The sequence below is a fragment of the Chryseobacterium tructae genome, assembly GCF_030409875.1.
Classification (GTDB): Bacteria; Bacteroidota; Bacteroidia; order Flavobacteriales; family Weeksellaceae; genus Chryseobacterium; species Chryseobacterium tructae.
Map to the genome: position 1 here is coordinate 1 of NZ_JAUFQR010000001.1, position 115343 is coordinate 115343.

91 protein-coding genes, 6 tRNA genes, 6 rRNA genes, 8 pseudogenes and 1 riboswitch (1 of these 112 running past the window's edge) are annotated in these 115343 nt (G+C 36.1%); of the genes and pseudogenes, 66 read left to right on the forward strand and 45 right to left on the reverse strand.

Going from position 1 to position 115343, the window contains the following annotated elements; translation table 11 throughout:
• Window positions 1–491 precede the first annotated feature (491 nt).
• The 12 genes and pseudogenes from QWZ06_RS00005 to rrf (QWZ06_RS00055) form a co-directional block, all read left to right on the forward strand.
• A pseudogene (locus QWZ06_RS00005) lies at window positions 492–1022 on the forward strand (IS110 family transposase); the annotation flags it as partial.
• Between the two features lie 57 nt (window positions 1023–1079).
• A complete protein-coding gene (locus QWZ06_RS27655; RefSeq protein WP_353959996.1) occupies window positions 1080–1220 on the forward strand; it encodes a transposase in 141 nt (46 codons plus the stop codon).
• A gap of 1240 nt (window positions 1221–2460) precedes the next feature.
• Window positions 2461–3980, forward strand: a 16S ribosomal RNA gene (locus tag QWZ06_RS00010).
• A gap of 209 nt (window positions 3981–4189) precedes the next feature.
• Window positions 4190–4263: transfer RNA gene (locus QWZ06_RS00015), tRNA-Ile, on the forward strand.
• Window positions 4264–4349: 86 nt separating this feature from the next.
• Window positions 4350–4423 (forward strand) — tRNA-Ala (locus tag QWZ06_RS00020).
• A gap of 206 nt (window positions 4424–4629) precedes the next feature.
• Window positions 4630–7405: ribosomal RNA gene (locus QWZ06_RS00025) — 23S ribosomal RNA — on the forward strand.
• 149 nt (window positions 7406–7554) lie between these two features.
• Window positions 7555–7664 (forward strand): 5S ribosomal RNA (gene rrf / locus QWZ06_RS00030).
• 1593 nt (window positions 7665–9257) lie between these two features.
• A 16S ribosomal RNA gene (locus QWZ06_RS00035) occupies window positions 9258–10792 on the forward strand.
• 230 nt (window positions 10793–11022) lie between these two features.
• A tRNA-Ile gene (locus QWZ06_RS00040) sits at window positions 11023–11096 on the forward strand.
• A gap of 109 nt (window positions 11097–11205) precedes the next feature.
• Window positions 11206–11279 (forward strand) — tRNA-Ala (locus QWZ06_RS00045).
• A gap of 202 nt (window positions 11280–11481) precedes the next feature.
• Window positions 11482–14264, forward strand: a 23S ribosomal RNA gene (locus tag QWZ06_RS00050).
• A 146-nt stretch (window positions 14265–14410) separates the two neighbouring features.
• Window positions 14411–14518 (forward strand): 5S ribosomal RNA (gene rrf / locus QWZ06_RS00055).
• The 16S, 23S and 5S rRNA genes sit together here with 4 tRNA genes alongside, the layout of an rRNA operon.
• Before the next feature lie 1392 nt (window positions 14519–15910).
• Here rrf (QWZ06_RS00055) and QWZ06_RS00060 read toward each other — a convergent pair.
• The 4 genes from QWZ06_RS00060 to QWZ06_RS00075 all read right to left on the reverse strand — a co-directional run bounded on the left by QWZ06_RS00060 (window position 15911) and on the right by QWZ06_RS00075 (window position 17523).
• Entirely contained in the window at window positions 15911–16072 is a 162-nt protein-coding gene (locus QWZ06_RS00060) for a hypothetical protein (protein WP_290295125.1), read from the reverse strand.
• A 76-nt stretch (window positions 16073–16148) separates the two neighbouring features.
• Entirely contained in the window at window positions 16149–16571 is a 423-nt protein-coding gene (locus tag QWZ06_RS00065) for a hypothetical protein (protein ID WP_290295126.1), read from the reverse strand.
• Window positions 16572–16632: 61 nt separating this feature from the next.
• Complete coding sequence (locus QWZ06_RS00070; protein ID WP_290295127.1) at window positions 16633–16998, reverse strand: hypothetical protein; 366 nt, start codon at window positions 16996–16998, stop codon at window positions 16633–16635.
• A gap of 60 nt (window positions 16999–17058) precedes the next feature.
• Window positions 17059–17523 (reverse strand): hypothetical protein, encoded by a 465-nt coding sequence (locus QWZ06_RS00075; protein WP_290295129.1) that lies wholly within the window; start codon window positions 17521–17523, stop codon window positions 17059–17061.
• A 149-nt stretch (window positions 17524–17672) separates the two neighbouring features.
• Here QWZ06_RS00075 and QWZ06_RS00080 point away from each other — a divergent pair, with 149 nt between their 5' ends.
• Entirely contained in the window at window positions 17673–17909 is a 237-nt protein-coding gene (locus tag QWZ06_RS00080) for a helix-turn-helix domain-containing protein (RefSeq protein ID WP_290295130.1), read from the forward strand.
• A gap of 288 nt (window positions 17910–18197) precedes the next feature.
• Here the strand turns inward: QWZ06_RS00080 and QWZ06_RS00085 are convergent, their stop codons facing one another.
• From QWZ06_RS00085 to QWZ06_RS00110, 6 genes are all read right to left on the reverse strand, one after another.
• Window positions 18198–18644 carry a JAB domain-containing protein gene (locus QWZ06_RS00085; RefSeq protein ID WP_290295131.1) on the reverse strand — a complete coding sequence of 149 codons (447 nt, stop codon included), beginning with the start codon at window positions 18642–18644 and terminating at the stop codon, window positions 18198–18200.
• A gap of 188 nt (window positions 18645–18832) precedes the next feature.
• On the reverse strand, window positions 18833–19183 hold the full coding sequence (locus QWZ06_RS00090) for a hypothetical protein (protein WP_290295132.1): 351 nt from the start codon (window positions 19181–19183) through the stop codon (window positions 18833–18835).
• 328 nt (window positions 19184–19511) lie between these two features.
• Complete coding sequence (locus tag QWZ06_RS00095; protein WP_290295133.1) at window positions 19512–19841, reverse strand: DUF4280 domain-containing protein; 330 nt, start codon at window positions 19839–19841, stop codon at window positions 19512–19514.
• 4 nt (window positions 19842–19845) lie between these two features.
• On the reverse strand, window positions 19846–20244 hold the full coding sequence (locus QWZ06_RS00100) for a hypothetical protein (RefSeq protein WP_290295134.1): 399 nt from the start codon (window positions 20242–20244) through the stop codon (window positions 19846–19848).
• 121 nt (window positions 20245–20365) lie between these two features.
• Window positions 20366–20992 carry a T6SS effector amidase Tae4 family protein gene (locus QWZ06_RS00105; protein ID WP_290295135.1) on the reverse strand — a complete coding sequence of 209 codons (627 nt, stop codon included), beginning with the start codon at window positions 20990–20992 and terminating at the stop codon, window positions 20366–20368.
• A gap of 10 nt (window positions 20993–21002) precedes the next feature.
• Window positions 21003–23240 carry a type VI secretion system Vgr family protein gene (locus tag QWZ06_RS00110; protein ID WP_290295136.1) on the reverse strand — a complete coding sequence of 746 codons (2238 nt, stop codon included), beginning with the start codon at window positions 23238–23240 and terminating at the stop codon, window positions 21003–21005.
• A 225-nt stretch (window positions 23241–23465) separates the two neighbouring features.
• Here QWZ06_RS00110 and QWZ06_RS00115 point away from each other — a divergent pair, with 225 nt between their 5' ends.
• Window positions 23466–24197 carry a hypothetical protein gene (locus QWZ06_RS00115; RefSeq protein WP_290295137.1) on the forward strand — a complete coding sequence of 244 codons (732 nt, stop codon included), beginning with the start codon at window positions 23466–23468 and terminating at the stop codon, window positions 24195–24197.
• Between the two features lie 10 nt (window positions 24198–24207).
• Here QWZ06_RS00115 and QWZ06_RS27660 read toward each other — a convergent pair.
• The 12 genes and pseudogenes from QWZ06_RS27660 to QWZ06_RS00180 form a co-directional block, all read right to left on the reverse strand.
• Window positions 24208–25481: pseudogene (locus QWZ06_RS27660) on the reverse strand (DUF3871 family protein).
• Window positions 25459–26457 (reverse strand): AAA family ATPase, encoded by a 999-nt coding sequence (locus tag QWZ06_RS00130; protein ID WP_290295141.1) that lies wholly within the window; start codon window positions 26455–26457, stop codon window positions 25459–25461. The pseudogene QWZ06_RS27660 and the gene QWZ06_RS00130 overlap by 23 nt, the downstream one beginning before the upstream one ends.
• A gap of 398 nt (window positions 26458–26855) precedes the next feature.
• Window positions 26856–28166 carry a hypothetical protein gene (locus QWZ06_RS00135; RefSeq protein WP_290295142.1) on the reverse strand — a complete coding sequence of 437 codons (1311 nt, stop codon included), beginning with the start codon at window positions 28164–28166 and terminating at the stop codon, window positions 26856–26858.
• A 434-nt stretch (window positions 28167–28600) separates the two neighbouring features.
• Window positions 28601–29440, reverse strand: a complete 840-nt coding sequence (locus QWZ06_RS00140; RefSeq protein ID WP_290295143.1) for a DEAD/DEAH box helicase family protein — start codon at window positions 29438–29440, stop codon at window positions 28601–28603.
• 49 nt (window positions 29441–29489) lie between these two features.
• Window positions 29490–30164: a site-specific integrase gene (locus QWZ06_RS00145; RefSeq protein ID WP_494337512.1), complete on the reverse strand. Its 675-nt coding sequence runs from the start codon at window positions 30162–30164 to the stop codon at window positions 29490–29492.
• A complete protein-coding gene (locus QWZ06_RS00150) occupies window positions 30110–30688 on the reverse strand; it encodes an Arm DNA-binding domain-containing protein (RefSeq protein ID WP_290295144.1) in 579 nt (192 codons plus the stop codon). Before QWZ06_RS00150 ends, QWZ06_RS00145 begins: the two co-directional genes overlap by 55 nt.
• 232 nt (window positions 30689–30920) lie before the next feature.
• Window positions 30921–30994, reverse strand: a tRNA-Asn gene (locus QWZ06_RS00155).
• Between the two features lie 284 nt (window positions 30995–31278).
• Window positions 31279–31449, reverse strand: a complete 171-nt coding sequence (locus tag QWZ06_RS00160; protein ID WP_290295145.1) for a hypothetical protein — start codon at window positions 31447–31449, stop codon at window positions 31279–31281.
• Window positions 31440–31625: a hypothetical protein gene (locus QWZ06_RS00165; protein WP_290295146.1), complete on the reverse strand. Its 186-nt coding sequence runs from the start codon at window positions 31623–31625 to the stop codon at window positions 31440–31442. The genes QWZ06_RS00160 and QWZ06_RS00165 overlap by 10 nt, the downstream gene beginning before the upstream one ends.
• Window positions 31626–32264: 639 nt before the next feature.
• Window positions 32265–32338 (reverse strand) — tRNA-Asn (locus QWZ06_RS00170).
• 81 nt (window positions 32339–32419) lie between these two features.
• Window positions 32420–33901, reverse strand: coding sequence for an RIP metalloprotease RseP (rseP, locus tag QWZ06_RS00175; protein WP_290295147.1), 1482 nt, complete (start codon window positions 33899–33901; stop codon window positions 32420–32422).
• A gap of 106 nt (window positions 33902–34007) precedes the next feature.
• Window positions 34008–34448 (reverse strand): DUF6646 family protein, encoded by a 441-nt coding sequence (locus tag QWZ06_RS00180; RefSeq protein ID WP_290295148.1) that lies wholly within the window; start codon window positions 34446–34448, stop codon window positions 34008–34010.
• Between the two features lie 189 nt (window positions 34449–34637).
• On the opposite strand from QWZ06_RS00180, the gene QWZ06_RS00185 reads away from it, so the two are divergent.
• Window positions 34638–35390 carry a nitrilase-related carbon-nitrogen hydrolase gene (locus QWZ06_RS00185; protein ID WP_290295149.1) on the forward strand — a complete coding sequence of 251 codons (753 nt, stop codon included), beginning with the start codon at window positions 34638–34640 and terminating at the stop codon, window positions 35388–35390.
• 40 nt (window positions 35391–35430) lie between these two features.
• Here QWZ06_RS00185 and QWZ06_RS00190 read toward each other — a convergent pair whose 3' ends face one another.
• The 4 genes from QWZ06_RS00190 to QWZ06_RS00205 all read right to left on the reverse strand — a co-directional run bounded on the left by QWZ06_RS00190 (window position 35431) and on the right by QWZ06_RS00205 (window position 38506).
• Entirely contained in the window at window positions 35431–35730 is a 300-nt protein-coding gene (locus QWZ06_RS00190) for a thioredoxin family protein (RefSeq protein ID WP_290295150.1), read from the reverse strand.
• Between the two features lie 18 nt (window positions 35731–35748).
• Window positions 35749–36066, reverse strand: a complete 318-nt coding sequence (locus tag QWZ06_RS00195) for a rhodanese-like domain-containing protein (RefSeq protein WP_353959997.1) — start codon at window positions 36064–36066, stop codon at window positions 35749–35751.
• 57 nt (window positions 36067–36123) lie between these two features.
• Entirely contained in the window at window positions 36124–37533 is a 1410-nt protein-coding gene (locus QWZ06_RS00200; protein WP_290295151.1) for an MBL fold metallo-hydrolase, read from the reverse strand.
• A 202-nt stretch (window positions 37534–37735) separates the two neighbouring features.
• A complete protein-coding gene (locus tag QWZ06_RS00205; RefSeq protein ID WP_290295152.1) occupies window positions 37736–38506 on the reverse strand; it encodes a hypothetical protein in 771 nt (256 codons plus the stop codon).
• A 434-nt stretch (window positions 38507–38940) separates the two neighbouring features.
• Here QWZ06_RS00205 and QWZ06_RS00210 point away from each other — a divergent pair, with 434 nt between their 5' ends.
• From QWZ06_RS00210 to QWZ06_RS00295, 18 genes are all read left to right on the forward strand, one after another.
• The gene (locus QWZ06_RS00210) at window positions 38941–40467 is read left to right on the forward strand and encodes a helicase HerA-like domain-containing protein (protein ID WP_290295153.1); all 1527 of its coding nucleotides are present in this window, start codon (window positions 38941–38943) and stop codon (window positions 40465–40467) included.
• Window positions 40468–40538: 71 nt separating this feature from the next.
• Window positions 40539–42068 carry a T9SS type A sorting domain-containing protein gene (locus tag QWZ06_RS00215; RefSeq protein ID WP_290295154.1) on the forward strand — a complete coding sequence of 510 codons (1530 nt, stop codon included), beginning with the start codon at window positions 40539–40541 and terminating at the stop codon, window positions 42066–42068.
• A gap of 6 nt (window positions 42069–42074) precedes the next feature.
• The gene (locus QWZ06_RS00220; RefSeq protein WP_290295155.1) at window positions 42075–44507 is read left to right on the forward strand and encodes a delta-60 repeat domain-containing protein; all 2433 of its coding nucleotides are present in this window, start codon (window positions 42075–42077) and stop codon (window positions 44505–44507) included.
• 163 nt (window positions 44508–44670) lie between these two features.
• The gene (locus QWZ06_RS00225) at window positions 44671–45894 is read left to right on the forward strand and encodes a 3'-5' exonuclease (protein ID WP_290295156.1); all 1224 of its coding nucleotides are present in this window, start codon (window positions 44671–44673) and stop codon (window positions 45892–45894) included.
• Window positions 45895–46154: 260 nt separating this feature from the next.
• Complete coding sequence (lysA, locus tag QWZ06_RS00230; RefSeq protein ID WP_290295157.1) at window positions 46155–47357, forward strand: diaminopimelate decarboxylase; 1203 nt, start codon at window positions 46155–46157, stop codon at window positions 47355–47357.
• A gap of 244 nt (window positions 47358–47601) precedes the next feature.
• Window positions 47602–49335: a thiamine pyrophosphate-dependent enzyme gene (locus QWZ06_RS00235; protein ID WP_290295158.1), complete on the forward strand. Its 1734-nt coding sequence runs from the start codon at window positions 47602–47604 to the stop codon at window positions 49333–49335.
• A 124-nt stretch (window positions 49336–49459) separates the two neighbouring features.
• Window positions 49460–49885, forward strand: coding sequence for a hypothetical protein (locus QWZ06_RS00240; RefSeq protein WP_290295159.1), 426 nt, complete (start codon window positions 49460–49462; stop codon window positions 49883–49885).
• A gap of 62 nt (window positions 49886–49947) precedes the next feature.
• A complete protein-coding gene (locus QWZ06_RS00245; RefSeq protein WP_290295160.1) occupies window positions 49948–50697 on the forward strand; it encodes a hypothetical protein in 750 nt (249 codons plus the stop codon).
• Between the two features lie 25 nt (window positions 50698–50722).
• Window positions 50723–51136, forward strand: a complete 414-nt coding sequence (locus QWZ06_RS00250) for an energy transducer TonB (protein ID WP_290295161.1) — start codon at window positions 50723–50725, stop codon at window positions 51134–51136.
• Window positions 51137–51167: 31 nt separating this feature from the next.
• Window positions 51168–51893, forward strand: a complete 726-nt coding sequence (locus QWZ06_RS00255; protein ID WP_290295162.1) for an energy transducer TonB — start codon at window positions 51168–51170, stop codon at window positions 51891–51893.
• Between the two features lie 109 nt (window positions 51894–52002).
• Window positions 52003–53439, forward strand: a complete 1437-nt coding sequence (gene miaB, locus QWZ06_RS00260; protein ID WP_290295163.1) for a tRNA (N6-isopentenyl adenosine(37)-C2)-methylthiotransferase MiaB — start codon at window positions 52003–52005, stop codon at window positions 53437–53439.
• Window positions 53440–53514: 75 nt separating this feature from the next.
• Window positions 53515–53964 carry a hypothetical protein gene (locus QWZ06_RS00265; protein ID WP_290295164.1) on the forward strand — a complete coding sequence of 150 codons (450 nt, stop codon included), beginning with the start codon at window positions 53515–53517 and terminating at the stop codon, window positions 53962–53964.
• Window positions 53936–54733: a tetratricopeptide repeat protein gene (locus QWZ06_RS00270; RefSeq protein WP_290295165.1), complete on the forward strand. Its 798-nt coding sequence runs from the start codon at window positions 53936–53938 to the stop codon at window positions 54731–54733. The genes QWZ06_RS00265 and QWZ06_RS00270 overlap by 29 nt, the downstream gene beginning before the upstream one ends.
• 30 nt (window positions 54734–54763) lie before the next feature.
• Entirely contained in the window at window positions 54764–56050 is a 1287-nt protein-coding gene (locus tag QWZ06_RS00275) for a sigma-54 interaction domain-containing protein (protein WP_290295166.1), read from the forward strand.
• Window positions 56051–56066: 16 nt separating this feature from the next.
• Window positions 56067–56774, forward strand: coding sequence for a hypothetical protein (locus QWZ06_RS00280; protein ID WP_290295167.1), 708 nt, complete (start codon window positions 56067–56069; stop codon window positions 56772–56774).
• The gene (locus QWZ06_RS00285) at window positions 56764–57315 is read left to right on the forward strand and encodes an LptE family protein (RefSeq protein WP_378169689.1); all 552 of its coding nucleotides are present in this window, start codon (window positions 56764–56766) and stop codon (window positions 57313–57315) included. The genes QWZ06_RS00280 and QWZ06_RS00285 overlap by 11 nt, the downstream gene beginning before the upstream one ends.
• A 1-nt stretch (window position 57316) precedes the next feature.
• Window positions 57317–58276, forward strand: coding sequence for a DUF8458 domain-containing protein (locus tag QWZ06_RS00290; RefSeq protein WP_290295168.1), 960 nt, complete (start codon window positions 57317–57319; stop codon window positions 58274–58276).
• A gap of 17 nt (window positions 58277–58293) precedes the next feature.
• Window positions 58294–59334 (forward strand): tetratricopeptide repeat protein, encoded by a 1041-nt coding sequence (locus tag QWZ06_RS00295; protein ID WP_290295169.1) that lies wholly within the window; start codon window positions 58294–58296, stop codon window positions 59332–59334.
• A 45-nt stretch (window positions 59335–59379) separates the two neighbouring features.
• Here the strand turns inward: QWZ06_RS00295 and QWZ06_RS00300 are convergent, their stop codons facing one another.
• The 4 genes from QWZ06_RS00300 to QWZ06_RS00315 form a co-directional block, all read right to left on the reverse strand.
• Window positions 59380–59982: a DUF4126 domain-containing protein gene (locus tag QWZ06_RS00300; RefSeq protein ID WP_290295170.1), complete on the reverse strand. Its 603-nt coding sequence runs from the start codon at window positions 59980–59982 to the stop codon at window positions 59380–59382.
• 175 nt (window positions 59983–60157) lie between these two features.
• Window positions 60158–60529, reverse strand: coding sequence for a ribonuclease P protein component (gene rnpA / locus QWZ06_RS00305; RefSeq protein WP_290295171.1), 372 nt, complete (start codon window positions 60527–60529; stop codon window positions 60158–60160).
• A gap of 129 nt (window positions 60530–60658) precedes the next feature.
• Window positions 60659–61387, reverse strand: a complete 729-nt coding sequence (locus QWZ06_RS00310) for a tRNA threonylcarbamoyladenosine dehydratase (protein ID WP_290295172.1) — start codon at window positions 61385–61387, stop codon at window positions 60659–60661.
• Window positions 61380–62006, reverse strand: a complete 627-nt coding sequence (locus QWZ06_RS00315; RefSeq protein ID WP_290301276.1) for a TatD family hydrolase — start codon at window positions 62004–62006, stop codon at window positions 61380–61382. The genes QWZ06_RS00310 and QWZ06_RS00315 overlap by 8 nt, the downstream gene beginning before the upstream one ends.
• A 98-nt stretch (window positions 62007–62104) precedes the next feature.
• Here QWZ06_RS00315 and QWZ06_RS00320 point away from each other — a divergent pair, with 98 nt between their 5' ends.
• The 7 genes from QWZ06_RS00320 (at window position 62105) to QWZ06_RS00350 (ending at window position 68824) form a co-directional block, all read left to right on the forward strand.
• The gene (locus tag QWZ06_RS00320) at window positions 62105–62734 is read left to right on the forward strand and encodes a TetR/AcrR family transcriptional regulator (RefSeq protein ID WP_066693165.1); all 630 of its coding nucleotides are present in this window, start codon (window positions 62105–62107) and stop codon (window positions 62732–62734) included.
• A gap of 103 nt (window positions 62735–62837) precedes the next feature.
• Complete coding sequence (locus tag QWZ06_RS00325; RefSeq protein ID WP_290295173.1) at window positions 62838–63833, forward strand: outer membrane protein assembly factor BamD; 996 nt, start codon at window positions 62838–62840, stop codon at window positions 63831–63833.
• Between the two features lie 42 nt (window positions 63834–63875).
• A complete protein-coding gene (locus QWZ06_RS00330; protein ID WP_034681463.1) occupies window positions 63876–64199 on the forward strand; it encodes a DNA-directed RNA polymerase subunit omega in 324 nt (107 codons plus the stop codon).
• 123 nt (window positions 64200–64322) lie between these two features.
• A complete protein-coding gene (gene coaBC, locus QWZ06_RS00335) occupies window positions 64323–65528 on the forward strand; it encodes a bifunctional phosphopantothenoylcysteine decarboxylase/phosphopantothenate--cysteine ligase CoaBC (RefSeq protein WP_290295174.1) in 1206 nt (401 codons plus the stop codon).
• A gap of 123 nt (window positions 65529–65651) precedes the next feature.
• On the forward strand, window positions 65652–66557 hold the full coding sequence (gene porD / locus QWZ06_RS00340) for a type IX secretion system protein PorD (protein ID WP_290295175.1): 906 nt from the start codon (window positions 65652–65654) through the stop codon (window positions 66555–66557).
• Complete coding sequence (locus QWZ06_RS00345; protein ID WP_290295176.1) at window positions 66545–67078, forward strand: SMI1/KNR4 family protein; 534 nt, start codon at window positions 66545–66547, stop codon at window positions 67076–67078. Before porD ends, QWZ06_RS00345 begins: the two co-directional genes overlap by 13 nt.
• A gap of 96 nt (window positions 67079–67174) precedes the next feature.
• Complete coding sequence (locus QWZ06_RS00350; RefSeq protein WP_290295177.1) at window positions 67175–68824, forward strand: DNA repair protein RecN; 1650 nt, start codon at window positions 67175–67177, stop codon at window positions 68822–68824.
• A gap of 110 nt (window positions 68825–68934) precedes the next feature.
• On the opposite strand, the pseudogene fumC reads toward QWZ06_RS00350, so the two are convergent.
• Window positions 68935–70328 (reverse strand): annotated as a pseudogene (fumC, locus tag QWZ06_RS00355) (class II fumarate hydratase).
• Window positions 70329–70529: 201 nt separating this feature from the next.
• On the opposite strand from fumC, the pseudogene QWZ06_RS00360 reads away from it, so the two are divergent.
• Both QWZ06_RS00360 and QWZ06_RS00365 read left to right on the forward strand, forming a co-directional pair.
• Window positions 70530–72136, forward strand: a pseudogene (locus QWZ06_RS00360) (fumarate hydratase).
• Between the two features lie 170 nt (window positions 72137–72306).
• On the forward strand, window positions 72307–72591 hold the full coding sequence (locus QWZ06_RS00365) for a hypothetical protein (RefSeq protein WP_181575077.1): 285 nt from the start codon (window positions 72307–72309) through the stop codon (window positions 72589–72591).
• A gap of 94 nt (window positions 72592–72685) precedes the next feature.
• Here QWZ06_RS00365 and QWZ06_RS27665 read toward each other — a convergent pair whose 3' ends face one another.
• Both QWZ06_RS27665 and QWZ06_RS00370 read right to left on the reverse strand, forming a co-directional pair.
• The gene (locus QWZ06_RS27665; protein ID WP_353959998.1) at window positions 72686–72874 is read right to left on the reverse strand and encodes a helix-turn-helix domain-containing protein; all 189 of its coding nucleotides are present in this window, start codon (window positions 72872–72874) and stop codon (window positions 72686–72688) included.
• Window positions 72793–73557, reverse strand: coding sequence for a helix-turn-helix transcriptional regulator (locus tag QWZ06_RS00370; RefSeq protein WP_290295178.1), 765 nt, complete (start codon window positions 73555–73557; stop codon window positions 72793–72795). The genes QWZ06_RS27665 and QWZ06_RS00370 overlap by 82 nt, the downstream gene beginning before the upstream one ends.
• 144 nt (window positions 73558–73701) lie before the next feature.
• Between QWZ06_RS00370 and QWZ06_RS00375 the strand changes: the two genes are divergently transcribed.
• The 11 genes from QWZ06_RS00375 (at window position 73702) to scpA (ending at window position 91445) form a co-directional block, all read left to right on the forward strand.
• A complete protein-coding gene (locus QWZ06_RS00375; RefSeq protein WP_290295179.1) occupies window positions 73702–74283 on the forward strand; it encodes a hypothetical protein in 582 nt (193 codons plus the stop codon).
• 8 nt (window positions 74284–74291) lie between these two features.
• The gene (locus tag QWZ06_RS00380) at window positions 74292–74726 is read left to right on the forward strand and encodes a T9SS type A sorting domain-containing protein (RefSeq protein ID WP_290295180.1); all 435 of its coding nucleotides are present in this window, start codon (window positions 74292–74294) and stop codon (window positions 74724–74726) included.
• Between the two features lie 188 nt (window positions 74727–74914).
• The gene (locus QWZ06_RS00385) at window positions 74915–77749 is read left to right on the forward strand and encodes an alpha-amylase family glycosyl hydrolase (protein WP_290295181.1); all 2835 of its coding nucleotides are present in this window, start codon (window positions 74915–74917) and stop codon (window positions 77747–77749) included.
• Window positions 77750–77841: 92 nt separating this feature from the next.
• A riboswitch (SAM riboswitch) is annotated at window positions 77842–77947 on the forward strand.
• Window positions 77948–78042: 95 nt separating this feature from the next.
• Entirely contained in the window at window positions 78043–80487 is a 2445-nt protein-coding gene (locus QWZ06_RS00390) for a TonB-dependent receptor plug domain-containing protein (protein WP_290295182.1), read from the forward strand.
• Between the two features lie 7 nt (window positions 80488–80494).
• Complete coding sequence (locus QWZ06_RS00395; protein WP_290295183.1) at window positions 80495–81793, forward strand: APC family permease; 1299 nt, start codon at window positions 80495–80497, stop codon at window positions 81791–81793.
• Between the two features lie 148 nt (window positions 81794–81941).
• Window positions 81942–83027, forward strand: a complete 1086-nt coding sequence (gene prfA, locus QWZ06_RS00400; protein ID WP_290295184.1) for a peptide chain release factor 1 — start codon at window positions 81942–81944, stop codon at window positions 83025–83027.
• Window positions 83028–83110: 83 nt separating this feature from the next.
• A complete protein-coding gene (locus QWZ06_RS00405) occupies window positions 83111–83776 on the forward strand; it encodes a hypothetical protein (protein ID WP_290295185.1) in 666 nt (221 codons plus the stop codon).
• A gap of 106 nt (window positions 83777–83882) precedes the next feature.
• The gene (locus QWZ06_RS00410) at window positions 83883–85985 is read left to right on the forward strand and encodes a prolyl oligopeptidase family serine peptidase (RefSeq protein ID WP_378169695.1); all 2103 of its coding nucleotides are present in this window, start codon (window positions 83883–83885) and stop codon (window positions 85983–85985) included.
• Window positions 85986–86122: 137 nt separating this feature from the next.
• Window positions 86123–88810 (forward strand): reprolysin-like metallopeptidase, encoded by a 2688-nt coding sequence (locus QWZ06_RS00415; RefSeq protein ID WP_290295186.1) that lies wholly within the window; start codon window positions 86123–86125, stop codon window positions 88808–88810.
• Between the two features lie 8 nt (window positions 88811–88818).
• On the forward strand, window positions 88819–89178 hold the full coding sequence (locus QWZ06_RS00420) for a T9SS type A sorting domain-containing protein (protein WP_290295187.1): 360 nt from the start codon (window positions 88819–88821) through the stop codon (window positions 89176–89178).
• 137 nt (window positions 89179–89315) lie between these two features.
• On the forward strand, window positions 89316–91445 hold the full coding sequence (gene scpA, locus QWZ06_RS00425) for a methylmalonyl-CoA mutase (RefSeq protein ID WP_290295188.1): 2130 nt from the start codon (window positions 89316–89318) through the stop codon (window positions 91443–91445).
• Window positions 91446–91500: 55 nt separating this feature from the next.
• Here scpA and QWZ06_RS00430 read toward each other — a convergent pair whose 3' ends face one another.
• Window positions 91501–92343 (reverse strand): hypothetical protein, encoded by an 843-nt coding sequence (locus QWZ06_RS00430; protein ID WP_290295189.1) that lies wholly within the window; start codon window positions 92341–92343, stop codon window positions 91501–91503.
• A 436-nt stretch (window positions 92344–92779) separates the two neighbouring features.
• On the opposite strand from QWZ06_RS00430, the gene QWZ06_RS00435 reads away from it, so the two are divergent.
• The 8 genes from QWZ06_RS00435 (at window position 92780) to QWZ06_RS00470 (ending at window position 102526) form a co-directional block, all read left to right on the forward strand.
• Entirely contained in the window at window positions 92780–93529 is a 750-nt protein-coding gene (locus QWZ06_RS00435; protein WP_290295190.1) for a hypothetical protein, read from the forward strand.
• An 11-nt stretch (window positions 93530–93540) separates the two neighbouring features.
• Entirely contained in the window at window positions 93541–94932 is a 1392-nt protein-coding gene (locus QWZ06_RS00440) for an RtcB family protein (RefSeq protein ID WP_290295191.1), read from the forward strand.
• Window positions 94933–95105: 173 nt separating this feature from the next.
• Entirely contained in the window at window positions 95106–95651 is a 546-nt protein-coding gene (locus QWZ06_RS00445) for a nucleotidyltransferase domain-containing protein (RefSeq protein ID WP_290295192.1), read from the forward strand.
• Between the two features lie 2 nt (window positions 95652–95653).
• Window positions 95654–96352 (forward strand): peptide chain release factor H, encoded by a 699-nt coding sequence (prfH, locus tag QWZ06_RS00450; protein ID WP_290295193.1) that lies wholly within the window; start codon window positions 95654–95656, stop codon window positions 96350–96352.
• Window positions 96339–96863 (forward strand): tetratricopeptide repeat protein, encoded by a 525-nt coding sequence (locus QWZ06_RS00455; protein ID WP_290295194.1) that lies wholly within the window; start codon window positions 96339–96341, stop codon window positions 96861–96863. The genes prfH and QWZ06_RS00455 overlap by 14 nt, the downstream gene beginning before the upstream one ends.
• 266 nt (window positions 96864–97129) lie before the next feature.
• The gene (locus QWZ06_RS00460) at window positions 97130–99685 is read left to right on the forward strand and encodes a T9SS-dependent M36 family metallopeptidase (RefSeq protein ID WP_290295195.1); all 2556 of its coding nucleotides are present in this window, start codon (window positions 97130–97132) and stop codon (window positions 99683–99685) included.
• 304 nt (window positions 99686–99989) lie between these two features.
• Window positions 99990–101357, forward strand: a complete 1368-nt coding sequence (locus QWZ06_RS00465; RefSeq protein WP_290295196.1) for a M36 family metallopeptidase — start codon at window positions 99990–99992, stop codon at window positions 101355–101357.
• A complete protein-coding gene (locus QWZ06_RS00470; RefSeq protein WP_290295197.1) occupies window positions 101354–102526 on the forward strand; it encodes a M36 family metallopeptidase in 1173 nt (390 codons plus the stop codon). The genes QWZ06_RS00465 and QWZ06_RS00470 overlap by 4 nt, the downstream gene beginning before the upstream one ends.
• 45 nt (window positions 102527–102571) lie before the next feature.
• On the opposite strand, the gene QWZ06_RS00475 is transcribed toward QWZ06_RS00470, so the two are convergent.
• Complete coding sequence (locus tag QWZ06_RS00475) at window positions 102572–102859, reverse strand: c-type cytochrome (protein WP_106918105.1); 288 nt, start codon at window positions 102857–102859, stop codon at window positions 102572–102574.
• 24 nt (window positions 102860–102883) lie between these two features.
• A complete protein-coding gene (locus QWZ06_RS00480; RefSeq protein WP_290295198.1) occupies window positions 102884–103177 on the reverse strand; it encodes a cytochrome c family protein in 294 nt (97 codons plus the stop codon).
• A 197-nt stretch (window positions 103178–103374) separates the two neighbouring features.
• Between QWZ06_RS00480 and meaB the strand changes: the two genes are divergently transcribed.
• Window positions 103375–104367, forward strand: coding sequence for a methylmalonyl Co-A mutase-associated GTPase MeaB (gene meaB, locus QWZ06_RS00485; RefSeq protein WP_290295199.1), 993 nt, complete (start codon window positions 103375–103377; stop codon window positions 104365–104367).
• Here the strand turns inward: meaB and QWZ06_RS00490 are convergent.
• The gene (locus QWZ06_RS00490; RefSeq protein WP_290295200.1) at window positions 104364–104912 is read right to left on the reverse strand and encodes a DUF4251 domain-containing protein; all 549 of its coding nucleotides are present in this window, start codon (window positions 104910–104912) and stop codon (window positions 104364–104366) included. The two genes, meaB and QWZ06_RS00490, sit on opposite strands and share 4 nt — an antisense overlap.
• Before the next feature lie 105 nt (window positions 104913–105017).
• On the opposite strand from QWZ06_RS00490, the pseudogene QWZ06_RS00495 reads away from it, so the two are divergent.
• From QWZ06_RS00495 to QWZ06_RS00510, 4 genes and pseudogenes are all read left to right on the forward strand, one after another.
• Window positions 105018–105823, forward strand: a pseudogene (locus QWZ06_RS00495) (M48 family metallopeptidase).
• A gap of 337 nt (window positions 105824–106160) precedes the next feature.
• Window positions 106161–106730, forward strand: coding sequence for a GNAT family N-acetyltransferase (locus QWZ06_RS00500; RefSeq protein ID WP_290295201.1), 570 nt, complete (start codon window positions 106161–106163; stop codon window positions 106728–106730).
• The gene (locus QWZ06_RS00505; protein ID WP_290295202.1) at window positions 106723–107619 is read left to right on the forward strand and encodes a helix-turn-helix transcriptional regulator; all 897 of its coding nucleotides are present in this window, start codon (window positions 106723–106725) and stop codon (window positions 107617–107619) included. The genes QWZ06_RS00500 and QWZ06_RS00505 overlap by 8 nt, the downstream gene beginning before the upstream one ends.
• 1242 nt (window positions 107620–108861) lie before the next feature.
• The gene (locus QWZ06_RS00510; protein ID WP_290295203.1) at window positions 108862–109179 is read left to right on the forward strand and encodes a hypothetical protein; all 318 of its coding nucleotides are present in this window, start codon (window positions 108862–108864) and stop codon (window positions 109177–109179) included.
• 37 nt (window positions 109180–109216) lie between these two features.
• On the opposite strand, the pseudogene QWZ06_RS00515 reads toward QWZ06_RS00510, so the two are convergent.
• From QWZ06_RS00515 to pgi, 8 genes and pseudogenes are all read right to left on the reverse strand, one after another.
• Window positions 109217–109827 (reverse strand): annotated as a pseudogene (locus tag QWZ06_RS00515) (outer membrane beta-barrel protein).
• Window positions 109811–110620, reverse strand: coding sequence for an ABC transporter ATP-binding protein (locus QWZ06_RS00525; protein WP_290301278.1), 810 nt, complete (start codon window positions 110618–110620; stop codon window positions 109811–109813). Before QWZ06_RS00525 ends, QWZ06_RS00515 begins: the two are co-directional and overlap by 17 nt.
• On the reverse strand, window positions 110620–111372 hold the full coding sequence (locus QWZ06_RS00530; protein ID WP_290295206.1) for an MlaE family ABC transporter permease: 753 nt from the start codon (window positions 111370–111372) through the stop codon (window positions 110620–110622). Before QWZ06_RS00530 ends, QWZ06_RS00525 begins: the two co-directional genes overlap by 1 nt.
• 95 nt (window positions 111373–111467) lie before the next feature.
• Entirely contained in the window at window positions 111468–112838 is a 1371-nt protein-coding gene (locus QWZ06_RS00535; RefSeq protein WP_290295207.1) for an exopolysaccharide biosynthesis polyprenyl glycosylphosphotransferase, read from the reverse strand.
• A 43-nt stretch (window positions 112839–112881) separates the two neighbouring features.
• Window positions 112882–113510 (reverse strand): annotated as a pseudogene (locus QWZ06_RS00540) (7-carboxy-7-deazaguanine synthase QueE).
• 7 nt (window positions 113511–113517) lie between these two features.
• Window positions 113518–114401 (reverse strand): annotated as a pseudogene (locus QWZ06_RS00545) (bifunctional 5,10-methylenetetrahydrofolate dehydrogenase/5,10-methenyltetrahydrofolate cyclohydrolase).
• A gap of 26 nt (window positions 114402–114427) precedes the next feature.
• Entirely contained in the window at window positions 114428–115252 is an 825-nt protein-coding gene (locus tag QWZ06_RS00550) for a class I SAM-dependent methyltransferase (protein WP_290295208.1), read from the reverse strand.
• A gap of 3 nt (window positions 115253–115255) precedes the next feature.
• Window positions 115256–115343 carry the final stretch of a glucose-6-phosphate isomerase gene (pgi, locus tag QWZ06_RS00555; protein WP_290295209.1) on the reverse strand. It continues 1553 nt past the right edge of the window, so the window shows 88 of its 1641 coding nt (coding positions 1554–1641); its start codon lies beyond the right edge, outside the window; the stop codon is at window positions 115256–115258.

Consider the following 115343-nt stretch of genomic DNA (forward strand, 5'->3'; position numbering starts at 1 on the left):
AACTCTCAAACTCTCAAACTCTCAAACATCATAAGGAGCTATTTCCCGCTATCCGCTCATACTCCTCGCGCGAACCTTTCCCATGCTAATGCCATCCACTCTCCAACTCATGCTGTGGGGTAACCGCTTTTATGGTAAGTTTACATTACTTAAAATACTTGAGTAAATTAGTGTAAAAAAATTAAACCTAAAGAGTAAAAAGCAGCAGGATTAAGGCAGACGCTTCTCAGATACTAGATATCGCCCCTGATTTTTATCCCCCCTGCTGCTGTTTTTCTTCTAAATCCGGATAGAACATTGTTTTGGTAATAACTTTTTACCATGATGGATCAGAAGAAAAACCTCTTTAATAAAGTCATTGCTTATGTCAAAAAAAATATCAAAAAAAAAGTTATCGGTGTTGATGTTGGCGCTAAATTTTTTTAACGCTAAGCTTTATTAATGAACAAAAATCAAGAATGTGTTTTTCAATATAGAAAAATAACCAGCGTTCGATTCTTTCTTTTTATAAGAAAAAAATATCATCCCAAGAGTATAGCCTTGTTATTGAAGCAACCGGGAATTTCAGCAGCCGTATTCTTCATTTATCCTTGAGCCATGGATTAGAAGTAAGTCTGATCAATTGTATGTCTGTAAAGCATTTTGCAAGAATGAAAAATATAATCAGTAAAACAGATGCGGAAGATGCCAGATTAATCAGGCTTTATGGAGAGATGTTCAGCCCCGCTCTTTATGTACCCAAAAGTATGGAGATAGAATATCTGGATCAGGAGATCAAACTTCTGACTGATCTCGAAGAGGAGAAGCGACGTTATGCTGCAAGGCTTAAAGCATTACGCTACCATTCACAAATTAATCCAGATACTGAGAAGCATTATGAAAGAAAGCTTAAGCATTTGGATAAAGAAATCAAAGAAGTAGAAAAGCGCCTTCCCCAACTTCAGGATAAAGACTTTAAGAAAACTAAAGAACTTATACAGTCCGTTTTCCGGAATTGGAGAAAAAAACCTCTTTACAATTGATGACGGCTACTTCAGGATTTAAAAAAATTTTTAATTCAGCACAATCATTAGTTAAGTATTTTTGGTTTAGCTCCTAGAATATATCAATCTGGAAAAAAATCGTATTCTCCTGGAAAATGTCGCACTTCCAAGACTCATATACGAAGTTTATTGTATGTGTGTTCATGGACGGCGATTAAACACAATCCCCCATTGTAAAGAACTTTATTTAAGGTTGTTAGCTAAAGGAAAACCTAAAAAAGTAGCACTCATCGCTGTATGCAATAAACTTTTAAGAATATGCTTTGGAGTAGTTAAAAACAAAGTCCCTTATAATTCTGATTATATAAAAGATAAAATTTTAACTTAAATAATTTGCAAATTAACATAGAACATCGGGGCTAGGGTAGGGGACATAAGTATAAATGACGAGCAATAGGTAATAAGTAATGCTTGTTGACGTGATGTGTAATACTTGACATGTAATATATATTGAATGATTTTATTCAATATAATAACTAGAAAATATTGTACAGGATCATAGTATCTTCTTATAAATACATGTTAAGCTCGATCTATCCACAATCTTTGTCATCCTTCAAAGATCTCACCAATGCATTATTTCATCTCTCCATTCTTCTACGCAATCTTTGTCATTCTGGAAGGGTTCTCCCGCCCATTATTTACAAAATCTTCCACTACAGCTTCCCACATCTAGCCTTCCATCAATAGGAGTGGGCTTTAGCCCACTCAAATAAATAAATAAACAAGTCCTCTTCCTTTGGCTTTAGCCCAAACCTATTTCAAAATGATTCTGAAAACCTACCTTTATAGTATATATGTATAAATTTATTATTCCCATTTGTATATGATAACGCCCATCTCCCTATAATTCCATTACTCCCAAACCCTCTCATTGTAATCTCCAAACAAATGTTTAAAATTTTTCTCTCAAGGTATCAGTGGGTTAGAAGTAAAATGTTACACAGATATGAATTTTATGTTAAATAAATTTGCGGGGTATGTATGAAGAGTCTATCTTTGCCCCACTGAAAAACGAAAGAGATTCGGTAAGCGCAGAAGGGCTTTTAGATAAGCAAAAACAATATGATACTTGATAAGATATAAGCGGAAAAAGCTTTATAAGTTTTAGTAAATAAAACTTGTGAGATAAAATAAAGTTAGTATCTTTGCAGTCCCAATTAAGGGAGCGCAGGAGTATAGGGATTGAGGTTAAGGGAGGAATTAAGGTTACTTAAAAAACTTTAAAATTTTCTTTCGAAACATTTGGTCATTACGAAATAAAGTTTTACTTTTGCACTCGCAAATACGGAGCGACACTGACAGAGAGATTGCTTCGTTACAAAGCGAAAGAAGAAAAGATCATTGACATACAATATAACAACCAAGTAAGGAAAAACTAAAGCGTTAAAAAACTTTGAGTGAGTCAGACAAACATACAATGGAGAGTTTGATCCTGGCTCAGGATGAACGCTAGCGGGAGGCCTAACACATGCAAGCCGAGCGGTATTTGTTCTTCGGAACAGAGAGAGCGGCGTACGGGTGCGGAACACGTGTGCAACCTGCCTTTATCTGGGGGGGATAGCCTTTCGAAAGGAAGATTAATACCCCATAATATATTGAATGGCATCATTCGATATTGAAAACTCCGGTGGATAGAGATGGGCACGCGCAAGATTAGATAGTTGGTGAGGTAACGGCTCACCAAGTCTGCGATCTTTAGGGGGCCTGAGAGGGTGATCCCCCACACTGGTACTGAGACACGGACCAGACTCCTACGGGAGGCAGCAGTGAGGAATATTGGACAATGGGTGAGAGCCTGATCCAGCCATCCCGCGTGAAGGACGACGGCCCTATGGGTTGTAAACTTCTTTTGTATAGGGATAAACCTACTCTCGTGAGAGTAGCTGAAGGTACTATACGAATAAGCACCGGCTAACTCCGTGCCAGCAGCCGCGGTAATACGGAGGGTGCAAGCGTTATCCGGATTTATTGGGTTTAAAGGGTCCGTAGGCGGATCTGTAAGTCAGTGGTGAAATCTCACAGCTTAACTGTGAAACTGCCATTGATACTGCAGGTCTTGAGTGTTATTGAAGTAGCTGGAATAAGTAGTGTAGCGGTGAAATGCATAGATATTACTTAGAACACCAATTGCGAAGGCAGGTTACTAAGCAACAACTGACGCTGATGGACGAAAGCGTGGGGAGCGAACAGGATTAGATACCCTGGTAGTCCACGCCGTAAACGATGCTAACTCGTTTTTGGGGCTTCGGCTTCAGAGACTAAGCGAAAGTGATAAGTTAGCCACCTGGGGAGTACGAACGCAAGTTTGAAACTCAAAGGAATTGACGGGGGCCCGCACAAGCGGTGGATTATGTGGTTTAATTCGATGATACGCGAGGAACCTTACCAAGGCTTAAATGGGAAATGACAGGTTTAGAAATAGACTTTTCTTCGGACATTTTTCAAGGTGCTGCATGGTTGTCGTCAGCTCGTGCCGTGAGGTGTTAGGTTAAGTCCTGCAACGAGCGCAACCCCTGTCACTAGTTGCCATCATTAAGTTGGGGGACTCTAGTGAGACTGCCTACGCAAGTAGAGAGGAAGGTGGGGATGACGTCAAATCATCACGGCCCTTACGCCTTGGGCCACACACGTAATACAATGGCCAGTACAGAGGGCAGCTACACAGCGATGTGATGCAAAATCTCGAAAGCTGGTCTCAGTTCGGATTGGAGTCTGCAACTCGACTCTATGAAGCTGGAATCGCTAGTAATCGCGCATCAGCCATGGCGCGGTGAATACGTTCCCGGGCCTTGTACACACCGCCCGTCAAGCCATGGAAGTCTGGGGTACCTGAAGTCGGTGACCGTAATAGGAGCTGCCTAGGGTAAACAGGTAACTAGGGCTAAGTCGTAACAAGGTAGCCGTACCGGAAGGTGCGGCTGGAACATCTCATTTTAGAGCGTCTTAAAGACGATAAACAAAATTAGTATCGCAAGATACAAGTACTTATTCAAAGTAAAGCTTTAGTTTTTTGTTTGGTTGATTTATATTAAAAATACAAAACCCACTAGAAATTAGTAAAGGGATTGAGAGAGACAAGGATGAAGATAAGAGGGTCAGAAAAATCTGATATCTATTATCTGAAATCTGTTAGTCTAACAGACAGTCTCGTAGCTCAGCTGGTTAGAGCGCTACACTGATAATGTAGAGGTCGGCAGTTCGAGCCTGCCCGAGACTACTAATTATAAGACGGGAAGAGATCAGAAAATAGAGATCAGACATTTAAGTCTGGAATCTGGGATCTGAGATCTGAAGTCTACTAGAGGGGAATTAGCTCAGCTGGCTAGAGCGCCTGCCTTGCACGCAGGAGGTCAAGGGTTCGACTCCCTTATTCTCCACATATAGATGGTTTAATATTAAATAAGCAGATAGAGCCAAAAACAATATTTGCGAATTAGATCAGAAATAGCATAACGATCATTGACATTAACGGTAAAGACATCACAAAGAGATAACCGAGCACTTTCGAGTGCGAAGTTTTACAAAAAAATATTGATAATTTAAATTATCTAGAAAAAAATACTGAACTAATAATAATATTAGGAAAGAAATCGTTAAGGGCGTATGGCGGATGCCTAGGCTTTCAGAGGCGACGAAGGACGTGGTAAGCTGCGAAAAGCTGCGGGGATTGGCACACACGAATTGATCCGCAGATGTCCGAATGGGGCAACCCGGCATGTTGAAGACATGTCACTCCGCAAGGAGAGCAAACCCGGAGAACTGAAACATCTAAGTACCCGGAGGAAAAGAAATCGAAGAGATTCCGTAAGTAGTGGCGAGCGAAAGCGGATTAGCCCAAAAGTCTTTATATATTTAGAAGAACGTTCTGGAAAGAACGGCCATAGACGGTGATAGCCCGGTATTCGAAAGGTATATTAAGATGATAAATGAGTATGGCGGGACACGTGAAATCCTGTCTGAATATGGGGGGACCATCCTCCAAGGCTAAATACTCCTGAAAGACCGATAGTGAACAAGTACTGTGAAGGAAAGGTGAAAAGCACTTCGAATAGAAGGGTGAAATAGAACCTGAAACCGTACGCCTACAAGCGGTCGGAGCAGCATTAAGCTGTGACGGCGTGCCTTTTGCATAATGAGCCTACGAGTTAATTTTACTAGCGAGGTTAAGGTATTAAGTACCGGAGCCGGAGCGAAAGCGAGTCTGAATAGGGCGTATAGTTAGTAGGATTAGACGCGAAAACCTTGTGATCTACCCATGGGCAGGTTGAAGCTCTGGTAACACAGAGTGGAGGACCGAACCGGTTGACGTTGAAAAAGTCTTCGGATGACCTGTGGGTAGGGGTGAAAGGCCAATCAAACTGGGAGATAGCTCGTACTCTCCGAAATGCATTTAGGTGCAGCGTCGTATATAAGTTTTATTAGAGGTAGAGCTACTGATTGGATGCGGGGGTTTCATCGCCTACCAATTCCTGACAAACTCCGAATGCTAATAAATGTTCTACGGCAGTGAGGGCATGGGTGCTAAGGTCCATGTCCGAGAGGGAAAGAACCCAGACCAACAGCTAAGGTCCCAAAATATATGTTAAGTTGAAGCAACGCGGTTGGACTGCATTGACAGCTAGGATGTTGGCTTGGAAGCAGCCATTCATTTAAAGAGTGCGTAACAGCTCACTAGTCGAGCGGTCCGGCATGGATAATAATCGGGCATAAACATATTACCGAAGCTATGGATTTGTATTTTAGATACATCTGGTAGGAGAGCATTCTATTTGCGCCGAAGCAGTACTGTGAGGTATTGTGGAGCGGATAGAAAAGAAAATGTAGGCATAAGTAACGATAAAGGGGGCGAGAAACCCCCTCACCGAAAGACTAAGGTTTCCTCAGCCATGCTAATCAGCTGAGGGTTAGTCGGGACCTAACGCGAACCCGAAAGGGGTAGTGGATGGACAATGGGTTAATATTCCCATACTTGCTCACACTAAAAAAAGGGGACGGAGTGCCGTACTTACTGGAGACTGACGGAATAGTCAAGGCTTAGCCTTCGGGCGAAGCTGCTGTAGGGAAAGTGCTTCCAAGAAAAAGCCGAAGTGAAGCAACCCGTACCAAAAACCGACACAGGTAGTCGAGGAGAGAATCCTAAGGTGCTAGAGTGAATCATGGTTAAGGAACTAGGCAAAAATAGTCTCGTAACTTCGGGAGAAGAGACGCCATCAGCAATGGTGGCCGCAGTAAAGAGGCCCAGGCGACTGTTTATCAAAAAAACACAGGACTCTGCAAAAATCGAAAGATGCAGTATAGGGTCTGACACCTGCCCGGTGCTGGAAGGTTAAGGAAGGTGCTTAGGGTTAAACCGAAGGCATTGACTGAAGCCCCAGTAAACGGCGGCCGTAACTATAACGGTCCTAAGGTAGCGAAATTCCTTGTCGGGTAAGTTCCGACCTGCACGAATGGTGTAACGATCTGGGCACTGTCTCAACCATGAGCTCTGTGAAATTGTAGTATCGGTGAAGATGCCGATTACCCGCAATGGGACGAAAAAGACCCTGTGAACCTTTACTATAACTTCGTATTGACTTTGAGTAAGTAATGTGTAGGATAGGTGGGAGGCTATGAAGTGGGCACGCTAGTGTCTGTGGAGCCGACGTTGAAATACCACCCTTTTACTTACTTGGAGCCTAACTTCTTTTTAGAAGGACATTGCGTGGTGGGTAGTTTTGACTGGGGTGGTCGCCTCCAAAAAGAGTAACGGAGGCTTTCAAAGGTACCCTCAGCACGCTTGGTAACCGTGCGTAGAGTGTAATGGCATAAGGGTGCTTGACTGTGAGACCAACAAGTCGATCAGGTGCGAAAGCAGGACATAGTGATCCGGTGGTTCCGTATGGAAGGGCCATCGCTCATAGGATAAAAAGGTACTCCGGGGATAACAGGCTAGTCTCCCCCCAAGAGCTCACATCGACGGGGAGGTTCGGCACCTCGATGTCGGCTCGTCACATCCTGGGGCTGGAGAAGGTCCCAAGGGTTGGGCTGTTCGCCCATTAAAGTGGCACGCGAGCTGGGTTCAGAACGTCGTGAGACAGTTCGGTCTCTATCTATTGCGGGCGTTAGATGTTTGAGAGGGCTTGATTCTAGTACGAGAGGACCGAATTGAACAAACCTCTGGTGTATCAGTTGTACCGCCAGGTGCACTGCTGAGTAGCTACGTTTGGAAGAGATAAGCACTGAAAGCATATAAGTGCGAAACTCGCCTCAAGATGAGACATCTTTTAAGGGTCGTGGGAGATGACCACGTTGATAGGCTATAGGTGTAAAGACAGTAATGTCATAGCCGAGTAGTACTAATTACCCGTAGATTTATAGCCTGATATGGCCGCTCGAAAGTGCAGCAAGGTTAGCTCTTTGTGAAAGTTTTTTTATCGCTTAAAAACAGATATCAGAGATTAGATCTCAGATATCAGACAAATTCGTCTGAGATCTGATGTCTTGCATCTGACATCTTATATACAACCTTTAGGGTGGTTTTTAGCGGTGGGGCTCACCTGTTCCCCATTCCGAACACAGAAGTTAAGCCCACCAGCGCCGATGGTACTGCTAACGCGGGAGAGTAGGCCGCCGCCAGTTTTTTTATTTTTATTTTTTTAAAAAAATCCTTTATCGCAAGATAAAGGATGTTATATATACCTTACCTCTGTAATCTCCTCCCAATAAGTAATACGTACTCACTAACCAGTAATAAAACAGTGAGCAATCCGAAGCCCATTCCTGATACTGGTTCTTCATGGAAGTCTTTTACTCTTTATTCTTTATTCTTTATTCTTGTTTCTTACTAATATTTCCTGGTATCACTGCATACTTAGCTCTATTCCTCCTCGTTATTCAGGTTTTGGCTAAAGCCTTTTGGAATTGTTATTGATGATAAAGCGGGCTAAAGCCCACTTCTATTGAATGAATGTTGGATAGATAGATAGATAGATAGATAGATAGATAGATAGATAGATCAGGTCTAACTCTAGATCCTTACGGGATGACAAGGTGGGTGATAAGTGATTATTGGGATCTACACTCTATCTTCTTCTAAGTCTATTTCTGATTTTTTTATTTTACCAGGGTTACCCTTTTTTTACATTTCAATCTTTTTATTTTTCTCACAGATCCATAGATCAATTCCTTATATCATTACAATTCTTTTTTTCCATAGTATATTGTCCTTCTGTAAGGAGCTCCCCCAATGTATTATTTTAATCAGCTTATTCTTTTTCTATTCTTCCGAATAATCTTTTTCCATCCTGATCCTGTATGGATTTTGTTAATACATTCTTTTAATTCTCTCTCTCATGCTCTTCTGCATAATCTTTGTCATTCTGTAAGAATCTCTCCATCCCATTATTTACAAAATCTTCCACTACAACTACCCACATCTAGTCTTCCATCAATAGGAGTGGGCTTTAGCCCGCTCAAATAAATAAAATAAATAAATCCCCTTCCTCTGGCTTTAGCCTCAACCTATTTCAATAATCTTTTCGAAAACGGGACGATACATTATATAATAACTTCCATTACTCATTACTCATTACTCATTACTCATTACGTGTATAAAAATCCTTCTATAATATCTCCAAAACAGTATTAGAACACTTTTAAAAAACAATTCCACAATTGTGGATAAGTATTAATTGTTATTTAAGTATAAATAAATCAAATAGTTAATAATGATACTTACCAACAATCAGTATGTGTATGTAAAACTTTATGTTAAATAAAACTTGCGGGGGTATGTATGAAGAGTCTATCTTTGCCCCACTGAAAAACGAAAGAGATTCGGTAAGCGCAGAAGGGCTTTTAGATAAGCAAAAACAATATGATACTTGATAAGATATAAGCGAAAAAAGCTTTATAAGTTTTAGCAAATAAAACTTGTGAGATAAAATAAAGTTAGTATCTTTGCAGTCCCAATTAAGGGAGCGCAGGAGTATAGAGATTGAGGTTAAGGGAGGAATTAAGGTTACTTAAAAAACTTTAAAATTTTCTTTCGAAACATTTGGTCATTACGAAATAAAGTTTTACTTTTGCACTCGCAAATACGGAGCGACACTGACAGAAAGATTGCTTCGTTACAAAGCGAAAGAAGAAAAGATCATTGACATACAATATAACAACCAAGTAAGGAAAAAAAACTAAAGCGTTAAAAAAACTTTGAGTGAGTCAGACAAACATACAATGGAGAGTTTGATCCTGGCTCAGGATGAACGCTAGCGGGAGGCCTAACACATGCAAGCCGAGCGGTATTTGTTCTTCGGAACAGAGAGAGCGGCGTACGGGTGCGGAACACGTGTGCAACCTGCCTTTATCTGGGGGGGATAGCCTTTCGAAAGGAAGATTAATACCCCATAATATATTGAATGGCATCATTCGATATTGAAAAACTCCGGTGGATAGAGATGGGCACGCGCAAGATTAGATAGTTGGTGAGGTAACGGCTCACCAAGTCTGCGATCTTTAGGGGGGCCTGAGAGGGTGATCCCCCCACACTGGTACTGAGACACGGACCAGACTCCTACGGGAGGCAGCAGTGAGGAATATTGGACAATGGGTGAGAGCCTGATCCAGCCATCCCGCGTGAAGGACGACGGCCCTATGGGTTGTAAACTTCTTTTTGTATAGGGATAAAACCTACTCTCGTGAGAGTAGCTGAAGGTACTATACGAATAAGCACCGGCTAACTCCGTGCCAGCAGCCGCGGTAATACGGAGGGTGCAAGCGTTATCCGGATTTATTGGGTTTTAAAGGGTCCGTAGGCGGATCTGTAAGTCAGTGGTGAAATCTCACAGCTTAACTGTGAAAACTGCCATTGATACTGCAGGTCTTGAGTGTTATTGAAGTAGCTGGAATAAGTAGTGTAGCGGTGAAATGCATAGATATTACTTAGAACACCAATTGCGAAGGCAGGTTACTAAGCAACAACTGACGCTGATGGACGAAAGCGTGGGGAGCGAACAGGATTAGATACCCTGGTAGTCCACGCCGTAAACGATGCTAACTCGTTTTTGGGGCTTCGGCTTCAGAGACTAAGCGAAAGTGATAAGTTAGCCACCTGGGGAGTACGAACGCAAGTTTGAAAACTCAAAGGAATTGACGGGGGGCCCGCACAAGCGGTGGATTATGTGGTTTAATTCGATGATACGCGAGGAACCTTACCAAGGCTTAAATGGGAAATGACAGGTTTTAGAAATAGACTTTTTCTTCGGACATTTTTTTCAAGGTGCTGCATGGTTGTCGTCAGCTCGTGCCGTGAGGTGTTAGGTTAAGTCCTGCAACGAGCGCAACCCCCTGTCACTAGTTGCCATCATTAAGTTGGGGACTCTAGTGAGACTGCCTACGCAAGTAGAGAGGAAGGTGGGGGATGACGTCAAATCATCACGGCCCTTACGCCTTGGGCCACACACGTAATACAATGGCCAGTACAGAGGGCAGCTACACAGCGATGTGATGCAAATCTCGAAAAGCTGGTCTCAGTTCGGATTGGAGTCTGCAACTCGACTCTATGAAGCTGGAATCGCTAGTAATCGCGCATCAGCCATGGCGCGGTGAATACGTTCCCGGGCCTTGTACACACCGCCCGTCAAGCCATGGAAGTCTGGGGTACCTGAAGTCGGTGACCGTAATAGGAGCTGCCTAGGGTAAAACAGGTAACTAGGGCTAAGTCGTAACAAGGTAGCCGTACCGGAAGGTGCGGCTGGAACATCTCATTTTTAGAGCGTCTTTTTAGACGATAAACAAAAATTAGTATCGAGAGATACAAGTACTTATTCAAAGTAAAGCTTTAGTTTTTTTGTTTGGTTGATTTATATTAAAAAAATACAAAAACCCACTAGAAATTAGTAAAGGGATTGAGAGAGACAAAGAAGATAAAAAGCAGAGAGAGAAAGACGAAGAAATTAGTCTATTATCTATCAGTCTATCATCTTTACGTCTAATAGACAGTCTCGTAGCTCAGCTGGTTAGAGCGCTACACTGATAATGTAGAGGTCGGCAGTTCGAGCCTGCCCGAGACTACTAATTAAAGGGATTTAAAGATTGAAGAATTTAAAGATTTAAAAAAAATTAGCAGCGTTTAATTTTTTTAAATGATAAAAATCATTAAATATTTAAATCTTGACCTAGAGGGGAATTAGCTCAGCTGGCTAGAGCGCCTGCCTTGCACGCAGGAGGTCAAGGGTTCGACTCCCTTATTCTCCACATATAGATGGTTTTAATATTAAATAAGCAGATAGAGCCAAAAACAATATTTGCGAATTAGATCAGAAATAGCATAACGATCATTGACATTAACGGTAAAGACATCACAAAGAGATAACCGAGCACTTTCGAGTGCGAAGTTTACAAAAATATTGATAATTTAAATTATCTAGAAAAATACTGAACTAATAATAATATTAGGAAAGAAATCGTTAAGGGCGTATGGCGGATGCCTAGGCTTTCAGAGGCGACGAAGGACGTGGTAAGCTGCGAAAAAGCTGCGGGGATTGGCACACACGAATTGATCCGCAGATGTCCGAATGGGGGCAACCCGGCATGTTGAAGACATGTCACTCCGCAAGGAGAGCAAAACCCGGAGAACTGAAACATCTAAGTACCCGGAGGAAAAGAAATCGAAGAGATTCCGTAAGTAGTGGCGAGCGAAAGCGGATTAGCCCAAAAAGTCTTTTATATATTTAGAAGAACGTTCTGGAAAGAACGGCCATAGACGGTGATAGCCCGGTATTCGAAAGGTATATTAAGATGATAAATGAGTATGGCGGGACACGTGAAAATCCTGTCTGAATATGGGGGGGGACCATCCTCCAAGGCTAAATACTCCTGAAAGACCGATAGTGAACAAGTACTGTGAAGGAAAGGTGAAAAAGCACTTCGAATAGAAGGGTGAAATAGAACCTGAAAACCGTACGCCTACAAGCGGTCGGAGCAGCATTAAGCTGTGACGGCGTGCCTTTTTGCATAATGAGCCTACGAGTTAATTTTTACTAGCGAGGTTAAGGTATTAAGTACCGGAGCCGGAGCGAAAGCGAGTCTGAATAGGGCGTATAGTTAGTAGGATTAGACGCGAAAACCTTGTGATCTACCCATGGGCAGGTTGAAGCTCTGGTAACACAGAGTGGAGGACCGAACCGGTTGACGTTGAAAAAGTCTTCGGATGACCTGTGGGTAGGGGGTGAAAGGCCAATCAAACTGGGAGATAGCTCGTACTCTCCGAAATGCATTTAGGTGCAGCGTCGTATATAAGTTTTATTAGAGGTAGAGCTACTGATTGGATGCGGGGGTTTCATCGCCTACCAATTCCTGACAAACTCCGAATGCTAATAAATGTTCTACGGCAGTGAGGGCATGGGTGCTAAGGTCCATGTCCGAGAGGGAAAGAACCCAGACCAACAGCTAAGGTCCCAAAATATATGTTAAGTTGAAGCAACGCGGTTGGACTGCATTGACAGCTAGGATGTTGGCTTGGAAGCAGCCATTCATTTAAAGAGTGCGTAACAGCTCACTAGTCGAGCGGTCCGGCATGGATAATAATCGGGCATAAACATATTACCGAAGCTATGGATTTGTATTTTAGATACATCTGGTAGGAGAGCATTCTATTTGCGCCGAAGCAGTACTGTGAGGTATTGTGGAGCGGATAGAAAAGAAAAATGTAGGCATAAGTAACGATAAAGGGGGGGCGAGAAAACCCCCCTCACCGAAAGACTAAGGTTTCCTCAGCCATGCTAATCAGCTGAGGGTTAGTCGGGACCTAACGCGAACCCGAAAGGGGTAGTGGATGGACAATGGGTTAATATTCCCATACTTGCTCACACTAAAAAGGGGACGGAGTGCCGTACTTACTGGAGACTGACGGAATAGTCAAGGCCTAGCCTTCGGGCGAAGCTGCTGTAGGGAAAGTGCTTCCAAGAAAAGCCGAAGTGAAGCAACCCGTACCAAAACCGACACAGGTAGTCGAGGAGAGAATCCTAAGGTGCTAGAGTGAATCATGGTTAAGGAACTAGGCAAAAATAGTCTCGTAACTTCGGGAGAAGAGACGCCATCAGCAATGGTGGCCGCAGTAAAGAGGCCCAGGCGACTGTTTATCAAAAAAACACAGGACTCTGCAAAATCGAAAGATGCAGTATAGGGTCTGACACCTGCCCGGTGCTGGAAGGTTAAGGAAGGTGCTTAGGGTTAAACCGAAGGCATTGACTGAAGCCCCAGTAAACGGCGGCCGTAACTATAACGGTCCTAAGGTAGCGAAATTCCTTGTCGGGTAAGTTCCGACCTGCACGAATGGTGTAACGATCTGGGCACTGTCTCAACCATGAGCTCTGTGAAATTGTAGTATCGGTGAAGATGCCGATTACCCGCAATGGGACGAAAAAGACCCTGTGAACCTTTACTATAACTTCGTATTGACTTTGAGTAAGTAATGTGTAGGATAGGTGGGAGGCTATGAAGTGGGCACGCTAGTGTCTGTGGAGCCGACGTTGAAATACCACCCTTTACTTACTTGGAGCCTAACTTCTTTTAGAAGGACATTGCGTGGTGGGTAGTTTGACTGGGGTGGTCGCCTCCAAAAGAGTAACGGAGGCTTTCAAAGGTACCCTCAGCACGCTTGGTAACCGTGCGTAGAGTGTAATGGCATAAGGGTGCTTGACTGTGAGACCAACAAGTCGATCAGGTGCGAAAGCAGGACATAGTGATCCGGTGGTTCCGTATGGAAGGGCCATCGCTCATAGGATAAAAGGTACTCCGGGGATAACAGGCTAGTCTCCCCCAAGAGCTCACATCGACGGGGAGGTTCGGCACCTCGATGTCGGCTCGTCACATCCTGGGGCTGGAGAAGGTCCCAAGGGTTGGGCTGTTCGCCCATTAAAGTGGCACGCGAGCTGGGTTCAGAACGTCGTGAGACAGTTCGGTCTCTATCTATTGCGGGCGTTAGATGTTTGAGAGGGCTTGATTCTAGTACGAGAGGACCGAATTGAACAAACCTCTGGTGTATCAGTTGTACCGCCAGGTGCACTGCTGAGTAGCTACGTTTGGAAGAGATAAGCACTGAAAGCATATAAGTGCGAAACTCGCCTCAAGATGAGACATCTTTTAAGGGTCGTGGGAGATGACCACGTTGATAGGCTATAGGTGTAAAGACAGTAATGTCATAGCCGAGTAGTACTAATTACCCGTAGATTTATAGCCTGATATGGCCGCTCGAAAGTGCAGCAAGGTTAGCTCTTTGTGAAAGTTTTTATCGCTTAAAACAGATATCAGAGATTAGATCTCAGATATCAGACAAATTCGTCTGAGATCTGATGTCTTGCATCTGACATCTTATATACAACCTTTAGGGTGGTTTTAGCGGTGGGGCTCACCTGTTCCCATTCCGAACACAGAAGTTAAGCCCACCAGCGCCGATGGTACTGCTAACGCGGGAGAGTAGGCCGCCGCCAGTTTTTATTTTATTTTTAAAAATCCTTTATCGCAAGATAAAGGATTTTTTTTGTTATATACCTTACCTCTGTAATCTCCTCCCAATAAGTAATACGTACTCACTAACCAGTAATAAACAGTGAGCAATCCGAAGCCCATTCCTGATACTGGTTCTTCATGGAAGTCTTTACTCTTTATTCTTTATTCTTTATTCTTGTTTCTTACTAATATTTCCTGGTATCACTGCATACTTAGCTCTATTCCTCCTCGTTATTCAGGTTTTGGCTAAAGCCTTTTGGAATTGTTATTGATGATAAAGCGGGCTAAAGCCCACTTCTATTGAATGAATGTTGGATAGATAGATAGATAGATAGATAGATAGATAGATAGATAGATAGATAGATAGATATTTACCAGGGTTACCCTTTTTACATTTCAATCTTTTATTTTCTCACAGATTCATAGATCAATTCCTTATATCATTACAATTCTTTTTCCATAGCATATTGTCCTTCTGAAAGGATCTAAATGCTTGAAAAGAGATAGAGGATAACAATATTGTATGTATGCTTAGCTCTATTACTATTCATTATTCAGGTTTTGGCTAAAGCCCTTTGGAATTGTTATTAATGATAAAGCGGACTAAATCTACTTCTATTGAATAAGATACGGTATATCAGCCAAGCATAACGTTGTCTAGATTCCTGCGGGATGATAAAGCAGGTGGATAAAAGAGAAGAAGAGGGATAATAAAGTTGCTTTATGTTAATTTCTGATTGTTTATCAGCCCTGATTGATAATTTCAATCATTAATCGCTTTTAGGCTCAAAAATAGCCTATCATATAGTAAACTTTACTTTGATATGTTTTAACGTTGATTCTGGGTAAAATACACCTTATTTAAAGGCATCAGAATAGTGGGAAATATTTAATGAGGGAGAATATAGTATAGATAATTTATGATTAGAATGATGAAATAGGTAAAATGATAATTTGATGAATTTAGTTTTAAATTGAATTGAAATAATCAATTAGTTCCTGGCAGTTTTTTTTGATCGAAATAGATGATTCTATGATCCGAAATTTCGTACTGAGTCAGTATATTAATTCATGGAACTATCATTATAGAATGAATTATTTATAAATAAAAAAGACCTACATTTCTGTAAGTCTTTTTGCTCCTCCTGCTGGGCTCGAACCATGTAGTATTTCATATTGATATGTAATATCTTACACCTTTTTCTTAATGAGAGTATGCCTAAAAGTATGCCTTTTCATTTTAAACTTAACTACTTTCTTATTCAGTGTTTTTTGAGTTTATATCCTGTAGTTTCCACTCCTATCCTTTATGAGAAAGTATAAATGGAAGTATTTATATAGATTGCTAACCTTTCCATCTTTCTTTAAATAGCATCTTAAAGCTGTAACTCTTTGATAAGCAAACTCAATCTATTCTTTTCAAACAGACTTAATTCTTCCTTCTTTCTTTTTTCAAATAATTGTTGTATCTCTTTAAAATACATGTCATGTATATCTCTTATTTCTTCTATAGTGTGTATTATTATTTCTTCACTCATATTATTTCTCAAATTTTCTTTTTCATAAGTTTTTATTGTTAAAATTACTTTGTTAGATATTGTACTGAATAAACTTTTATTCCAGTAGAGTTTTGGTGTAAGCAAATGAGTTTGAAAAGTAAATCAACCTTATTTCTTTACTTACAGGAAAGTAGATACTCCAATAAATCACCTTTCTGGTTATGAACTTGTGAATGATCATGCCATCAGGTAGAATTTCAAGGTTCACTCTTTCCACTCTATCTGATAGGGATTTATTGATTCTGTTATAATAGCTTTCAGATTTCTTATCAAATTCAAGGATTACAACTTCCAGTATATCCCAATAGAATATAAGCTCTGTTCTGTGAGGTATGAAGTTTAAGAACTTCTTAATCTCACTCCCTACCCATAGATAGCTACAATAAGAATTATCAGGAATACTGTCTGCTATGCTCATTAGGTTTAGTTCCCAGTTGCCATATTGGTAACCTATACGGAATGGTACTTTAAGTTTCATATTAGTTTTAAGATTAAAAAACCACCTACTTTGAGGTGGTTTTACTTCTATTAGTAATTTTCTAAAGGTTTTCAAGCAACTGAACTAGTTTTAAGGCATTAGCCTTACTATTCATTGGCACTGAGACTGAATTTTTACCATCTCCTTTGTACTTGACACATTCTGAGCCATCAATACACTCTACTGTAACAAAATGCCTTGCATAGCTATAATATTTGTCATTATATTCATAGTAATAGCTGACTTTATTGAGAGGAAACCTAAAACCATCAATATTAAGGATATTACTATTAGAGTTATAAGTGATTATTTTGCCCAGCTTTGCAGGAGAGTTTTTTTTATAGAAACTTTTTAAGGTGGCTAAATCAGATTGTGCATAAAATAAAGTATAGCATGCTACCAGTAAGATTGATAATGTTTTTTTCATTTAAAATAAATTATGTATGGTTTTGAAGAATAAAAGAAGTTGTCATTACATGGTATTTTATTAATCAGCATATTTCACTTTAGGTTGTGGGAACTTTTTAATGTACTCTTTTGCATTGTCAGGCTCAATAATATCAAATGAAGCTTTTCCTGTTGTTAGACCATAAGCTGGACTAAGCCTTATATAATATGTCTTTCCTTCTTTCGCGTTTATAGTGAAAAAATCTTTATTCTCTGTCTGATCCTTTCTAATCTTATTACCTTCAAAAGCTCCTTCTAAATTGTACTTACCTGCATCTACATCCCAACATAGATAGTTTTTATAATCAAGCCTCCCTATCATATCTCCATTAGATGATAAGGTTATATAATAATGACTTAACTTTCCTGTTGGTCTTATAACATAGATTCTGGCTTTATTAGGAGATACCTCAGAGCTTATGTCTGGTAATTCTACATACTGAGAAGTCTGAGAATATAAGTAAGTTGAACATATCAAGATGATTAGTAGTAAAGTCTTTTTCATTGTTTTTAGTTTATTTTTAATTAGTAAATTACTTGTAAATCTGCTTTATACCTTACGGGAATCCATAAGATTATAAAATTAATATTGTCATATATGGCATTACAAGCTGTAAATATAATCAACAACTTTGAATTGACAAATATGACAAGTTGGAAAAATCAGAAATCCTTAAAAGAGTAGGTAAAAGAATTAAAGAATTGAGAATACAAAAAGGTATTTCCCAAGCTGATTTAGTGGGTAAAATGGAAGGCAATATTGATCCTACTAATATATCAAGGATTGAAGCTGGTAGAACTAATCCTACAGTAATAACCCTATACAGGATTGCAGAGGCATTAGATATAAAGCTTATTGATATATTAAATATTGAAGTTTCTGAAAGGTAAGATTGGCTATTATGATTTCGGGGCTTTTAGAACTTTTCTTTTCCCCATCTGTCTCCCTTTTAATCTAGCACCTCTGAGTATCTATTTCATTACTTAAGAGCTTTCTTTGTTAATCCAGTGTACACTAGAATATTATAATTTGGCTATATTATATATATAATAGGATTTAGCTATTAGCTTTAAATTCAGGTAGCTTAGGATAGTATTCAGCTCCTATGTGCGAATGTGAATAATATTAAAAAATAAATTAATAGTCCTAGATTACATATAGAGAGGAATCCATATTAACTACAATAACCCCTTGTCAGCAAAACTAAAATAATCTTCTTTTGAAAGGATTAAGTGATCTAATAGCATAATATCCATTATTTTACAGGCTGATTTTAACTTCTCAGTAATATCAATATCTGCTTTACTAGGACTGAGGTTGCCACTAGGATGATTGTGAACAATAATAATTCCACTAGTTAAGGTCTTTAGTGCTATGGAAAGTATTATTTTAATATCTATGATGCTAGATGAAATTCCTCCTTTTGATAGGTCATAAATACCTAAAACCTTATTAGATCTGTTTAGTAGCAATATCTTCACTTCTTCTAACATTTCTATTATATCTAGGTTCCAGTGATTGATAATAAGACTATAACTCTCTCTGCTATTACTTATTTTTTGCTCAGACATTATATTAGCAGAATAAGAAACAAATAATTCTGCAACTTTTGCATTTGTTTTCATGTAAGGGTTAAGGTTGTTGGTTAGTAAATGAGATGAGAATTGAAATGTCCATTCTGTGTATAAGTATATAGTATTACCACACAAAATGGACTTTTTATTATAGAAAAGAAAAATACGTCCAAAATCCCTAAGCCTATATATAGATTTTAGGAAAAATGGACATATTAAGTCTTCATGCTCTAGAATGACTAGGCAAAGGCTTCTTCAAGTTGTTTTGCTAGTTTCTCCTCAGAACTTTCTACACCTTCAGGAAGATAGATGTATTTGTGGTTTAGAGTAACTTCCTCCCCAGATTCTTTGATAGTGTACTGATAAGGTTCTGTAGTAATCTTTGAAATTTTTCCTGACATTTCAGAGCCTATTAAACCTATACAAGTCTGTTCATCAAATGTAGTTGAAACAGTAGCTCTCTTGGCTGTAGCATAGTATTGACCTGTAACCTTGCTTAATACCATTTCAATACCACCCTGTACTTCTAAAAGATAAAAGTTTGTTCCATCTTCTTTCTGTCTTTGTTTGTAGCCTAAAATTCTTACCATTGTTGTTGATTTTTGAGTTAAAGTTTGAATTAAAAATCTGTCTGTTCAGACTTCAAGGATAAGTGAAGGTGTTGAGTGGGGGTGCTGTAAAAGGTTTAGAAATAAATTACCTGCTAGAAAAAAAAGATTTAGAATTGGAGGTGTGGGGATTGGGGAAATGAAATGATACGGGGGGTGCGTTTGTAAGGTGGGATGAGTGAGAGTAAATCCTCCAAAATTTTATTTTTATAATTTTTTTAGGGAGAAATAAAGAGAACAGATAATAAGTTGGGGATATATATTGAGCTTAACTATGTAATAATAGTTAAGATTTTTGAAAGTGGTTTTTTCATTCTCTTACAAAATTCTGTGCTGATTTCACAACTGATATTTTACCACCAATAGAACACTGGCATGTAGAGCTATCTAATAGCTCTTTTTTACCCTCAATTTCAAAATCAGAGGTATTGTCCCATTTAACAGGTGATGGTGAGCAGGAAGACCTTAAAACACTACATACGCCAAAAGGCTTAATGTTAATATTAGGTTGTTTGTCCTCTTCTGTAGCCTGTAACTTCCCTTCAATCTTCATAAAAGACTGACTTGTTACTGTGAGTGGAGCTGGTGAAGCTCCTTTATCACATTTTAGCTGGGTGGTATCTGTGATGTGTTGGGGCATATTGTCATTTTTTTGTTTTCTTTTTTGGCGTCACTCCAATTAGCTTTCTTATGTAACTGTCTAATTCTTTCGATTCATAGAAACTAAAACAATCACAAAATATTATATTTTTATCACCAGATTCAAAATGTAGATTATTACCTCGAGAATAGTATTTCGATGTTTGGGTTGTAGTAAAACTATTAATTTTATTAGTTAGTTCTTCATTTTCAAGAAAGTTGCCATCTATTGAAATTTGAGTTGCAGAAGCATCTTTGAATTTATCGTAAAATGTAGAATCAATAGCAGAATAATTACCTACTAAGCAGTAATTGAAAGCTAATTTTTTCAAACTAGCAACTTTATTTTGGCTAAATACTCCAATTGGAAGTATTAATAATAGAAATTTTATTTTAGCTCCCATAATCTTATTCTATTTGTTTGTACAAAATCTAAATCACCCTTTCTATTTATTGTTGGATAAAGCATGTGAAAATAATACTTTGAACTTGTAGGATCATCATGCTCTGCCCCACCAGGGTATATTAAATGTTGCTTGTCCCATAATGTAAATGACCTGAAGCATTGTTCCAACCAGATACATCAAAAGTTATTATTCCTTTAGTATTATTAATACTAGACCACTCAGCTTGTGAAATCTTTTTTTTACTATTCCATAATTGCGTCCATTCTGATTGCGTAAGATTATTTTTCTTTCTCAAATTAACTGGCATTTCAAGTTTATCTAATTTTATATCAATTTCTGGCGTTCCTAGATGTTCAGCTAGATATTGAGCTAACTCCCGTACTCTATACCAATAGTTCAATTTATCATCTCCTATATGAACTCCTCCTTCTCCTCCTTTCGCTCTATATTTTGAATTATTGTATGGCAATTTAAATCCACTATAGTTCAATCCCTTACTCATTCTAAATGCACAAGTATTTTCCCAGCTACTTCTCGTTTTAGGATCATTATAATGATTTATTAATTTATTTCCTATATCATTATATAAAGTAACAACATCAATAGATGTATCTGGATAGTTTTTAATCATATCTCTCCAGCTTGGTCTTAAAACCTGAACTGGTCTTGTTTGTTGATTTCCACTTGTTGCAATGATACCTCTCCGTTGTTCAAGTAATGTTGGTATAAAATTATTAATTTTCATGATAATATTTCTATGTATTTTCTGTTTCTTCCGTCATAAGCTCAAGAGTGTAAGCTTTTAATGGCTCTTTAAAAATTACCATTCCATCTTTATCAACAGTTCCTGATAAAGTTAATTCATTAAGCCCATCTGCTAGTGGTTCACCATCATCAGACTTTATAGTAACATCAATACTTTCTCCCTCTTCATAGTTTCTTGTCTGGACAATCAGATTCATATCTACAAAAAACTTGGAATCATCCATCAGAGAAGTATTTTCCTCTTCATAAGCCCAGTACATTGATGCTATTTGTTTTTCTCTTGTATACTCAAACTCTCCATTTTGAGGAAGCTTATTCATTTGAGGTGCTTTATACTCAATCTTATCTTTAGCAGTTAATAATGAGTTTGCTCCATATACATGCATTCTGTCTTTTGCTCCGAACTCTGTCTGTCCATCTGTATAGCCTATGAATTTTTCTTTACCATAAAGATCCAAGTGAGCTTTTGCTGATATTTCAGTATTAGTTCCAGCATTGATAATAGTTTTCTTACCACTGTCTTGGCTAATCTCTTGTTTGGCAATAATCTTGATATTCTGCCCAACATTGGTATCCATATTCTTTCCTGCCTTGGTCTCTATATTCTCTTCAATATCAAATTTCAGGTTCTTAGATTTTATAGTAATAGTTTCAGGAGCAGTAATGTTGATATTGCTTCCTTCTGTATCAAATCTCAGCTCATTACCACTCTTATCAGTCAGTAGAATGCTTTCATCCTCTGTAAATACTAATCTATGTCCACTTCTGGTCTGTAAAGATTTTACACGGTTGTCCATACCACCTCCCAAGCCTATACCACCGTGAAACATTCCACCCATTGCAAAAGGAAAATCTGGGTTATGGTATTCAAAGTTAACCATTACTTGGTCTCCAATTTCTGGAACAGCCACAAAACCTCTGTTTTGGCTTACTGCATCTGTTCCCCCAGCATCTGGACTCATCATTCTGATAAAATGAGTGGTATCATTCAGTTGCCAATCAAACTGCACTTGTATTCTTCCTTGATTCAAAGGGTCAATATTGGAAATGACTGTTGCTACTTGTGGCTCTGCTTTTGGCATTATAAAAGCTGGTTTAGGCATAAAGCCTGTTCCTTCAGCTATAGCCTCAAAACTTCCTATATAATAACCTCTGGCATCAACTTCATGGTTTACCTCTATCATCATTAATGTAGTGAAGTGGGAAGTCTGATTACTGTCCTGATTTCTCATGTCTATATCTGCTACACAGCCTATAAACAGGAAAGGAACAGTTGTATTTCCAGACACAGTAAAAACCTCTACAGCTTTACTTCCTCTTGCACTCTTTTGGGAATCATCCACATCCAGAAACATATTAGCATTAATGGGAGTGGGGGTAAGTGACCTTGTTTTGAAAATACTATCATTCAATTCATAGGCTTTGGCTGATAAGCTCCCTAAGTGCTTAATGCCATCATTCGAACCTAACATTTTAGCATTACTACTGCTATTATAGCCAAAGTATTCAGGCTTTGTATGAACTGCTTTTAATTCTACCTGCACATCTGTAACATTACTACCATAAACAAGTTGGATAGGCTTTTCAGAGGGAGGAAGTTTTCCAAAATGTAGAATATATCCATCGTAATAAAACTGTTCTCCATAAGCTTCTGCAAGTCTTGTTAGATAGTTATAATGAGTTTCACAATACTGTGCACTGTAATTGATATAACTTTTGTTTTGTGTGTCTATTCTAAAATCAAATTGAGTAGACCCCAATGATTCTTTAATGATTCTATCAGCAATAATGGATGTATTTACAGATTGATTTCCTCCAAAGCTCTGGGTATGAGGGGCTGAATCCATAAGGATTGTTGGACTATGTCCTTTAAGCACAATGTTACCTAGGCTCATTTGCTCCTGGCTGAATGCTACTTTCATAACCACTCCTACAAATATTCTTTCTGGGCTTTCATTTTCAGGATCTTTATATTTAAACACAATAGTAATACGTTTTCCCAAAAACTGTTGTGCTTGTTCAAGATTATGATTTTGTATTTCATCAAGAGAATCATGTGCTAAGGTAAGTTCAAAGGTATGGTGTGTAGTTGCACTTTGTTTTAATCTGAAATGTTTAAAATGACTTATAAGCTTCCCACCAATTACTATGTCAAGCTTTACTATGCGATTAATACCTGATATATGATTCTCTTCAATCTTTTCAGAATTGGAGGTATTCTTTTTCATAAGATATTGTGTTTTTATGTTTTTATATCACCAAAGTTAGATAAAATATTGTGCCAAATAAAAACTTTTTGATAAATCTTTGAAATTATAATAGAACTACAGTTGTTACTGATACTCTTAATGTTAATAGAACTGAGATTTATAAGAATTTACAAAGAATAAGTAACCATTATATTCATAAAAATCACTTATTTTTGAAAAAAGAACCAAATCCACTTGAAAAATATGTTAATAGATCCTAGTAAGAGTATAGATAATAGCATAAATATTGATAATACAGTAGATTTTTATTTTTCAATTTTTAGAAAGAAAAAACTTTTTAGTCTCTTTAAAGGGCTAGAAGATGATTTAATTAATCAATATGCTGATCTAAAGAAAGAGCTTTTCAATACAGATTTTAGTACTATACAAGAGTTTGTTTTAAATATAGAGACTGGAATAGATAGAGAGTCCTATGATATTTCTTGGTCAATTCCAAAAGCAAATGATCTTATCATAGACAAAAAAATGAGTTATACAGAGGTTAGTATAAGCCATTTATATTCTGATTTCTCAAACCTTGAAGAAGGAAAGCTCAAACATTATGGACATAAAGAAGTTGATTCATTTGAACCTATTATAGTTTCATATTATCTTCCTACAAGAGAATTAATTGTAATTGATGGGAATCATAGAGTTTATACAGCAGTACAGAGAGAAAATAAAAAAATTAAAGCCCATGTACTTACTGCTTATGCCAATTCTCTTATAATGAATGAAAGGAGCTACAAACTATATTCTTTTCATCATAACTTGGTTAACCTAACTCAGCTCTGTTGTAATCCAGTTGTATGGAAGTTTGCAAGTAATAAAAGCCTACAATGGAGTACTTATGATGGGACAGCTAGATTTAATAATGTTTTTCTAAAAAAAATACTTTTATTGATAAAACAGCCCTATCTACCAAAAGCAAAATAGGGCTGAAAACTCAACTCAAAAACCAATGATAATCAGGATTACCATTAAGTGCTTTCTGAATGCCCTTTGAAAACTCAAAAGCATTTAAATTCCTGTCTAGAAAAGTATCTATATAACTACTCTTATTAGCTTGTGTAAAGAGATTATATACATCCCAAAGATTAATTCTACCATCTTGTTGTCTACAGAAATTATTGTCCTCATAATAATCCTTAGCCATAGTATTGATATGGCTGTCATTAAAATTCAGTAATGGAATATTCTGTTTCTCTATCTTGGGTAAATGCTGGTATAATCTACTTCTCCCTATAAGCTGAGCAAATTGATGCTCTGAAAGGTAATCATGTGTAAGCTCTTTCATTTTCATAAGATGAAGTTCTGCATTATAATTCTGTATAGTATCTAAAGCTTTAGAATATAACTCATGAGCATTAGAAACTCTCATATCTTCCACAAAGCCATCACTACTCACACAAAGATTCATACAAACCTGATTTTGGAAACCTATAAAGAACTTGAACTTTTCAAGAGATTTTTTATTGTAAAGGTTTTCCAAATTATAACTGCGCACTCCACCAATTGTGAGAGAAAGCTCATTACCATTAACAGTATCTGTTATACTAAGTACATTAATAATGAATGCCATTCTTTCATAATAAATGGTCTTCTCATGCTCTAATAGCTCTTTTACAGGCTTATGGATTGCTGAGGGTGTTCTGCCTTTAATCTGATGAGAAACTCTTATTTCAGGGTTACTGATGCTATGGTGAGGAAATACCTTACCTATAGCATTAAGCACTACATCTATAAACTCCTGATGTGCAATAGTTTCTCATTATCCTTACTAAATACAGGAATAATACAATCATTCTGTAGGTGATGTAATGTAGCTTCTGATGTATTGGCTATGATAAAAGGACTAGGCTGATTATCTCCCTTTTCAGTTAGTACAACAGGAGTATGAGATATATTCTGAACTTTAGAATCAGGCATTAAAAAAGCCTGAAACATTTCTTTATGTTCAGGCTCTTTATTGGTAACATCAACTCTTACAGCTTGTATAGGAGTGTCAATTTTCTTTTCAATATCATTCATCTTGCTTGGATAGAATACTTCTGCATCTTCAAAGCTCTCATTATCATCTAGGAAAAGGTCTCTAATTGATTTCTTTTCTATTGAAGTAGTATTGCTTACACTTCTTAGTTGTAGATTTACAGGAGATTCCTGTGGTCTTACATTTATTTCTATTATGTTGGGAGTTTTACTGAAACTTTGAGTGTCCATTTTTACTGAAATTATTAGGGTTGATTAAATTGATAAGTAAAGATTTCTTGGCTTCAAAATCAAATTTTAAGCTTTCCTGATATTGTGGAAACTGTCTGTATAAAGCTAAAAGCTCTGTGACTGATTTACAATTCTGGATAGCTTCAAACACTTCCTTTTCCGTTACATGGGAAAGATTTAAACTTGGATTACTCTCATAAGGAGAAATGCCCTCAAATGCTTCTTTAGGGTCTATTTTAGGCATGTTGTTTCTTACACCTGAGCTTTGAGTATAGTTTTCAGAAGAATTGTTTTTTGAGCCTGAATTACACCATTCTAAAATCATATTTCCTGTGTCAGATGTAATAATAAACTCAGGTTTATTCATAAATAATCCTGTTCTGTCTTTTGAAGCCTTAGCAAGATGATTCTCATTGATAAGCTCGAAGTTAATAGTTAACTCATACTCAAAGCCATCTCTTGTGATTTCCTTAGTTCCATGCTTTACTACTTGAGTTTTGCCATTGCTCCCAACATCCAAAGAGTAATCTATCTTTCTTCTTGTAGTAGTTATGATGTGACAACTAGATTGTAAAATCTTATTGATAAAGGCTTGATGTCTGGGAGTAACATTTGCCCAATCTTGAAACCTACCTCCTAGTTTCTCATGTATTTCTAAACATCCTCCTGTTCCATTCCATTCATGACTAGCTGAATCTATAATGATTACTTCAATTACTGATTTCTCACATAGTTCAATTGCTTGAATATACCTTTCAGGACTATAGGGAGCTTGTAAATCAAGAACATTGTAGTTTCCTAAATCAGAATAAAGAGAAGCTGAAGAGTTTTCGGTATCTATTACAGCTATTTTGCTCCAGTCCTGAGTCATTCCATAGGCTAATAATAAGGCTGATTTGGTCTTTCCAAATCCACTTGCACCAGAAAGCCCTAATCTGAGCTTTACTTGTTGTCTTTGTGATTGTTTTAATTGCATAATGATTAATTTAAAAGGTTGAAAAAAGAAATTATTTTATGAATGAATTACAATTTGGCTATTAGCTTCAAATTGCTTAAAAAGTTGTGTATGTGACTGGAAATGATTAGCTTTGTGCATCACTTAAGCTCGCAGAGCTAATCCCTGAAGTGATTCCTCCTCTGAATTCGTGCGTTGTTAAATCATAGATTTTTAAGGTTGGGGAGATTTAAAAAGAACCCCTTATGTCATTTGCTGAAACTAACCATTTTAAGGCTAGAGCAGATGGACTATAATTATTTTCAATGTTTAACTAGAAATAATAAATCCCTGTACTTCTATAGTACAGGGATTATCCTTTTGGAAAAAGTACGAGTTTTTGTTTTTTATATATATAAGCTAGCAGAAAGTCATACTTTTTACTCACTTTCATTTACCAATGCAATTAGCATTTCTGTGTAAGCTTCTACACTACCATATTTTCTAATAAGCCATTCCTTAAATTCATCTGGATTAGTGAGTTGTTCTGACTCAGAATTTTGAATCAGATTAATAACTCTACTAGAATCAGGTAAAGCTCTGGTTACTATATGAGGAAGCACAGGTTGTTTCTTATTATAAATTAGCAGTTGAGGAGAGTTTTCTCTTTTCTCATACTCAAAAAAGTCTTCAATAAGAATCTTATAAAATGAGGTTTTATTTTTTTCAAAAGTGTCATTAACTCTTCTTTTGAAACTATATACTTCATTAGAAATATATTTATCTACGTTGCTAAAGTATTCAATAGTTTCGTGGAACTTAGAAATATCTTCTGTTAATATGAATTCAGGAAAAGGATTTACAGGAAGATAATTATACCTTACACTTCCTCTTCTATGATGTGCTATAGTTCTTGTAAGCTTTTCTCTAAAATAATTAAGGTTTAGAAAAGCCTGTACTCTTTTTACATATTCATCAGAATAGTTACCTTCTTCTAGATTAACATGAAGAGCAGAAGCAATCCCATCTATGAAATATTGGCTTCTAGTGTATCCAGTATCTCTAGATTTACGTGCATAATCAGCATGATAGAAGTATGATCTACCATAATATTTAAAAGCTATAAATCTTAATAGTTCCTGTTCAAATATTGAGTTTTTATATTCATGGATATTGCTCCACGTAGGTTCTTTCTTAGTATCTTCTGTTTTAATTCTCTTGAATTTAAGATCAAACTCATTAAAAAGCTTATTCCTGAACTCTTCATAACTCTTACGAAAGTTTGAAAGTTCAAAGACTCTTTCAATATAAGCTTCTCCAAAATACTCATCAAAATACTCATTAAGGTGTTTCTGTATGTTCTCTTCTGTAAACCAAAGAACCTGCTTATATTCAAATCCCTTTAAATAGCAGTTGACAAATTGATTAGTAAATGCACAATAAGTCATGTATGCTGACAAATCTCCTCCAAAGAAGCCAAAACTTGAAGCTAGATAATCCTCACTTTCATTGAGTTTGAAATTCTTGTAGGAAGGGAAGTCTAATCTGGCTAATTGTTTCCTATCTATTTCTGATACTGTATCTATTCCTGATTGAACATTGGCTTTTAAATCATTTTTATAAAAACTGTAGATTAGTTTATCCTGTAAAGCTAAAGGAATATAGTTGATCTTCTCCTTTTGATCTAGGGACTTGTAATGCTTTACTAGATCATAGTTTCTAGAAAAAACATCTATTTGCTCTTTTGTCATAAATGGTTTTAGAGAATCATATTCAAACTCATTTGGTCTAGCTAGGATAATGTGGATTTCTCCTTTAGTTCTCTGTCTTGCTAGAGACTGAATAACTGAAGTAATACCACCTGAGAATATGCCATAATAGTTTTTAAACTTGCTTTGAGAGCCTAAAGGGGGAAGGATGATTACAAATGCATGATTCTCTTTTTCTATACTTACTCCTGACTTAAAATTGGTTCCTACATTGCATAAGACATTATCAAATCTGTTTTGTGGAGTTTCATTTTCAGGTCTTTGATTATCTATGTTCTCAGAGGTACAATCATTAATCTTTCTAAACTTTGTTTTAAGCTTTTTTCCAATGTTTTTATCTGATATTATAGATTTAGCTAGAGATCTGGAGTAACAAAGGATATCTATGCTTTTATTTCTCTTTAACAGGTCTTCAACTACATTAACAATCTCAGGTGTTGTGCTTTGAACTTATATGAGGAGCTGTAGTAAAGGAATAGATCACTCTGGTTTTCTCTATTTCTGATTCTGGGAAACTCAATAATATCAATCTTCTTATCTGTAAGTTCAGCTAGATATTCAATAACTACAAATGAAGCCTCGGTAAAAGTAGCACTAATTATAAAGTTCTTATGAATTACATTTTTCCACTTCCATAGATTAAACAAAAATTCTTCCTTAAAGTTAGGGATAGTGTCATGTACTTCATCATATATAAAGATTACTTTTTTGTTGTTCTTTTCACAATCTTGAATGAGCTCATTTAGGTATTTCCTTTTTTTATCAGAGTTTTTATAACTATCCTCACCAGGGTTTCCTAAAAGAGTATTTGCTGTAACAACCTGAACTTTCTTCTCAATATATGGCTTATCAGTTCTGCCAATATTGTTATAATTGTAGATTTGCTCTACAGGAATTCCTCCTTTAGTATGAATTTCATTTACATATTGTTCAACTAAACTTACAAATGGGGTAGCAACAATAATAAGATAATCCTGTTCTTTAGAGTCATAGAATCTTTTTATAGTCTGAATAATAGCATAAGATTTTCCATTGCCTACAGAAGCATTTATTACAGTAGTATTCTTTTCCTCTAGCTTAATAATAGATTGCAAATCCTCATTTAAGTATTTGTTTTTAGGTTCTTTATCAATTTGTTTTGTTACTGTAAAACCATTAGGATTAGATATTCCTTCATTAACTCTGCTTACACTTGTTCTATTGACTTTCTTAAACTCTATGGGAAAGTCTTCAAAATACTTATTAGGTAACTCCATAAAATAATTAACTGCCTTGTAAAAATACCACAAAGCAGTTAATATCAGGTCACATTATTTTACTTTTCAGCTTCTTAAGTTGCTCACTCAGTTTCTCAGGCATTACATCAGCATAATATTCCTGTGTAGTGGTAATCTTGGAATGACCTAAAAGTTTAGATATAACCTCCATAGGAATATCATTACTCAATAAGACTGTAGAGGCAAATGTTTTTCTTGCTGTGTGATGAGTTAGATTTTTAGAGATTTCTAGTATAGAAGCTATTTCCTTAAGTAGTCTATTAAAATATTGATTGCTTATTCTGGGTAAGAGATACTCACTTTCTGAAGAATATTTCTCCATTACTTCAAGGGCTCTTGGTAGTATTAGAGGAACAGAGAAGGATCTGTCTGTCTTTTCTCTTTCCTTGTAAATCCAACTGATTCCATCAGGCTTAGTAATCAAATCTTCCCTTTTGAGTTCAAACATCTCCTTATAAGCAAGTCCTGTATAACAACAAAATAAATAACAGTCCTTAACCCTATTCAATGTTTCAGACTGAAATATATGACTTTCAAGTTTATCTAATTCCTCTTGTGTCAAGAATATAATCTTAGGGTGAACTTTCTTAGGTGTATGTTCCTCAAAAGGATTAGACTCTATATGCTTCTGTGATACAGCTTTCTTAACTACTTTCTTGATTCTCTGAATAGCTTTATTAATGGTAATCTGGCTGTGTTTAATTCTGTTTTAGAATAATATTCAAACTCTGAAATGAAGTCAAAATCTAAATCCTTTAGCTTTATATCTGATTTCTTGAATTTGAATCTTATAAACTCTTCCAGATCATCTTTGATATATTCAAACTTATCATAGGTAGGTTGTTTAATATCAATTCCTATTAGCTTTTTAAGTCTTTCAAGGTAGAGTTTGTAGTACTCTAGTAAAGAATAATCTTTCACTAGAGTCTCTCCCCTGTATTGTCTGTAAATATCATCTACATTAAAGTTTTCATCTTGAAGTTGGAGTAATAAAAAAGCCTGATTAATCTTATTCTTAATCAGGCTTAATTGGTTGTTGATATAATTGTGTTCTTCATTGGGTGGTTTAATTTTCTGCTGTTTACTATCCCAATGTTTAGGGTTAATGAATAATCCTGTAGCAAATGGCTTTCTTTCCTTATCTAATGTTATTCTACACTCAATAGGGCATGAACCTTTTGCATTAATCTTGTTCTTTCTAAGTAAGAATAATATTGATAACTTCATAGTATTAATGGGGGATTGAATGGGTAACCTGAATTTATTTTTGGGTAACCTAAGGGTTAATTAATGGGTAACTTTTAAAAAATATTAGGTAACCTAATAGTAAGCCTGGTTTGTAAAATAAATGGTATAAATTTAAGAACATAGATGTACTGTGAAATCCCCTAAATATAAGGGTAACTCACAGAAAATGAGTAGAAATAAAAAAGACCTACATTTCTGTAAGTCTTTTTTGCTCCTCCTGCTGGGCTCGAACCAGCGACCCTCTGATTAACAGTCAGATGCTCTAACCAACTGAGCTAAGGAGGAATGTCCTTTGTTTTAAGTGGTGCAAATATAATATGAATATCCGTACCAAGCAAGTTTTTATCCCTTAATATTTAACAAAAATTGCTATTGTTTTATTTTTCAATAAATTAAAATTTCATAAAATAAATAAAATTTGAAATGCAAGCCATAAAAGTTGCTTTCAAGGGTGTTATTTCTTTGAAAAAATATCTTTTATTTCAATAAAACTGAGGCTGTATATTCGTTAATGCATATCGGGTATTGAAAATCTTCTGATATATTTTTAGGTCTGAGCTTATCGGGTTTTATTTAGTATAACTAATTATCCATTTCAGCTTTTGATTATCAATATTTTGTTCTAAGAGGTCATGTACCACTTGAGTTCGGTTTTTATTGGATTTTGCTGTGTTAAAATCATTTTTAAAGGTTGAAACAATTGAATCTGCAACTTTAACCTCTTTATCCATTACTGCCATACTGTTCTTTTATTTTTGAATTTGGCCAATAACGCGCTCAATTTGTCAAATTTTCCTATAATCGAGGGATTGCCTTTAATTTTTTTTTTAAGCCCAATAATGGGTGTATAAAAGGCTGACATACCAAATCCTGTAAAAAGAACTTTTTCTTTTGGATGGCTCATTGTATTTTTCATCCATTTTAGAAGTCCATTATTCTATAAAGTAATTTTCTGGTGATCCTTTTTTTTCTGGTATAATGACTAACCTGATAGGATTCCGACATCCTTATTTCAAGGGAAAAGATGTTGAATTTGTTATTTTATACCATATATAGAATGATGTGATCTTTCATTTTGAAAATTGCTGAATATCCATGGCTGGGAATGTCTTAAAACTAGAACGATTGAATCTCCAATAAGCTTTTCCAATATTTCCAGATCCTGTTTGCTATTATATTCCGGATCTTATATTTTTAAATGTGTTTCTTCGACAAGGCAAGTTCATCCTGATTTAGCTGTTGCTTCGATTTGATAGGAATAGCCTCCTTCTTTTAAATCCTATCTTAAATCTTAAAGGAAGGTTATTTGAACTTGTTTCTTCAAAGTCTAAATTAAGAAGACGTTGTATTGATATTGTATGAAAAAGAATAAGATGATAATAAGGATGTATTTTCTTAAAATCATCATATAATAATTATAATTTCTACAGATCAGACGGTAAATTTATCCATTAAATGGTGTGTGACCTCAGATTTTCTGACACTTTATTACTTTTTTGGAAAGAGAAGAATTGTAGAAATGAAAAAAGACTTACAGAAATGTAAGTCTTTTTTGCTCCTCCTGCTGGGCTCGAACCAGCGACCCTCTGATTAACAGTCAGATGCTCTAACCAACTGAGCTAAGGAGGAATGTCCTTTGTTTTAAGTGGTGCAAATATAGGACGAATATTTATACCCTGCAAATATTTTTAAGAAAAATTTTCAAAATAATTACAAACCTCCGGTAATCATTTTAAAAATATCGCTCCCGAATATTAGTAACATTAAGCCTAACAGAAAGATAACCCCTACCATTTGAGCATTTTCCAATACTTTCTGAGGGACAGGTTTTCCTACAACAATTTCATACAACGTGAATAAAACATGTCCACCGTCAAGTCCAGGAATAGGAATAAGGTTAAGGAATGCTAACCATACAGAGAACATAGCGGTGAAGCCCCAGAATGCTGACCAATTAATAGAAACATTACCTGTAGCATCCCTATCTACCGGCATATTTTTTACAATAGCGATAGGGCCACCTACTTTTTTGTAACCTTGAACTTTCTTATTGAAGATTAATTTAAACTGTTTAATCTGATAAGTTAAACTTTCAATAGTAAGAGTAAATCCTCTTTTGATAGATCCAAAGAAAGTATAATCATTGTGAACATTGTATTTTTCAATTTCTTTGAAAGACAATACTCCAATGGTTCCTTCTTTAGATACCGGAATGTGTAAATCAATCGTTTCGTTATTTCTTGCTACTTTAAAATCTACTACTTTTCCTGCATTAGGAACTACCAAAGGTTTAAGTTCATCATAATAGCTGATAGGAGTTCCGTTGATCGCAAGAATTTTATCCCCAAGTTTTAACCCTGCATCCATCGTTGATTTTGTAACGATAGTATCAATGATTGGAGACATCCTTGGAGTAAGAAAAGCTCTTGGCTCAGGATCGTGGAATGCCATTACTTTTCCGTCATCATTAGTAGGGAAAGTAACCTCTTTTCCATTTCTGGAAACGGTAATTTCATCACTTAATAATACATCTAAAGCTAATTTTTTAAAATCCTTTTGAACTTTTCCATCCACTTTTAATATTTTATCTCCATCCTGGAAGCCCATTTTTTTAGCTGCAGCAGTATAATGAAGTGGAGTTGTGATCTTATCAGCTTCAAAGATATTTTCTCCATTTTTGCCTACTAGTGCAGAGAATATGATCCAGGCAAGGAAAAAGTTTACGGTAACACCTCCTAACATGATGATCAGTCTTTGCCAAGCTGGTTTAGACCTAAATTCCCATGATTCAGCCGGTTTTTTCATCTGAGCAGTATCCATGCTTTCATCTACCATTCCGGCAATTTTTACATACCCGCCGAAAGGAAGCCACCCGATTCCATATTTTGTTTGTTCCGGATATTTTCTCCAATCGTCATCAGAAAGTTTTGATATATCGATAGGAACTTCTTCCTTTTTTCCATTTACCTCTATTACTTCAGTGTCCGGTTGGTTAGGAGATAAGAATTTGTATTTCCATTTTCCTTTGATTTTCTTCATCGAGAATATGGAGAAGTAAGGATCAAAAAACAGAAAGAATTTCTCTGCTCTGGTCTTAAACCATATTGCCGGTAAGAAGTGCCCAAGCTCATGAAGAACTACAAGTATAGAGATACTCAGAATGAACTGGAAGAGTTTGATTGCTATTTCCATTAATAAATTTTAGATTTTAATTTGCAAAGGTAACAATTATCAAAACTATGCCAAATAAAAAAGCCTCTCGAAACGAGAAGCTTTGTCATATTTCAGGACTATTTGATTATAAATTGAACGAAACTCCAAGACTTCCGTTATTACCTACCTCTGCAAATACACCAATTCTTTCTGTAAAGAAGTAACGCGCACCAATGTGTGCTCCTATTCCAAAGTCTTTTCCAACCACTCCTACGTCAACTCCCGGATAAATATCCAACTTTGGCGGAAGGTTTAATGCGTCTTGAAGATGAAAATTCAGTCTTCCAAAAACAAACACTCGATTATCCTTATCGTTGTTCTTATAATTACTAAAGTAACCGTTAAGCCCCGCTCCGACGGATATGAGCTTATTTAGCCCATAGTCGTAAGTTCCCGTGATCCCGGTTCCATATCCCCAGGCACTCAGACCCAGTTGAATTTTTTGATCTCCTTTTCCGTTATAAGCCTGAGCATTGGCCATCGCTCCAAAAAAGAATATCATCACCATAAAAACCAATTTCTTCATAAATTTTATAATTTTTAATGATATTAATAAAAATTACCTGTATCAAAAATGAAACCGAAAGGCATTGAATATTATAAAAACGGCAGACTTTAATAAATATTAAGAATTATAAGTCTCTTTTCTTTATTCAATATAAAAGGCGTATTTTTATACTTCAGATTATTGAAATAACTTAAAAAAATATAAAAGATGAAGATTGTAGGGCTCAATTTGGATATTATCTGGAAAAATAAAGCAGAGAATTTTAGAATAATAGAAAGAGAGCTCGAAAATATTGAGGCAGATCTGTTTCTTTTACCTGAAATGTTTTCAACGGGTTTTTGCATGGATGCCTCTGAAGTTGCTGACAGAAGTGGAGAATCTCTGGAATTTTTAAAGAAGATTTCAAAAGAGAAAAATGCAGCATTTTGTGGTAGTGCTCCGGTAGAAGAAAAGGGTCATTTTTATAACAGGATGTATTTTGTACAACCTAATGATGAAGTTGCTTTCTATGATAAAAGACATTTGTTCTCTTTTTCAGGAGAGGATAAGGTATATACTCCAGGAAAGGACAGGGTTATTGTAGAATATAAAGGAATACGGTTTTTGCTTCAGGTCTGCTATGATCTTCGTTTTCCTGTATTTGCAAGGAATAATGATGATTATGATGCTGTTTTATATGTAGCGAATTGGCCGGAAAAAAGAGTAGGAGCCTGGGAACATCTTTTAAAAGCAAGAGCTATTGAAAATCTTTCTTTTGTGTTTGGTTTAAACAGAATTGGAACGGATGGAAATAATCTCTTCTATCAGGAAAGTACACATTGCTTCTTTGCAGATGGAACAGAAATTTCAAATAAAAATAGAAATATTGTATCGGCAGAATTAGATATGGATGAACTGAAAAATTTCAGAACCCACTTTCAGTTTTTAAATGATCGCGATCACTTTTCAATAGATTTATAAAATAAGGCTGAGTAGATTTAAACTCAGCCTTATTTTTATCTTAAATATATTGTTGCAGAAGATGGGTTAATGTATTCACATCATGCACTCCGCTTTCCTTCCATAGAAGCTCTCCATTTTTGAAAACAGCCAGAGTAGGAACTCCTCTTACTCCATATTGCGCTGCTAAGGCTGGATATTGGTCTACATCTACCTTAATGATTCTTGCTCCTTCCCCTATATTTTCTTTTACAGAGTTTAAAACCGAAGACTGAACCTTACAAGGTTGGCACCATGTGGCAAAAAAGTCTATAAGTACCGGTCTTTCGGAATCTATGATTTCCTGAAATTTTTGTGACATCGTTTTTTAGTTTTTAATTTATTTTTTATCAGCTTCGTTCTGGATGCCTTTCACATTTTTCCAACTTGTACCATCGTAGGCTTCCACTCCGTTTTTCTTTAAAATTTCCATAGCTTGGTCTGCCTGTACACCTTTGTTACAGAAAACAACTACTTTTTTACCTTTGAGAGTTTCAATGTTGTTTTGAATCTCTGCCAGTGGAATATTAATAGCATTCTTAGCTGTTCCGGCAGCATATTGCTCTGGAATTCTTACGTCTACGAGTGTTACATCTGAACTGGTTACTACCTCTTTAATGTTGGTCTTAGGAACTTCTACAGATTGAGTTGTTTGCAGCTACTCAATGCTAAAATAGAAAATAAAGCAATTCCCAAAAGATTACCTTTCATGTTCTTATGATGTTTTGGATTGACATACAAAGTCCGTTGTAGGAAGTTTTTCTGTTTTTTTAATCCCGTTAAAACCTCCTTCTATTTCAGTAAAGTTTCTGATTCCGTGAGAATTAAGGATGCTGGCTGCAATCATACTTCTGTATCCTCCTGCACAATGAAGGAAGAAATGTTCAGAGCTGTCAAGATTACGAGCCCAGTCACTGATAGAATCTAAAGGTTTGTTGTAAGCATTATCAATGTGTTCAGCAGAATATTCAGTAAGCTTCCTTACGTCAATAACGGTTGCATCTGCTGTAAACTGTTCTGCAAATTCAGATGGTGTGATTCTTTTAACTTCATCAATCTCTTTACCTGCATTTTTCCAGGCATCAAAACCTCCTTCCAGATATCCTACTACATTATCAAAACCTACACGACTTAATCTGATAATAACTTCCTCTTCAGTTCCGTCATCTGTTATTAACAGTAAAGGATGCTTAACATCTACGATCAAAGTTCCTACCCAAGGAGCAAAATCACCTTTTAATCCAATATTAATGGCATTAGGGACAAAACCTTTATGGAAGTCTGCCGCTCCTCTCGTATCAAGAATTAACGCTCCGGTTTCTTCGGCCAATGCTTCGAAATCTTCTGGAGAAACAGGCTGTAGTCCTTTATTCATTACTACATCCAGACTTTCATAACCACTTTTGTTCATGGCTACATTCATTCCGAAATATTTTGGAGGGGCAGTGAGCCCATCAAGAACTTCTCTGATAAAAGAAGCCTTATCGGGTTGATTTAATGCGTAGTTTGTTCTTTTTTGGTTTCCTAAAATGTCTACGGTCTCCTTTTGCATATTTTTTCCACATGCAGAACCTGCTCCGTGAGCCGGATAAACAGTAATGTCATCATCCAAAGGCATAATTTTACTTTGAAGGCTGTCATACAGAATACCTGCAAGATCTTCCTGAGTAAGGTTGGTGGCTTTTTGTGCAAGATCCGGTCTTCCTACATCTCCTAAAAATAGAGTATCTCCTGTGAAGATAGCTGTTTCTTTACCGTTTTCATCAATTAAAAGATAAGTGGTACTTTCCATAGTATGTCCGGGAGTGTGAAGTACCTTTATTTTTATTTTTCCCACCTCGAAAATCTGATCGTCTTCTGCAATAATCGCTTCAAATTCAGGAGCTGCCGTAGGTCCATATATAATTGGAGCTCCGGTTTTTTTACTTAAATCTAAGTGTCCTGAAACAAAATCAGCATGGAAATGAGTTTCAAAGATATATTTTAAAGTGACATTGTCTTTTTCCAGTCGATCAAGATATGGTTTTACCTCTCTTAAAGGATCAATAATGACAGCTTCGTTTTCTGATACAATATAATAGGCACCCTGAGCCAGACAGCCCGTATATATTTGTTCAACTTTCATTGGGTATTTTTTTAATAGTTAAAGATACAAAGTATTAGATAAATTCTAAATCAAATGTTAAATTCAATTGATAGTTTCTTTCAATACTTATGTTAAACGAATGTTTAATGTCCTCTGTTTTCAGCAAAAAGAATGCCTTACATAAGATGAAGTGCTAATTGCTGTTTTTTATCATGTAATAGCCTGCCATTTAAATTCTCACTTACTGCAATCTGTAATATATCTTATAAAAAACTTCACTTGTATCCTCTGAAATATTCTTATCTATTCTGAATTGAATATAGTCATCCTTTTTAGCAGCACCCTCATCATAATTGATTAGGCCATTGTACTTGTAATAAATATAATCTTTAATTCTTTTGTTATCTGCTATTCTTAGCATTTCGCTAAAATATTTTTTAGTATCATCGTGCATCGGCCAGTCTTTTTCATGCGCTTTATAGAAATCCAGCATCTTTTCTATAGCAAATACTTCAGAATTTATGTTCATATCATTGAAACCTGTTATTAATTCTTTCTTATCCAGATTTTCTCCTAGCCATTCTATTTTAGCATCAGCGGCAGCAATAGTTGACCGAATCATCATAGAGTCTCTTTTAATAGTAGGAGAAAGGATGATGTCAGGAGTCTTATTGATAGGAAGAGGCTTTTTAGAGGCAATATTTAATACATCAAAATAACTTTCTACCTTGCTTTTTAATTCGGCTAGCTGATCTTTAGTCATATCATCACTTGATACTCTAATTTTAAAAATCCATCCTCCGCATTCATAAATGGAAAGAAGAGATTTTTTATCGGTGTATTTTAGTCCATTGAAAAAACTCATTTCACCCATAGAATGGTCAAATATTGAATATATGTAATTCACTTTTACCTGATCATTAGCCATACTTCCAAAAGAAGGATGTAACTCTGTACCTTTATTGGAGTTTTGATTAAGGGCATACTCATAGGATGAAAAAGTATCTCTCAAATATTGATTATCAATTGATTTTAATGGATAGAGATAAAGTGTAACTGTAGTTTTTTTCTTTTTTTCTTTCTGTTGTACATAGCTTACAGCAACATGTTGATTCTGCAGGTCATAGGAGAATATTGCTTCTCTTTGAAATCCAGACCATAATGGTGGGAAATCACTGAAGTAGTGGAATGAGTAAAGTCTCCTTTTATTGCTAAATCTAATGGTTTTTTTCGCTGTTGAGAAAAAACAGTTATAAATAACAATGAAAGTGCTAAAAATATTTTTTTTTCAAATAGTGTCATAAATAGGTAGATGTGGCATTGTTTTTAATGGCAAAGTAAGGATTAATTTATGAAAGCTAAAATAAAACTTAACGGTTTAATATTGCTTTGATGATTAAATATTTTACAAAAACTTTTATATTTATAAGTTAAAAAAGCGATCAAATGGCAAACAAAGCACAATTTATTGAAGAATTAAATGCTAGATACACTCCTAAGGGAGAACATATTATATTAGGAAAAGGAATGCTGGACGGAGAAGTCGTTCAGGAAGTAAATGTAACGATTCCTTTAAAAACGATCAACCGACACGGTCTTATTGCCGGAGCAACCGGAACAGGAAAGACTAAAACATTACAGGTATTTGCAGAGCAGCTTTCCCATCAGGGAATTCCCTCTCTTGTTTTGGATATCAAAGGTGATTTCTCGGGAATTGCAGAGGCAGGCCAGATGAATGCCATCATTGAAGAAAGATATGCAAAAACACAACTTCCTTATACTCCACAGGGTTTTCCAGTGGAATTGATGAGTATCTCAGGAGGAAAAGGAATAAAATTGAGAGCTACCGTAACAGAATTCGGTCCGGTTTTACTAAGCAAAATTCTACAGCTTAATGATACTCAGCAAAGTATCATGTCTATTGTCTTTAAATATTGTGATGATAAAGGTCTTCCTTTGATCGACCTTAAAGATTTAAAGAAAGTTCTTCAGTATGTAACAGATAATGCACAAGGAAAGGCGGAACTTTCTGCTAATTACGGATCAATAGCACCAGCTTCTTTGGGAGCGATTCTAAGATCTATTGTAGCTTTGGAGCAACAAGGAGCAGGTGATTTCTTTGGAGAGCTAAGTTTTGATGTTCAGGATTTATTGGAAACCAGAGATGGAAAAGGAGTCGTTAATATTTTAAGAGTAGCTGATATTCAAAATAAACCCCAGTTGTTTTCTACCTTCATGCTTTCTCTTTTTGCAGAAATCTATATGACTTTTCCGGAAGAAGGAGATAGCGGAAAGCCGAAATTGGTATTGTTTATAGATGAAGCACACTTGCTTTTTGATGAAGCTTCAAAAACACTTCTTTCACAGATTGAAACGATGGTAAAACTTATTCGTTCAAAAGGAGTAGGGATTTACTTTATTACCCAGATTCCGGGTGATGTTCCTGAAAGTGTTTTATCCCAATTAGGATTAAAAATACAACATGCGCTGAGAGGTTTTACCGCAAAAGATAAAAAGGAAATTTCTAAAGCAGTAGAAAATTATCCTACAACAGAATATTATAACGCTTCCAATCTGATTCAAAATTTAGGAATTGGAGAAGCATTTGTAACTGCTTTGGATGAAAAAGGAATTCCAACGCCATTAGTTCATACTTACCTTATTTCTCCAGAATCTAGAATGGATGTTTTAAGTGAAGCTGAAATTACAGAACTCACTTCCAGTTCAGCTATGGTCGCCAAATATGAACAGGCAATAGATAGAGAATCAGCTTACGAAATGTTAACCAGCCGAATGGAACAGGCCGCTCAGAATCCAATGCCTAACCAAAAAGCAAGACCGGTAAAAGAAGAACCGGGAATGTTTGAACAAGTATTGCAGAGCCAGGCAGGCAGAACCTTTACCAATACACTCATGCGGGAAGGAGCAAAAGCCATTCTTGGAATGTTTGGGCTTGGAGGCAGAAGAAGATAAAAAAATAAAATAGGGAAAAGAAATTTTCCCTATTTTTATATAACCTATTGTAACACAAATTAAAAACACATATGAGAGTACAATTATTTATTGTGCTGATGTCGCTATTCCTATCAGAAGCGCATGGGCAGAGTCAGTATCTAGACTCAAACTTTAACGGAACAGGTTTTTTACAAACCGATTACAAATCTACAAGCTACGATGAACTATCCAATATTAAGCTTTCCAATAATGCATTGTATGCGTTCGGGAGAGTGGGTATACAAGATTATAAGTCTTATGAAAGTGGTTTTGGAGTTTTGAAACATAATCTTACTTCTGGACTGAGTCCTGCATTTGGAAACCAGGGAAAAGCAAATTACTACTTTGATTCTTATCACTATGCGGTTTCAACGAGGGATGTATATGCATATACAGACGGATCATTTTTGATTCTTTCTGATTTAGGATTAACTAAAATAGATCAGAACGGAGTTTTAGATCCAAATTTTGCTTTTCATGGGAAACAGCATTTTGAATATGGACAAAAAACATATACTCGGCTGCTAGTGCTGCCTAACAATAAAATTTATGTTTTTGGACAAAAGGGAGATGATCTGTATATTGAAAGGTATAACCCGGATGGTTTTTTTGATTTCTCGTTTGGGAACCAAGGGACACTTACCATTGATATCGGTTCGCTTGATATTATTAACGATGCTAAACTGTTGAATGATGGCAAAATCCTTATTACAGGGTATAGTCAAAAGCAGATTAATCCTTCGGGAACAAGCAGGTATAATTTTATTAGAAAAATAAATCAGGACGGAACAATAGATCCTACTTTCAATTATGATGATATTCCACCTATTCTCAACCCTGGATATTTCAAAAAGATGCTTGTAGATGATTCTAATACTTATGCTTACATTATCAATAAGGTAAGTGGGTGTGATTATAGAGTGATAAAAGTCAATTTACAAACATTAGTGGCTTCCAATGTTTTTATAAATACTGGCGGAGGTCTCTGGTTGTGTAGTAATTCAGCTGTTAAATATGTTATTAATGATATTATTCTTGAAGGTAATAAAATCTACATTGCCGGAACAAGAAAAGTAGACTCAGAGAATTCGATATGGGTAACTCGTTATAGTGTTGACGGTATAATAGATACAACGTTCGCTAATCAGGGGAATTTCAATTATTTTATTTATACAGGAAATCCCGATTCTCCTTCAGACAGTGTTGTGAATTTGGAGAGTATACAGTTAGCTCCAGACGGTAGCCTTTATGGTGGTGGAAAATTGAATAATGATTTTCTGGTTTTTAAGATTTTAAAGTCTCTCACTTTAGATGTTAATGACTCAAAAGCTGTTAAAAATAATATTCTCAACGTATATCCCAACCCTGTTAAAGATGTTTTATTTGCTGACAATAAGAATCTTACGGGCACTATTCAGGTCTCAGTATATGATATGTCTGGTAAATTGGTGAAAAAAGAAAATTTAGATGCTAATCATGATAAGGTTTCCATTGATCTTTCCGGGTTGATGTCTGGGAATTATGTGATAAAATATGAGGGCAAAAACTTTTCACAGTCTGTAAGAATTATAAAAAAATAACACAAAATGAAAAAAAATATACAACTACTCCTTTTTTTAGGATGTTCTCAGCTTGCTTTTTCTCAACAGGGAATTCTAGATTCCAACTTTGGAATTGGACAGTTTAATTATGTTGAAAATGAGAATGATAAAGAGCTTCTGACTGCCATTGAATATACTAATGATACTCTTTTTGCTGCAGGGTACGCTGGATCTGGCGCAAATATCACATCTCCTAATGTAGACGGGCGTTTTGCCTATAAAGACCGATTCTTTTACTATAATGGAAAGACTCATAATAAGGCTTTTATCTCTATTGGTGATGAAGGTTCAAGAGCGAATGCCATTAAGCATTATGGAGCATATGTCTATCTGGCAGGATACTCGAAGGATAAAAATAACAAAAGTATTTCGGTCGTAAAAATTCTTGCAAAAGATGCAAAAATGGATGTATCACAGACTTTTAATGGAGATGGCAAAGTGGTTACTGATTTTACAGATGATGATGAAGCGAATGCCATTGATATTAAAAATAATAAAATTTGGGTAGCAGGTAGGGCTGGAGATCGATCGGTAATTGTCCGCTATAATCTTGCTAATGGATATGTGGATAAAACTTTTAACCAAAAGGGATTTATGTTTTATCCGATGGGAACAAAATCTGAGATTAAAACTCTTAAAATTCTATCAGATGATAAAGTGCTCATTGCGGGAACAGCCAATAATGCAGGGCAAACAGATTTCTTTATTGCAAGATTAAACCCTGACGGAACTTATGATTCTTCTTTCGGGACGAATGGGATTAAAACCATAGATTTTTTTGGGCAGAATGACCAGCTGAATATAATGAAGATACTATACAACGGTAAAATCATGCTGGGTGGCTCTTGTACCAAAACAGCCACAAATATTGATGCCGCATTGGTGAGACTTAATGCAGATGGAAGTTATGATACTTCTTTTGGAGGAACTGGAAAAGTAACGTATGATGAAGGCACTAAAGAAGATGTTATCAATGATGTAGACGCTAAAGTAAATGCCAGTAATTATGAAATTATATACGCAATAGGGTATAAGAAACCGGGACTATACAAGGATGTTTTGTATAGAGAATTTGATGCTGACGGAAGTACATTTGCCAATGGCCCTGCTGTTGGTAATCAAAGTTATTATGATGATTATGTGATTGGCGGTGCTTTTAATGTTTTGCCTCCCGGGAATTTTACAAGCCCTATGACGATGTATGGAAATTGGTTTTGCAGAGAAGCAACGGGAAGATATACTCAATTTAATAAATTGGGAGTTAGTCCGGAGTCTACTGCTGCTGACTGCGGATCTTCTTACGCTACAGAGATAAAAAATATTAAAGTAAGACAGGATGGTAAAATTTATGTTCTCCATCAGAATCAATTGAAAAGATACCTGAGCGACGGAACTCCCGATTTATCTTTCGGCACTAAGGGAACCTTTACAGGAATGGCTACAAGTGAATTTGATCTATTACCTAATAACAAAATAGTGGCTAATGTTTTGATCTACGGAACCAGTTCCCAGGCTTACAGTATTATTTTAGATGATAACGGAAAAATTATAGATAACTTCGAATTTAAAAACTTACCGGGAGCAGATCAAAGATATATCAACAAAATTATTTATTCCGCAGCTAAAAATAAGATGTATGCATATTACTCTTCATTTGGCACTCAGTTTTCAACGCCCGTGATGTGCAGATATAATTTAGACGGAACCATTGATGGTTCATTTGCCAATAACAACAAATATATTCCCGTTGTTTCTCAATATGGCTCAGGAGATGCTGATTTGAATAGAGTAGATGTAAATAATCAGAGAATTGTAACCTTAGATTTTACTACGGATAAAAAAGTGATCAAACAATATGATCTTGATGGTAATCCGGTAGCAAGCTTTGGAAATATGGGAACAATGGAAATTGCGTCTCCAAACCCTGCTCCTTTATTTAAGAAAGTTATCCTGGATAATTTAAACAACATCTATATTATTAATGAAAAAAATATAGATTTTAATACGACTTTGATTGTAGAAAAATATAATTCAACGGGGATGTTGGATACTTCTTACGGAAATAGTGGTATTTTTGAATATGCTTACAATTCTGCCAGCTCTGATGTGAAGTTTTATACCGTTACGGTTCAGAGTGATAATAAACTTTTGATTGCAGGAAAGCGTAGCAAGTTATATGTATTTGATGATGGATATATAGTAAGAGTAAACTCTAACGGAACTTTAGACACTAGCTTTAGTATACAAAATGATGGGGTTTTCTCCGATATGGAAGACAATAATCCTAGTGATTATTTTGAAATCATAAGCGCTATGGGAATTACTCCCAATAATGAAATAATAATTGGTGGTTTAAACAAAAATAGAAATGCAGCCAATGCACTTATGGATACAGCTAAAATTAAAAGATTGAAATAATCGGAATAAATTTATATATTAGTAATGAAGTGGTAAGCTTTTTGAGTTGCTTGTTTTGATATATTTTTTGTTATTTTAGCAGGTTATCTTTACTGATGGGGAAAGAATATCGGATGAAAGAGCTAAAACTTTTAATAATAAACACAGCAGTTAATAGAAATCAATGTATTCAATTATAGACATAGAAAGTAATGGTGCAGGTTATAGAAATGAATGCATTATAGATATTGCCATCTACAGATATGATGGTCAGAAAATTACAGATCAGTTTATATCCCTTGTCAATCCGGAAGGAGATATTACTCCTTTTGTTCAAAAACTGACCAGTATCACACCAAAAATGGTGAAAACCGCTCCGAAGTTTCATGAAATAGCTAAACGGGTTATTGAAATTACCCAAAATACAACATTGGTGGGGCATAATATTGATTTCGATTATAGAATGCTTCGTCAATCTTTCAAAAGATTAGGCTATGATTTTAAAATCAATACTTTAGATACCATTCCTTTAGCTAAAAAACTGATCCCTGATGAAGTAAGCTACTCATTAGGAAAATTGGTAAAGTCATTGGGGATTCCTTTAACTAATCATCATAGGGCTGATGGAGATGCCAGAGCTACCCTGGAGCTGTTTAAACTTTTGGTATCCAAAGATACTGAGAACGAAATTATCCAAAAACAACACGAAGAAACCAATGCCAAAACCTATATCAACAAGATTAAAGAACTAACGCAGGATCTTCCGAATGACAAAGGATTCGTTTATTTTCAAGATGAATCAGGCAAAATTATTTTTTCGGATTATGCACAGGATATCAATAAGTTTTCCAAAAAAGTATTTAATTCCAAGTCAAAAAAATGGGAACACGTTCAAACAGGGACTAAACAGATCAATTTTGAGCTTACCGGAACAGATATTATTGCCAAATTAGTTCTTAATTCTAAAAATAATAAGAAAAAAGAGATCTTTCCTTTTGGACTTTACTTCAGAAACGGAAAGTATGTGGTTGAAAAAAATAAGCTGAATAAAACGGAAAAACCTATTCTGAAATTCAAATCATTTACCCAGGGAACAAAAGCTGTTCAGTTTATTGATGCTCAGGAAGAATATAATGATGCCGCTGTATTAAAACAGAAAATAGAATTCAGAAAGAGAAATGAATTGTGGCTGGGAACAGGAAGAAAGCTGGGTGAGAAATTATTCTTGATCATTGAAAACGGAAAAGTAATATCCTTTGGTTTTTATGAATTGTTTACACAGATACAGACGCTAAGTAAGCTTGCTAAACTGAAAATTGATCTTCCATTATCATCAACGGATTTGAATAGTGAATTGCAGCTAGCACTTCTTCGTGGAGATTTTGAAACGTTACCGTTGCCAAAATAATAGGAAATTTAAAACCTTATATTTTGATCAGGAAGAGGTTACTTTTCAAATCAATTTTCTTAGAATAAAAAATAAATAGTATTTTTGCAAAAAATAAATAGAAGCAATGCAAATTCTTAAACAAATAAAAACTGGAAAAAAGGGAGCTATTAAGTTCTCTAAGGTTTGGAATATTTAAAAGACTTGTCTTGCATAAAAAATAATCAATGTGGCAGGCTCTTTTACTAAGAATCTGCCTTTTTTTATGTTAAAATGAAATTATGAATTCACAGGAATTATTAAAGATTGCCAATGAGTTTGGCACACCAGTGTACGTTTACGATGCTGAATCCATCAAAGTTCAATACGAAAAACTTACAACTTCTTTCTTAAAACATACTAAGTTCTTCTATGCAGCGAAGGCGTTGACAAACATCAACATCCTTAAGTATGTCAAGAAGCTGGGTGCATCTTTGGATTGCGTATCTATTAATGAAGTCAAATTAGGACTAAAGGCAGGTTTTCCAAAAGAAAAAATATTGTTTACTCCCAATTGTGTCGACTTAGCTGAAATAGAAGAAGCAATGACTTTCGGAGTTCATATCAACATTGATAACATTTCTATTCTTGAGCAATTCGGGAATAAATACGGAAATTCTTATCCTATTTTTGTTAGAATCAACCCGCATATCTTTGCCGGAGGAAACTATAAAATTTCAACAGGGCACATCGACAGTAAGTTTGGAATCTCTATTCATCAGCTTCGTCACATTGAAAGAGTGATGAAAAGTACAAACCTTAACGTTGAAGGACTTCACATGCACACAGGAAGTGAGATTAAAGATCCTGAAGTTTTCCTTCAGGCGCTGGATATCATGCTTGAACTTTCTGAGCATTTCCCTAACCTGAAATACCTGGATATGGGAAGTGGTTTCAAAATCCCTTATCAGGACAGTGAAGAAGAAACAGATGTTAAAACATTAGGAAAAAAAGTAGAAAAAGTCCTAGGTGAATTTTCAAAAACAACCGGAAGAAAATTTGAACTATGGTTTGAACCTGGAAAATTCTTAGTAGGAAAAAGCGGATATCTTTTAGTGAAGGCTAATGTTATCAAGCAAACGACAGCTACTGTTTTTGTCGGAGTAAACTCAGGATTTAATCATTTGATTCGTCCGATGTTCTACGATTCTTATCACACTATTGAAAACTTATCCAATCCTAAAGGGGCAGAAAGAATTTATACTGTAGTAGGAAATATTTGTGAAACAGATACTTTTGCATGGGACAGAAAATTACACGAAGTAAGAGAAGGTGATATCCTTGCCTTCCACAATGCAGGAGCTTATGGTTTTGAAATGAGTTCAAATTTCAATTCAAGATTGAAGCCAGCGGAGGTTCTATTCCTTGACGGAAAAGCTCATTTGATCCGTAAAAGAGACGAATTTGAAGATTTATTGAGAAATCAGATCGAGATCGTAATGTAAACTTATGATATAATTATATAAACAGCCGCCTTTCCGGGTGGCTGTTTTGTTTTATAATAATAGAGTTGCTGATGACTAAACCTAGCAGGTTTTTAAAGCCTGTTAGGTTTGAAGGATAATAAAATTACGGATTTTTTAACATTGAAATGCTAGGAAAGGTTCAATTTAATTAGTTAAATTTGATAGGAATACAGGTTTTAATACTGTAATTATTTCAGAAATATAACCACCAAATCTATTAATTATGACCAAAAATATAGCAGAGCAGATCGTTGAAATGCTCGAAAATGCCAATGTGAAAAGAATTTATGCAGTAACAGGAGATAGTCTCAATCACCTAAATATTGCGGTGAAAAAAAGCAGTATCCAGTGGATTCATGTACGCCATGAAGAAGTAGGTGCCTATGCCGCTGCGGCTGAAGCCGAACTTGATGGACTTGCAGTATGCGCAGGAAGCTGTGGTCCAGGTCATGTTCATCTGATTAACGGAGTGTATGAGGCACATAGATCCCATGTTCCGATGTTGGTGATCGCTTCTACAATTCCCAGTGAGGAAATGGGAATGGACTACTTTCAAGAAACCAATACCATAAAGCTTTTTGATGACTGTAGTTATTATAATCAAATGATTACCCGCCCTGAACAAGTGCAAAGAACCCTTCAGACGGCTATTCAACATGCAATATCTAAAAAAGGAGTCGCTGTGATCGGTCTTCCGGGCGATGTTTCAGAATTAGATGCACAAGAAGCTACAACTTCAGCACAGATTTTTAAAACCAATCCTGTGATCAGACCATCTGATGAAGAATTGAAAAATCTGGCGGAACTTATTAATGGAAGTAAAAAAGTGACCCTTTACTGTGGTATTGGAGCCACTGAAGCCAGTGCTGAAGTTATAAAATTATCACACTTACTAAAAGCTCCTGTCGGATATTCTTTCAGAGGGAAAATGGCAATTCAGCCCAATAATCCTAATGAAATCGGACTGACGGGGTTGTTAGGGTTTCCATCGGCTTATCATGCTATGCACGAAGCAGACCTTGTTATTCTTCTGGGAACAGATTTCCCTTACCAGAAGTTTATGCCTGTAAAAAATAAAATTGTACAGATCGATGAAAGTCCGGAAAGGTTAGGAAGAAGAGCAAAGCTTGAATTGGGATTAACAGGAGATGTTAAGCAAACCATTATGGCCTTACTTCCTATGTTGGCTGAGAAAACTGATGTCGACTTTCTCAATGAACAGCTGGCATTTTATGATAAAGTAAAAGAAAATCAGCTTGAATATGTAAAAGACTCTGGAAAAGAAAATGCCATTCAACCGGAATATGTAGCCCATACATTAGACAGGTTAGCTAAAAAAGATGCAATCTTTACGGTAGATACAGGCATGTGTTGCGTTTGGGGAGCCAGATTCATTAGCGGAACGGGAGAACGAAAGATGCTGGGTTCTTTTAATCATGGATCAATGGCTAATGCAATGCCAATGGCTATTGGAGCTTCCCTGTCTCATCCGGATAAGCAAGTCATTGCGATGTGTGGAGATGGTGGTCTATCCATGCTGTTGGGGGATATGGCAACTATTTTTCAATATAAGCTCCCCATAAAACTGATTGTTTTCAATAACAGAACTCTGGGAATGGTAAAGCTGGAAATGGAAGTGGGGGGAATGCCGGATAACGAAACAGATATGATTAATCCCGATTTTGCATTGGTAGCTCAGGCAATGGGATATCCGGGAAAAAATGTACACCAACCTGAAGAGGTAGAAAATGCCATTAAAGAATGTCTTAATTATGATGGGCCTTACCTTCTTAATATTTTTACCAATCCTAATGCTCTTGCCTTACCTCCAAAAATTGAGTTGGAACAAGTGCTCGGGATGACAAAATCTATGGCTCAGCTGATGTTAGGTGGAAAAATGGATGAGGTTTTTGAAACGGTAAAAAGTAACTACAAGCATATTAAAGGTTTGCTATAGCCTCTCTAATAAAATAATAGAAGAGGCATTTTCTGAAAACTTCACACATTGTGTGAAGTTTTTCTTTTTTGTAAGGCATCTAAATATTTACCTTTGTCTATTAATTTAATGAATAGATCAAGCTATGAAAACAATACTTTTATTTTTTGCCTTATGTTTTGCAAACTTCACTTTTGCACAGGAGCTTGAAGATAGAGATGACTCTTTTATTGTAGAAAATAATAAAAACCTTTTTAAAATAGACATTAAAGAACCTTTTATGCAGGTTGCTGTAAAATGTAATGATTTTAAGCCGGCTGCTTTTGAAGGAGGAGCTTCAGCATACAAAGAGATCCTGAGCAAATATATGTACACCTACCTGAATGCAGATTTTTATACGCTGAGCGGAGATTTTACATTTACTTTGATCATCAACGAAACAGGGAAAGTAATGGATGCAGTAGGAACTCCAAAAGTCCTGCATAGTGAAGCCTTCTTTGATGATATGCAATATGTAGTGAGAAGGATCAAAAAAACTGGAGCCCTGCGACCTGTAACGGACAGCCTGTAAAATCTCAAATGAAAGTTAAAATGAACTTCTCTTCTGTGTCAATAGATATGTAAAACCCAATCATGAACAAAAAACTACTAACCACTTTCTTACTTACTTTTTCTTTTCTTACTACATGGGCACAAAAACCAGGGATGACTGATTATCCTTCCGGTCAGGACGCCTATAGAGGAGGTAATGTCCAGATGTTTAAAGATATCCAGACTTTTTTCTTAAAAAATAAGCTTTCAGGATGTGAAAACAAGAAAGAAATATACTGGGTGACTTTGAGAATTGACGAAAATGCAAAGCCTGTTTTAGTAAGGAAAAAGAATGATATTGAAAGTGCAGAAAAGAACAAATGTGCTTACGGATTAATTGTGAAAGCTCTTGGAACACTTAAAGATTGGCAGCCCGCTAAGGTTGATGATAAAAATATAACAGCATATATTGATTTCCCTTTTATCCCCTCCGATTTTTTTGAAAATTACAAAGAGAATTATGACACCCGAAACTTTATAAGCAGACCTTCTTTTCCACCCAATGGAATGATTTCATTCAGAGATGAAGTAGGAAAAAATGTAAGCGCGTATTTGAATTATGATCTTTATAAAGTGAAAGGGATATTTACTGTCTTCTTTACAATTGATACAGATGGTTCCACCAACGTTATTGATGTTGAACCAAAGGTTGCCAATAGCGAAAGATTGATAGAAGATATAAAGTTCGGGTTTAAAAAAGTGAAGCAAAAATGGATTCCTGCGACAAGAAACGGGGTGCCAGTAAAGGTAAATAACAGGATAGGTCTTAAGTTTTCTGAAAATTTAGACTAATTGTATTCACTAGCATATAATAACGATGAGAAAAGCAATTTTAATTCTACTCCTGTTCTTTGGGGTTATGGGATATTCCCAAGAATCACAAGTCCTCAAAGAACATACTGCGACTTCCCAAAATGCAGAATTTCCAGGTGGTGATGAGGCTTTTGCAAAAGAATTTTTACAAATGATTCATTCCTATATTGATTTAGGAAAATATGCAGTAAACGGAAAATTTGTTTTTGTTTTTGATGTGAATGCAAGTGGCAAAGTGGAAAACTTAGATGTACTGCCAAAAGTGAAAAATAGTGATATGTTTATTGATGATATGAAATTTGCTATTAGAAAAGTAAAAAAGAAATGGAAGCCTGCAATGAAAGACGGCCAGCCTGTGACTTCTAAGAAGATTATCAAAATTAACTTTACATCAGATCATTTTGATCACGGAGATTAATGACATTCTAATCATAAAATAAAATAGCCACGTGAAAAATAGTATTACGCTACTGAGTTTCTTTATTGTATTCTTAGGTAAAGCTCAGGCTCTTGATGAATACCCGAAAAAACAGGATTTTTATGAAGGGGGAATTGTTAATTTTTATAAAGAAGCTCACGAGTATCTTGCCAATAATCAAATGAAGGAATGTGGGAGCCATGAGATTTATCAACCAAGAATTCTCGTTACAAAAGATACCGAAGTAAAACTGGTAAAAGACTATGATACACTCAATATAGCAAAAAACAAATGTGCTTACGATCTGTCTATAGGAATTATAAAAAACCTTAAACATTGGAAAGCTGCTGAAGTAAAAGGCTCAAAGTTTGGCGCTATTACAGAATTTATTATATACCCTCAAGACCTTATGAGTAATTATAAAATCGGATATAATGCTTATGATTTTATAAGACCTGCTCAATATTCCGCCGGAACTAAGGAGTTTAAAAAAGATTTTCACGATAACTTTATGAGTTTGTTTCAGGATTATCACATCAATGGAGATCTCAATCTAGAGTTTTATATCGACAGAGAAGGACATATTGTAAATCCAAGAATTTATCCTGTTATCCGGGATCAAAGCTTCAATGTTAATTTCATGAGGGCTCTTTCGAGGATGAAAAAAGAGTGGAAACCCGCTTTATACGCTAATATACCCGTAAAACAAAGGATTGTACTTCCTATGGATTTTTCAGTAACATTTACAGAAAGATAGTCCGGCCATTCTGTCACAATATTTTGTATCTTTGCAGACTCATCTGTTCGTAGTTTAAAATCACGGAAAGAATCCTTGTGTTTAAATCCCGAACCTTAAATTGATTATTGTGCAGGAAAAATATATAGACGAAACAAAACAGGGCGAAGCATTTGCTATTGCCGAAAGACCTGAGAATTCTAAAAAGTTGTTTTTAGAAAGCTATGGTTGTCAAATGAACTTCTCTGATTCCGAAATTGTAGCATCTATCCTTAACGAACAAGGATATAACACAACGATGAAAGTTGAAGAAGCAGATCTAATCCTGTTAAATACATGTTCTATTCGTGAAAAAGCAGAACAGACTGTAAGAATGCGTCTTTCCCAATTTAAAAATCTTAAGAAAGAAAAACCGAATATGACGGTAGGGGTTCTTGGATGTATGGCGGAAAGATTGAAAACTAAATTTTTAGAAGAAGAACAACTGGTTGACCTTGTAGTAGGACCAGATGCTTACAGAGATTTACCTAACCTGCTGAAGGAAACCGACGACGGTAGAGATGCAATCAACGTAATCCTTTCTAAAGAAGAAACGTATGCAGATATCAATCCGGTTCGTTTAGGTGGAAACGGAGTTACCGCTTTCGTAACGATTACCAGAGGTTGCGATAATATGTGTACATTCTGTGTAGTTCCATTTACCAGAGGAAGAGAAAGAAGCCGTGATCCGCACTCCATTATCGAAGAATGTAAAGATCTTGCCAATAATGGATATAAAGAAATTACTCTTTTAGGGCAAAACGTAGACTCTTATCTATGGTATGGAGGCGGGCCTAAAAAAGACTTCGCGAAAGCTTCTGAAATGCAGAAGGCAACTGCCGTTAATTTTGCTCAATTGCTTGATCTTGTGGCTAAAGCTATTCCTGAAATGAGAATCAGGTTCTCAACATCAAACCCCCAGGATATGAGCCTTGATGTATTCAAAATGATGGCAAAACACGATAACATCTGTAAATATGTACACCTTCCTGTTCAGAGTGGAAGCAACAATATGCTGGAAGCGATGAACAGACAACATACCCGTGAAGAATATCTTGAACTGATCAGAAAAGCGAAGGAAATTGTTCCTGAAGTCGCTTTCTCTCAGGATATGATCGTAGGATTCTGTAATGAGACCGAAGAAGATCACCAAGATACATTGAGTCTGATGAAAGAAGTAGAATATGACTATGGTTATATGTTTGCTTATTCTGAAAGACCGGGAACTCCTGCTCATAAAAAAATGGAAGATAATATTCCAGCTGATGTGAAGCAGAGACGTCTTGCTGAGGTCATTGCTCTTCAGGGAGAACTTTCTAGAATGAGAATGAAATCTTATGTAGGAAGAATGCATAAGATTCTGATTGAAGGAACTTCCAGAAAAAACGAAAATCAATGGAAAGGACGAAACTCTCAGAATGCCGTTTGTGTTTTTGATAAAAATGAAGGACAACAAATAGGTGACATTGTGGAGGTTTTTGTATATGATAATACTCAGGGCACACTTTTAGGGAGAATCACAGAATAAATTTAAGTTTTGAAAACGCTTTCCTTTATTATTCTATTTTCTTTTGCCCTTTTTTCCTGTCAGACAGAGAAAACAATGAGCAAATATCCGGATACTGTGGGAGATATAGCTTTTAACGATAAGCTGGATGAAGCAGGTTTTAAGAAATGCGGAGCACTAAAGGACAAACCTTTTAGCTTTCAATATTATAATGTATCCCAGCAATTCGATTATAAAGGAGAAAAGATCGTTATTGAAGAAAAACTTAAAAAAGAAAATATATCCTCAGAAAAACAGCTCAATGGGTATATTACAGTGAGATTTTTAGTAAATTGTGAAGGAAAGGCAGGCTTGTTCAGACTAAAACATCTGGATTCGGATTTGAAAGATGTGAGTTTGGATGAAGCATTAGAAAATAAGCTGTTGAGATTCACAAAATCATTAAATGGCTGGATGCCGAAAGAGATAGAAGGTTTAAAAGTAGATTACTATCAGTATTTAACCTATAAAATTGAAGATGGAAAAGTTTCAGAGGTATTACCTTAGCTTTTTGTTACTTATAGTGTACACCAATACTATTGCACAGGTTAACTGTAATGCAATAGAGGGTGAGGACTGTAAAAAAGCTTGTGAACTACACAATCAAGCTTCAGATTTACAGGGCTTCCGAGTATCTCAGGAAGGTTTTGACAGAGCCATAGAGCTCTGTCCGGATTTCTCCAATGCTTATATGGAGAAAGCAGTGCCTTATCTCAAAAATGGAGATTTTGCAACCTGGAAGATACTGATTGATAAAGCTGTTGCTTTAGATCCTAGAAAACATTTGGGATATAGAGGATGGTGCAAGTTCCAGTTTCTAAGAGACTATAAGGGAGCTGTTCTGGATCTTGAAGAGCTCAAAAAATATTATCCGGAAGACTTAGGAAGGTCGCAAAACGGAGATTATAATCTGGATGTAGTGAAAGCTATGTCCTACAGTGCTTTAGGGCAGAAAGAAAAAACAGTCGGAATTATTGAAAGACTGTTGGTAACAAGAGGGTATGTAAAAGGCATGTTTGACCATTACCAGCTTGGAGTTACCTATTTTGAGCTGGGGAGATATGATAAAGCCCTGGAAAATTTTGAAAAACAGAGCAAAGAATATGACTTTGCCGAAAACATATACTTTAAAAGTAAAGTTTCTAAGATCAGAAACAAAGATTATTTGGATTTAAAAATGTTAGCCTTAAAAACCTATGATGAAGGAAAGACCATGAAAGACGGGTATACTCATCATTTTAACAAAGTCTACAAACAGCAGATTGAAGAGCTGTAAAACATTAAATCAATAATCAAAAATTTACTTATGAGCAACGAGCTACAAAATATAAAAAATCGCTTCGGAATTATCGGAAATTTTCCTGCACTCAACAGAGCCCTGGAAAAATCGATACAGGTTGCCCCTACAGATATATCAGTCCTTGTTATTGGAGAAAGTGGAGTAGGAAAAGAATTTATTCCGAAGATCATTCATTCAGAATCCAGAAGAAAACATCAGCCTTATATCGTAGTCAATTGTGGTGCAATCCCCGAAGGAACTATAGATTCAGAATTATTTGGGCATGAAAAAGGTGCTTTTACCGGAGCTACAGCTACCCGAAAAGGATACTTTGAGGTAGCAGATGGTGGAACGATCTTTTTGGATGAGGTAGGAGAGCTTCCGTTACAGACTCAGGTTCGTCTTCTAAGAGTATTAGAAAGTGGAGAATTTATGAAAGTAGGGTCTTCACAAGTACAAAAAACCAATGTCAGAATTGTAGCAGCTACCAACGTCAATATGATGAAAGCTATTCATGACGGAAGATTCCGTGAGGATTTATATTACCGTTTGAATACCGTTCAGATCGACATGCCGCCTTTAAGAGAAAGAAAAGGAGACATTCATTTACTGTTCAGGAAATTTGCAATAGACTTTGCCGAAAAATACAGAATGCCTGAATTGGAATTGGAACAAAGCGCCGTTCATTATATAGAAAACTATGCTTTTCCAGGTAACATACGACAACTAAGAAATCTCGTAGAGCAGATGACTGTTGTGGAAAGAAATAGAAATATCACTGCAGAAAAACTTGCAGAATATATTCCGATGGAAACCCACCTTCCGATGGTCGTAAATAATCAGAGTGCGCCTAAACCCAGTGATTTCGGAAGCGAAAGAGAAATCATGTATAAGATACTCTTCGATATGCGAAACGATATTAATGATTTAAAATCCTTAACTTCGGAACTAATAAAGAACAGAGGAACAGCAGACCTAAGCAGTCACGAGAAAAATCTCATCAATAGAATTTATACTCCTGAAACTCAGCCACAGGTGAACTCCGGATCCTTATTGTATTTTGAAAATAATGAAGCTCCCGTAGTACAGACTCCGACTATCATTTCAAACCCGGAGGATAGCTATGAAGATATTGAGGATATTGAAATAGAAGAAAACAGGCCAGAATCTCTTTCTCTTCAGAATAATGAAAAAGATTTGATCATCAAAGCTCTGGAAAAACATAAAGGAAGAAGAAACAGAGCAGCAGACGAGTTAGGAATTTCACAAAGAACTTTATATAGAAAAATAAAACAGTATAATCTGGAAGATTAGTAAAACACAATAAGGCATGAATGTAAATCTAAAACCTAAGCCGATTAATTTTAAATTCGGAGAATATATTAACAAAGGAATCGAACTTTTAAAGAAAGATTTCGGAAACATATTTGTTGCATTTTTATTGTGCATGGTAATGGCGATCATTCCTTTTTGCGGATTGTTAGCAATGGGAAATATGTATAAGTATCTTCAAAAATTGAATAAAAACCAGGCAGCAAGTCCAGGAGATATCTTCGATTTTAAAGATTTTATGCCTTACTTTATGTTGCAGTTAATTATTTTTGGAGGGATTTTAGTCATTTACATTCCATTGATGATTGTACTGGCTTTAACGGGAGCATTATCCCAAGAAGGAAATGATGCTAGCCCACTTGCTATGATTTTTGTAATTCCATATGCAATCTTCATCATTGTAGCAGTTTACTATTTTGCCTTAAAAGCATTCTATATGGTTCCGTTAATCAGTCTTAAAGGAATTAAAGACTTGAAAACAGCATGGAATATTTCAAGAGTAATGACCCAAGGGAATCTTATTGCCATTCTTCTTTTCTCATTTGTGATAGGTCTTCTGGCTCAGATTGGAATTCTTGCGTGTGGGATAGGAATTATTCTTACTCTACCATTTACATATACCGCTAATTACTTTGCTTATGAAGATGCTATTCAGCAAATAGAGCATGATGAAATCACTGAAATTGGATCTAAAAATGAATTTTAAAATTAAAAATATCAGTCTGAAACAACCATTATTGATGATGGTACTCTTAGCTTTGCTTGGAGTATTAAAGTCATGTTATAGTTTTACAGGATCATCTCTTACAGATGAGAAAACTGTTCAGATCAATGAGTTTCCCAATAATGCATCTCTTGTAAACCCTGCATTATCACAACAGTTTTCCACAGATATTCAGAACAGATTTTTACAAAGAACTACCCTGAAAGGGACAAAATCAAATCCTGATATTTTGATAGAAGGAGAGATTACAGACTATTCTATTGCACCTACCACCATTAGCTCCACTACACAGACTAACCCTTCTGGAGGAGTGATACAGCAAGCACAGAATAAACTTACAATTACGGTAAAAGTACATTATGAAAATAAAGTACACCCAGAGTCCAGTTTTGATAGAACCTATTCAGATGAAGCCACTTTTAATAGCAGCTTGTCGCAAAGTGATATCGAAAGTCAACAGGTGAAAATTGTGAATGAAAGAATTATTAACAAGATTTTTAACGACATTGTAGCGAATTGGTAAGATGAATCCCAGAGTTTTAGAATTAATAAAAAATCCGAAAAATATTCAGTCAGAAGACCTAGGACTTTTGAAGGAAGAGATTCACGCATTCCCCTATATCCAAAATATCAGGGCACTTCATTTGTATGGAGTACACCTGTATGAAAAAGAAAATTATCAGAAAGAGCTTTCCATTACAGCGGCTTATACCACAGATAAGAAAATTCTTTATCAACTGATAAACGGGAAAATTCAGCAGGAAGTAAAATCGGAAGTAATCGAAGATAAACCATCTGTCGTCGCAGCTGAAAAGCCCGTCAGATACAATTATAATGTTAAAGGTTTCCCGATAAGAAGAGAAGATACTGCCCCAGCTTCGGAAAAAAGCGAGGGAGAAGAAAAAGAAGCATGTGTATTACAGACAACGCAGGAAGTTAAGCATTTTTATGTAAATGGAGAGCGTAATAGAATCCTGTTTGAAGGAGAAGAGAATTTTCTTAATGAGACTAATTCTGAAACAATTGATCTTGAATCTACATTAGAATCAGGAACTTTAGTTACTCAGAAAAACGAGCCGGAAAGCATTGAGCCGGTTCATAAGGAAGAAGAAGGAATACAGCAGCAGGAAGCAGAAGAGACTTCAGGCGAAGACTTTACTCCGGAAACCGTTATTGACGAAGAACAGATGACTTCGGAAACGGTAGAAGAAACTGTTGAAGAAGAGGAGCATCTAAGCTTTGAGGAAACAGAATCTATATTGTCTGAAGAACCTATTGAAGAAAATATAGCTGAAGTTCCAACGGAGGATGCAGAAGCTATTGCTAATGAAGAAATTCCAGTTTCTGAAATTGAAGAAGAGATCATAGCAGAACCAGACGCTGAATTAAGTTCCATGGAACCGAGGCCTTCTTACCGGATGTTAAAATTCTGGCTAATAATGAAGAGGCTATTGACACTGTTGAAGCTCCCTCTCTCAATGTAAACAAACATGAAGAGGAAATGAGACGTCTGATCGAGGAGGTTGAGAAGAAAATGAAGGAAACAAAATCTGCTCCGCAAGAGGAACAGAAAGAGCCGGAAGCTGCTGAAGATCATGAAATAAGCTTCGCAGAGACTCAAAGTTTCCATTTTTGGTCAACGGATCAGGAAAATCCAGATCAGCAGGAAGAGGTAAAAGAAAAAGAGGAGGAAGTACAGGACGTAGTATCCGTACATGCAGAGCCGGAAATTGAAACTTCAGCAGAAGAATTTGTAGCAGAACCCGTTCCTGAAGCTCAGACCACATGGAAGCCAATGAGTCTTGAGTCTAATATGCCTGATTCTTTAATCAAAAAATCGGTAGAAACAATGGCTCCTGTAATCAACGCTCCTATCAAAGAAGAAGCTCCTTCAGTAGAGACTGATCTAGAAACGATAGAATCAGTTAATGAACCTGAAACAACAGCAGAAACTCCGGTTGTAGAAGAGGTGCAGGAATCATCAGACGAACAATCTGAAAGCTCTGAGGAAATACAGGAAACTCTTGAAGCAGATCAGAAGGAAAATGCTCCGGTAATGAATGTTTCTTTCTTTGGCACAGATATTTCGAGCTTGAAAGTTGGAGAAGCAAAGAAGGAAGATAAAGAAGAGCCTGTAAAAGAAGAACCAATGAAGGAAGCGGTAGCGGAAAGCACTCCCCAATCTCCAATCGACAGTAATGTTCCTGGATTTATTAATACATGGCAAAGCTGGTTGAAAATAGGCAGAACAGACGAAGTTGTAAAAGAAAAAGAAGAGATCAAGGAAAAGGCGATTGAAAACTTTATTGAAAATAATCCAAGAATTAGTCAATTAAAAGAAGAAAGTACTTATGTCGTTAAAGAGAAGAATGACGATATTTCACACTTAATGACAGAGACATTGGCTAACCTTTATTTCGAACAGAAATTATATTCCAAAGCTATTAAAGCATTTGAAATACTGATCAAAAAACATCCTGAAAAGAAAGATTATTTCACAACCAGAATTAAAGAGATTAAAGACTTTAGAAGTAAAAACTAAAATATAAAAGGTACAGTTGTAAAAACTGTACCTTTTTTTATTGTATTAGCTTGAAGAGGCTTTTTTACCCCTAATTTTTTTCCAAGCTTTCCGTCCATAGATAATCACCAGAATCAATAAAACAATAGCCAGAACAGCGGCAATAATAGGTGCTACCATGGCAAGGATAGTCATGATTCCTGCTCCTGCTGTTTCTGTAGTTCCTACTACTGAGTTTCCCAGCCCTCCGGTTGTTGCCGTAGAAGCTGCCCGGATTCCGGCAAACCCCGTACTTATGGTAGCGGCCGTTCCTCCACCCGCAATTAATGCCAATGCCCATTGCGGAAATGTTCCCAAATCAGCAAACTGACTGGCAAATAAGATTGAACCTGCTACGGTTGCCATTGGAACAGAAACGGTATCCAATAAATGATCGACGAAAGGAATATAGTAAGCTAGAATCTCAAACACAGTTGCAATTCCTGTTGTGATGAGGGCTGGTAAACCTGCCAACCATTCAAAATTTTCATTCATCGGAATCCAATGAAAATAAGAAGCAAGACTTACCGCAAACATAGGAAGGAAAACCCTGAAGCCGGTAGCTGCTGATAGTCCAATGCCAATGAATGCACTAATGACATACGAAAAATAGGGAACTTGATCCAACATATTAATTTTCAGATTTATTGTTTCCTATAAAACTACAAAAAGTATGCGAGATTTGAGACCCTCTAAAGGATGAGGTTGCGATTCGGTCTATGAGATATAGGTTTCTTTTGGTTGAAAATAGAGCATAGAATTGCTCTGTTCTTAAGGTTCAAAATAGAAAACCCTATATCAAAAATTACTTTTTCTGTGCTTCACAAAGCTTGATAAACTGTGCTTCCAAATCCTGAAATTTCGGTGGCATTTCTGAAGACACCCAGAATAGCATGGCTATAGTCTTTTCTCCAAAAGCTTCTTTAAATAAATCCTTATTCAATCGATAGCATTCTCGTAGTAATCTTTTGATACGGTTCCTGTGAACAGCTCTCTTAAAGTATCTTTTAGAAACAGAAACCCCCAGTTTTCCACTTTCTACCGGAATAGAAGGTTTATCTTTCAGGATAATGATTCTTAAATTCCCATTCGTTCTCCATTTACCTTTTTCAAAAAGCAAAGAGATTTCAGTATTTGTTTTGAGCTTTTCGGCTCTGGGATATTTGAAGTCTGCCATTTAAGAACGTAAATATAGTGGAATTTTTCTTGTTTTTTAATTTTTAGTATAAATGCTTTGGCTCTGCTTAGAATAGTATTTCTATGGCAAATCATGTATTTTGCAATACTATCCTGAGCATGTGAAGCATTAATGATCTTTATCCAATAAATAATTAATCACTTCGGCAGCAGCATAAAGCCCGAAAATTGCAGGCATATAGCTTATCGTTCCGTAAAAAGATCTTTTATAATTGGTTCCATCGGTCATTTTCAGGCTTTCCTCATCCTGAATATCATTAGCAAAGACGCAACGTACCCCTTTGTCAATTTTTACTTTTCTCAGTCTTTTTCTGATCTGTCTTGCGAGATGGCAATGCTCGGTTTTGCTGATGTCTCTCACCAATACCTTACTAGGATCGGTCTTTCCACCAGCTCCCATTGAGCTTATCACTTTTATTTTTTTTCTTTTAGCAGCAATAATTAAACTTAATTTTGGAGTTACGCTGTCTATACAATCCAGTACATAATCAAACGGTGAGGAATCCAGCACTTCATCCATCCTTTCAGGATTCAAAAACTCATTGATTTTCGATAATTTAAGGTCAGGATTAATGTCTAGAAGTCTTTCTGCAACAACTTCTACCTTATGTTTTCCAACCGTTGAACGTAAAGCGGGAAGCTGTCTGTTTACGTTGGTGATATCCACCGTATCACCGTCTACAATGGTCATGCTTCCAACACCCGCTCTTGCCAGGAATTCTGCCGCAAAAGAACCTACTCCGCCCAGCCCTACTACCAGAACATTTGCTTTAATCAGCTTTTCCAATCCTTCTTCTTTCACCAAAAGTTCCGTTCTTTCCAGCCAGTATTTATCCATTTTTTATCGTGTGTAAATTTTCTAAAATTTGTTCGTTGAGATCATCCAAAGAAATTCCTTTTATTTCTGAAACTTTCCGGTACAATTCTTCGATCTTAAAATCTTCATTGTCAGTTTCTAAAAAGAATTTGTCCAATGGAGTGCTTTTTAAAATATCCTGCAAAGATAAATTATACAAAACAGCTTTTCCAAAACTCAGATAAAAATTGTTAGCAAGAAGATCTTTTGCAATTTGCTCCTTTTTATTAAAACCATGAATAATCATAGGCTGTTCCGCCTTTTTTTTAAAGGAAATTACTTCATAAAATTTTCTGACACAATGAATGATAACAGGTTTTTTTACCTCATTGGAAATGGCAATCTGTTTTAAAAAAACTTCCTCCTGAATTTTCTGATCAATAGGAACCAAAGAATCTAGGCCGCATTCTCCTATGGCAAAACAGTTCTGGAACATCATTTTTTTCATCCAATTCAACTGATGATCTATATTGTTTACATCAATGTCATTGGGGTGTATTCCTATTGAATAAAGGGTGTCTGGTGGAATTTGTTCAATATCCAAATTATAAATTCCGTGTCGGATGTTTTTTTTATGATGGTGAAAATCAAAAAATTCCATATTCAAAAATACTACTATTTTGGAATTAATATAAAATTATTAAACGATCGTTTATAAATGTGTTAAAAATTTCTTAACTTTACTCAAAGTACACTCTTATGAAAAAAAAATTTACTGAAAAACAGATTCACATACTGGATATTGCAGAAGAATTAATTGCAAAGAAAGGGTACGAAGGAACTTCTGTAAGGGATATTTGCTCCAAAGCGAATATCAATGTTGCCATGATCTCTTATTACTTCGGTTCCAAAGAGAAAATGATGTCTTATCTCTATCAGTACAGAGTATTGAAGACCAGAGAAAATTTTTCAGAATTTGCTGATACCATTAAAGAAGGAAAACCAGAAATGCAGATGCGTGAAATGATAAAATATATCGTTTCCCAGTTGTTCAAATATAATTATTTTCATGGGTTTGTTACCCAGGAACTCCGTCATACAGAGAATTTAAAAGACGAATTGCTGGATTTTTATCAGTTATTTGTAAAGAAATTGGATGAAGTGATTAAAAAAGGAGTAGCCTCCGGAGTATTTACTTTTACTCCTAAGCCGGAAGATATTCTTACTATGATTATCGGTTCTACTTTATTTGTGATCCGGAATAAAAACTTTTATGAACTTTACGTACCCAGTAAAAACGAAGAAGCTTATGCAAAAGAAGCTGAAAAAAAAGTGAGAATGAATCTTTTATTAAGTGTTTTTGCCATTTTAGGATACGCTGCAGACTAAAATTACGTTAAATATTCATAAAAAAAAATCTATTGACAAAAAAGTTATATTTTTGCAAATTAGTAAATCGGCTGTATAATCCGAAAACTGTTGAACTTTTTATATGAAAAAATATATTTTAGGTCTTTTTGCTGTAGCAGTGATCGCATCATGTGTTAGCCAGCAGGAAAAAGCAATGAAGAGTGCTGATAAAGATTTTATCTTAAAAGCGGCTAATGAAAACTTCGCTAAGAAAAAGTGGAAAAATGCATTGGCTCTTTATGACAGACTTGCAAACCTTGTGGCAGGAACAGATGATTTTCCCAACGTAGGTTTCAATACAGCTTATGCAAACTACTATGACAAGAGTTATAAACTGGCAGGACACCAGTTTAAAAACTTTGCTGTAAACTTTCCAAAAGATCCAAGAGCTGAAGAAGCTGCTTACATGTCGGCATTATGCTACTATGAAGGATCTATGGATTACAACTTGGATCAGTCGAGTACAGAGCTAGCCATTAATGAGCTTCAGGATTTCCTGAACAATTATCCAAATTCGGAAAGATCTAAGAATATTACACAGCTTATTGACGAGTTGTCTTATAAATTAGAATTTAAAGCGTACGAAAACGGAAGACAATACTTTAAAATGGGCGATTACAAAGCTGCGAATGTAGCATTGGAAAACGTATTAGAAGACTTCCCAGGTACAAAGCTTCGTTCAAAAATTTATGATTATATCATGAAGTCTCGTTATGAATTGGCTGCAAAGTCTATTTATAGCCTTAAAGACGAGCGTATTGAAAGTGCTTTAACATACGTGAAAATGGTTGAAAAAGAACTTCCAAATACAGAATATTCTAAAACAGCAGCTGATCTAAGAGCAAAACTGGAGAAAGAGAAAGCACATTTTGTAGTGGTTAAAAAAGAAACGGAAGCAAGAATTGCAACTTTAACTGCCAGACAAAAGAAAGAGGCAGATAAGCTTGCCAATCAAAATAAAACAGAGCAACAAATCAAAGATCAGATTAGCAACGAAAAGCAGGCAAAGCAGATGCAGAGGGATAGTGCGGCACTTCAGACCCCTCCACCTGCAGCGACTTTCAAAATTAAAAGATAATTCGTAAATTTGCCATCTTAAAATAAAAATAATTTTCTCAAAATGAGTGTAAAAGATACAAAAGCAGAAGTAAATACTATTACTTACGACAAAGATAAGATTGAAGATAAAGTAGGTTCAATCTACGAAGCTATTGTTATCATGGGAAAGAGAGCAGAGCAAATCAATGCGGAGATCCGTACGGAGCTTCACAACAAATTAGATGAATTTGCTGTTCACAATTCTACATTAGAAGAGGTTTTCGAAAACAGAGAACAGATTGAGATCTCTAAGCATTACGAAAAACTTCCAAAGCCAACTTCAATTGCGATTGAAGAATGGTTAAATGAAGACGTATATTTTAGAAAAACTGAAGAAAGAAAGTAATTTTCTGTCTTTTTTATAAACAAAGGTCATAAAGGAATTAAGTTTCTTTTATGACCTTTGGTGTTTTAAACCCTGATTGTGGGAAAAAATAAGTATTTTAGTATTCCAAAAAATTAAAGCTAAATGAGTGTTTCCGGTAAAAAGATCCTTATTGCCGTTTCTGGAGGAATTGCAGCCTATAAAGTTCACTTTCTGATAAGAGACTTTATAAAAAAAGGAGCCGAAGTACAGGTAATAATGACCCCAGATGCAGAACATTTTGTAACTAAATTAAGCTTAGCTACATTATCGAAGAAACCTGTTTATTCCGATTTCTACGGAGATAATGGAACATGGAATAGCCACGTGGAAATGGCTTTATGGGCAGATGTGATGATCTTAGCTCCATGTACAGCCAATACTTTGTCTAAAATGATGCATGGAATGTGTGATAATCTTGTGATTGCAACATATATGTCTGCAAAATGTCCGGTATTTATTGCTCCGGCAATGGATTTGGACATGTATGCACATCCTTCCACGAAAAAAAATCTAGAACTGGCAGAAAGTTTCGGACATATTGTTATTCCTGCTGAAGACGGAGAACTGGCAAGTGGTTTAATTGGACAAGGAAGAATGTCTGAACCAACAACCATTTTCAATACTGTTGAAAGCCATTTTTTAAACTATTCTATTGAAAAAAGCCTTGAAGGTAAAACCGTTTTAATTACTGCGGGGCCTACTTATGAGGCTATTGATCCGGTAAGATTCATAGGAAATCATTCTTCAGGAAAAATGGGATTCTCTTTGGCGGAAGAAGCATCTAAAAGAGGAGCAAAAGTGATTCTGATTTCAGGACCCAGTACACAAACCCTTCAGGACAAAACTATAGAACTGCATAAAGTTACTTCGGCAAAAGAAATGCTGGCTAAAGTATTTGAATTCTATGACGGGATAGACATTGGAATTGCAAGTGCTGCAGTAGCCGATTATGCACCCAAAGATATCGCTAAGGAAAAGATCAAGAAAAATGATGATAATCTTACCATTGAATTGGTGAAAAATCCTGATATTCTTAAAACAATGGGCGAAAAGAAAACCCATCAGTTTCTGGTAGGATTTGCTTTGGAAACTCAGAATGAAGAAGAAAATGCCAAAGGAAAACTAGAAAAGAAGAACCTTGATATGATTGTTTTAAATTCTTTACGCGACGAAGGAGCAGGGTTTAAAAATGATACCAATAAGATCAGAATATTCACCAAAACAGAGAAAAAAGAATTTGACCTGAAGTCGAAGGGAGAAGTAGCAAAAGATATTCTCAACTTTGTTGAATCTCAGCTTTTAAAATAATTTTAATAAATTTCCGTTCTCAATTTTTAATAGACAATGAAATCGTCAGAACTTACAAAGGCAATATCTATGGGGGATAGTACGATTACATATGACATTTAAAAGAACAATAAGTATCTCCATATGAAAAAAATTATAAGTTTATTTTTTCTATTTTTTATATGTAATCTTGGTTTTTCCCAGGAGCTGTTGGCCAACGTTGTGGTAAACTCTCAAAATATAGGCGGAAGTAACAAACAAGCTTTTAAAGCATTGGAAAAAAGTCTTAGAGACTTTATCAACAACACCAGCTGGACAGGTAAGAAATTACAGAATTTTGAAAAGATCAAATGTAATTTTTCCATTGTCATTGCCGAAAGAGATGTAAACAAATTCAAAGGAAATATTATAGTACAGGCAGTGCGTCCGGTATATAACACAACTTATGAATCTCCTTTGCTGAACTTTCAGGATCAAAGATTTGCCTTTGAGTATATTGAGAACGAAAACCTTATTTTCAATGAAAGACAGTTCTCGGGAAAAAATCTTACGGATGTAATCAGTTTCTATATTTATCTTATTCTGGGCTATGATGGAGACAGCTACCAGTCTATGGGCGGAACCCAATGGTTTTCAAAAGCTCAGCAGATTGCCCAAAACTCACAAAACAGAAACTATGAAGGTTGGAATACCATTAATGAACCAAGGAGTCGTACGATATTAATCAATGAAATTCTGAATCCTAACTGGAGCCAGTTGAGATCTACCATATACACATATCATAGATCTGGAATGGATAACCTGTTCAATCAGGATCAAATCCCAGGCAAGAAAGTAATTTTTGATGCTTTGATGCAACTTAAAATGTATGAAAATACATTTCAGCAAGGAACTTTCTTTAATCTTTTTATGGATACTAAGAGTGATGAAATCTTCAATATTTTCAATTCAGGAAGTAATGGCGGGCTTATCCTTAATGATCTGAAACAGAATATGATGATTCTTGCACCGAAATACAGCGAGAACAAATGGAGTAAATGGAAGAGCTAAAGGTTGATAAGAGAAAAATTGAGCTGATTATTGATAAGACCCTCAATTTTTGGATAGAGCATAAACTCAACCAACTGCCTTCTGATATAGAAGATAAAATGCTTGCTCCGGTTCAGCCTGATGAAGAATGGAAGTTTTGGATTCCTGTTAAGAGTACCGTTACTGATACTGAACTTCAGGAGCTGGAAAAAGAAACCGGGTTTGTTTTTCCTGATGATTTTAAAATATTCCTGAAACACAAACATTTTTATGAACTTCAGATCTCAGAAGTTTCCTTTTGCTCACATCCTCTGAGCACATGGAGAGCCTGTTTGCGTGAAATGATGTTTGATACGTATCCAAGAGAATTCCTTTTTGATAAAGGATATGTACCCTTTGCCATATACAGTGATTGGGGATTATTGTGTTTTGATACTCATCGTAATAATGCTATTGTTCGTTGGGATCATGAAGATGTGGATACTTTTGAGTATCAATACAAAAACTTTTATGAGCTATTGACTGAAATTTCAAAAGGATAGTGCTCTATATTTAATCGCTCTCTTTCATTTCTGTTTTCATTAAAAAAACTTATTTTTACAATCAATATTAATATCTGATAAAAACGCGGATCATTCATGCTTTCAAGAATTTACATTAAGAATTTTGCCCTGATCGATACCCTTGATGTATCGTTAAATAACGGTCTTCAGGTAATTACCGGAGAAACAGGAGCAGGAAAATCCATTATCTTGGGTGCATTGCGTCTTATCCTGGGAGAAAGAGCCGATGTAAAATCAATCTCAAAAACAGAAGAAAAAAGTGTTGTCGAAACTGAGTTTGCATTGAACAACCAATTCAAGAAATTTTTCATTGAAAACGATCTTGATTATGAATTGCAGACCATTATCAGAAGAGAAATATTGCCATCAGGGAAATCGCGAGCATTTATCAATGATGTTCCGGTAACCTTGGATATTCTCAGAGAGCTTTCCTCTCAGTTAATTGATATTCATTCCCAATTTGAAACGTCTAACCTTTTTACTTCAGAATATCAGTTCAAAATTATTGATGGGCTTTCTGAAAATAAAAAGATCATCGAAGATTATCAGCAGGAATTTTCGGAATTTCAAAACCTGAAAATATTACTTAAAAAGTTTAAAACACAACTTTCAGAAGCCAATAAAGAAAGTGACTATAAAGAATTCTTACTCAACGAACTTGAAGAATTAAAACTGGATGATGTAGATTACGAAGATATTCAGAACCAATTATCCATTCAGGAAAATGCAGGAATGATCTCAGAAAATGTAGGCCAGATCCTGTCCAGGTTTCATCAGGAAGAAATTGGAATCCTTTCATTCTTTAATGAGGCAAAAGCTAAACTTTCCAGAATTGCTGGTATTTCCACCAGTTTTGCAGAACTTGATCAAAGACTTGAAATTTCTTTTGTAGAGTTAAAGGATATTATTTCTGAATTAGAACATGAATCCGAGAAATTGGAGATCAATCCTGAAAATCTTCTTGTTCTTACTGAGTTGAATAATAAAATTAATGCTTTATTCCTTAAGCATAATGTTTCAGATCTTCCTGAGCTGATTGAGATCAGAAATGAATTGGCTGGTGATCAGAAAGGAGCTTCAGAGCTTGAATCACAAATTATTGAAACTGAAGATAATATTTCTAAAAAAGAAAAATCGCTTCAGACTCTTGCAGAAAAGCTTTCTAAAAACAGAAAAAAGAATGTTCCTGTTTTCATCAAAAAAGCAGAAGGACTTTTGAAAAAGCTAGGTCTTGAAAAAGCCAGAGTAGATATAGAATTAGCAGATACAGAAGAATTTAATCAATTTGGAAAAGAAAGTATTCAGCTTTTATTCCAGGCCAATTCAGGATTTCCTTTGAAACCTATTCAGACAGCCATTTCCGGAGGGGAAAGATCAAGGGTAATGTTGGCGGTAAAAAAGATTATTGCAGAAAGTGACGAATTACCAACATTAATTTTAGACGAAATTGATACCGGAGTTTCAGGAAAAGTAGCCGAAGAAATCGGAAACCTTATGCGTGAGATGTCCGAAGATATGCAGCTTATTGTTATTTCTCACCTGGCGCAGGTTGCCGCTAAAGGAAACGATAATTATAAAGTGGTAAAACAGGACATTGCAGGGAAAACACAATCCACTATCATTCCTTTAAGTGATGAAGAGAAGCTGAATGAAATTGCTCAGTTACTTTCAGGAAGTAAGATTACTGAAGCAGCATTGGCTCAGGCAAAAGAACTTATTGGTTAAATTGTAAGCCCTTGTACTATTATTAAAACTCCTCTTTATGGAGAGAATAAAAAATATAAAAAGCCTCAGAACAATTCCGAGGCTTTTTGCATTTATCTATGTTTCTAAAATTATTTCAGGCTACCAACCATATCTTCAGGCTTTACCCATTCGTCAAATTGTTCTGCAGTTAATAAACCAAGATTAACAGCTTCCTCTTTTAACGTTGTTCCATTTTTATGAGCTGTTTTGGCAATTTTTGCTGCATTTTCATATCCGATATGAGTATTTAAAGCAGTTACGAGCATTAAAGATTTATCTACAAGCTCTTTGATTCGCTCGTGATTCGGTTCAATACCTACAGCACAATGGTCATTGAATGAAATACATGCATCCGCGATAAGCTGTGCAGATTGCAGGAAGTTATACGCCATTACCGGTTTGAAACGTTCAGTTCATAATTACCCTGAGTTCCTGCAAATGAAATGGTAGTGTCATTTCCTAGAACCTGAGCACAAACCATTGTCATCGCTTCATTTTGAGTAGGATTTACCTTTCCGGGCATGATAGAAGATCCGGGTTCATTTTCTGGAATATGAATTTCCCCGATTCCGGAACGAGGGCCGGAAGCCAGTAATCTTATATCCTGAGCAATTTTGTATAGTGAAACAGCAAGTTGCTTTAATGCGCCATGGCTTTCAACAATGGCATCGTGTGCAGCCAGTGCTTCAAATTTATTTTCAGCCGTGATCAATGGATGATTGGTAAATTTCGCAATATATTCAGCTACCTTTACATCATAACCTACCGGAGTATTCAGCCCTGTTCCTACTGCTGTTCCTCCTAAAGCCAGTTCAGAAAGGTGAGGTAAAGTGTTTTTTAAAGCTCTTAATCCAAATTCCAGTTGGGCAACATAGCCTGAGAATTCCTGTCCTAGTGTAAGTGGTGTAGCATCCATCAGGTGAGTTCTTCCGATTTTTACTACATCCTTGAATGCATTGGCTTTTTCAGCAAGGGTATTTTTTAATTTTTCAACAGCAGGAATGGTTACTTCCACTACTTTTTTATAGGCTGCAATATGCATGGCAGTAGGGTAAGTATCGTTGGATGATTGTGATTTATTCACGTCATCATTCGGGTGAATTTCAGATTTTTCGCCCAGAGTTCCACCGTTATTAACGTGTGCACGGTTGGATACTACTTCATTGACATTCATGTTCGATTGGGTTCCGGAACCGGTCTGCCAGATGACCAAAGGGAATTGATCATTGAGTTTCCCTTCAAGAATTTCATCACAAACTTTTGCGATCATATCTCTTTTTTCAGAGGAAAGAACTCCTAAATCAGCATTGGTATAGGCTGCAGCCTTCTTTAAATACGCAAAAGCCTCAATGATTTCGTGGGGCATAGATCCTTCAGGGCCGATTTTGAAATTATTTCTGGAACGTTCTGTTTGTGCACCCCAAAGTTTATCTGCAGGTACCTGCACTTCTCCCATGGTGTCTTTTTCTATTCTGTAATTCATTGTCGTTGAAATTTTATAGTCTATTTTTTATTCTGAACCCTACATTTTTGTCTTTTGAGGATTCATTATTTGGTTAGTATAAAGTTACTTATAAACTCAGAAACACGCAATTTATAATCATTATAAATATCAATTTTAATGACTGATTTTACTCATCTTTTTTTAATGGAAGCCGTATTTTTGTACAAACAAAAAAATTGAATGGAATTTAGATATCAGGATCCGTATCCAATTCAGAAAGATGATACGGTGTACAAAAAGCTTACATCAGATTATGTAAAGATGGAAAAACTGGGCGACAGAGAAATTTTAACAGTTGACCCAAAGGGATTGGAATTACTGGCTGAAGAGGCTATGGCAGATGTTCTTTCATGTTGCGTTCTTCCCACCTGGAAAGCCTTAAGAGAATCATTGATGATCCTGAAGCTACCGATAATGACAGATTCGTTGCTTATAACTTGTTACAAAATGCTGCTGTAGCGGTTGAAGGAGCTCTTCCTTCTTGCCAGGATACAGGAACTGCAATCGTAATGGGTAAAAAAGGAGAAAACGTATACACAGGAGTGGATGACGGGGAATTCTTAAGCCGTGGGATCTTCAATACCTATCAAAAAAGAAATTTAAGATATTCTCAGGTAGTCCCTTTGACTATGTTTGATGAGAAAAACTCAGGATCTAACCTTCCGGCACAGATTGATATCTATGCTAAAAAAGGCGATTACTATGAATTCTTATTCTTAACAAAAGGAGGAGGTTCAGCAAACAAAACATTCCTTTATCAAAAGACAAAATCATTACTGAACGAAAAATCTCTTGAAGAATTCGTCAAAGAAAGGATTTCAGATCTTGGTACAGCGGCTTGCCCGCCTTATCACTTAGCATTAGTAATCGGAGGAACCTCGGCAGAAGCAAACCTTGCTGCCGTAAAAAAAGCTTCTGCAAAATATTATGACAATCTTCCAACAGAGGGAAATGAAGCTGGTCAGGCATTCAGAGATCTTGAATGGGAAGCTAAAGTTCAGAAAATCTGCCAGGAAAGTGCGATTGGAGCACAGTTTGGTGGAAAATATCTTACTCACGATGTAAGAGTGATCAGACTTCCAAGACACGCCGCTTCTTGTCCGGTAGGAATGGGAGTATCTTGTTCAGCAGATAGAAATATCAAAGGAAAAATTACAAGAGATGGTATCTTCCTTGAGCAATTGGAGCAGAATCCGAAAAGATTCTTACCTGCTACACCACCACATCTTGAAGAAGCTGTTGAGGTTAATTTGAATAAGCCAATGCCTGAAATCCTGGCTGAGCTTTCAAAATATCCGATCAAAACAAGGCTAAAACTAAACGGAACACTGATTGTAGCAAGAGATATTGCTCACGCTAAGATCAAAGAAATTATCGATAGTGGAAAACCAATGCCGGAATATTTCAAAAACCACCCAATTTATTATGCAGGGCCAGCAAAGACACCAGAAGGAATGGCTTCAGGAAGTTTCGGGCCTACTACTGCAGGAAGAATGGATGTTTATGTGGATGAATTCCAGAGTCATGGTGGAAGTATGATTATGCTTGCAAAAGGAAACAGAAGTAAAGATGTAGCCAATGCTTGTAATAAATATGGTGGTTTCTACCTTGGATCTATCGGTGGACCAGCTGCTATTCTTGCAAAGGATAATATTGTATCCGTAGATGTAGTAGACTTCCCGGAATTAGGAATGGAAGCCGTAAGAAAGATCGAGGTGAAAGACTTCCCAGCATTCATCATTACTGATGATAAAGGAAATGATTTCTTCGCAGATCTAGCTCATTAATCAGACTAAAAGACTTTAAATAGAGAGATGGATAATGATTGCTAAAATCTCAAATCTCCTGTCTAACAGTCTCAAAATCTATATAGAATTAAAATAAATTAAAAAATAGAGCCTGTATCTTTTGTGTAAAAAAGAAAAAAGCTTTATTTTTGCCTAAAATCTTTAAGAGAATGATAACTATTTTATCAGCATTTTGGCCGTTTTACCAGTTCCTTTGGACTGTATTTTTCATTACTATGTTCTTAGTAGGATTCTGGTGTATTTTTATGTTCTTCGGATTAGTTATCCCAATGTGGCTAACTGAAGGTTTGAAAGAGTACTTCGGAAAAGTGAAGCCTTTCGATCCTGAAGATATCAGAAGAAAGCTTATTACTGAGCAGGAAGGTGTAGAAACAATCTACAGCCAGCCTAAAGGAAACGGACCTTTCCTTCACGATCACGGACATCATCATTAATTGATTGTCATTGCTTTTTCACCTGAATTCTGAAAAAGTAATATCAAAGCAAAACAACATATATAAGCCGCTTAATTTTTTTTAAGCGGTTTTTCTATTTATTATTTCTCAGATGTTCCGGGGGTACTCCAAACTTTTTCTTAAATGCCCGGGTAAAATTCTGAAGATATTCATAGCCGCATTCAATAGCGATTTCTTTGATCATGATGTCTTTATCCGTAATGAGTTTCTGGCTCTCAGCATTCTTAATTCTGAAATGTAGTGCGTAATTGTAGTATGATATTCAGCTTTAAACTCTTTTCTGATGAGGTTTTGGTTATAACCCATCAATTTTCCTATTTCCTCAGCTTTTATATTTCGATGATAATTTTCATCAATAAATTTTTTAATTATTGCGGGTGTTTTTGATGTTTGCTCCAAATTATTTTTGTCATTAAACTGTTCAAAGATGAGAATAAGCAACTTAATGATTTTTGCTTCCATAAAAAGTTTCTGCATTACTCCCTTTTTAGGATAGGTTAACATCTCTTTTATAATAATATGCATTTCTACAGTCATGTTGGGTGGGGTGGCCTTTTGGAGAAAAATAAAATGATTATGGATCATATTTTTCAAAATTTCCGTCCCCTCTCGGTCGGATTCCGGATTAATAAGGTTCGAAATGTATTGATAGTTAAGCTGAATATGAAGGTATTTCAGGCTTTCATCAGTATCAGTCCATAGTAGAGCTCTGCTTTTCTGAGGAGAATAATGAAGAATATACTGGTTCTTATTAAATAAAAATGAAGTGTTGCAGTCATCAGCCTTTAAATGAATATCTGAGCTTAATAAAAAAAGAAGATTAAAACTTGAAAGGCTTTCAAAAAGATAGGATCCTGAAACCTTTTCTGAATCAGATCCATCTTGCATCATAATTTCAATATTCTCTGATTTGAAGATCATCTTAATTTTCTGTTGATTCCCCATACAACACATTTTTACGATCATAATACGGTTTAAAGCACTTTTAACAGGATAACTAAAAGTTGGAAAATGATAACCCAGAATTAATTACGTAAAGTACTTTTGCGCAAAATTAAATTAAATTTAGAATAAATAAAAATAATATTAATGGTTGGAGATTTATATTTTGCAGTACGAAACCTTGGATTAGGGCTATTGCTGATGGTGGGAGGTACATTGAATGCGCAGCAAAGCTGTTCTAATGCGACCCCGGGGAGTACTACTGGAGATTTGGGATGTGTTAGTTTTACTTATCGAGGGCAGTCGGTTATTTATACTACAGTAAGAGCAGCAGATGGAAATGTCTGGTTGCAGCAAAATCTTGGAAGTGAAAGAGTGGCCGGATCCTCGGATGATGAAAAATCTTATGGAGATTTGTTTCAATGGGGAAGATGGGACGATGGGCATCAATTGAGAAATTCTGCCACAGTATCTTCACCTACCAATAATACTCCGGATGGACTGCAGGGAGCTGGAGCTTTTATCACAGGTTCTCCAGAATGGTGGAATTCTAACGGTGCAGAAGATAAATGGATAGGAACTGGGTTGGCAGATATTACAGAAACAGTAGGAGTAGATCCTTGTAAGGCAATTGGTTCAGGCTGGAGGCTTCCTTCTCAGACAGATTGGGGAAATGTTGTTCAGGCAGAGAATATTATTTCTTCTGTAAAGCTTATGGTGGGAATTTAAAGTTGCCAATGGGAGGTTATCGTGGGTCAGATGGAGGCTTTACGTTTGTAGGAAAAAGAGGATATTTCTGGAGTTCTACGCCTACTGGAATCGGAGGGAAGTATTTGTATATCGGAGGGGTAGTGAATGCCGCTGCTGGAGCACCACGAGGTCAGGGCGCATCAGTGAGATGTATTAAAGCTGACTTCGAGCTTGGGGTCTCAGATGCTTATTTGAAAAAACACACAGTTGATGTATATCCAAATCCCGTCAAAGGAGTTCTTTCGGTTAAAAGTGAATCTGAAATTAAAGAAATAAAGATTATAAACACGATAGGACAAAGTGTAGTTGCTTCATTATCAAATAATAATATTGATATGAATAGACTGCCCAAAGGGATCTATATGATAGAGTTAAAATTAAAAAACGGAGAGTCAGTTGTAAAGAAAATTATGAAAGATTAAATTTTTTAACATTTGAATCAATATATCTGATTGATTTCCGTTACATACGATATAGTTCATTACAATTACTTTTATTGAAAGGCTCATGGAATTTTTTCATGAGCCTTTTTTGTTATTTATTGAATCAAAATAAAATAAAATCAACACGGTAAAGAGAAATTAATATTATATTCGATAAAAATAAAGACATGAAAAAGTTTTATTCTGTTGTTTTGATGTTCATTACAATGGTGGTTTTTGGGCAGATCAACTATACGATTTCTCCTCAGCCATTTAATGAAACAGATGCCATTACGTTAACGATTCCCGGAAATCAGATTGATGAATCGGCTTGGGGAGTCACCAATAATTCAATTTATATCTGGTCATGGTCTTTTGATACCAACTATCAGAATAGCCAGGATTGTCCTACCAACGGAAGCTGGACCAATTCCAATGACTTAAATAAACTTAGTTATAACCCCGGAACAGACAGTTATTCGTTAGTATTAACGCCAACGGCTTTCTTCGGAAGAATGGGAATCGGAAGATTTGGGTTTTTAATAAAAGATAAAACAGGCGCACATCAGACTTCACCGGATATTTTTGTCAATGTAGGCGTCTTAAACTTAAACTTAACTAATCCTGCTTCGAATAGTCTTACAACAGTTCCAACAGGAAATTCCATCAATATTACAGCAAGCACAAATGTTAACGCTACTTTTCAGCTTAAAGCTAATGGAATAGTAGTAAACTCTGTTTCTACACCTTCCCAGTCTTATTCCTATAATTATACGGTTTCACAGGATGCCAATATGGAATTGATTGCAACAGAAGGAGGAAGCACCAAAAGTTCAACATTTATGCTGCAGGTTCCCCGAAATGTAATTTCTGAAACCATTCCGAATTGGATCAGACAGGGAATAAATTATAATCCAACAGATCAAACTAAAGTGGGGCTTGCTCTGTATGCTCCTCATAAAAATTTTGTTCATGTAATTGGAAGTTTCAATAATTGGATAGTGAATGATACTTACCTGATGAAAAGAGATACCACCAATCCTGATCTTTACTGGATCGAATTGAACGGCTTGACTCCACAACAACTGTATACATTTCAATACAGAACAAATGATATGAAAAAAGTGGCCGATCCTTACTCGCCTCAGATTCTATCTTCTTATGATGATCCATGGATCTCGGCGGCTACTTATCCTAATCTTCCTGCATTTCCTGCGGGGCAAAGCTTTGAAGTTTCAACATTCAAAACAGGGCAAGTGCCTTATAGTTGGCAAGTAAGCAATTTTCAAAGGCCAGCTAAGGAAGATCTTGTAGTATATGAGTTGCTGTTAAGAGATTTTACACAGGAAAAAAACTGGCAGTCTTTGATTAATAAAATTACCTATCTAAAGAACCTAAAGATCAATGCCATTGAATTATTGCCTATCATGGAGTTTGATGGTAATCTTTCGTGGGGATACAATACATCTTTTCATTATGCCTTAGATAAAGCATATGGAACTCCTGAAAAATTCAAAGAATTTGTTGATCTCTGCCATCAGAACGGAATCGCAGTTATTCTGGATGTAGCCTTTAATCATGCGACCGGACGTTCTCCTTTAGTGAGACTTTGGAATATAGATCCAGATGGAGATGGTTACGGTGATGTGGCTCCAGATAATCCTTACTTCAATCAGGTTCCTAAGCATTCCTATAATGTGTTCAACGATTTTAACCATACAAGTCCTTCAACGCAATATTACGTTGAAAGGTGTCTTCAGCAGTGGCTGACAGAATATCATATTGACGGATTCCGTTGGGATTTGACGAAAGGGTTCACTCAGAACTGTTCTGAAAATGATGAAAACTGTACCAATGCCTATCAGCAGGACAGAGTGAATATTATGAAGAACTATGCAGACAGACAATGGGCATTTGATCCGAATTCGTATATGATATTTGAACATCTGGGAACCGATGCTGAAGAACAAGAATGGGCTAATTATAGAGTGGCAGAAGGGAAAGGAGTGATGCTATGGAACAAACAGACTGAGCCTTATAATCAAAATACGATGGGCTATAGTGAAAATAGCAACTACGATCGTATGAATCATAGTCTTCATGGTTTTACCAATAGGCATGCTATAGGATATGGTGAAAGCCATGATGAAGAAAGGTTGATGTTTAAAAATCTTGCCTATGGAGCAGTTAACGGTAATTATAGCGTTAAAAACCTGAATACAGCTTTAGAAAGAATGAAAACTTTTGGAGCTACCTTCTTTACCATTCCTGGGCCGAAAATGATCTGGCAGTTTGGAGAGTTGGGTTATGAATTCAGTATCAACAGATGTGCAGATGGAAGCATAAACAACGGATGCAGAACAGATGAAAAACCTATAGCTTTCACATTAGGATATGATACTGATGTGAATAGAAAGGCTGTTTATGATACTTGGGCCAAAATTATTGATATCAGAAATACAAATCCGGTATTTAAATCCAAGACCTATAGTATAGAATCAAATAATCTTGCGAATGATCCTAATGGATTGATTACAAGGATTTATGTATATGACAGCACTATCAATGGCATGAAAAATGTGGTAGTTCTTGCTAATTATTCCACCTCTGTACAAAATGTTGTGCCTTATTTCCCTTATGTCGGGCAATGGAAAAACCTGATGGATGATACCATTTCAAATTTTAGCTCTACTACAGCTCCTATTACTTTGCAGCCAGGAGAATTCAGGATCTTTGGTAACTATGCCGGAGCTCTGTCAACCTCTGATGTAAATGCTGTTAACAAATTATCTCTTCAGATTGCCGATAATCCGATAAAAAATGGTTCTGTACAATTAATTTTTAACAAAGCTAAAAATGGAGAAATTACCATCTTCGACATCAGTGGTAAAAAACTGGATACATTCAAGCTGGATAAAGAGAATGGTATTTTTGAACGAAAGATCAATTATCCACCGGGAACTTATCTGGTTCATCTGAAATCAGAAACCGGAATGGCGGTTCAAAAGATGATCGTAAAATAAATACAAAGGGCAAATCAATAGATTTGCCCTTTTTTTCTTAAGGGGAATGAGTGTTTTTTGCAGATTTGAAAAATTAGTCTACCTTTGCACTAGATTTATCAAGAAAGGTGGAGGGATTTGGCCCAATGAAACCTTAGCAACCTACATGATTCCAGAAATGTAAAGGTGCTAATTCCAACCCGAAAGGGGAGATAAGTGAAGTCAATATTTCTTATATGAATTCCATTTTCTTGAAGTCTTGTATTGCTGCAGAATAACCTGCGGAAGAATATTATTAATTGGCAAGAACAAAGATGAAAAAATTAAGCACAGCAGTATTACTGCTAGGGACAATTTTGGTTGCTGCCCAGGAGCAGGAAGAAAAAGGAAAACAAATCGAAGACATTATCATCGTCGGAAACCGTAACGTCAAAAGAACAAAACTGGAGACCCCAGTTCCTGTAGATGTAATTAATATTGATAAAGTTCAGAGGTCATCTCCACAAATGACGGCTCAGGATCTCCTTAATTATGTGATTCCTTCATTTAATTCAGTAAGACAATCTGCTTCTGATGGGACAGAACATATTGATCCTGTAACATTACGAGGAATGGGACCAGATCAGGTGCTGGTATTGCTTAACGGGAAAAGAAGGCATACAACCTCACTGGTAAATTATCAGAATACCGTCGGGAATGGATCTGTAGGAACAGATTTAAGTACGATTCCTGTTATTGCCATTGAAAAGATTGAAGTGTTAAGAGATGGTGCAGCAGCTCAATATGGTTCAGATGCCATTGCCGGCGTCATTAATATTATTCTAAAAAAGAATGCAGGTGCTTCAGCAAGTTTAACCTATGGATTAAGTGGAAGAAATGATGGTGATACCTATCAGGCAGGAGTAAATTACGGAACTTCTTTAGGGAAAAGTGACGGATTTATCAATCTTTCATTGCAATTAAGCCACAGAGGAAAAACAACGAGAACCCAAAATCATGATCTTGATATTTTTGGAAATAACTTTGCTTATGAATTTGCAGATAATCCTGCTGTTGCAAGACAAAATGATGATGATGAGCTTAGGAAAAGAGGATTGACAAGAGACGATTTTAATTTCCAGATCGGAGATGCTCAGATCAGACAGGGACAATTGTTTTTCAATTCAGAATATCCCCTGAATGATAACTTTAAATTCTATTCCTTTGGAGGGTTCAGTATTAAGGAAGGGAAAGGATATGGCTTCAGAAGACTTCCCAATGAGGGTTTTAATATTGTTAAAGAAATATATCCTAATGGTTTTCAGGCAATCCTGAATTCTCAGATTTATGATATCTCTTACGCTGTTGGGGCAAAATATAATGTCAATGACTGGCTGGTGGATCTGAGTAATACCTTTGGAAGCAATACCTTCAATTATAACGTAAGCAATACCAATAATGCTTCTTTGGGGATAAAGTCACCCACCCGTTTTTATGCTGGGGCACATAGTTTTTTGCAGAATACGGTGAATCTTGATGTTTCAAAAAAGATAAAGAACTTCAATGTTGCGTTCGGGGGAGAATTCAGATTTGAACAATATCAGATTAAAGCAGGAGATCAGGCATCTTATACCCAATATGATGTAAATGGAAATGTTGCCACAAAAGATTCTAAAGTGATCGGTGCAGGAGGTTCACAATCCTTTATTGGTTTTTCACCGGATAATGCTTTGAAAAAAGACAGGCACTCAACAGCTGTTTATGTTGATGTTTCTTATGATCTGGCTAAAAAATTGAATATTGATGCTGCTGCCAGATTTGAAAACTATTCAGATTTTGGAAGTACCCTTAACGGAAAATTGGCAGTGAGATATGAGTTTGTGAAAAATTATGCAGTAAGAGCAGCCGTAGGAACAGGATTCAGGGCACCATCGCTTCAGCAGCAGTATTTTAATAACTCTTTTGCGGATATTTCTACTTCAGGGGAGGGAATTGTAAGGAAAGGAATTTTTAATAATGACAGTCAGGCCGCACAGGTTCTCGGATTTGATAAATTAAAACAGGAAACATCCGTTAATGGAAGTGCTGGATTCACCTTACAGCCTGCTAAAGGACTTTTTATTACTGTTGATGGATATATTATTAAAGTTAAAGACAGAATTGTTATTACCAGCAACATCACAGATGCCAGACTATCTGATGTTTCAGTGGTTGGAGAAGGAAATGCAGTGCAGAGCGGTAGATTCTTTGCCAACGCCATTGATACTGAAACAAAAGGAGTAGATGTAGTAGTTTCCTATGATTGGAAGCTGGCTGGCGGAAACTTGAATGTCAATCTGGCTGGAAATTATACCGAAACTAAAATCACAAATTTTCACTTTCCGGAAAACCTGGGAACTCCTCAGAATGAATTCTTTGGCCCCGATCAGATCAATATTATTGAAACTTTATCACCTAAAACAAAAGCTTCATTGGGACTAACTTATGGAATAGGGAAATTCAATTTTCTCGTGAGAAATACCTATTTTGGCCAAGTGATAAGAGATGGGTATCCTTTTGGAGAAGTCCAGAAATTTTCACCAAAAGTAATAACAGACATTAGTGTAGGGTATGATATTACAAAAAACATCAATTTTACGGTAGGAGCCAACAATGTATTGGATGTTTTCCCGGATCTTCAGATTTATAAGAATTCATATTATGGAGTATTCAAGTATGCGCCGGTTCAGATGGGTACATTGGGAAGCTATTTCTTTGGAAGGCTTAATTTTAATTTTTAATAAATAAATGAGTACTGCTTCACATCAGATTGGCTGGAAAACAGCCGCAGCCATTGTCGTTTCCAATATGATAGGAACAGGAATCTTCACAACCCTTGGATTCCAGCTATCCGATATCACCAATACTTACAGTATTTTCCTTTTATGGATCATTGGTGGAATTCTTGCCTTGTTCGGAGCCTTTTGCTATGCCGAATTAGGTTCCCATTTTAAAGGAAATGGGGGGGATTTTATCTATCTTAAAGAAACATATCATCCTTTATTCGGATACCTTATAAGTTGGATTTCTCTGATTATCGGATTTTCCTCACCCGTGGCGCTAGCAGCTTTGGCTATGTCAAAATATCTTTCTGTATTTGATTATTCTTTTGGAAATGGCTTTGCAATTGCCGCTATATTTTTAGTCGCTATTACCTTGTCATTCAGTTTAAAGACTTCAAGCCGGTTCCATAATTTTTTTACGTTCATCAAGATTGCCTTTATTATTGTTCTGGTGATTCTGGGAGTAGGATTATCAAACTCACCACAAATTGGGAATAGCCTGAACTTCAGTGACAGCTGGCAGAATGAGATAATGCTTCCTGCCTTTGCTACCTCACTGGTTTTCGTTACCTATTCCTACACCGGATGGAATTCAGCCTCCTATATTGCCGGAGAAATAAAAGATGTTCAGAAGAGTCTTCCTAAATCACTGATTATAGGAACTGTTTTTGTGACCGTAAGTTATATTCTGGTCAACTACATTATGCTGAAACATGCTCCGGTAAGTCAATTGGCAGGGAAAGAGGATGTAATGGGTGAGGCAGCTGTGAATATGCTTGGACTTTCCTTTGGGAAAATTGTAAATATTTTTATTGCATTACAACTGGTGGCAACAATCAGTGGATATTTATGGGTAGGATCAAGATTAACCCAGGCTTTTGCAAAAGAAACCCGTATCTGGAAACCTCTTTCCGTAGGGAACAAAAAAGGAATTCCGGTAAGAGCCATCTTTGCTCATGCAATTATTGCAACGATCATTATTTTGACCGGAAGTTTCAAGGAAATTTTTGTTTACACTGCATTTATCCTTCAACTATTTGCCAGTTTAGCGATTTCAACAGTGTATTTCCTTAAAAAGAAAGATCGAAAAATATTTAAATCCAATGCCTTCTATATTTTCCCCACTGTTTTCTTATTATTCAGTGCTTATATTCTGTACTTTACCTTTATTCATAACCCTAAAGAAAGTTTAATCGGATTAGGAATTATTGCTGTAGGGCTCATTTTATATTGGATTGACAGAAGCCTTTCGAAAGAAGGTTAAAAAGTATATTGAAAACATAAAAAAGCGGATCGGCCAATTTGTAAATACATCTTTTTATCATTTTATTCCCTTGATCCCTAATGCTCAAAAATTTATACTTTAATTTTGAATTTATAATCCTTATCTTTGCACCCACAAAAATTCGACAATGTCTAAATCATTAATTCCAAAATTAGAAGCTATAAAACAAAGATATAATGAGGTTGCAGACCTTATTATACAGCCTGATGTCATTTCAGACCAAAAAAGATATTCTTCTTTGAACAAAGAATATAGTGATTTGGGAAAAATTGTAAGAGTTTACGATCAGTATAAAGGTGCTTTAGACAGCATCGAGGAATCTGACGAAATTATTGCGGATGGCTCAGATAGAGATCTTGTAGATCTTGCAAAAGAAGAGAAACTGGAAGCGCAGTCCAAAATTCCTGGATTAGAAGAAGAGCTTAAGGTGCTATTGATTCCTAAAGATCCTGCCGATGACAAAAACGTTATCGTTGAATTACGTGCCGGAACAGGAGGTGATGAAGCTGCTATCTTTGTAGAAGACGTGTACAGAATGTATACCATGTATTTCAAAACAAAAGGATGGAGACATGAAGTAACAGATTCTAACGAAGCTGCCAAAGGATACAAGGAATTGATCATGAAAGTGGAGGGAGAAGGAGTATATGGAATCATGAAATTCGAATCCGGAGTGCACCGTGTACAACGTGTACCGGAAACAGAATCTCAAGGTAGAGTTCACACATCTGCCATTACAATAGCTGTTTTACCGGAAGCGGAAGAAGTAGACTTTGAACTGAACCCTGCCGATATTGAAATGCAGACATCGCGTTCAGGAGGTGCCGGAGGTCAGAACGTAAACAAGGTTGAGACGAAAGTACAATTGACTCACAAACCTTCAGGGTTGGTAGTCGTTTGTCAACAGGCTCGTTCTCAGCTGGCAAACCGTGAATTGGCAATGGAAATGCTAAGAACTAAGCTATACGATATCGAACTTCAAAAAGTACAAGGAGATATTGCAGCACAACGTAAATCTATGGTTTCCACAGGTGACCGTTCTGCAAAAATTAAAACGTACAACTATCCACAAGGAAGAGTAACAGATCACAGAATCAACAAATCAATGTATAATCTGGATGCTTACATGAATGGAGATATTTCTGAAATGATTGATGCCGTAATTATGGCTGAGAATGCAGAAAAAATGAAGGGAGAAGAAGAAAACTACTAAGAGTTTCAAAAAAATATAATAAAGCCTCTGATTTTTTCAGAGGCTTTTCTTTTCAACATACAATGAATTCAAATTATTAAACTATGAAAAACTACAAAATTATTTTTTTACTGTTACTCACGATGATGGGGCAGCAGCTTACAGCACAGACAGAAGTAAAGAAACCAAAAGAAGTATTTGAACTCTTCTTCGGATCTTTTTTGAATAATGATGAAGCTACCCGTCTTAAGCTGAATTATTATCTGAGACCTACTGTTGAAGGGAAAGATGCTTTTGACATCAACTTTAAGGAAAATGCAGACGCAATGGTAAAATCAAGTGCAGAAGGTTTTCTTTCCGTATTTCCTAAAGCGGCTGCTTCAGCTTGTCAAAAAGAAGCAGAAGATTATTTCAAAGTTTTATTTACTAATTTCAGGAATGCTAAGCTTACCATTAAGAGTATTAACGTTGTTCAGAATGAATATATAGAAGACCAGAAAATTGCTGAGGTGAAGTATACAGTAAGCTTTAAAGTGCCGGCTACTCCAACGCCGGAACCTAATGTAGAGCCTAAAAAAGTAAAAGCTGATGATCTGAAAAAATATATACTTCAAATGACTCAGAATCTTAGCAATGCTGATAAAACAATCACTACAGACCAGGAGTTTAGTCTATATGAGCTGAAGGAAGGCGATAAAATCTACTACTGGAACGGAAGTCCGGATCAAATTGTAACCAATCTTACCGATTTCTATTTTGATAGCTTATAATCAGTGATGGGTTGACTAATAGCTCATTAAATAATTAAAAGTCTCAGAAAATTGAGACTTTTTTTATTTCACATACTTTATGTATTTTTGATAAAAACTGTTCAGTATGAATTTTAAACCTATGTTATTAACGGCTGGAGTTCTGTTTTCAGCATCTTTTTACTCTCAAACAATGAATTATCCAAAAGCATTAAAGGGTGCTCAAACCGATACTTATTTTGGAACCGCAGTTTCAGATCCGTACAGAGATCTTGAAAATGATTCTGATGCCACTAAAAAATGGGTAGATGAAGAAGTTGCGTATAGCCAGAATTACCTTTCAAAAATTCCTTTCAGAGATAAAATCAAAAGCCAATTGAAAGACATCTGGAATTATGAGAAAATTTCAGCCCCTTTCAAAGAAGGAGATTATACCTATTATTCAAAGAATGATGGATTACAGGCACAATCTGTTTTGTACAGAACCAATAATAAGACCAAGACTACAGAAGTATTTTTAGATCCGAATAAATTTTCAGAAAAAGGAACTACCTCGTTATCTAACCTTTCTTTCAACAAAAAAGGAAATCTTGCAGCGTATTCTATTTCAGAAGGCGGAAGCGACTGGAATAAGATCATTATTATTGATGCTGTTACCAAAAAACAGATTGATGAAACCTTAGTCGATGTAAAATTCAGTGGAATTGCATGGCAGAATGATGAAGGATTCTATTACTCAAGCTATGATAAACCGAAAGAAGGAACAGTGCTTTCCGGAATGACAGATAAGCATAAAGTGTATTTTCATAAGTTGGGAACTAAACAATCTGAGGATAAGCTGATCTTCGGTGGAGAAAAGACTCCAAGAAGATATCTGGGAGCAAGTGTTTCGGATGATCAAAGATACTTGATTATCTCAGCAGCCAATGCAACCAACGGAAATGAGTTGTTTATAAAAGATTTGAAAAAAGGAGGTGACTTTGTACAAATCAATAAAGGATTTGATATCAATGCACACATTGTAGATACTCAAGGTGATGAGCTTTTCATTTCTACAGATAAAGATGCACCAAATATGCGTCTTGTAAAAACAACAATCAGCAACCCAGCTCCGGAAACATGGAAAGATGTAATTCCGCAAACGGAAAATGTATTGGGAATCTCTTCAGGTGGCGGATATTTCTTTGCAACTTATATGGTAGATGCTATAGACCAGGTAAAACAATACGATAAAGCCGGAAAACTGATCAGAGAGATTGCACTTCCTGGAAAAGGAAATATTTCAGGTTTTGGAGGAAAAGAAAAAGAGAAAGATATTTATTATTCTTTCAGCAATTATATTACTCCGGGAACTACTTACAAGTATAATGTAGATTCTGGGAAATCTGAAGTGTATCAAAAGCCAAAAGTGAAATTCAATCCGGATGATTATGTTTCTGAGCAAGTATTCTATACTTCTAAAGATGGAACAAAAGTACCGATGATGATCAATTATAAGAAAGGTACTAAGCTTGATGGTAAAAACCCAACTATTTTATATTCTTATGGTGGATTCAATATCAGTTTACAGCCGTCTTTCTCAGTAGTGAACGCGATCTGGATGGAAAATGGAGGTATCTATGCTGTACCAAACATCCGTGGTGGTGGTGAATATGGTAAAAAATGGCATGATGCCGGAACAAAAATGCAGAAAAGAAATGTTTTTGAAGACTTTATTGCTGCAGGAGAATATTTGCAAAGTAAAGGCTATACTTCAAAAGAATATATGGCGCTTTCAGGAAGATCGAACGGAGGTTTATTGGTAGGAGCAACGATGACTTTACGTCCTGACTTGGCAAGAGTAGCCTTCCCAGGAGTTGGCGTATTGGATATGTTAAGATATAACAAGTTTACAGCAGGTGCAGGTTGGGCTTATGACTACGGAACAGCAGAAGACAACAAAGAAATGTTTGAATATTTGAAATCTTATTCACCTGTACACAACGTAAAAGCAAAAACATGTTATCCATCTACCATGATTATCACGAGTGATCATGATGACAGGGTAGTTCCTGCTCACTCCTTCAAGTTTGGTGCAGAGCTTCAGGAAAAACAAGCTTGTAAGAATCCTATTTTGTTAAGAATTGAGAAGAATGCAGGCCATGGCGCTGGAAGATCAACAGATCAGGTGATTGGTGAAAATGCAGATCTGATATCATTTGCTTTGTATGAGATGGGAATAAAGAAATAGTGCTTAAAAAGTAAAATATTTAAGAAACGGCTAATTTTATTAAAAGTTAGTCGTTTTTTTGTGTTTAGTTATGTTTATAATTCTTATTTTTATCGCGGATATTTAAAGTTTATTAATTCTAGATTAATTAAGTAATTATGAAAAAAAGAATTTTACTAGTTTGTGCATTGGCAGCAGGGCTGTCTAGCTTTAATGCACAGAGGTGGACGCCAGCCTCACAAAAGACGTCTGAAATCAGAAAAGAAGTAGAGGTTCAGTATTCTTATAGAATAGATTTACAATCCCTTAGGAATACTTTAAAAGGAGCTGTAGAAACAGGAAAAGGAGCTCAGGCAGTCATTGTTTCTCTACCTACAGCAGAAGGAAAAATTGAACAATTTGCTGTATATAGTGATCCTGTAATGGAGAAATCTTTAGCAGATAAATATCAGTTAGGTTCTTATGTTGGAGTAGGCGTGGACGATCCAGGTAAATACTTAAGATTCAGTACTTCTCCTACAGAAATACAATCCATGATTATTAAAGATGGAAAATTCCAGTTTATAGAGCCTATTACTAAGGATAAGCAAGTATATGGAGTTTTCTATAAAACAAACAGAACGGAAGGAGAACACGGGTTTGATTGTTCTACAGACGAAAAAAACCTGAAAGATATAAAAGGGTTAGAGGCGAACGGAAAAAAAAATCTTTCTAATGTAGGGATTACAAGCAGACCTTCAAGCACAAAATTCAGAACTTATAGATTAGCTATTTCAGTTACAGGAGAATATACACAATATTTTATGAATCTGGCGGGTGTACCAGCTACAGCTACAGATGATGAGAAGAGAGCTCCTGCACTTGTAGCAATCAATAACACGATGAGCCGTGTAAATGGAGTATTCCAAAAAGATTTTGGAATCAAATTGCTTGTTCAGAATTTTCCAAGTGTTATTTATACTGATCCAACTGCTGATCCATATTCTGCTGCTGATGCAGGATCTGCTGGCGCATGGAATCTGGAACTTCAACAAGCATTGACAGCACAGGTAACCAATGCGAATTACGACATTGGTCATTTATTTGGTGCTGCAGGAGGTGGAGGTAACGCTGGATGTATAGGATGTATATGTGTTGATCCTACTACAGCGACTCCAAAAGGGAAAGGATCAGGATTTACTTCTCCATATAGCGCAATCCCAAGTGGGGATTCATTTGATATCGATTATGTTGCTCACGAAATGGGACACCAATTAGGAGGAAATCATACCTTCTCCAATGTGTCTGAAGGAAGTGGAGCTAACGTAGAACCGGGTGGAGGAACTACCATTATGGCCTATGCCGGAATTACAAGTGATAATGTTCAATCGGCTTCTGATGCTTATTTCCATTATAAGTCTATTGATCAGATTTTAACCAACTTGGAAGGAAAGCCTGAAACATGTGGTACTTCAACTCAGATTACAACCAATACCCCACCTGTAATAGCTGCACCAACAGCTTATACAGTCCCTTTAGGAACAGCATACTATCTTGAGACATCTGCTACAGATGCAGAAGGAGATGCCCTTAATTATACATGGGAACAAAATGATAGCGTAACAAACCTGGCATCAATCTCCGGGGATAGCGGATGGGGATATAACCCTCAAGGTGCTTTAACAAGATCCCGTTTCGGAACAGCTAGTGGAAGAAGGTACTTCCCAAGTTTCCCATTAGTTATGAACGGAATTTTAACGAATAGAACAGATCCCGCAAATCCTGTAAACACGAATTGGGAAACGGTATCTTATATTCCTAGAACTCTACGTTATGCAATAACTGTAAGAGATCAGAATGCTCAGAATCCAATGTTGTCTTCTACAGAGGTGAATACAGTTATCGGAGCTGATGGACCATTTAAATTTAACGGTCTTACAACATCTTCAGTTTTGTATAAAAATGCAAATAACGTTATCCAATGGGAAGTTGCGAATACAAATAATGCGCCCTATAACTCACCAAACGTAAAAATAGATTATACTGCTGATAATGGTGCTACATGGACGGATCTTATTGCTTCTACTCCTAACACAGGAAGCTATACTGCTCAGATGCCAACTACGATTACTACGCCAATCAAGTTAAGAATATCTTCTATTGGAAATGTATTCTATGCTGTTTCACCTGCAATTACTGTTGCTGATGCACCTACTTCTACTACAGCTGCTCCAGTTGGAGTTTCAACAATAGGAACAGAGATATTCAAAACTACAGCAAGAGTGTCTTGGAATAGTGTACCTGGTAGCACTTACTCTATCAATTATAGAAAAGTAGGAGCTTCAAACTGGTTAAATGCAACAAGCCCAACAAACTCAGTGCAGTTAACAGCACTTGAAGATGAGACTAACTACGAAGTACAAGTGGCTGCTGTGGTAAACTCTGTTGCTGGAGCATTCTCTAATACATATGCATTCAAAACAAAAGGCTTGACAACAGGTGTTGACTATTGTATTGTCAATAGCGGAACATCTTATGTAGGAGCCATCAGAAGAGTAACAGTATCTAACATTCTTTATGATGATAGCTCATTAAGATCATACAAAGATTTATCTCAAGATCCGACTAAAATTATAAACCTTGTTCAAGGTAGCCCATATGACCTGACTCCTGTAGTTAGACAATCATATAGTAATGGATCTGTTCCTCTTAATCTTTCTGTATGGATTGACTATAATAGAAACGGAACATTTGAAGCATCAGAAAGAGTAATTTCTGTTGGCGGAACGTTCCTAATGGAAGTGTTACTTTTGGACCACAGAACTTTATTGTTCCTACTACTACTTACTTTGGGGATAAGTTGTTAAGAATGAGGGTGATCTCTAAGTATAATACAGCAGCATTAACCAATCCATGTGGAACTATTACATCTGGTGGTGGTGGTGTTATGGACTTCTCTGTAAAAATTACAGGAACGTTAGGAACAGACGAAGTAAGAGGTACAAAAGCATCTTCAGAAGTTTCTCTTTATCCAAACCCTGCAGATACTTTCGTAGAAGTTAAAAACCTTACAGGTAAAGCAGATTACAAAATCTACTCTGCTGACGGAAGATTAATTCAGGAAGGTCAGATTGACGGACAGAGAATTAATGTTGCTTCATTAATCAAAGGAATGTATGTTGTTACAATCAAAGATGATAAAAACACTTACAATACAAAACTTATTAAAAAATAATAAGACCAGATAATTTGCAAAAAGGCCGGGCATTTGCCCGGCCTTTTCTTTAGGTAACGTTCATAAAAACTGATTGTTAACAGAAGTTTCGTGTTTCGTTCAAAAAAATTAACTTTACGGAGACAAAAATTATTGGAATGCGAAAAACAATTTCTGTGAAAAAGCCTGATTTTAATGTATTACCTCTGGAAAGAGAAGTTTACAACTTTGAAAAAGACGGACTGGAACTTAAATCATCCTATGAAAAAAAGGATGTAAAAGATGAAACATTAACACAGACTTCTCCGGGAATTGAACCTTACCTGAGAGGCCCGTATTCCACCATGTATGTTCAAAAACCATGGACGATCCGTCAGTATGCCGGGTTCTCCACAGCGGAAGAATCCAATGCCTTTTACAGAAGAAATCTTGCTGCAGGACAAAAAGGTCTTTCCGTAGCCTTTGACCTTGCTACACACAGAGGATATGATTCTGACCACGCAAGAGTAGTAGGAGACGTAGGAAAAGCTGGTGTTGCCATCGATTCAGTGGAAGATATGAAGATATTGTTTAATGAAATTCCATTAGATCAGATCTCTGTTTCTATGACCATGAATGGTGCTGTACTTCCAATTCTGTCTTTCTATATCGTAGCAGCAGAAGAACAAGGTGTAAAACAGGAGCTGCTTTCAGGAACGATTCAAAACGATATTCTGAAAGAGTTTATGGTAAGAAATACCTATATCTACCCACCCGCTCCATCCATGAAGATCATTGCCGATATTTTTGAATATACTTCACAGAACATTCCGAAATTTAACTCTATTTCTATTTCAGGATATCATATGCAGGAAGCAGGAGCCACCCCGGTATTGGAGATGGCTTACACCCTGGCAGACGGTCTGGAATATGTAAGAACAGGAATTAAAGCAGGAATGAATGTAGATGATTTCGCCCCTCGTTTATCATTTTTCTGGGCGATTGGTATGAATCACTTCATGGAAATTGCTAAAATGCGTGCTGCAAGATATATCTGGACTCATCTTTTAAAACAGTTTAACCCTCAGAATCCAAAATCTTTAGCTTTAAGAACCCACTCTCAAACCTCAGGGTGGTCATTAACGGAACAAGAACCTTTTAATAATATTACAAGAACTGCTATTGAAGCATTGTCTTCAGCGTTAGGAGGAACACAATCACTCCATACCAATGCATTGGATGAAGCCATTGCTCTTCCTACTGACTATTCAGCCAAAATTGCAAGAAATACACAGATCATTCTTCAGCAGGAAAGCGGAATATGCGATGTCGTAGATCCAATGGGAGGAAGTAACCTTGTAGAAAGCCTTACTCAGCAGATGATTGAAGAGGCGATGAGGTATATTGATGAAGTAGAGCAGGAAGGAGGAATGACGAAAGCAATTGAAGCAGGTATTCCAAAAATGAGAATTGAAGAAGCTGCTGCTAAAAAGCAAGCCAAGATCGATAGTGGTGAGGAATTTATTATTGGAGTAAACTCATTTAAATCCTCATTAAAACAAGATGGAATCGAGATTCTGGATATTGATAATACAGAAGTTCGCAGAAAGCAAATAGAACGATTAAATACCATCAAAGAAGAGAGAAATGCTGACGCAGTAACAGAAATTCTAAATGAAATCCGAGAAAGTGCAAAAACAGGAAAAGGAAACTTGTTAGCACTGTGTATTGAGGCGGCAAGAAGAAGAGTTACCCTTGGTGAAATGAGTGATGCTATGGAAGAAACCTTCGGAAGATACAAAGCAAACATTAAAACAATATCTGGAGTATACGCTATGAATGCCGGAAAAAACGAATACTTTGAAAAAGCTCTTCATCTGACTCAGAAATTTGAAGAAGAAGAAGGACGCCGCCCAAGAATCATGGTCGCTAAAATGGGACAGGATGGGCACGACAGAGGAGCAAAAGTAGTAGCAACAGCATTTGCTGATATGGGGTTTGATGTAGATGTGGCTCCATTATTCCAAACACCGGAAGAAGTAGCGAAACAAGCCGTAGAAAACGACATTCACATTCTGGGAGTATCTTCATTGGCTGCCGGACATAAAACATTAGTTCCTCAAGTAGTAGGAGAATTGAAAAAGCTGGGAGCAGATGATGTGGCCATAGTAGTAGGTGGAGTAATTCCACAACAGGATTATGAATTCCTTTATGCTAATGGTGCTGACTTCATTTTTGGCCCCGGAACCAACCTTCCAAAATGTGCCGTAGAAATTTTAGAGAGATTATTAGCTCAGTCCGCTGACTAATCCTTCTGTTCAATAATAAACAAGGCTGTTTCAAAATTTGAAACAGCCTTTATTTTTACTTTTTCTGAACAATTTTACCGTCATCCATAATCTGATAATGAGTTTTAGTTATCCTTTGACTATTTCCGTCAATCTTATGATCTGTAGTTACAGTAACTTCACCTGTTTTATTAATGGCATAACTGCTGAATTCCTCCTTCTTATCATCTTTTCCGGGATCAAACCAAATCCCTTCTACATAGGCTTCGCCAACGATGCTGTTATTCAATACGGTAAGCAGATAATAACGGTAATCAAAATCTCCGCAATCCATAGGGACAAGAATCAATTCAATATTTTTATATTTCGTTAAAGGAAAATATCGGAACGTTGGCTCTCCACAGCTGTACTGCTGGGAGCCTTCCAAAGCAAGATCAGTTTCGATAAACTTTACATCTACCTGAGGAAGACTTTCAATAGGTAAGCTATAAATACCTTGCTTTAAAAGAGATTCTACCTGAATGGGTTCGCCTTTGCTTTTTCTCCATTTTTCTAAAGAAATGTATTCTCCGGAGACAGGCTCTAAAATTTCCAAAACAGCACACTGGCTACTGGAAGCATGGAAAATATGATATGTTTCAAAACGATCTGGCCCATTATAACCTACGGAAATAGAATAATCCCAGCCGTTATTTACTTTTGTGCTGTCTACAAGAAAACCGATTTTACCCTTTCCTTGGGTTTGTGAATCCAGAAACTTTGCCTGATCTTTTATTTCCTCCAAATCAAGAATTTTTTCCATGAAATTCGTAGAGAAACAGCCTTTTTCTGATACTTTTATTACCTCCTTTTTTACAGGTTCTTCTTTCTTGCATCCTATAAAAAGCATTGGAAGTAAGGTCAATAAAACTTTATACATAAAACTCTTTTTTCACAAAAATAAGATTTAAATAATTGATGATTAAAAAAATAATTCTATATTTGCACCTGAAAATCAAGTTTAACCAATTAAAAACAACGAAGCAATGTTCAGAACAAATCAGAATTCTACAGTTGGATTGCCCCTTATGGTGGTAAGGCTTCGCGGTTTGGTACATTCTTAGAATAATAGTACAATACAATATCAAAACCCGAAGTCGTAAAGATTTCGGGTTTTTTATTGCGCAATATTTCAAACTCTAGTTTCCCCGAAATTTTTTTAAGTGTTATTAAGAACAAGATAGCTGAGGTTTATACCTAAAACTATGATTGTTCATCATTATTAATTTATTCAACTAATGTTTTAGTTGATAAAAAGGATAGATTAAGTGCAAATCCTATATTTTGGATGTTGTCTCTGATATCCTGTGTCTTACATGGAAAATGATAATCTTCTGTCTTACCGGCTGAGAAGCCTGCGAAGCAGAAAAAGAACAATAAAAAAAGATGTAGAAAAACAGATAAGAAGAAAGTATCAACGTAGTAATAAACTTTGTGATATCAAAAGAAATATCCCATGGATACCCTTAGAGAAACCTTATCAGAAAGGATTTGTAAGATTCTTCGCCGTTAGGGAAGATGTAATGAGATCCAAAGACGGAGATTTCTTTGAAGGAATTTTGAAGAAGATTAATACCTATATGTATTCCGAAAGCCGCCAGTTTTTGAAAAAAAAGAAAAGATCAGGACGGAGAATATATGTTGCGAGAGCCCAGAAGCTCAAGAATATCTCTTCTTATTCATGGAACGATCCAAAGTTTGGGCTTACTTCAAGAGAAAGAGAGTATTTCCTTAAACAGGAAGAATACTGTTCTTTCCGGAAGACTTATGTGCCTTATTACGAATTCAAGGAACCCTGGAGATTTACTTTGCGTACAAGACCCAATATGATAACCCATTATAAGCCTGTTGACTTTCAATTGGAAAAGGAAATCGCAGAGCTGGGATCCTATTTGGAACAGCATAAAGTTGGGGGAATTGTCCATAAAACAATCTATGGCAGGTCATATTCATGGGATACGAAAACAGAAGATGCTGATCTTATCAAAAGCAGGAAATATAGTACCTGCACAATGTCTGCAACAGAGATTGCAGAAAGTTTTTTGGACGATGTGTCCTTTATTTAAAAACAAAAACAATGGGAAATTTAAAACTAAAAGGAAAAGATATATTAAAACTGGGCTATCCAAACAATCAGAGTGTAAATGTAGCCTTGGAAGTGATGAAGAGAAATTTTGCAACTAAAAATATCCATTATGTAAAATCTCTTTTAAAGGAAATTCTAATTCATCCGGAACAATTCGAAAAAGATTTAACCTTCGGACAAATTGCAGAAACCTTGATTTCTTCCAAAAAAACAGAAAAAAGAATGCTGAATTCACAGCGTGCAGCTTTTGAAATCTTCGGAAATAATATTTCAGAAGAAGCAAAAAACCAGTTGTACACCGCATTAAAGCTTCCCGTTTCTGTACAGGGCGCATTAATGCCCGATGCTCATAGTGGTTATGGCCTTCCGATTGGAGGTGTTTTAGCAGTAGAAAATGCAGTGATTCCTTACGGAGTAGGAATGGACATTGGCTGCAGAATGAGCCTTAGTATTTTGGATACACCCGTTTCATATCTGAACGGCGCAAGAGATAAATATGAAAAAGCTCTTGCCGAACATACGAAATTTGGAATGTATGAGACTCATAAATCTCATGTAGACCATGAAATCTTCGACAGAGATACATTTAACCTAATACCAATTCTGAGAAGACTAAAAGGAAAAGCCATCAAACAGATGGGATCTTCAGGAGGCGGAAACCATTTTGTGGAATTTGGAGAAGTGGAAATCACTGAAGAAGATCCGCAAATAGGGTTGCCAAAAGGGAAATACCTGGGAATCCTTTCACATAGTGGTTCAAGAGGATTGGGAGCTGAAATCGCTCAATATTACTCAAGAGTAGCAGTAGAACAATGTCCGTTGCCTAAAGAAGCTCAGCAATTCGCATGGTTGGATTTAAGTACACACTTAGGGTTGGAGTATTGGACGGCTATGAATCTTGCAGGAGATTATGCATCAGCCTGCCATGATGATATTCACAGAAGATTGGTAAAAGCAGTCGGTGGAAGAGTAAAAGCCCGAATCGAAAATCACCACAACTACGCTTGGAAAGAAATTCATAACGGAAAAGAAGTAATTGTTCACAGAAAAGGAGCAACCCCGGCTAATGAAAATGAATTAGGAATGATTCCGGGATCAATGACTGCCAAAGGGTTTATCGTTCGCGGAAAAGGAAATCCGGAATCTTTGAATTCGGCTTCGCATGGAGCGGGTAGAGCTCATTCAAGAGGAGAATGCAGAAGTCTCTTCACTCAGAATGATATCAAAAAAGAATTGAAGCTTAAAGATGTTACCCTTATGGGAGGAAATACAGAAGAGGCACCAATGGCTTATAAAGATATTCACGAAGTAATGAATGCACAAAGTGAATTGGTAGACATTCTGGGAACATTCCAGCCAAGAATTGTGAGAATGGATAAATAACTAAAATGATCGATTGTGATCGTTGCATTCTCTGGAAAAGCGGATGATAACTCCACCAAACCTTATAGGTTTTTAAAGCCTATAAGGTTTAATAAAACAGAGCTTACAGTAACTCATCAACAAAATCAGGTAGCTAATTAATAATCACAAAATCTTAACTAAAGAACAAAAAAATGGGAGCACCTCATAACATAAAAAGATATGGAGAACTCTGGCCTGAATTCAGAATCAGGTTAGGACTCGAAGTTTTAGAAAAATTAAAGAATAAAATTATAATATCCGGTGGATGGGCATGGCATTTCATGTCAGAAACAGGACATACTGAATATAAACATTCTCATGATCATAAAGATATTGATGTGTTTGTAAAGAAAGAAAATGTAGCAGAAGTTGTGATGCTCCTGCAGCAGGAAGGTTTTCAAAAAGTCTGGACACGATATGATCATTTACCCAGCCAGGAAAACTTTAGACGATATGAAAAAACAGTAGAACTAGAAAACGAAAAACTTCACAGAATTACCATTGATTTCTTTGAAAGAAATGATCTTGATACTGTAGACGTAAATGGATTTACAATAGTGAAGCCCGATGTTTTATTATCATTCTACAGAAATATTCATTCCAGTGATAAATGCTGGGCAGTAATGGCTGCAAAAGAATTATTAGAAAAGGGGATAGACCCTGTTGGACATCCTTTATTAAGCAAAATGCCAAAATAACAATGGAAAAATTAATACAAATCACTTCCGGAAGAGGGCCTTTGGAATGCCAGTGGGTAGTTGCCAAGGTATTGAAAACTTTTTTGGAAGAAGCAACACAAAATAAAATAGAATATGAGCTCATCCACCGTGAAAATGGAGATGAAAATTTGACCTTAAAATCCGTTACCCTCCTTTTAAAAGGAAAAGAAATAGCAGAATTTTTGAAAAGCTGGGTGGGAAGTATTTGCTGGACAGGAAAGAGTACTTTCAGAAAACTGCATAAAAGGAGCAATTGGTTTATAGGTGTTTTTGAATTGGAAAATCTGGAAAAATCTGACTTCAATGAAAAAGATATCAGATTTCAGACAACCAGAAGTCAGGGAAGCGGTGGGCAAAATGTGAATAAAGTGAATACTGCAGTTCGTGCTACCCATATTCCTAGTGGAGAGTCCGTATTTGTACAGGACTCCCGTTCCCAGCTGGAGAATAAAAAGTTGTCTATTGTCAGACTAAAAGAGAAAGTATTGTCAGTATATCTCCAGCAGCTTGAAAAGAACATGAAAGAAACCTGGAGCTCTCATCTTCAGGTACAGCGGGGAAGCCCGGTTCGTTCATTTTCCGGAACTGATTTTAAAAAGAATTATGAAAACAAGTCATTCAAAAAACAGCGGAATGCCTTGAAAAATGAACTAAAAAACTACAGAAATGACCTTAACTAAAAGTAAATATTATTTTGAGGCTCTGGACAATTATCCATATAGTCTTCCTAATTGCCTGGAAGCATTGAATTATGCCTTGTCTTACGATCCAGAAGATGCAGACAGCCTTTGTCTGATGGGAAGGATCTATAATGAGATTCTTACAGATTATGAACAGGCCAAACTCTATTTTGAGGAAGCAATGCAATATAATATGGGCAGCTTGAGTGTTCCACAGTATTATATTAAATGCCTGCTGGATAATGAAGACTTGGATGAAGCAGAAAAGCTGATTGAATACGCAATGAAGATAAAAGGAATTGATAAATGCAGAATTCTTATTCAGCAGTCGTTGCTTTTCGAAATCAGATTGGACTATAAAAAAGCAATCGAACCATTGAAAAAAGCCAGAAGCTTTGCCTACGATCAGTGTATGATTGATTTTTTGAAAAACAGAGAAAAATTTGTCAAAGCAAAAATGCCTAAAAAGCCAAAGAAAAAAGTAATTAAAAAGAAGAAGGAGACTCAATAAGTCTCCTTTTTTATTGGAAAAGTGATGATATTTTTCGTCAAATATTATTAAATCAAATAGATGTTTAATGGTCTCATTTTTAACTTGTTATTGTGCTTTTGTTTGGGGGGGAGTGAAATTTATAAAATAAAATGACAATTAAAGATGTAAGAAGATAACCTTAAAATGAGGAATGATAGCAAAATGAAGAATTGTTTTGATTTTCTTTATTTTTTTGTGGGTTTTGTTGTTGATGATGTATAAGTTGCATAGCTTAAATGTAAAATATGAATAGAAAATTATTTTTAATACCAGTTTTGACAGCGGTGTTTTTTGCCTTTGGTAAAATCAATGCTCAAAATTCTACAAAACTTATCCAGGAGTATTATCAGAAAAGCGGAAAGCTGACACAGAAGAATAATGCTGGTGATAAGGTTGGGGTAATGATTCTGAACGAAGATTTTTCAAAAAGCTTAGGAGTCAATATTGTCAACGTACAACAGACTTATGATGGTCTTAGAATGTATAATGCATTGGGAAAGGTCATTATTAAGGGAGATCAGATCATTTCTGAAAACAATGATTTCAGTAGAAATGTGGTGGTTGCCAATCAAAAAAAAATACAGGAAAGATTTTCTGAGGATTTTCTGAAACAAAAATTAGGACTTACCGGAATTTCTGAAGTAAATTATCTTCCAGATGTTTACTTTGATAAAAATGGAGTTCATGTTGTTTCAAAAGAATTATTTGTTACGGATAAAAGCTCTTCAGAAGTATGGCATATTATTGCAGATGCCAGTACCGGAGAAATTCTAAGCAAAGATAATACAACATTGAGCTGTAATTTTGAAAGCAATGAATATTCATATGCCTCAGATACTGAACAATATGGAAATAACAATGTACAGTTCCAGGATGCAGATTTACTGCCCCCAACCAATGCTTCCTATAATATTTTTCCACTTCCTGTAGAAGCCCCTACTTTTGGAGGTCGTACGATTGTTAATAATCCATGGGACTTAACCGCATCACCTGAAGGTTGGCATTCAGACGGAACTAATAACTATACTATTACAAGAGGAAATAATGTGCATGCCTATTCAGATCAGGATAATGCCGATATTCCTGGATATTCTCCTGATGGTGGAAATACATTGAATTTTAACTTTCCTTTCGCAGATGGAAGATATGATGATCCTTTTGCTTATAGAGACATAGCGATTACCAATCTGTTTTACCTGAATAATAAGATGCATGATATATTCTATAAATTTGGATTTACAGAATCTGCAAGAAATTTTCAAACCAACAATTTTGGCCTTGGAGGTCTTGGAGGTGATGCAGTAAGAGCTGAGGCTTTTGATGGTGGTGATTTAAACAACGCCAATTTCAATCCAGGATATGAAAGCACTATTTCAGGAACAACTTATGCTACGACACCAAGAATGCAGATGTACTTTTTTAACAGAGAGCAAACAAGTGCAGATCCTATTGTAAGATATCAATATAATGCTCCTGCTGCATTGGTTAACAGACCTAAAGTATTGACTGAAAGAGCTTCATTTGGGCCTATTTTTGGAGCGCCGGTAACAGGAGAGCTTACTATTTCTGTACCAGCAAATGCTTGTACCGCACCTGCAGCTGGAAGTCTTACGAATAAGATCGCCATTATGACCAGTACCGGTTGTGAATATGGGCTTAAAGTTTTGAATGCCCAAAATGCAGGAGCTATAGGAGTTATTGTTTACAGACCATCTTCTGATACTCCTATAAGTATGGGGCCAGGAACTGTTGGAACTCAGGTAACCATTCCTACTATCAATATGGGGAAAACAGAAGGGAAGTTTATGGTAGATCAGATCAATGCCGGAACTACAATAAATGCAACATTAAACTTCGATTATAGTGGATTCAGAAACTCTAGTTTTGATAACGGAATTATTGCCCACGAGTATGGACATGGTATTTCAAATCGATTGATAGGAAGAGGGTACAGCTGTCTTTCTGTAGCTATTTCAGCAGAGCAAATGGGTGAAGGCTGGTCTGATTATTTTGCACTCATGTTGACTACAAACCCTGGAGATACTTCTGCACTGGCAAGAGGAATGGGAACCTATATAACAAGAAATCCTACCACAGGAGTAGGAATGAGACCTGCTAAATATTCTCCTGATTTTGGAGTAAATAGTTATACCTATGGAAAAACAAATACTGTTAGTAATTCTCACTCCATAGGCTTTATTTGGGCTACTATGTTATGGGATCTTACCTGGAAGTATATTGAAAAATATGGATATAATAGTGATGTATTGGCAAGTACAACCTCGGGAAATGCAAAAGCGTTACAAATTGTAGTTGATGGATTAAAGCTTCAGTCTTGTAATCCTACATTTATAGACGGAAGAAATGCTATTCTTCAGGCAGATGCTGTTGGAAATGCGGGAGCGGATAAGTGTATGATATGGAAGGCTTTTGCAAGAAGAGGGCTGGGGGTAAATGCATCTGCAGGGGTTAATAATGTAGCGAATGATCAGGTAGAAGATTTTACCATACCACAGGAATGCAACGGAACATTAGCAAATCAGGAAATTAAAAAAGAAGATCAGAAATTTATTGTATTTCCTAATCCAACTTATGATGAATTCTTTGTAGGCAATATAGATCAATCATCAAAAGAAGTAAGAATTAGAATGTTTGATATGTCAGGGAAGCTCATACTCTCTGATTCAAGAGAAGCTGCCTCCAGAAAAGCAGTTTCTACAAAAGGATTTACCAAACGAGTTTATATGGTTCACATTCAGCAGGGAGATAAAATTCAGGTAGAAAAACTGATGGTAAGATAATTACTTGCTTACTTAATATAAAAAAGACTGTTTCATAACTTATGAAGCAGTCTTTTTTTGTGAAATTCTTTACAAATAATTTTTTTAAACTTAAATAATTTTCAATTTCTATTGTCTGAATATGATGTATTATATGTTAATGAATTAATTAAGTGAAATTAATAAATTAAAATTATTGAAATAGAGAATAAAATTAATTTAAAATAAATAAATTTAATCAAATTGACACATTTGTCTTGATTTTGTAATTAAAACAATGATTTTGTGTTAATAATATATAAATTGCATAGCTTAAATGTAAAATATGAATAGAAAACTATTTTTAGTACCGATTTCGGTAGCGGTTTTTTTTGCTTTTGGTAAAATCAATGCTCAAAATTCTACAAAACTTATTCAGGAGTATTATCAGAAAAGCGAAAAGCTGACACAGAAGAATAATGCAGGTGATAAGGTTGGGATAATGATTCTGAACGAAGACTCTTCAAAAAGCTTAGGAGCTAATATTGTTAACGTACAGCAAACCTATAATGGTCTTAGAGTCTACAATGCATTAGGAAAAGTTATTATTAAAGGAAATCAGATCATTTCTGAAAACAATGATTTCAGTAGAAATGTGGTGGTTGCCAATCAGAAGAAAATACAGGAAAGATTTTCCGAGGATTTACTGAAACAAAAATTAGGATTTACTGAAATTTCTGAAGTGAACTACCTTCCGGATGTGTACTTTGATAAAAATGGAGTTCATGTTCTTTCAAAAGAATTATTTGTTACTGATAAAAGTTCTTCAGAGGTATGGCATGTCATTGCAGATGCCAGTACCGGAGATATTCTAAGCAAGGATAACACAACATTGAGCTGTGATTTTGAAAACAATGGACATTCGCATGCCTCAGACAACAATGGGCAGTTCCAGGATGCAAATTTACTGCCTCCAACCAATGCTTCCTATAATATTTTTCCACTTCCGGTAGAAGCGCCTACTTTTGGAGGACGTACGATTGTTAATAGCCCGTGGGATTTAACGGCATCACCTGAAGGTTGGCATTCAGACGGAACCAATAGCTACACCATTACAAGAGGAAATAACGTATATGCTTATTCAGATCAGGATAATGCCAATGTTCCGGGATATTCTCCTGACGGAGGAAGTGCATTGAATTTTAACTTCCCTTTCGCAGATGGAAGATATGATGATCCTTTTGCTCATAGAGATGCAGCTGTCACCAATCTGTTTTACCTGAACAATAAAATGCATGATATATTCTATAAATTTGGATTTACAGAACCTGCAAGAAATTTTCAAACCAACAATTTTGGCCTTGGAGGCCTTGGGGGGGATGCCGTAAGAGCTGAAGCTTTTGATGGAAGTGGTTTAAATAACGCCAATTTCAGTTCAGGATACGAAACGGTGATCAATGATACGGTTTATCTTGCGGCACCAAGAATGCAGATGTACCTTTATGATAGAGCACAAACAAGTGCAGATCCTATTGTAAGATATCAATATAACGCTCCTGCTGCATTGGCTAACAGACCTAAGGTGTTGACTGGGGGAGCTTCATTTGGGCCTATTTTTGGAGGGCCAGTAACAGGAGAACTTGCTATTTCTGTACCAGCTGATGCTTGTACTGCACCTGCAGCTGGAAGTCTTACAAATAAATCGCCATTATGACCAGTACCGGTTGTGAATATGGGCTTAAAGTTTTGAATGCTCAAAATGCCGGAGCTATAGGAGTTATTGTTTACAGACCATCTTCTGATACTCCTGTAAGTATGGGGGCAGGAGCTGTGGGAACTCAGGTAACGATTCCTTCTATCAATATTGGAAAAACAGAAGGAATGTTTATGGTAGATCAGATCAACGCAGGAACTACAATAAATGCAACATTAAACTTCGATTACAGCGGATTCAAACACTCTAGTTTTGATAACGGAATTATTGCCCACGAATATGGACATGGTATCTCAAATCGTTTAACAGGACAAGGATACAGTTGCCTTTCTGTAGCTAACACTGCAGAACAGATGGGCGAAGGATGGTCTGATTACTTTGCACTCATGTTGACTACAAACCCTGGAGATACTTCTGCATTGGCAAGAGGAATGGGAACCTATACAAAAGGAGAACCCATCACAGGAGTAGGAATCAGACCCGCCAAATATTCTCCCGATTTTGGAGTAAATAGTTATACCTACGGAAAAACAAATGCGGTTACTGGTTCTCATTCCATAGGGTTTATTTGGGCTACGATGTTATGGGATCTTACCTGGAAGTATATTGAAAAATATGGATATAATAGCGATGTATTGGCAAGTACAACCTCAGGAAATGCAAAAGCGTTACAAATTGTTGTTGACGGATTAAAGCTTCAGCCTTGTAGTCCTACATTTGTAGACGGAAGAAATGCCATTCTTCAGGCAGATGCTTTAGGAAATGGTGGAGCAGATAAATGCATGATTTGGAAAGCCTTTGCTAAAAGAGGATTGGGAGTGAATGCTTCTGCTGGAGATAAAGTATTAGCTACTGATCAGGTAGAAGATTTTACAATACCACAGGAATGTAATGTTTCGTTAGCTACTCAGGATGTAAAAGCAGAAAACACTAAGTTTATTGTATTTCCTAATCCAACGTATGACGAATTCTTTGTTGGAAATATAGACAAATCTTCAAAAGAAGTGCGTATCAAAATGTTTGATATGTCTGGTAAACTGGTGTTTTCTGACTCAAGAGAAGCCACTTCCAGAAAAGCGGTTTCTACAAAAGGATTTACCAAAGGAGTTTATATGGTTCACATTCAGCAGGGAGAAAAATCACAAGTTGAAAAACTGATTGTAAGATAATTTATACTCTTAATTCAATAAAAAAATAAGCTTTCCATGGAAAGCTTATTTTTTATTTACAGAGATCAGATAATCATAAACCATTTGATGTTGATCATCATTAAGCTTGGCTTTTGGAGCCATTCTGCTTAAAGTATTGATCCAGCCCTGGTTGTCATGCTTGGTGGGTTCCGGCAATTTATGGCATTTTGCACAGGAATTTTCAAAAATGGTTTTTCCTTGAGCCAATTGTTCGGATGAGGTATACTTAGGGCCTGTTACAGCCGTACTTTTAGGGCCACAGGATACCAGGAATGCTGATGCTGCGATGCCACTTAAGATTAACTTTTTCATACCTTTATTATTTTGTTTGGTGAATCACTTTTTTACAGAAACAATGTAATCATAAACCCATTTATGCTGGTCATCCGTTAGCTTTGCCTTAGGAGCCATTGCATTCATAATCCCTACCCATTGTACAGAATTGTGTGACGTAGGATCAGGGAGCTTATGGCACTTCCCACAAGAGTTTTCAAAAATAGTTTTTCCCTGAGCAATCTCTTCAGCAGTAGATGTTGAAGTTCCGGCTGTAACAGCAGATGTTGAAGCTTTAGGAGTACAGGAAACTAAAAGGATAGAAGTGAATAATGCCACAGCAATGAATTTTTTCATGTTTCTTATTTTGATATATAACAAATGTAATAATTTCCAGAACCTCCTGATACAGTGTGTTGTAGTTTTAATTTAGAAGAAATAAAAAAATAAATTTTGCGAATAGTGTAATTCAAAATAGACCGCTCTCCATCTTTTATGTTCGCTTTCCCAATGAACTATTGACCATTCACTTTTTAATTGTTAATTTTGAATCAATGAAATTTTCTACAGAAGAACTTATTGAGGGAATACAGTCAGGAAACAAGCGTCTGATTGCAAAAGCGATTACTTTAGTTGAAAGTAAAAAAGCTGAGCATAGAGTACAGGCGGAAGACCTTCTGAAAAGAATTATGCCCTTTACTGGAAATTCAATAAGAGTAGGAGTAACCGGTGTACCCGGTGCCGGAAAATCCACATTTATTGAAAGTTTCGGGAGATTGGCCATTGCTCAAGGAAAAAAAGTGGCAGTACTTGCCATTGACCCAAGTTCTTCCATTAATAAAGGCAGCATTTTAGGCGATAAAACCCGTATGGAAGAGCTTGCCAAAGAAGAAAATGCATTTATACGTCCTTCCCCAAGCTCTGGTTTCTTAGGCGGGGTTGCCAATACCACCTTTGAAACCATGATGATCTGTGAAGCTGCAGGCTATGATTATATTTTAATAGAAACCGTCGGTGTAGGACAATCAGAAGTTTTGGTAGCTGATATTACCGATGTCTTCTTATTTCTTAAAATTATTGGCGGTGGAGATGAACTGCAGGGAATAAAACGAGGTATCATGGAAATGGTAGATGTTATTTTCATCAATAAAGTAGATCAGGATAATCTTCAAAAAGCAAAAAATACCAGACTAGAATTGAAAAGAGCCCTGGATTTTATTCCTCCCAAAGAAAAAGGCTGGAAAATTCCGGTATTACTAGGCTCTGCCTTACATAATGAAGGACTGCAAGATATTTATGATAAGATCTATGAGTTTATTGATCTGAAAAAGAAAGAGGGGCGTTTTGAGGAAATTCGTACCCAGCAGGCAGAAAAAAGATTCGAATATTGGGTTCAGGAATATATTCTATCCCTAATGAAAAAGAGCAATGATGTAGAAGAAGCCTATCAGATGCATAAAAAAAATGCTTCAGAAATGGTTTCGAATCCAAGTACTGAAGCAAAATTATTTGTTGAGAAATTTTTATTGGGTGAAAACAGAAATTAAAGTTTTTCTTTTTCCTGTTTTACTCTAATTTTAGAAATATATCCGTCATACGTAATAGGCTGTCGGTCATTACTTTTCATTGAAACAAAAGTTTTACCGTTTTTAAAGATTTCAAGATTGATTTCATCAACAGTACTTACATCCTTAGGTTTAATTTGTACAGTCCAGGTTCCTTTTTTATTCTGAGACTTATTGATTATAAAATCCTTTGACGTAAATCTATATCCATTCTTATCACTATTACCATAGCTCGGATTGAATACCCTTCCAAAATAAGGTAAGTAGACATCCACAATATTTTTGCTTATATCAATACTATAATCTCCGTTCAGGTCTAATATTCTTGAAGAAGTAGTATTTGGAAGTGAATTCATGACATTAATAACATCATAATTCGTTGGGTTGGCTCTTTGTGCAGTGAAAGTAAATTCCTGAGAATCCACTAATGCATTCACTATTGTTGGATCTGATGAACCCTGAGAAGCACAGCTTTGAAAACTGAACATACATCCTAAGATCATCAGAATAGAAATATACTTTTTCATATAGATATAATTATTACATTTAAACAGCAAAATGTATGCAAATATATTGCTTCTATAATATTTTGGAATAAAAATTGTTAAGGTTGAATTATTAACACTCAAACTATGAAAGTTACACATCTATTAGGAATGGGAGCGTTTGCTCTATTGGTTGCTGCCTGTACTACAAATCCAATTACAGGAAGATCATCTTTACAGCTGGCCAATAATTCAGAAATTTTAACAATGTCAGCACAGGAATACAAAACGACATTGTCTAAAGGTAAACTTATTACCGGGACTGCAGATGCAAAGAGAGTGGTAAATGTAGGAAACAGAATTAAAAGCGCAGCGGAAAGATATTATCAAAGTATAGGGAGATCTGCCGATCTTGCTAATTACAGTTGGGAGTTTGCCCTTCTGCAAAGCAATGAATTAAACGCATGGTGTATGCCTGGAGGTAAAGTAGCTGTTTATACAGGAATTTACCAATTACCAAGGATGATAATGGCCTTGCAGTAGTAATGGGACATGAAGTTTCCCATGCATTGGCAGGTCATGGAAATGAAAGAATTTCTCAGGCAATGATGGCTCAATATGGAGGAGCTATCCTTGGCGGTGCAATTTCCAATGCACAATGGGCAAGTGTTTTCCAAAAGGTATATCCAATTGGCTCACAGGTTGCCTTATTAAAGTATGGTAGAGGTCAGGAATCGGAAGCTGATGAAATGGGACTTTACCTGATGTCTATGGCAGGATATGATCCAAGAGCTGCTGTCCCTTTCTGGAATAGAATGGAGGGGGCTTCTTCAGGATCAAGACAACCGGAATTCTTATCTACTCACCCTAGTCCGGAAACCAGAATTTCAGATATTAATAAAGATTTACCAAAAGCTTTGGAATACTACAAAGCAGCAGGTGGAAAAATATAAGCTGTTAGCATATTGTAAAACCGGCGGACTGATTTAAGATCAGTCCGCCGGTTTCATTTTGGCACCCGGATTTCTCTGTTTTTTTGCGGGGTTTAGAATATTATCGAGGCTGATTTCAAAATAATTCCTACATTTGATACTATAGATCAAAATATAAATGAGTGATAGACCATAATACATTAAATACATCTCAGAATATTTCTGTGGAAATTGATCAATATTCTGTATTTAAGGAAGTTCTGTTTTGTATGGAAATGAGTTTTACCCTCCAATAATATGCTTGAACAATACTGATTATTCTATATTTTATTTTTAACCCATTTATTCTTTTTTTACCATGCGGCGGGCTACCTACAAAGACAGAGATAAAGCGATCAATATACTTTGCCGATCCTTTATAAATATTCTCATTCCTAATTCTATTAATTTTGTTGTTAAAAAAGATGGAAACAGAGAAAAAAGACTCATGGCTCTTATGAGTTATCAGTTTGATATCGCAATGATGTACGGCAATGTTTTTTTGAGTGATGATGAAAAAGCCTGTATTCTGTACTTAGACAAAATGAAGTTCAGTCTGAAAAGGATATTGCTGGAAATTAGATTGGTAATAAACTGTATAGGGATAGAAAATGTACCAAGGGTTCTGAAAAGAGAAAAATTACTAAAAGCTTATCACCCTGAACAGAAATTTATTCACTTGTGGCTGATGGGAGCTCTTCCGGAAGAACAAGGGAAAGGAATAGGGAGTAAGCTCCTGCAGGAATCTATGGCAACGTATTCAGGAGAACTGATCTATCTTGAAACCACTACTCCTGAAAATCTGAAATTTTATAAAAAAAATGGGTTCACTATTTTTCACGAAACCCATGAACTGGATTATCCTTTATACTTTTTGAAACATGTTTAATACAGAAATTTTTCCCAGTACATTTGCCTATATCCTGATCTTTATTGTTCTTATTGCTATTGCTTCTGTACAGCTATGGTATGGCAGAAAGAAAAAGGATAGTGGTTATTATATAAAATATTTGTTATTAATGGTTTCGGGCTTAGTTTATAATACCGTTGAGGGATTATTGCCGGACACCAACTTTAATATTAATATCATGGCTCAAAATATACTGGCATGGACAACGGGGGTGCTCATTGCCTTTCATTATCTGGGCTTTCTAAAAAATGAATATAATTTGGTTTTCCTCAAAAAAATATCTTTTGAATTCATTGGGATATCTATTTTATTCATGCTGATTATCTTGTTTATTTTGCCTTATATTATTACACAATCTTTAGAAACTTCAAGACGTATTTTTCTGAGCTTTTCTTTAGCCTTTCTTTTGCTATGCCTTATCATCGTATTTAAGCAACAGTTCAAAAAATTTGAAGAGCATACCAATATTTTATTTAAAATTCATGATGTGAACGGGTTTTTAGGATTTCTTGGGCTTATGTCTCTTCCGATGAGCATTCTTTTGTTTGGAGATGATCAGTTGATTGAGCAGACATGTTTTAGTTTTGGATTCTTTATTATATCATTTGATTTTTTTCTCTACCCAAAAAGGAAAGAGGAAATTAAAAAAAGTATTCCTTTTCATAAATTATCTGCAAGAGAAGCTGAGATTCTGAAGATATTGCTAAATGCTCCCAATTTAAAATATTCAGAGCTCAGTAACCAGTTAAATATTTCCGAAAAAGCACTTTCTTCCCATTTGTCAAGCATCTATAAAAAGACTGATTTTAAAAGCAAAAAGGAGATTGAGGAATTAAGTAAGTCTTTTCGAGATATTTTAAGCACTTAGAATTTCAAAATCATCTTTGTTTTTAAAGCCGTTTAGTGAAATAAGCGCTTATTTTCGTTTAAACTTCACAATTCATAATTTTACTTTCTATTTTACAAAATACTGAAAATCAGCAAATAATTTAGTGTAAGGGTTACCCTTATAAATTTAAGGGACAATTTAAGGGTCAATTTTAATGCATTTCATTTAAACGTATACAAAAATCCTTTAGTTTTGAAATATCATTGAAGATTGAACAGGTTCTTTTTCAAAATAAAGAAAAGGAGTAAGTATGCGGAATGGAAAAGAAAAGTATTTGTTAGCTTTTCTGGATGAAGAATGGGACGAGAGTGTTGGTATTCTTATACCGTCACTTTTCTATAAATGCAATGGTATTGTTATAATTTAATTCAATTTAATCCCTTATGATAAAGGCTTAGATCCTGGCCGTTTACCACCTGTGGTGGGAATATTTTCTGGAATAAAACAGATCATATGACCGACAACCATAAAAGACTGTATTGACAAAGAAGAAACAGCTTGTCTTAAAAAACTAATAACCAAGAAAACGAATAACTAACATTATATATGGGTTGTCACATTTGAGTGCCAATCACTATGGAGATCGGGTTTTTATCGAAGGGAGAAAATTGGATGAGTAGAAGAACCTCTTTCTGTTACACATCTGTTCATCTTTAAAGATGAGGGTTGGGATGACGAAGTAGGACTCTATGTACTATCTCTTATATACACAAACTAAGGAATAGTAATCACAAAAAGAGAATGGAAGGTAATGACACAAAAACAAGAAAAAAAGCGAAATAACAACTTTATTGGGTATAAAAGTTTAAAAACCCTTTTGAAGAACATTTTATAATTGACGGTGGGGGTCATCATACAATTCCATGAAATGTGTACAAATGAGCTACAATCAAATGTTTAATGAAAAACATGAGAACAATGAGGCCGTTCAAATAAGAACGGCCTTTTATCCATCTTGCTATGGTGGACAACTATTACGGAAAGATACTCCCTGCAATATTTGTGAGATGTGTCCTTTGTTATAAGAGAAGGAGCTTCGTTACTGAGAATCAGTGAGGCAGTCACAAAAAGGAGTTGGGAACATGACGAGTGAATGTTTTGAGTGCAAGCTTCTATTAAGGAAACATATATCCGGTTAAAATTTCAACCTTCGGTGAAGGCTTATTAAATTTTTAGTAAATTTGGTATAGTTTTATAACCTCATTACTTAAACACAATACTATGAAGAGTTTATCAATTACCGGACTTATCCTCTTAGCAGTTTCTGCTTTATTATTTTATCTTACCACTGATTTTGCGGTAGAACAGATCAAGATTTCTCATATTATGGGAATGATGGCTGGAGTAGGAATTGGGCTTATTATTGGCGGAATGGTAGGATATCTAAGTAAAGGAAGTGCTATGAAGGCGGAACAAAAGAAAAAAGAATTCAAGCAGCTTCAGAAGGAAAAAGAAGAATTGGAAAAGCAGGCAGCAGAAATTGCAAAACGCCAGGCAGAGCTTGAAAACCAAAATCAAAATAAAAATCCTCAAATATAAAATTTGAGGATTTAAAATTGTTATTTTCGATTGTTGATTAGAATTTATATCCTAAACCAACCATAAATAGGTTAGGTCTGTTATCATATCTAATCTCCGAACCGGAAACTCTGTTGATGAAGTTTCTCTCATCTTTACTGAAAGCTCCTTCGTATTTTGCATTTACAATAAGCTTTTTAATTTCAAGCTGTGCTCCGAATTGGTAGCCTACTGTAAAGTTATTTTTTGCATTCTCTTTAAAATCATTGTAGGTGTTGTCTTTGCTTAGATTAAAGCTTCCAACCGGACCTACAAAAACACCTAGCATATTACCTAAAATGTTATATCCTAAAAGAACAGGAACATCAATACGGTTGCTTTTAACATCAAAAGTAGTGTTCTCAGTTGTGAATTCATTCTTAAAGTGAGTATAATAAACCTCAGGCATTAAGAACAATGATGTAGGTAATGCTACTTTCAATGAAAGTCCCACATTGAACCCTACATTGTTTTTCCTGTTCCTTCGATGGCATCATTCACCGTTCCTTTGATATTGGACCATGAAGGTGAGCCTGTAGGAAATATTAAATTGGCTTTACCTGCCAGTGAGATCTGTGCAGAAGCCCACATTGAAAAACCTATTAACGCTATACTAAGTACCTTTTTCATTATCTTCTAATTTTGTATTCTCAATCGTTTTATTGTTCTCCAGTAAATATTCTCTCAGTTCTTTAAACAGTTCTGAAGAATAAACGAAGTCGATCAGGTTTTTATTGCCTGCTGTAATCAGGATGTCTTTATTACCTTCCCATTCCTTGATTCCCAGCCTTAGGTATACAATTTTCTCGCCAATTGTCATGACCGAGTTCATATCGTGGGTATTGATAATCGTTGTTGTATTATATTCCTTGGTAATTTCGTAAAGAAGATCATCAATTACCTTTGAAGTGTAGGGATCAAGCCCTGAGTTAGGCTCATCACAGAATAAATACTTAGGATTGTTCACAATCGCTCTTGCAATGGCAACCCTTTTCTGCATTCCTCCTGAAATTTCAGACGGATATTTTCTTTCCGCTTTATCAAGATGTACTCTTCCGATTACTTCGAAAACTCTTTTCTTTTTTTCTCTATAAGTAAGGTTAGTAAACATGTCCAAAGGAAACATAATATTTTCCTCTACCGTTAAAGAGTCAAATAAAGCACTTCCCTGAAATACTGTTCCAATTTCTGAACGAAGATGTTGCTTTTCGTCTCTTGTCATGGTATTAACATCCCGGCCGTCAAATAGAATCTCTCCGGAGGATGGCATATAGACATTCAATAAGCTTTTAAGAAAAACGGTTTTTCCTGAGCCACTCTGTCCAATAATAAGGTTTACTTTTCCTTTATCAAATGAAGTTGAAATTCCCTTAAGTACTTCAACATCACCAAAACTTTTCTTAAGATCTTTTACCTCAATCATCAGCTTAATATTAATTGGGTTAAAATTAATTCGGAAATGATAATGAATACCATTGTCCATACTACAGCTTGTGTACTTGCACGCCCCACTTCCAGAGATCCTCCTTTCACAAAGTATCCGAAATAAGAAGGAACTGTAGCAATGATGAATGCAAAAACTATGGTTTTGGTAAATGCATAATAGATGAACAAATTAGGCATATACATTTGGATCCCGATTATATAGTCGTTTTCTGTCCAGTTTCCTGTTAAAATCCCGGCAATATACCCACCACCAATACCAAATACAATACTGATGGCAATAAGAAGAGGATTAAAAATCATACAGGCAATGATCTTTGGAAATATCAGAAAGTTGGGTGAATTGACTCCCATAATATCCAAGGCATCAATCTGTTCGGAAACTCTCATTGTTCCAATACTGGAAGCAATATAGGATCCTACTTTTCCTGCTAAAATTAAACTGATGATGGTAGGAGCAAACTCCAAAACAAGTACTGCCTTTGTTGCATATCCTACAAATGAAGGTGGAATGGGAAATGAAGAAGCATCAAAGTTATTGAACATCTGAATAGCTACTACAGCCCCCACGAAGATTGATGTGAAGACTACAAGTCCGAAAGAATTTACTCCCAAATCATTAATTTCCCTCATGAGCAGTTTCCAAAAAACCCTCATTTTCTGGGGTTTCTGCAGGGATTTTCCTAGAAGGATAAAATATTCCCCTACTGCTGTGAAAAACTTTTTTAACATACTGCTAAATTAGACTTTTTTATTGAATTAGGCTAAGGTTGAAGTGAAGACTAATGTCTGGATAATGTTAAAATTATCCTACCCTTAGCATAGCTTTATTTTGCATTTTTATCTCCGCCTACAACCAGTAAAACGGTTTTTAATGTAATAACCAGATCCAGAACGAAACTCCAGTTTCTTACATAAAACGCATCGGCAAGAACTCTTTTTTTCATTTCTACTTCTACATCACCGGCATCACCACGCAATCCGCTTACCTGCGCAAGACCAGTAATGCCTGGATTTACCATACTTCTTAAACTATATCTTCCGATTTTTGGCTTATAATAATTATCTACAGCCAACATATGAGGACGTGGCCCCACTACAGACATTTCTCCTTTCAGTACATTGATAAACTGAGGAAGCTCGTCAAGACTGGTTTTTCTTAGAAATTTACCTACCCTTGTAATTCTTGTATCATTTTCCCGGGTTGTACTTGTTGTCGATTCATCATTCACTACCATTGTCCTGAATTTTATACAATTGAATACCTCTTCATGGAAACCATATCGTTTCTGAAAGAAAAAGACCGGACCTTTGGAGCTCATTCTAATTAAAATGGCAATAATTGGAAATAACCATGAACAGATGAAAACAAGTACAAATATGGAAAAGAATATATCAAATGATCTCTTCATCAGAAAATTGGAGTAATAATCTAATGGATATCTTGCTTGATTTAAAACGGGTTGAGTTTGGATATAAGCAAGATCATACAGGAAAAAATCATTCTGAGTAATACTCGGAATTAACGAAATATGAACTTTATGTTCTTCTGCCAGTTTGAAAATTTCAGATTCTACACTTTCGCTGTAGGAATTGTCGGTAGAGAAAAACAAGGTATGAATTCCATTTTTCTTCCAGAGATCAACCAGTTCAGTGGTTGTGATATCCGTATTTTCATGTTCAAATATTCTATATCCGTAATCTTTACGTTCCTTAAAAATATTTTTCAGGATTTCTGTAGAATCATCATTTCCTAAAAACATGATATTTCGGTAGTTCACCCCCAAAGAACGTAAGTACTTGATAGAGAAATAGATTAGTGATTTCGCAAAAAAGATAAATACAAACAGATAAAACGATAGCCAGTAAATATCTGAATTGAAAAATACATTTTTACTGACCTTCCCAAGAAGAAGCACACCCAGTATAAACGATATAAAATGAAGCAGAAGGCGCTCCAGAAATAAGGTATATGTAAGGTTTCTCGGTATATTGTAAATCTTTGTCCTACCGCTGAGCAGCACCCAGAACAAAAACAGCAAAATTAGAGAAAAGGCATTCTGATACCAGGTTTCCTTATGGTATTTCAGATCTTCGTTTCTGCTTATAAAAAAGAATATGAAGATAGATGCAATAACCATAAGGTCAAGCAAAATAATGATCGATTTCAGGTATCTAGAGTATCGAATTCTCTGCATCTATCGGTATTATAATAGGTACGGCCAGCTAATGTACGTATTTTTATGGTATATTCAGATACTTATGCGTCTGAACAGAAGCCTGCCATTCCGGATGTTCCAGAATAAAATCTGTAATTTTAGGATACATATCATTTCTTTTGCTCCATTCACTCTGAAGGTAAAGTTTACAATTTTCAGAGACTTTTGCAGCTTGCTCTTGTGCAAATTCAAAGTCATGATTGTTGAAAACGATAACTTTAAGCTCATGCGCCTTTTGATAGATCTCTTCTTTAGGCAATCCTGTTTTCTTTGGAGAAAGGGTAATCCAGTCCAAATGTCCGCTCATGGGATAAGCTCCGGAAGTTTCGATATGAATGGTACATCCAAGTTCTTTTAATTTGGATGTAAGAATTTCCAGATTCCAGGTTAACGGCTCTCCGCCTGTAAGAACGATGGTTTACAATGTTTAGCTGCTGTTTCAGCTATTTCTACGGCATCCATTAAAGGGTGAAGCTCAGGATCCCAGCTTTCTTTTACATCACACCAGTGGCAGCCTACATCGCAACCTCCCAATCTGATAAAATAAGCAGCCTTTCCTGTGTGCGCTCCTTCTCCCTGTAAAGTGTAAAAATGCTCCATTACAGGGAGCATTTTACCTTCTTTTAATAAAATATCTTGTTCTTTATTCATTTTAAAATTAGTCGTTATAGACCGAAGTTTTATAAGCAATGATGGTGTTTTTCATCAACATCGCTCTTGTCATTGGGCCTACTCCTCCAGGAACCGGAGTAATCCAGCTTGCTTTTGCTGCACAGCTGTCAAAATCCACATCACCAGCAAGGTAATATCCTTTTGGAGAATCATCGTCTACTCTTGTGATTCCAACGTCAACGATTACAGCACCCTCCTTAATCATTTCTCCTTTTAAGAAGTGTGGATCTCCCAAGGCTGTAATAACGATGTCTGCCTTTTTAGTATATTCTTCAATATCTTTTGTGTATGAGTGTGTAAGCGTAACTGTTGAGTTTCCAGGGAAATCTTTTCTTCCCATTAAGATACTCATTGGTCTTCCTACAATTTTACTTCTTCCAATGATGACACAGTCTTTCCCTTTAGTTTCGATATTGTATCTTTCCAATAATGTTAAGATTCCGAAAGGTGTTGCGGGTAAGAAGGTATCCATTTCAAGAGCCATTTTCCCAAAGTTTTCAGGGTGAAATCCATCCACATCTTTTCTTGGGTCAATAGCATTGATAATTTTCTCCTGATCTACTTGATCCGGTAATGGTAACTGAACGATAAACCCGTCCACAGCTTTAGATTTATTAAGCTCGTCAATGGTCTCCAATAATTCAGATTCCGAAACTGTGCTAGGGAATTTGATTAAGCTGGATTGGAATCCTACTTCTTCACAGTCTTTACTTTAGCATTTACATAAGCCTTACTTGCCCCGTTGTTTCCTACAAGAATTGCCACCAAATGAGGTGCTCTTCTTTTGCTTGCAAGGATTTTTTCCACTTCAACTTTGATCTCTGCTTTAATTTCCTTGGATACTTTAAGTCCGTCAAGAATTTCTGCCATTTTTACTTTTTTACTTTTATTTAGATTTAGATTTTTTCAAACACTACAATATCCTGAAATTCATCGGCGCCTTCCTTTTCTACATCATTTCTCCAGAATCCTCCCTGGATGTTGGTTACTTTCAGACCGGCATCATGAGCCATTTGATTTAACAATGGAATGCTTACGGCAATATTAGCAGCCGTTACTTTATCATCCATTAATCTGTAGCCTTCATACTGATGGGGGAAATGCATGCTGCCACTTTCTACTTTAGAATCATCATACAGAAAGAAAGTTGCCAGACATTGCCCGCCGCTCTTTAAAACCCTGCTGATTTCATTCAGGTATTGTCTGATCTCAGGGATTTGCATGTGGGTGAATACGGAAAACAGAAATGCTTTATCAAATTGTGATGCCTCATAAGGGAACGTAAAGTTCTCTGCCTTCTGACTGAACGTATTATACAGATCATTATAAATCGGTGTAAACTTAAAGTTGAAGTTCGGATATTTTCTATGGATGTGTTTATCGCACCATTTAATTCCTTTTTCTACAGCATCAAAACCATCATAGGTTCCTTTATCTATGAATCCTGACAAGGCAACAGCTGTTCTTCCGATTCCACATCCTATATCCAGAACATGATCGGTATTTCTAAGCGCAATATGCTTTTTCAGAGCATTCATCTGACGGATTCCATGTGGAATAAAGTCACTGCTTCCCACATAAATGTCTCCCTTTTTAGGCTCGTTTTTAGCCCTTTTTCCGGTAATACCTTCATAGAAATCTATTGGAAAATAATAAAGTTTTCTTCCTAAGAGTCTAAAGCCGGGAGGCAGCTTGTAATAATATGATCGTAATGCAGACATCTGCTATTTATTTCCTTTATAATAATTAATCAATCCGTTGGTAGAGCTATCGTGTGATGTTACAGCCTCGTTGCTTTCAAGTTCCGGCAAG

Coding starts and splice junctions, on each gene's coding strand:
- QWZ06_RS00265 (WP_290295164.1), top strand. CDS start 53,515: ATGAGCAAATATCCGGATACTGTGGGAGATATAGCTTTTAACGATAAG.
- QWZ06_RS00280 (WP_290295167.1), top strand. CDS start 56,067: ATGAATGTAAATCTAAAACCTAAGCCGATTAATTTTAAATTCGGAGAA.
- QWZ06_RS00525 (WP_290301278.1), bottom strand. CDS start 110,620: ATGATTGAGGTAAAAGATCTTAAGAAAAGTTTTGGTGATGTTGAAGTA.
- QWZ06_RS00065 (WP_290295126.1), bottom strand. CDS start 16,571: ATGAAACTTAAAGTACCATTCCGTATAGGTTACCAATATGGCAACTGG.
- QWZ06_RS00100 (WP_290295134.1), bottom strand. CDS start 20,244: ATGGGAGCTAAAATAAAATTTCTATTATTAATACTTCCAATTGGAGTA.
- QWZ06_RS00130 (WP_290295141.1), bottom strand. CDS start 26,457: ATGCAATTAAAACAATCACAAAGACAACAAGTAAAGCTCAGATTAGGG.
- lysA (WP_290295157.1), top strand. CDS start 46,155: ATGAATTCACAGGAATTATTAAAGATTGCCAATGAGTTTGGCACACCA.
- QWZ06_RS00115 (WP_290295137.1), top strand. CDS start 23,466: ATGTTAATAGATCCTAGTAAGAGTATAGATAATAGCATAAATATTGAT.
- QWZ06_RS00460 (WP_290295195.1), top strand. CDS start 97,130: ATGAATAGAAAATTATTTTTAATACCAGTTTTGACAGCGGTGTTTTTT.
- QWZ06_RS00380 (WP_290295180.1), top strand. CDS start 74,292: ATGGGAGGTTATCGTGGGTCAGATGGAGGCTTTACGTTTGTAGGAAAA.
- QWZ06_RS00375 (WP_290295179.1), top strand. CDS start 73,702: ATGGTTGGAGATTTATATTTTGCAGTACGAAACCTTGGATTAGGGCTA.
- QWZ06_RS00395 (WP_290295183.1), top strand. CDS start 80,495: ATGAGTACTGCTTCACATCAGATTGGCTGGAAAACAGCCGCAGCCATT.
- QWZ06_RS00275 (WP_290295166.1), top strand. CDS start 54,764: ATGAGCAACGAGCTACAAAATATAAAAAATCGCTTCGGAATTATCGGA.
- QWZ06_RS00295 (WP_290295169.1), top strand. CDS start 58,294: ATGAGACGTCTGATCGAGGAGGTTGAGAAGAAAATGAAGGAAACAAAA.
- QWZ06_RS00245 (WP_290295160.1), top strand. CDS start 49,948: ATGAACAAAAAACTACTAACCACTTTCTTACTTACTTTTTCTTTTCTT.
- prfA (WP_290295184.1), top strand. CDS start 81,942: ATGTCTAAATCATTAATTCCAAAATTAGAAGCTATAAAACAAAGATAT.
- QWZ06_RS00140 (WP_290295143.1), bottom strand. CDS start 29,440: ATGGAGTTACCTAATAAGTATTTTGAAGACTTTCCCATAGAGTTTAAG.
- QWZ06_RS00465 (WP_290295196.1), top strand. CDS start 99,990: ATGAATAGAAAACTATTTTTAGTACCGATTTCGGTAGCGGTTTTTTTT.
- QWZ06_RS00210 (WP_290295153.1), top strand. CDS start 38,941: ATGGCAAACAAAGCACAATTTATTGAAGAATTAAATGCTAGATACACT.
- meaB (WP_290295199.1), top strand. CDS start 103,375: ATGAAATTTTCTACAGAAGAACTTATTGAGGGAATACAGTCAGGAAAC.
- QWZ06_RS00250 (WP_290295161.1), top strand. CDS start 50,723: ATGAGAAAAGCAATTTTAATTCTACTCCTGTTCTTTGGGGTTATGGGA.
- QWZ06_RS00535 (WP_290295207.1), bottom strand. CDS start 112,838: ATGCAGAGAATTCGATACTCTAGATACCTGAAATCGATCATTATTTTG.
- QWZ06_RS00440 (WP_290295191.1), top strand. CDS start 93,541: ATGGGAAATTTAAAACTAAAAGGAAAAGATATATTAAAACTGGGCTAT.
- QWZ06_RS00095 (WP_290295133.1), bottom strand. CDS start 19,841: ATGCCCCAACACATCACAGATACCACCCAGCTAAAATGTGATAAAGGA.
- prfH (WP_290295193.1), top strand. CDS start 95,654: ATGGAAAAATTAATACAAATCACTTCCGGAAGAGGGCCTTTGGAATGC.
- QWZ06_RS00405 (WP_290295185.1), top strand. CDS start 83,111: ATGAAAAACTACAAAATTATTTTTTTACTGTTACTCACGATGATGGGG.
- QWZ06_RS00470 (WP_290295197.1), top strand. CDS start 101,354: ATGACCAGTACCGGTTGTGAATATGGGCTTAAAGTTTTGAATGCTCAA.
- QWZ06_RS00300 (WP_290295170.1), bottom strand. CDS start 59,982: ATGTTGGATCAAGTTCCCTATTTTTCGTATGTCATTAGTGCATTCATT.
- QWZ06_RS00315 (WP_290301276.1), bottom strand. CDS start 62,006: ATGGAATTTTTTGATTTTCACCATCATAAAAAAAACATCCGACACGGA.
- QWZ06_RS00365 (WP_181575077.1), top strand. CDS start 72,307: ATGATAACTATTTTATCAGCATTTTGGCCGTTTTACCAGTTCCTTTGG.
- QWZ06_RS00345 (WP_290295176.1), top strand. CDS start 66,545: ATGGAAGAGCTAAAGGTTGATAAGAGAAAAATTGAGCTGATTATTGAT.
- QWZ06_RS00310 (WP_290295172.1), bottom strand. CDS start 61,387: ATGGATAAATACTGGCTGGAAAGAACGGAACTTTTGGTGAAAGAAGAA.
- rseP (WP_290295147.1), bottom strand. CDS start 33,901: ATGGAAATAGCAATCAAACTCTTCCAGTTCATTCTGAGTATCTCTATA.
- QWZ06_RS00090 (WP_290295132.1), bottom strand. CDS start 19,183: ATGGTAAGAATTTTAGGCTACAAACAAAGACAGAAAGAAGATGGAACA.
- QWZ06_RS00550 (WP_290295208.1), bottom strand. CDS start 115,252: ATGTCTGCATTACGATCATATTATTACAAGCTGCCTCCCGGCTTTAGA.
- QWZ06_RS00490 (WP_290295200.1), bottom strand. CDS start 104,912: ATGAAAAAGTATATTTCTATTCTGATGATCTTAGGATGTATGTTCAGT.
- QWZ06_RS00070 (WP_290295127.1), bottom strand. CDS start 16,998: ATGAAAAAAACATTATCAATCTTACTGGTAGCATGCTATACTTTATTT.
- QWZ06_RS00150 (WP_290295144.1), bottom strand. CDS start 30,688: ATGAAGTTATCAATATTATTCTTACTTAGAAAGAACAAGATTAATGCA.
- coaBC (WP_290295174.1), top strand. CDS start 64,323: ATGAGTGTTTCCGGTAAAAAGATCCTTATTGCCGTTTCTGGAGGAATT.
- QWZ06_RS00320 (WP_066693165.1), top strand. CDS start 62,105: ATGAAAAAAAAATTTACTGAAAAACAGATTCACATACTGGATATTGCA.
- QWZ06_RS00085 (WP_290295131.1), bottom strand. CDS start 18,644: ATGAAAACAAATGCAAAAGTTGCAGAATTATTTGTTTCTTATTCTGCT.
- QWZ06_RS00200 (WP_290295151.1), bottom strand. CDS start 37,533: ATGAAAGTTGAACAAATATATACGGGCTGTCTGGCTCAGGGTGCCTAT.
- QWZ06_RS00165 (WP_290295146.1), bottom strand. CDS start 31,625: ATGAAAAATACAATGAGCCATCCAAAAGAAAAAGTTCTTTTTACAGGA.
- QWZ06_RS00325 (WP_290295173.1), top strand. CDS start 62,838: ATGAAAAAATATATTTTAGGTCTTTTTGCTGTAGCAGTGATCGCATCA.
- QWZ06_RS00220 (WP_290295155.1), top strand. CDS start 42,075: ATGAAAAAAAATATACAACTACTCCTTTTTTTAGGATGTTCTCAGCTT.
- QWZ06_RS00500 (WP_290295201.1), top strand. CDS start 106,161: ATGCGGCGGGCTACCTACAAAGACAGAGATAAAGCGATCAATATACTT.
- QWZ06_RS00270 (WP_290295165.1), top strand. CDS start 53,936: ATGGAAAAGTTTCAGAGGTATTACCTTAGCTTTTTGTTACTTATAGTG.
- QWZ06_RS00075 (WP_290295129.1), bottom strand. CDS start 17,523: ATGAAAAAGACTTTACTACTAATCATCTTGATATGTTCAACTTACTTA.
- QWZ06_RS00135 (WP_290295142.1), bottom strand. CDS start 28,166: ATGACAAAAGAGCAAATAGATGTTTTTTCTAGAAACTATGATCTAGTA.
- QWZ06_RS00475 (WP_106918105.1), bottom strand. CDS start 102,859: ATGAAAAAGTTAATCTTAAGTGGCATCGCAGCATCAGCATTCCTGGTA.
- QWZ06_RS00370 (WP_290295178.1), bottom strand. CDS start 73,557: ATGGGGAATCAACAGAAAATTAAGATGATCTTCAAATCAGAGAATATT.
- QWZ06_RS00290 (WP_290295168.1), top strand. CDS start 57,317: ATGAATCCCAGAGTTTTAGAATTAATAAAAAATCCGAAAAATATTCAG.
- porD (WP_290295175.1), top strand. CDS start 65,652: ATGAAAAAAATTATAAGTTTATTTTTTCTATTTTTTATATGTAATCTT.
- QWZ06_RS00185 (WP_290295149.1), top strand. CDS start 34,638: ATGAAGATTGTAGGGCTCAATTTGGATATTATCTGGAAAAATAAAGCA.
- QWZ06_RS00385 (WP_290295181.1), top strand. CDS start 74,915: ATGAAAAAGTTTTATTCTGTTGTTTTGATGTTCATTACAATGGTGGTT.
- QWZ06_RS00285 (WP_378169689.1), top strand. CDS start 56,764: ATGAATTTTAAAATTAAAAATATCAGTCTGAAACAACCATTATTGATG.
- QWZ06_RS00330 (WP_034681463.1), top strand. CDS start 63,876: ATGAGTGTAAAAGATACAAAAGCAGAAGTAAATACTATTACTTACGAC.
- QWZ06_RS00435 (WP_290295190.1), top strand. CDS start 92,780: ATGGAAAATGATAATCTTCTGTCTTACCGGCTGAGAAGCCTGCGAAGC.
- QWZ06_RS00235 (WP_290295158.1), top strand. CDS start 47,602: ATGACCAAAAATATAGCAGAGCAGATCGTTGAAATGCTCGAAAATGCC.
- QWZ06_RS00180 (WP_290295148.1), bottom strand. CDS start 34,448: ATGAAGAAATTGGTTTTTATGGTGATGATATTCTTTTTTGGAGCGATG.
- QWZ06_RS00480 (WP_290295198.1), bottom strand. CDS start 103,177: ATGAAAAAATTCATTGCTGTGGCATTATTCACTTCTATCCTTTTAGTT.
- QWZ06_RS00455 (WP_290295194.1), top strand. CDS start 96,339: ATGACCTTAACTAAAAGTAAATATTATTTTGAGGCTCTGGACAATTAT.
- QWZ06_RS00110 (WP_290295136.1), bottom strand. CDS start 23,240: ATGAAAAAGAATACCTCCAATTCTGAAAAGATTGAAGAGAATCATATA.
- QWZ06_RS00240 (WP_290295159.1), top strand. CDS start 49,460: ATGAAAACAATACTTTTATTTTTTGCCTTATGTTTTGCAAACTTCACT.
- QWZ06_RS00225 (WP_290295156.1), top strand. CDS start 44,671: ATGTATTCAATTATAGACATAGAAAGTAATGGTGCAGGTTATAGAAAT.
- QWZ06_RS00215 (WP_290295154.1), top strand. CDS start 40,539: ATGAGAGTACAATTATTTATTGTGCTGATGTCGCTATTCCTATCAGAA.
- QWZ06_RS00390 (WP_290295182.1), top strand. CDS start 78,043: ATGAAAAAATTAAGCACAGCAGTATTACTGCTAGGGACAATTTTGGTT.
- QWZ06_RS00160 (WP_290295145.1), bottom strand. CDS start 31,449: ATGGCAGTAATGGATAAAGAGGTTAAAGTTGCAGATTCAATTGTTTCA.
- QWZ06_RS00190 (WP_290295150.1), bottom strand. CDS start 35,730: ATGTCACAAAAATTTCAGGAAATCATAGATTCCGAAAGACCGGTACTT.
- QWZ06_RS00530 (WP_290295206.1), bottom strand. CDS start 111,372: ATGTTAAAAAAGTTTTTCACAGCAGTAGGGGAATATTTTATCCTTCTA.
- QWZ06_RS00510 (WP_290295203.1), top strand. CDS start 108,862: ATGAAGAGTTTATCAATTACCGGACTTATCCTCTTAGCAGTTTCTGCT.
- QWZ06_RS00060 (WP_290295125.1), bottom strand. CDS start 16,072: ATGAGTGAAGAAATAATAATACACACTATAGAAGAAATAAGAGATATA.
- QWZ06_RS00350 (WP_290295177.1), top strand. CDS start 67,175: ATGCTTTCAAGAATTTACATTAAGAATTTTGCCCTGATCGATACCCTT.
- QWZ06_RS00415 (WP_290295186.1), top strand. CDS start 86,123: ATGAAAAAAAGAATTTTACTAGTTTGTGCATTGGCAGCAGGGCTGTCT.
- QWZ06_RS00445 (WP_290295192.1), top strand. CDS start 95,106: ATGGGAGCACCTCATAACATAAAAAGATATGGAGAACTCTGGCCTGAA.
- QWZ06_RS00105 (WP_290295135.1), bottom strand. CDS start 20,992: ATGAAAATTAATAATTTTATACCAACATTACTTGAACAACGGAGAGGT.
- QWZ06_RS00430 (WP_290295189.1), bottom strand. CDS start 92,343: ATGTATAAAGTTTTATTGACCTTACTTCCAATGCTTTTTATAGGATGC.
- rnpA (WP_290295171.1), bottom strand. CDS start 60,529: ATGGCAGACTTCAAATATCCCAGAGCCGAAAAGCTCAAAACAAATACT.
- scpA (WP_290295188.1), top strand. CDS start 89,316: ATGCGAAAAACAATTTCTGTGAAAAAGCCTGATTTTAATGTATTACCT.
- QWZ06_RS00505 (WP_290295202.1), top strand. CDS start 106,723: ATGTTTAATACAGAAATTTTTCCCAGTACATTTGCCTATATCCTGATC.
- QWZ06_RS00410 (WP_378169695.1), top strand. CDS start 83,883: ATGAATTTTAAACCTATGTTATTAACGGCTGGAGTTCTGTTTTCAGCA.